Below are 115,343 nucleotides of genomic sequence, written 5' to 3'. Positions count from 1 at the left end.
TTCTTTTTTGTCGATACCGGCCTCTTGTAGTTTGTCTTTCTCTGTACTAAAGAAATCGGCGAATGCTGTATTCAGGCAACGTGTTTCATGGCCCGGTGCTGTTTCCAGCAATACGGTATCCTTTGCTTGCAGGGCCTGCTCCTGGAATTTATCCTGGATGGCACCAGTGATCACCGCTTCTTTAGTATATAAATAAGCGGTACCCATCAGCACACCTATTTTTACACCTTTGGCGGCCAGTGGCGCTGCCATTACGGCGATAAAGGCTGATGAAAAAGCATCATGTATACCACCTGCAAAAAATACGCTGATCTCTTCGGGCTTGTCTTCTTTTAACAGGCGCTCTATTTGTTTTTCCCAAAGCACCATGCTCGATAGCGGGCCAACGTGGCCACCGCACTCGCGGCCTTCAAAAACAAAACGGCGGGCGCCTTCTTTCAGGAACATGTCCAGCAGGGAAACTGAAGGGACATGTAAAAATGTTTTTATACCCACTTTTTCAAGCGGTTTAGCCTGTGATGGCCTGCCGCCTGCAATCAATACTACAGGTGGTTTAGCTTCCAGAATGTATTGCATTTGCTCGTCGCGCAGTTCCTGTGGGGCAAACCCCAGGATACCTACACCCCAGGTTTTATTACCGGCGAGTTTCTTGGTATCCATCACCAGTTCTTTAGCGCGGGGGCCTTTTAATAATGACAGCGCGATGAATGATAAAGCGCCCGCTTCTGCCACGGCATCGGCAAATGGAGCTACATCGCTTACGCGGGTCATTGGGCCCTGGGCAATAGGATAGGTGATATTCAGATCTTTGGCTAAAGCATTGTTTGGTCTGATCACGTTTAGGGCCCGTGCCTGGTTCAGGTGGCCATACATGGCTTCTTTGATACCAAATACAAGTTTGTTTAGTTTTTTATAACGGTTAACCAGATCGGTGGCCAGGGCGATGTCCTGACCCATAGGAATATAGCTTTTATCTACCTGAAGATCGGTGAAATAAGCTTTAAGATTAGTATAAGTAATATTATCTGGCAGGGCAGGAGAGTTTGGACGAACCAGTACCCTGCAGTTGTCGATCAGTTTAGTTTCAGTGCCACTTAGTTTAGTGCAAAGTTCTTTTAATTCTTTTGGTGCAGAGCACTCCGGGAATAGTGCTAATTGGCTATCTAATATAACACCGGCTGCTCCTTGCGCAGATAACGCGGCTGCTGTATGTATACCCACACCGCCCTGCACCCAAACCGGGATATCTTTTACCTCCTGTATAACGCGCTGAAATAGGATGTATGATGATTCGTAAGCCACATTACCGGCACCTTCATTCCCTTTAATAATGATACCTGCCGCGCCTTGTGCTTTTGCCTGTTTAGCAGAAGCAAGGTCATAAACCTGGTAAACAAGCGCGGTATTTTTAGGCTGTTTGATCTTTACCCCGAATGGAGCTATGATCATGCTCACCTGCTCAGGGAGTTTGATATCGATGATGTCGGCTCCTGTAAAACAAACACCAAAATCGATTAAGCCGCGGTTTACTAAATTTTCAAGCGCAGCTTCGGCAATGGTTTTGTTGAACCCAAGACTCAGTACAGGATAAGCTCCCGCCTGATGCAGATCAAGTGCAAGCGATACATCGGGTTTTTCGAAGGGGGTTAATCCAATTATTGCACGTTTTTTCATGGTATAGGGTAGATAAAATTTTTAAATAGATGGCTATCTGCAAAAACTACCATACAAATCCCAGATGAGGATATAGAGAACACTAAATATTATGGCAGATGAAAATAATAAATCAATCTTATACTTTAATCAAAAAGTAATAATTTAACAACAAAGACATCTTAATCTTATTAATTATACAATAATACCACTATATTTTTATATTTCTGCACAGTGAATACAATGAACAGAAAAAGAACAAAATGAAAAAAAAGCCCCGGAACATATGGTAATGGCCTAATATTATGTTGTTTATCAGAGAGATTAAAGGATTTACCTCAAATAATAATGATAATTATTGGTTAATAAATAGATTCCCTTGAGTTAAATATCTTTATTCGGCGTAATTTTGACTAATTTGTTAATATTTATTTAAAGTAGAATTTACCTTGATGTAATTGCTTTGAATATAATTAATTTAATATGTAATTAATTGATAATTAGATATTTATATATTGTCTGTAAAAATAATATCTATCAAGTGTTTGGTAGCCAGTTAGTTTGGAAGAGAAGAAGGTGGGGTATTCATAAAGCCTGCTATTGGTACTTTTTGAAATTTATATTGCCTATGGAATTAAAAAATAAACTAAAGTGTAAGTATTTATATAAATTCAGGTCTTGAGGACTGATTTTAGAGCTATTAGCTCTGCTTTTTTATCTTTTTTCGCTTGTTTAAGCTCTGCTAAACTATGTTTTAATGGGTTGAGTAAAAAGGTTTCAATAGTTTATAAACAAGAAAAGACCGCTTAAGCGGTCTTTTCTTGTTTATAGGTGACATTATATTAGTTCACATCAAACCAAAGTTTGGTGGTGAGCACGTCGGGGCCCTGGTTGGCTACGGCTGCCTGATAGCTGGCACCATTTAACGTTTGCTCGGTACCCGGGTAGATAAACCTTACCGGCATTTTACCGTTCAAAGTACCAGCGACAGCAGGCTTTAGTTGCGGGTAGTCCAGGCGGCGCCATTCGGCAAAGGCTTCCAGACCCTGGCCAAATAAGGCTATCCATTTTTGATTACCGATTGATTTTTTATAGTTCGATGCATCATACTTAACCGCCGCGGTGTTAAGATAGGTGGCAATGGCCGCATTCCCGATGCTGTATTGTTGTAATGAAGCGGTTACTGCCTGGTTGTACAGATCGGCTGCGTTACCGGCTATAAAGCCGCGTGCTACGGCTTCGGCCTGATCAAACAATACCTCGGCATAACTGATGATTACCGCTGGGGCATGCGGAGCCAGGAAATAGGTGCCTGGTTTTGAGGTTTTGGTTAATCCCAAACTGCTGGCATCGCCAACCAATAAACCATTGGGCACGCCTACATAGGTTTGCGGGGTAGCATCTTTGGTTGGACTGGCAAAAATTGGCAGGCGAGGATCATTTAGCGCAAATAGCTGGTCGACTATGGTTTTGCTGATACGGTAATCATCGCGGGTATCAAACAAATTGCTTATCGGGTTTTGGTTGGGCGAATCAACGTAAACCAGTTGCGCAATCTCGCCGTTTGAGCTGATATAACCGCTGCCTTCGGCCTGTACATCTGCCAATACCTGTTTAGCTTTATCAGGTTCTCGATCGGCAATACGAAGCGCGATACGCAAACGCAGCGAATTAGCGAATTTTTTCCATGAGGCAATATTACCACCATATATCACATCACCTGAAATGCCTTTGCCCGAAGTGCTAAGTGCTGTTTGAGCGGCTTTCAAATCATCAAGCAAGGCAAAATACACATCTTTCTGTGTATCATATACCGGAGTAAGGTTTTGATCAATATTAACCGCCTGTTTATAAGGTATGTTGCCATACTGATCGGTAAGCAGGGTAAATACCCATGAACGCAGTACTAGGGCAACGCCTTTATAATTAGTATTTCCCTGGCCATCGGCTATTGAAATGATCTTATTCAGGTTGATAACACCTTTGGTGTATGATGTAGTCCATAAGCTTTGAAACGAGCTGTTGGTATAAATGTACCGATCCGGATCGGTATACTGAATTTTGGCCCAATGCTGTGCAAAAAGCAGGCTTGAGTTCATGTTGTTGTCGGTACCCCAATAAGTATCGGCCATGTTTTTGATCACGCCGGTAAGCAGGTAGTCGGGAAGCGGGTTTTCGGTAGCATTGGGGTTTACATTAACTTTTACCAGCTCTTTTTTGCACGATGCCAATGATAATAACAACGTGCCTGATAATATGATGGATGTATATTTAAGTTTCATTACAATTAGAATTTAAGGTTAACATTAAAACCAATGTTGCGTACAGTTGGCAGGGTTAAATCTTCCATACCTTGCGCGTTGCCGGTACTAAATGCGGTTTCCGGATCGATGTTTGGCGCATTTTTGTGGATGATCAACAGGTTACGGCCTACAACAGCGAATGACGCTCCCTGGAAGCCAATGCTTTTGGCCCATTTTTGAGGCAGGGTATAACCCAGTTTTACTTCCCTTAATTTAACATAGGTGGCGCTGTAAACAAATGGCTCATCGGCGTTGGTTAAAGCTTTATAGTATGCCTGTGCTGATAAAATGGTGGTGTTTTTACTGCCATCGGCTTTTACACCATTGTACACAATACCATCATTATATACGGTTACGCCATTTGGTGCGCTGCCGCTTATCTGTACCGGTGCCGATGATGTATTGTTACCCGGGTAATAATAGCTTATACCGCCATTAGATGTACCACGGCCTGGCAGGGTAGATGCCAGTATACCGGTATAGGTGCCTGTGCTGTTGGTGCCTGAGTAAATAGAACCACCAATGTGCGCATCGATCAATACACTTAAATTGATGCCTTTATAGGTAAAGCTGTTGTTGATGCTGCCCAGCCAGTCTGGTGTATATTTACCCAGATACTGGATAGTTGGGTTAATGGCAGGTGTACCATCGGCATTTACAATTACCTGCCCGCTGGCGTTACGCTGAAAAGCGTTACCATAAATAGCGCCGTATGGCTTGCCTACCGCGGCCAGTACCTGTACAGTGCCATCAGATCCTAACAGATAGCTCTGCAGGTTGCCTTCATTGTACAACGAAAGTACCTTGCTCTTGTTGCGGGAATAGTTTACGTTTACATCCCAGCTAAAATCTTTTAATTTAACCGGTGTTAAACCTAATACTACCTCCAGGCCCTTGTTATTAATAGTACCGCCGTTGATAAGCTTTTGGCTATATCCGGTCGACTGGCTTACATTCACATTAAGTATCTGGTTTTTACTGTTGGTGTTATAAACACTTGCATCTAAACGGATCCTGTCGTTAAAAAAGCCCAGCTCAAAACCGGCTTCGGCCGAGGTTGTTATTTCGGGCTTTAAGTTAGGGTTAAGCTGTATGCTGTTGGCGCTTTGCTGTGGGTTTCCGTTAAACGGAGCGGTGAAGTTGTAAAAGTTGATCAGCTGGTAAGGATCGGTGTCTTTACCTACTTTTGACCATCCGCCACGTAGTTTTAAATAACTTAATATATCGCTTTTAATATCCAGCGCTTCTGATAATACCAAACTGCCGTTTACAGAAGGATAGAAGTAAGCTAAACTGGCTTTTGGAAGGGTTGACGACCAATCGTTACGGGCTGTAACGTTAATAAACGCGTAGTTCCTGAACCCGATTTGTCCCGAAGCAAAATAGCTGTACCTTTTTGATTTACCAAAGTTGTTTGACGATATCAGCGGATCGCGTGAGTTGCTCAGTGTATATAAGCCGCTTACCGCCAGTTTAGGCGCTTTTTGGTCGTTATTTTCGAAAGTATTTACCCGGATGTTACCACCGATCAACGCGTCGATCGAGAAATCATCGTTTAATTTTTTGGTGTATTGCAACCTGCCTTCGGTATTGGTTTCGGTAACGTCATAAGCATCTTCTTCGTACGAGCCGAATGGTGTACCATTGGTGCCATAAGCTATCCTGATCTTACGGCGATCATTATAATAATCGGTACCGGTACGGAAATTAGCCGACAGGCCATCAATGATTTTATAATTCAACTCCGCGCTACCAATAAAACGGTTGCGGGTTTGGCTCACGGTATTTTCATAAGCCTGGAAGTATGGGTTGCTATAATAGCTGTTGTTCCAGTTAAACGTATTGCCATTGGCATCGCGGTAGTTTTTTAGCTGGCTGATATCAACCTGACGGCCAAACCAGGTAAACTGCAGCATGGTACTGGTAGCACGTTTACCGCCCGAGCCCGGTAAATTATCGGCATCGTCTTTAATATAGTTGGCAATGGTAGTTAAGGTTAATTTAGGCGTAATTTTATAGGTAGCATTCAATATAAATGAATTGCGGCCCTGCTCTGTATTGGGAATTACGCCGGTTTGGTGCAGGTTGTTATAGCCTAAACGGAAATCATATTTATCGCCCGAGCCGGAAAGTGAAACGCCATTGTTGAGCGTAACACCTGTTCTGAAAAAATTCTTTACGTTATCGGGATGCGCCACAAACGGAACCGGAACGCCATTGGAGTTAAACTGCGGTATAAGCTGGCCATTTAACGCGGGTCCCCAGCTTTCGTCAACACCATCATTAACACCGCCGCCTTTACCATCCACATAGCTGAATTTACCGTTTGAACCTTGTCCGTATTCGTTTTGATATTTAGGCAGGCCCAATAAGCTCGAAAATGAAGTATTGGAGTTGATGTTAACACCAAGGCCTTTGGCGCCTTTACCGGTTTTGGTTTTGATGAGGATAACACCAGCCCCAGCGCGTGAACCATAAAGCGCGGCCGCATTAGGGCCTTTTAATACCGAAATGGATTCAATATCCTCGGAGTTGATGTCTGAAATAGGATTGGCAAAATCCCTTGAACCGCCTACACCCAATTGCTGGGTATTATCAACCGGTAAACCATCAACCACAAACAATGGCTGATTATAGCCTGCAATAGAAGTTTCGCCACGGATAATGATACGTGACGATCCCATATCGCCCTGGCTGTTGGTTACATTTACACCTGCTATTTTACCACTCAGCGCATTCACCAGGTTGGTTTCTTTGGCCTCAGATATATCTTTTGATTTAAGACCCTGTACGGCATAACCGAGCGTCTTTTTATCTTTAGATATATTGAGAGCGGTAACCACAACCTCGTTCAGGGCGTTGGCTTGCTCCTCCAGTATAATGTGGAGTGATGCATCAGCCCCGGTAACAGGTATTTCTTTGGTAGTAAAACCAATATAAGTTATCCGTAGCACATCATTTACTTTGGCGTTGAGGCTAAACCGGCCATCACTGGCGGTTTGTACACCGTTGGTGGTTCCTTTAACAGAAACACTCACGCCGGGCAGGGGCAGCCCGTCTGACTTGGCGGTTACCACCCCGCTTATTTTAACAGATTGCGCCGCAACCGTTTGGATGAAAATAAAAGGCAACAGTATTGCCAGTAGTAGTTTGTAATTTTTAAACATGGTAATGGATTGTGAATGTTAATGATACCATACAGTACCGGGAATGATCAAAGGTTTTACTTACCCGCCAATTGGGCGGTTATATCATTCCGTTAAACTGTAAAAGTTTTGATTGTTGGGTTGTGTTGCGTTGATTGAGATAAAAGCCTGACCGACCCGAGCAACGCTGTGTTTTAACAGCAGCAACACATGTTTTGCATAGATGACATAGGGGTAGAAGAAGGTATTAAAGTGTAAATGTTCAAAACAATAGCGTTGTTTAAGGTTATGTAATTTGTTTTCATGCGCGTTGTGATAATCAGTTAAATCGATATAGCAGTTACGGTGACAACATAAAGCGACACCTGCCCGGTTATTTATTTTAGTTTACAGAGGCGGTTTTATTGTTCACCAAAGCGTCCACCACTTTTACCATCGAAGCAAACTCCTGCGTATCATACAGGCGGGTGAGGTAAACAATGCGTCCATCACGATCGATCACCACATTGCGGGTAACACCACTCTTTTTATTGGCGAATTTTCCAAAAATATTCGCCCCCGGATCAAGCGCCAGGTTGTAGGTGATCTTCATATCGTGGTGAAATTTCTGCACTTTTTGCAGAGGTTCATCGCGGTCGACACCGATTAATACCAGTCCCTGGTCTTTGTAGGTTTCCCAGATGTCTTTTTGCAGATGTGGCATTTCCTGGCGGCATACGCTGCACCAGCTGGCGGTAAATTGCAGTATAACTACTTTGCCGCGTAATTGCTTTAAAGTTGTTTTGGTACCATCGGTAAGTACCAGTTCAAAATCATCAGGGGCCTGTTCGCCAACTTTAACCAGGTAACCGCGGTCGATATTGGCCGAGTCAATAGCTTGGGCCGATTGTGCCCGGGCAGCAATACCGGTAAACAGGAAAAGATAAACTATGAGTAAAAATTTGTTGTTCATTTGAATATATTAAATAGGGCCCTCTATAATTAAGCAGGCGGTAAAAAATAACTTTTTCAATTAAACAGAAAGGATGGAAGGGGGATATCGAAACAGGCTATAGCTGTATTGTGTGGACGTATCATTATCTTTTCTGCAATTTTTGCAGATAGGAATTAGCACCTTTATAACAATCTGTACAGGTTGCTAAGACATCACAGGGCCTTTCCCTCAGTCTTTCTGGATAATTAAAAAATGAAATAAAGAACGATTTCGACTGCAAACATATAAATAATTCTACTAATTCCATAGACTTTATATTAAATTGATAATTTTCGCTTATTTCTTACAATCTGGTGGCAAATGGGAGGAGGTAAGAAATAAACTCACCAAGCGTCATTGCGAGCGCAGCGTGGCAATCCCTAACTATACAGAGCGGCTCTGCCAATTGGGGATTGCCACGCTGCGCTCGCAATGACGCGTTTTTTATGAGCATTGAATACCAATTACCCGCCACTTTTTAAAGTTTTCAAAACCACCAAAAAAACAGGTTGAAATTTGTTAAATGGGAATTTTTTTAATCGGTTTCAAGCTCTTTTCACGCTGTTTTCGCCTGAAAAAATATTAAAATTCAAGGTTTAAAAAGTTTTTGAAGAGGGGCATGCAATAAAACATGATCATCATCAAACAAAAGATCAGGAAAACGATTAAGTAAATATTTCGAGAATTTTTAAGCAATGTGATCTTAAAAATGAGAGATTTGTTTTCGGTCTGTGATCAGATCATTCACCAATTATACTTTCTGCTAACTATGCAATTAAAACGTAGCATTTACCTGTTAGGCTTACTAGTTTTTGTTTACGCGGATAACTTCGCCCAAACCACAACCCCTAAAAAGCAACTGGATGAGGTTGATTATGTTGATCCTATAATAGGGACTTCTTTAAAAGGTTTCGCCAGGGATTTCGAGGCGGGCAATGGTGGTGGCGGTACTATGCCCTGTGTAAACGTACCATTTGCCATGACCAATTTTGTGGCTCAAAGCCGCGAAAACAAAATGAGCTACATGGTTTACCACTATGAGGATAGCAAGGTTATCGGGTTCACGGCAACTCATCAGCCCACCGTTTGGATGGGCGATTACGGCTATGTTTCGGTGATGCCGCAAGTAGGTAAATTGCGTGTTTTGCCGAAAGAACGGGCGCTTACCTATAGCCATACCGAGGAAGTTGCCAAACCGTATTACTATTCGGTAAAGCTAAAGGCGACCGGCACAGACAAGATCAAAGCCGAAATAGCGGGTGCCAATACCTCTGGCATGTTCCGGTTCACCTTCCCCAAGGCCGATCAGGCGCATATCATTATACAAGGTATCAACCTGAACCCCGAGCTTAAAGATTGGGCCAATGACTATACCGTGCGACTGAAAAAGCTGAAGGGTTACGTACATGTAGATACCGTAAATAACGAAATAACAGGCTATAACCCCGACAGGCAATCGGCCCAGTTAGGTCCTGAGCTGAAGAATTTTAAAGGGTATTTTGTGATCAAATTCAACAAGCAGATCAAAAAATACGGCACCTGGGATAAACAGGTGATCAACAAAGGCAGTCATGAGCAGTACGGTACCCGCATGGGCGCATTCATATCCTTCCGTACTAAGGCCAACGATGAGGTAAGAGTTGTAGTAGCCACCTCATTTATCAGTATTGATCAGGCACGCGAAAACCTTAAAAAAGAGATCCCTGATTGGGACTTTGACCGGGTAGTGAAAAACACGCGCGACCAATGGCAGCAGGCTTTAAAAGTAATACAACTAAGCGGGGTAAGCAAAGATCAGCGGACGATTTTCTATACCGCATTATTTCATACCATGCTGTTTCCGAGGCAGTTTTCGGAGTATGGTAAATATTACAGCGCCTTTGATGATAAAGTGCATCATGGTATATCCTATAACGATTATTCCTTGTGGGATACCTTCAGAGCGCTGCACCCGCTGCTAACGCTTACCCAACCGCAACGGGTAGACGGCATAGTGCAATCGCTGCTACAGATGTACCAGGAGGGAGGTTGGATGCCGATGTGGCCAAATCCAACCTATACCAATATTATGATTGGTACCCACGGTGATGCTGTTGTGGCCGATGCTTATGTAAAAGGTTTCCGAGGATTTGATACCAAACTGGCTTATGAAGCCCTCCACAAAGACTCATACGATGCCCCCGATGGTGATACCCATAAACGCTGGGGCGATCGTGACCTGTGGACGAGCTTTGAAGCCCGCGGCGGCCTCACCAATTATCATAAATTGGGATATGTACCGGTGGATAAGACAAGGGAATCAGTTTCACGTACCATTGAGTATTCTATCGATGATTATGCCGTGGCCCAGGTGGCTAAAGGTTTGGGTAAAGATGACGACTATAAACAGCTGATGACCTGGAGCAAAAACTACGAGAATGTGTACAATAAAGCAACGGGCTTTATGGCCCCGCGTAACTCCGACGGGCATTTTTCGGTCAAGCCTGACTCGGGCTTTACCGAAGGTACCAAGTGGACCTATACCTTCGGCGCTATGCATGATATACCGGGGATGATCAAAATGATGGGTGGCGAAAAGGCTTTTGCCAATAAGCTGAGCCAGAATTTCAGCGGTGGGCATTATCGTGCCGATAACGAGCCCGGGCACCATTACCTGTACCTGTTTAATTACTGTGGTATGCCCTGGAGAACACAGGAACTGGTACGCGAGCACACCTCATCACAAAACTTCAGGAATGCGGCTATCGGTATCAACGGAAATGACGACTGCGGACAGACATCAGCCTGGTATATTTTCAACGTGATGGGCTTTTACCCGGTAGCACCCGCATCGGGAGTTTACAGTATTGGCGCGCCGCAATTCCCGTATATGGTTTTGAATCTGCAGCACAATAAAAAGCTGATCATCAAGGCTACGGGGCTTTCGGCTAAAAATAAATATGTAAAAGAAGTAAGCTTCAACGGTACGCCAATAAAGGATTATACCATTTCGCACAAACAGATCATCGAGGGCGGTACACTGGCCTTTACCATGACCGATAAACCGCAAAAACTATAAAATAGCATATGTTGGATTGAACTCAAATTTCCTTAAAAAGTGGGTTTACACTATTTTGGGTGTATTTTTATTTAACTAATTGATAATCAAATAGTTAAATTGATTTTTGTCCTGAAAAGTGTAAACCCATGTAAACCCACTTTTAATCAAATTACGCCTGTTGAATGTGCTTACTTAACGTGTGTTTGCTGCGGGCAGTATTTGTGGTTAGTCGCCCGCCCGCGTAGAATCCCTGACCACTAGTTTAGATGGCAACGTGATATTTTCCTTTTCCAGCTGTATAGGCTTGCCTGCCAGATGACCAAACAGAAGCTCGGCTGCTTTGCGGCCCATATCGTATGCCGGTTGTAAAACCGTGGTAAGCGGCGGGTTCAATATGGCCGCAGTGATCTGGTTGGTAAAACAAACCACTTTGATATCGTTAGGGATGTTTAGCTTCAGTTCCTCACAGGCCAGGTAGGTGGTTGTGGCCAGATGTTCAACCGTAGCGATGATGCCATCGGGTTTTATTTTGTCGATGTGCTCTTTTAAAAAGGCAATGTTTTCCTGGTTATATTTATTGGAGCAGCTGATGATATTTTGCTCTTTGTGTTTCACCTGATGTTCGGTCAGTGCCTTTTTGTAACCACCTTCACGAGCCTGTAAAATAGAGGGATAGCCCTCAATGGTAACCAGCGAAATGTTTTTGCAACCCTGTTCAAGCAGGTGCTTGGTGGCCATATAGGCGCTGTTAAAATCGTCGGTTTTGATCTTGGCGGTAGGGATATCCTCACAAACCCGGTCAAAAAATACAATAGGCACACCGGCCTGCTGCAATTCCTGTATATGACGGATCTCCTTGGTATTGCTGGCAACCGACATGATCACCCCATCTACGCGACCACTGCTCAGGTCGGCAAACATTTGTGCTTCGCGCTCATAGCTGTCGTGGGTTAAATAGATGAGTGCGTGGTATTTTTCCTGCCCTACAATGCTCTCGATACCGTTAATAGCCTGGCTAAAAAAGCTGTCGGCAATTTCGGGAATAATAATGGCAATGGTATTGCTTGACCGTTTCCGGAGACTGCTGGCGTAAGGGTTAGGTACATAGTGCAGTAGTTTCGCGGTTTCTATAACCCTTTGTTTGGTTTCTTCGCCAATGTCATGACTATCCCGCAAGGCCTTTGATATAGTTGCAATAGACACATTTAACACTTTTGCCAGTGTTTTCATGTTTACTTTGTTGCTTTTTGCTTCGGCCATAGGGGTACAGATTTTTTCCGGATTTTAACTAACTGTTAAGCGATTTTTATCGCTAAACTAAAAAAAAGTTTAGCAAGGTAATAAAAATAGCGTTTAAAATATGTAGGCATAAGATAGCTGTCATTTGTACGGTTTAAGTAAACGTTTAAGCAAATAAATACGCCATTTTTGATAAATCTGATTTTAAAAATGGACAAATTTGTATAACACAGCTATAAAAACCAGCTATAAAGGATTGTTTACCAATTATATTTCCTTTTAAATTATAACATCATGAGCAAGATAATCGAAACACCGCAGCAAGGTCCGTTGAATTCTATTGAAGAGTGGGAAGATGATATATTAGCCCGTTACCCCGATGCTAATTCCATAGCTGCCGGCAGGGATACACAAGCATATCGTGACTACGAAGCTACTACAAAAGATAGTGTAAGGGAGTTTTATCGTTTACAGCACATCAACCAAACCTATGATTTTGTATTGCAAAAAAAACAGCAATACTTGTCGTTTGACAAACAGGAAATGACCGTTTGGGAAGCCTTTGATTTTTTAAATCAACTGGTTGACGATTCAGACCCGGATACCGACCTGGATCAGTTACAGCATTTATTGCAAACATCAGAAGCTATCCGTGCCGATGGCCGACCTGATTGGATGGTACTCACCGGCTTATTCCATGACCTGGGTAAGGTTTTGTGCCTGTTTGGCGAACCGCAATGGGCCGTAGTGGGTGATAGCTACCCGGTAGGCTGCGCTTTTTCTGACAAGATCGTTTACTCAGAGTATTTTGACCTGAACCCCGATCATCACGATCCGCGTTACAATACCAAATATGGTGTTTATGAGCCCAATTGCGGTTTAGAGAACGTACACATGACCTGGGGACATGATGAGTATATTTATCACATCATGAAGCCTTACTTGCCCGAGCAGGCTTTGTACATGCTGCGTTACCACTCGTTTTACCCACAGCACCGGGAAAATGCCTACAGCCATTTAATGACCCCACATGATCACCAGTTATTTAAATCTGTTGATCTGTTTAATCCATATGATCTTTACTCCAAGAGTCCGGTTCCACCGGATTGGAAAAAATTGCGCCCGTACTATGAAGATCTGGTTGCCAAATATTTACCGGCAACACTGAAATTCTAACAGGGTTTCCTACAAATACCCCATTAGCATAACCGCTGGTGACATTATATCACCGGCGGTTATGTCAATTCATTTTATTTCATAGATTTGAAAAATTGAACCGGCCAAAAAATACCGGCCTAAATATCCTATTGCAAAAAAACTCATGCTGAAACACATTTCTACGGCCGATCTGTTGGTCTTTTTCTTCTATTTTGTCATAGTTGCCAGTTACGGGTACTACATTTATAATCGTCGTAAAAAAGAAACCAATAATAGCTCACATAGCTTTTTCCTGGCCGAAGGATCGCTCACCTGGTGGGCTATTGGTGCCTCTATCATTGCCTCCAATATTTCGGCAGAGCAGTTTATAGGCATGAGCGGTGATGGTTTTTTTGCCGGGATAGCCGTAGCCGTATATGAATGGGTGGGTGCAGCGGCCCTGATCATTGTAGCGGTGTTTTTTATGCCGGTGTATATCAAAAACAAGATATTTACCATGCCGCAGTTTTTGCAGGACAGGTATAATGGCGGTGTAGCGCTGGTGATGTCGATATTCTGGCTGCTTTTATATGTTTTTATCAACCTCACAGCTATATTATACCTGGGCGCGTTGGCCATTAATGGTTTGCTTGGTGGTGAGTATTTTCACCAGGTTATGATTGGTTTGGCCATATTTGGGGTTATCATTGCGCTGGGTGGCATGCAGGTGGTAGGTTATACCGATGTTATACAGGTAGGGGTGCTTATAGTGGGTGGTTTGGCTATCACTTATCTATCCTTAACCATCGTGAGCGAAAAATTTGGCTTTGGCACCAACGTGCTTACCGGCTTTAACCTGTTATTGAAAAACGCGCCCGATCATTTTCACCTGATATTCAAAAAGCCATCTGCAGGCGCTTCAACAGAAACTATCACCAAGTACCTGATCTTACCCGGTTTTGCCATGTATATTTCGGGGCAGTGGATCAGCAATTTAAATTACTGGGGATGTAACCAATACATCACTCAAAGAGCCCTGGGTGCCAATATTACTACCGCGCGTACAGGTATCTTATTTGCCAGTTTATTGAAAATATTGATGCCGGTAATTGTGATGCTGCCAGGTATTGTGGCCTTTGTACTATATAAAAATGGTCATTTGCCGCAGTTAGCCGGGGGTAAGGATGGAGCTTATTCTGCCATGTTATCCTTTTTGCCGTCGGGTTTAAAAGGTTTATCCCTGGCCGTTTTAACGGCTGCTATAGTGGCATCACTGGCTGGTAAGGTAAACAGTATAGCTACCATCTTCACGCTGGATATCTATAAAAAATACATCAAGAAAGACGCCAGCGAACGCCGCATGGTGTGGACAGGCAGAGCGGCCATCTTAATGAGTTTGCTTATAGCCGTTATGTTTACCTGGAACGACGTTTTGGGCATCAGCGGTGAGGGCGGATATACCTTTGTTCAGAAATACTCGGCCTTTGTAAGTCCCGGAGTATTAGCTACTTTTCTGCTGGGTATGTTTTGGAAAAGAACCACTGCTATGGCGGCTATTGTCGGGATATTGGTAGGTATTACTTCTTCTATATTTTTTAACAGTTTTGCAGTTGAGTGGTTTGGACCTGAAACGATATTTTACTCCGCATTTCACAACGCAAAAGGCGTTTATGAGATCCCATTCTTTATTTCACTGAGTTGGTCGTTCCTGATCACTTGTTTGGTGATGATCGTCATCAGCTTAAAAGGACATGTGGTTAATGCTAAAGCTATTGTTATCGAAAGATCGATGTTTAAGCTAAAGCCATCATCTGTTATGCTGATAGCGGTGATATTGATATTGTTATCAGCTATTTATATCAGGTTCTGGTAGATTTTAGTTCATGGAGTTATAGTCCATAGATAATAGTTCATGGTTCATGGTTTTTTGCATGTAGATTAACACAGGGTGTTTTTCCATGATCTATGAACCATGAACCATGATCTATTTTAGCCTTTGCTTGTATTATTTACCAGGTCTCTCCATTCAGTCAGCTCAGGAATACCAGGTTTGCGTTTGCCAAACATTTGCAGTATCATTTCGCCATCGGCATCATATAATTCAATAGAATTTACATCGCCGTCTGTTGATGGTTTGATCACATGCCATGCTTCGGCTATCATATCTTCGCGCAGGTGCAGGTTAAATTCCGGGTCAAGAACATTGAACCATGGCCCCATAGGCACCAGCTTGGTAATGTTACCACTATGGATCTGGATACAACCTTTATTACCTACAAATATCATTACAGGTATTTGCTGTGTGGAGCATGTTTCGGCAATGGTTTTAAATGCTTGCAGATCAACTTTTTTAGTGTATCTGGCAGGGGCAAGGCGTAATGCCTGTGTTCGGCTCAGTTTGAATTTTCTCAACAGTCCAAAAAACTCATGGCTATCATTCATCCCCTTCCACGCATCCTGAAAAGCGGTGGTTTCGATAGCAGCATCAGGCAGTTCTGTTATTGTTGAGTTTTGCGCCGGGCTCACTACGATCTCCGGATTTTCTGTATCCTGAAATTGCTGTACCAAGTCATCGTAAGCAGCTTTATTGCTGGTATCGGTTAGATATATTTTGTGTATGGCGGTACCCTGCCGATCAAAAAACTGCAGACTTTCGCGCCTATTTTCCTTTACTGAAAACCCGAAATGCCATTGCTGCATAAATAAACGAAGGTCAATGTCTTCGCCCAATACCAGACCTGCATGCGGGGTAAAGGATATATTTTCATATACACCCTTACGCTCGCTCACGCAATATTCGTTGCGGGTAAGAGCCATCACGTAACCCAGGCTGTTTACCTGTTTAAGGATCGTTTCAAAATCTTTTTTCAGCAGAGTTACGGTTTCACCAAGTCCGGTGGCCAATAATTCTGCTTCGCTTACCTGTAGGTCGGCGGCGATATCCCTGATGCGCTTTTTAGGGTTGGCCAGTTTATATTCTTCGTATTTTGTTTTTAATGTGCTGGTTGTTGTTTCCATAGGGTTAGTGTGTTAAAGGTGTTTTACTTTGTTCAAATACTATTTCGTGCGGCATGATGATCTGTTTCAGGGTTGATGGATTGGTAAATACATCGGCCTTAATTTCAAATATTTCATAAACCGATTTAGGGTTCAATACTTCGGCGGGGGTACCATCATACCACTTGCGGCCGCGTTTCATCATGATAATGCGGTCGGCATATTGTGAGGCCAGGTTCATATCGTGAAGGACGCTTACCACGATGAATTTCTTTTGCGCCATCGATCTTAAAATGGCCAGTGTTTGTTGCTGATATAAGATATCCATACCGGCCACGGGTTCATCCATCAGTAGTAGCGCATTCGGCTGTTCCCAAACCTGGGCAAGCGAACGGGCAAGTTGAACCCGTTGCTGCTCACCACCGGATAAGGTAGGGTATTGCCGATCGGCAAATGCCTGTACACCAGTGGCCTCCATGGCGGTTTGTACGATATGGAAATCTTTGGCCGCCGGGCTATGTTGAAAATGCGGATAACGCCCCATCATCACAATCTCTTTAACCAGAAAAGGCAGGCTCACCACATTTTGCTGGGTTAATACTGTTCGCTGATGGGCAAGTTCAAGTTGTGTGTAGCTATTCAGAAGCCGGCCATGAAGGGATACCGAACCGCTTTCGGGCTGATCGGTACCGGCCAGCATTTTTAGTAAGGTTGATTTGCCCGCGCCGTTGGCACCCAGTATGGCTACCATTTCGCCAGGTTTTATGCTGAAGGATATGTCCTTGAGTAATTTAGCTTGCCCAACACTGTAGGTTATATTGTTTATGGTCAGCATATTTACGCGAAGCTTAGTTTACGTTTGTCCCTGATGAGGATATACAGAAATACCGGTGCGCCAATTAAGGCGGTGATCACCCCGATGGGTAGTTCAATAGGTGCTATCAGGGTTCTGGATATAATATCGGCTACAATAAGGGTCAGCGCCCCAAGCAGGGCCGATGCCGGTATAACGTGTTTATTATCAACACCCAGTACCAGCCGTACAATGTGCGGTACCAGTAAGCCCATGAAATTGATGATGCCGGTAAGTGATACCGCCGCTCCGATGGCCATAGTGGATAGCAGAATAACCCTGCGCTTGGTTTTATTGACATCAAGACCCAGGTGACCGGCCTGCATCTCGCCCAGGGCAAAAGCATTCAGGGCCTTGCCCGATGCCGGTAACAAAAGAACAGGGATCAATACAAAAGGCGCAAGGCAGGTTACAGTTTGCCAGGTAGCACCGCCCAGACTGCCCAGCATCCAAAAGGTAATATTGCGTAACTGCTGTTCACTGGATAAATAGGTGATGAGACCCGTAAGTGCCCCGGCAAGCGCATTGATAGCAATGCCTGCCAACAGCATGGTAGCTACATTGGGTTTGCCGTTGTGTTTTGATATCTGGTAAATGAGCAGTGCCGTAATACCCGCGCCCACAAACGCGCCAAAAGCTAAAAGATAATAACCAAAGATATTACTCAGACCGGTTAATAAAGCCCCTTCTAACCCGATAATGGCTACAGCCATCAATGTACCTCCCGCAGATATGCCGATGAGGCCGGGTTCGGCCAGTGGGTTCCGGAAGATGCCCTGAATGGCTGCACCAGATATGCCAAGCGCAGCACCAACTAAAATAGCCAGTAACAGCCTGGGGAACCTTACAATAAAGATAATAACGTTATGCTGTTCATTCACCTGAGCCATGTGGTAAATGCCCAGCTTGTGCAGCATCAACTGAAATACTTCTCCGGCAGGAATAGGCACGGCGCCTAATCCAACCGAAAAAATGCCCGCAATTAAAATACAGATAGATAGAATAATATATATGAGTCCTTTGCGCATGTTATTTCGTCCTGATTCTTGACTCTACAGTTAAATTTTGCTGTGCAATTGTAAAATGGCCTGATCAAGCCTGGTGCTGAAATTTATCAGTAGATCGGCATCCATTTGTATAATACGTTTGTTTTTACCGGCATTGGTTTGCGCCATGCCCGGGATCTTCAGGATACTATCCATGCCACCAAGACTGCTAAAGCCAAAATCAAACATGAGGATCACATCCGGATTGGCTTCAACTAAAGCTTCGGTGGTGTAGGGCTTAAAATCGTTAAAAGAGCTTACCGCATTTTTACCACCGGCAAGACCAATGATAGCATCAATATGTGTGTTTTTACCGGCTACCATCATTACCCCCGGGCCTCGGGCATAAATAAACAGTACTTTGGCGTTTTTAGGCTGTTGTTTTACCAAGGCAAGAGCTTTAGCTACCTTATCTTTGGTTTGCTTGATCAATATATCGCCTTTGGCTGTAGCATTTACTGCCGCGGCAACATCCTTAATAAATTGATAGGTGCCATCTAAGGTGAAAATCTGTTTTATACGCACCAGTTTAATACCCGCGGCATTAATTTGAGATTCAATTTCTTTTGATACCGAACCATCTGGTGCCAACACCACATCCGGACTAAAGGATATTAAGCCCTCAGCGGATACAGAGCGGTTTTTGCTCACCTTGGGAAGCGTATTGACATAAGCAGGGTAGGTGCTCGTAACATCAACAGCAACAATGCTTTTACCCAAACCTAATGCGTCCAAGGTTTCGGTTAAAGCACCATTTAGGGTAACGATACGCTTAGGTTGTGCCTGCGCTTTGGAATGTAATGTAAGCCCGGCTATGAATAGCAGGAGATAAAAATATCTTTTCATGTGTTTGTGCTATATAATTAATTCTCCGGCTCGATAAAGGCGTATTTGAACGTGTAATAGCCCGGGTCACCATCGCCATTTTTGTAATAGTTCAGAATCTCAACCTTAACATATTTACCTGAACTGGTGTGCACAATAATAATACGACCGGGTATAGGAGTGATGCTATGATTGGTCATATCATAAGTGTACCAGCCATTATTACTGCCCCATGGAATTGCTTTTGTTTTCTGGCTGTCTTCCAGGTAACCGTTTGCTGGAGCCTTAAGGATCTTATCAAAAGAAGCATCTTTTAACAATTGAGCGGTTGTATTTCCTTTGCCGCTGATGCCGCTGTTAACCAGTATTACAGTACGGGCAAAAACAAGGTCCCAGTCTTTGCCTGTCGTATCTGCACCTTCAACCTTTTGGCCTTTGTCAAAATTGAAATAGATTTTTTGCTTAACCGCATCCAGGTCATTTACCATTTTGAATGTTCTGGTGCTGGTTTGTGCCATGATATGGCTGCCATATAATAGTATGGTTAAAGTCAGGACAAAAACGTTCCTGTAGCATTTGTTCTTTTTCATAACACAAATGAACCTCTTATTTATAATTATTCCAAATAAGGCGATGTTTATTTATGAAATCCGGCTCTTTGTGATTCGGGCCTATATCTGGTAGTATAAGTCAATGATATTTCATTAAATAATTGATTGTTAATTTATTAATTGTATGAGAAGTAGTATTTGTTTAATTATTTAGGTCTACAATATGGCATCCAGATAGGATAATTACCGAAATAATAGTCCCAAAGTCGTAAAAAATAATCCGAATTCCGGTAACAAAGTATCAAATAAACTAAGCATTTTTGTCTTGTTCTTATTTAGACTGATTAAAAATAAGAAAAATTAAATGAAATACTTTTTACCACTACTCGTCATGCTCCTGTACATTAATCATATTCAAGCTCAATCATCATCGGCTCAAATACAGGGTACGGTTACTGATGATAAGGGCAATGCGGTTGCAGGAGCGGCGGTTACTATTATACAAACAGGGCAAGGTGGTGCCACTACAGAAAAAGGGAAATATACTATAAGCAATATCACCGCTGGAGTTTATCATATCAGGGTAAATGCTATCGGATACCGATCCATGGTGGTTAAGGCCATATTGAAGACAAATGAGCATCTGGTTTTACCAATCAGCGTAGAATCGGATATGAATATGTTGAATGAGGTAAACATCAACACTAAAAAATATAATCCCGATAACCTTATTGATCTGCAGCGTACGCCAATGCCATCTATGGTGATCACACGCAAGCAAATTGAGCAAATGGGCAGCCGACGTTTAGATGAGGTGCTGAAAGAGCAAACCGGCCTTGCCATTGTAAATGATATTGGCTCTGGCGCAAGAGCCATTGGTTTGCAGATGCAGGGCTTTGATAGCGGTTATACCATGATATTGATAGACGGCCAACCCATGACGGGCCGTAACTCGGGTAATTTTGATCTGTCGCGCATTACAGTGGCCAATATCGAAAGGATAGAGATCATCAAAGGAGCTTCTTCATGTTTATTTGGGAGCGATGCGATGGCTGGCGTAGTTAATATAGTAACACGTCAGCACGTATCGCAAAGCCAGGGAATGGCAGGTGTACGGTACGGAACCTTCAATACCGTTGATGCCAATCTGGAAGGCGAAAGTCCCTTTGCCAATGGTAAAGGCTCGGGATATATAGCTGGAAATTATTATCGAACTGACGGCTTTAATGCCAATCCTTATCTATCAGAGGGAAAAACCGTACCACCATATACCAGCTATACCATACAAGGGCGTGCAAAATATATGTTGAGTACGGTTAACACCCTCAATTTTACCGGCAGGTTTGCATCACGCCATTCTGTAAATGATAAATCATATACCGGTAGTCCAACAACAGATAAACTGGATGAGGACGATCTGAACGGATCGGCAGTATTGAATACCAACTTAAGCAGCGGCTTGCGTATTAAATCGCAGTATTATCTTACCCGCTATGCTACCGGGCAAAACATTATTGATCTTACCTCAAACCAGGTAATCCCGGGCAATAATTTTACGCAGTATCTGCACCGCGGTGAAGTACAGGCATCTAAAATGTGGTTTAATTCCTTAACTGTTACCAGCGGTATAGGCACGCAGTATGAAACCATGGATAATGACGCTTTCCCGGGCGGCAAGCATCAGCAAAATTCCTTCTTGTACAGCCAGGGCGACTGGAAAGTAAGCAATAAAGTGGGCGTAATAGGCGGATTCAGGCTGGAGCACCATAGCCGTTATGGCAGCAGTCTTACACCAAGTTTTGGCATCAATTATCAGCCCTTAAAAATGCTGGTTTTAAAAGCAGCCATAGCTACAGGATTTAAAACACCGGACTTCAGGCAGCTATATTTAGTATTTACCAATTTTGCTGGTGGCGGTTATACCGTATTGGGCACCGAGCAATTTGCGGCAGAACTAAAAAAATTGCGGGATGCCGGCGAAATATCAGCTGTTTTTCCTAATGCTTCTAAAGTAAGCGCCTTAAAACCCGAGCGCTCGGTATCATATAGTGCTGGTTTTACATTTACACCTGTTGCCGCGTTCAAGATCGATGTGAACGGCTTTTATAACAACGTTCATAATTTCATCAATACCGATCAGGTGGCTTCCAAAAAAGGGGGGCAGCAGGTATTCACCTATTTTAATATTGATAAGGCATTCCTCTCTGGTCTGGATGTAGGTATGAGCTGGTTGGCCGCCAAGGGCTTAACCATTGCGGCAGGATACCAATTGCTCTATGCCAAAGACCGTAGCGTTATTGATTCCATCAAAGCAGGTACAGATAATTACGCTACGGTTTATAACCCTAATACGAGTGAAGAGCGCCGCTCAAAAGTTTCTGATTATTTCGGGTTAACCAACCGCTCGCGCCATATGGCCAATATCAGGTTTAGCTATGAATATGAGCCTAAAGGTATCACTGGCACGTTCCGGGTAAACTATCGTGGTAAGTATGGCTTTCAGGAATCAAACCGACCAAATGGCTTTTTAGATCCCTATGATACTTATGTGGCGAGCTTTTTCCTTTTCAACGCATCGGTTCAAAAAACACTGCTCAACAAGCACATGGCCATACAGCTTACGGCCGATAACCTATTCAACTACCGGGATATGCTGATGCCCGGGCAACCTGGCCGTATGATACTGGCCGGATTAAACTACCGGTTCTTTTAACAGATAAGATATATGAAAATGACCAAATACAATTACTTGAAAACACTACTCATTACGGTTGCCTCGACCTTATTGATCAGTTCATGTACTAAGGAACAAGTAAAACCTCAGCTACAGGATGGCAAAAGCACTGTAGTAAATGATTTGCCCGGCGATGTTGGCAGCACGATCAGCAGCGGTTTCAAAACTTTTTATTTCAGTTTTACTACCAATGCTAAAATTGATAGCGGTCAGAAGAAAAGTTCGCAATGGGATATTTCTTTCGCACGGGAGTACAACTCCTATGTAGGTATAAATAACGGTACTAACGATGCCAGTTTAGGTTTTGGCGGAACAGGAAAAGGCAGCATGGTAGTGGTAAATAAAGCCTATGACCAGGTTACTGAAGCCCCATCTGATAATGTATTTACCTCCGCGGCAATAACTTCTGCAGGTTGGGATAGTGGTAATGGCAGCGGTTGGTATTTCTATGACCTGAAAACCCACCTGGCAGTGCCAGTTAAGAACCGTACTTATGTTTTACGTACTGCGGATGGTAAATATGCCAAACTTGAAATGGTGAGCATGTATAAAGGGGCGCCAGCTGTAGTAACCGATTTGAACTGGCCGGCACCTTATTTCACCTTCAGGTATTTTGTACAGCAGGACGGAAGCCGCAATCTATCAACCAAAGACTAATTGAATAATTACACCAACATACATATTATCATGCGATCAATCACCCATAATCTCACTAAATGGCTTGGCGTGCTTACCATTGCCGGTATGCTTTTTAGTTCCTGTTCAAAAAGTAACAACCCTGAACCTGACCCAAAAACCGATACGCCAGCTGCATCTGGGTCTGTACCTTTTTATAAACTGCAAAGAGTTGAAAATTTTTCGGCCCCTACGGATGACAGCGCTCCCACAACAGCGCCTCCTGTTCTTTATTTCAGTCTTGAAAATAAAGCGCAAGCACCTGCCGACTATCAAAAAACGGCCCGCTGGGATCTATCTTTTTCCAATTTGTATAACAGTTTTATTGGTGCCAATAATGGTAAAGATGCAACAAACCCGGGCTATACAGCCAATGGAGTAGGTGGTATACTCATCTTAAAACAAGCATTTGAAACGGTTACTGATGTTCCGGCTGATAAGGATTTTTCAACCTCCAAAACTTTTGGTACAGATGACCAGGGAGCTTTTGGCGAGGGAACCGGCTGGTATCTGTATGATTTTGGCGGAAACATCAGGGGCGATGGCAGCTATAATAAACAGCATGTGGCTTATGCGATGCCTGAGTCGCGCACATTGGTAGTGCGTACCGCAACGGGTAATTATGCCAAGATCAAAATGATCAGCTGTTATAAAGACGTGTTTACTGCTGATAAATGGTTTCGCGATACACCGCACATGTATTTCACATTTGAGTATGTGATCGTCCCGAAAGGCAGCACCAAGTTTGAAATTAAATAATAGTTACACCTGCATATCCCGATGAAATTAAAACTAATACCCTTTTTAATAGCTATTTTGATAACAACCGTTTTCGCTTCATGCAAAAAAACTGTTGAACCGCTCGCGCAGCCCCAAAACAAGATCAGGGAGTATAAGGTAGTTAACCTTACAGATACGGTTATTTACGGCGCTATTGATCAAATTGATAAATCTATCACGGTGTATGTGCCGTTTTACCTTAACCTCACGGTTATTGATCCTGCTATATCAGTATCGCAAGGAGCAAGTATTGTAGGAAAAGTTGAACCGATACCTATTAGCGCACAAGACGTTAAATATACGGTTAAGGCAGCCGATGGCAGCACCAATGTATATACACTTAAAATAGTACAGCAAAATACACCATCATTAACAGTTGACTGGAGTGCTAACGCTACCCTGGAAGTGTCGCCTTTATTACAACTGCCCCCGATTATTGGTGATTTTCAAAGCAGGAACGGCTCTTTGGTGCAGGTTCAAATGACCAATCAAAAAAGCAATAAGGTGGTTACGTTCCCTACGGGGTCTGCTTTTTCCCTTAGCCCTTCAGATAACCTGTATGTATTAAACGGGGTAATATTACCCGCTGATATTGACACCGGATCATACAAGGTTAAGGTTACTTATCTTGGGCATACGCCCGAAATAACACGCCCTATTCATGTTTTTTTTCAACAGCCCAATCTGCTGATACCATCACGTGAAGTAAAGCAGGGAGGCACAATCAGTTTTACCTCATTTAATACTGTATTTGTTGGTTTTAAAGCGGCTTCGGTAACGGTTAATGGTAAAACTTATGATCTGCCTATACAAAGCTACACTTATACCAACATGACGTTAAAGATACCTGATGATTTTCCGGTAGGGGTTTATTATTACACGGCCCAATACAGTTTTCAATTTGATGGCTGGGATGCGGTCAAAAAAATCGGGGCGTTAACGGTAACGGCCAAATAACACATGGTTATCCCACCTGCGTACGAAGGTGATTAACATATATTAATTCAATTCATTTATTAAAATTCAATCTTATTCATCATGAAAAACAATTTTCTAGGCGTTTTAAAATCTGGCGTAGCTGTTGTTGCTATCGCGGTTCTGGCAGTTTCCTGCTCTAAAGACAAAGGCGTTGCCCCTGCAAACAATGATGCTTCGGCAAATTCAAAATTATCTGTTAACGCGGTGCCAACCAGCAATACTTATACAGTAACCGGCACTTATGCCAACCCGGCACAAGGCCCGGCCGGTTATGGTACTATTTATGTAGATCTGGCTACTGGTGCTCAAAGCACAAGCAGTTTTACCGCTGCCGACGTGCTTTTTACAAGTACCAATAACTCGGTTATACAAACCATTTCAGGCTCTACTTTAAAGTATTTGTATGCTCCAACTAAAACATTTGCCTCATTGAAAATTTCTGATTTTGCTGGCATTACCGCAGTCGCAAGCATCGGCAGAAACACTTCAACCGATCCAAATGCTCCTAATGGCTGGTACAACTATGTTCAGCCAGGTGGTGTAACAGCTATCGCTAACTTTTACATCCTGGTTACTCCTGCGTCTGGCAGCCCATATGCCCTACAAGTTACCGGAGCTACCGGTGATGGTACAGCTACCAGCAACAGAGGTGTATACACTATTAAAACCGGTGTAATTAATAACAACTAATTAAATATCGGGGCAAGCCGGTTATCCGGCTTGCCTCTTTACAATTTACCCTAATAAAATAAATATTCGAATAATGATCTACTTTAAATCAGGAAGACTATGTTTCTTGCTATCGTTACTTGCGGCTGTTTTTGTTATATCCTCCTGTAAAAAGGAGTACCTTAAATATCCTTATAACGATATTGAGCGTTTTACCATAAAAGATGCAAATGGTACAGAAATAAAAGCAAGTATTGAAGGATCAGATATTATAGTTTATTATCCTCCTTTTATGGCTGTCCCTGATTTTATCAATCCGCAGATCACTGTTTCTGAAAGGGCGGTTATTGAGCCGGCCTCTGGTGCGCAGGTTGCCTTTAAAACGGGGGTGACTTTTAAAGTAAAGGCACAGGACGGTAGCGTTAAAACCTACACGCTTAAACCTGCAATAAATCAGCCCAATCCTGCTTTTGAGGTTGGGGATTCACGTTTAGGAGATGTGCTTGTTTTATTCGGCGAATACATGGTGCCCGATGCCAGTCGTACAAAATTATATATTGTTGATAAAAACAATAAAGAGACCCAATTGCCGGGTTCTTCCTTTACGGAATTTACGGCATCACGGCTCATAGCTAATATTCCGATATCAATTGATACCGGTTCATACCGGGTTAAGCTTAAAACAGGTAGCCTGATTCAGTTAAAAGGGCCAATCCATATAGCCCCACCTGATTTATCATTGGTGGTGCCTGCAACAATTACTACGGTTAAACGTGGTGGAACCCTTTCCATTACAAGTGATAATGGTTCATTAAAATATTACAAGCAAATATTTGTCAGGGCGACTATGTCCATTGATATTTTCACCGAAAAACCGGTAAATATAGTTAGCATAACCAACGACGAAATAAAATTACAAGTACCGATTGATTTACCATTGATCAAGATCGAAAACATTTATCTGTATGATAAAAATGATACGCTATATGGTATAGACAGATCTGGCAATGGAATACAAGTAACAGAATAACACAAACACCTACATATATCTATGAAAACATAGCCTGCATCTTTTGGGATGCGGGCTATAAAGTTAAAGTACCATATGCATATCAAATCAAAAATAGAAGGTTTTGAAGACTGGCTTTTTATAGAAGAACTGCCTGACAACTATAACGTGCAAACGCCATTGGCCGAAAAAAGCATGACCATTAAGCGCCCGCCGGTTAAGCAGTTCTCAAATCATATGATCAGCTCGGGTGGTTTGTTTCTAATGAATGTGCAGATGCAGTTTAATGAGCCTGCCAGTATCCTTTTTGAGATAGAAGGTGAAACTGTAACCTCGCAGTTTATATTTTATGAGCAAAAGCAAGCTTTGGACGATAAACAGCGCACCAAAAAAATGCGGGGAGGAGCAAGGCATAATATTCGTTATATCCCCTCATTGTCGGGCAGATATGAGTTGTTGCCCGATGTGGTGTACAATTACTTCCTGGTAGTGCTGTCGAAAGAATATTATTTTCATTTGATCAACCAAGATTCTTTGCTGCATGCTGATTTTGTACAGGAAATTAAGAATGGAAAATTCACTTCTATATCCGCCCAGGATTTGCTGGTATCGCACGAAATGAGACAAACCATCAATGATATCGTAGAATGCAAAAGAGCCGGTGAACTGAAACGGTTGCATACCGAATCGAAAATATTGGAACTGCTGATGCTTCAGATGGAACAATTGCAGAACGATCAGCATGATGAAGTGCGCAAGTATTCCAACCTTGAGCAGGAAAAGATAGAGCAGGCCCGTGATATTTTGGACCAGGATTTTGCCAACCCGCCCGTATTGCCGGTTTTATCGCGTATGGTATCCCTCAATGAGTTTAAATTGAAGCGTGGTTTTAAGGCATACTTTGGTACAACTATTTATGGCTACGTAACCAGGTTAAAAATGGAGCGTGCCCGGCACTTGCTTGTTGATCAGAAAATGACCATCAGGGAAGTGACCTACGAGGTTGGTTTTAAGCACCAGTCTCATCTGTCCGAAGCTTTTAAAAAGTATTTTGGGATATTGCCTAGTGAGATCAGAAGCTAAAAACTCAGTGTACTCTGCTCAAAAGCAGGGCAATGATCACCGCGATGAAACCGTTGATAGTTTTGTATAAGAAACACGAAGGTTTCTTAACGCCTGGGTTATCTGGTTTTCAACCGTACGTTTAGAAATGTTGAGTTTACCCGCTATCTCGTCATTACTTAAATTTTGTACCCGGCTTAACCAGAATATCTCCTGGCAACGGCGGGGTAATCTTTTAATAGCTGCGCCAGTTCTGTCTCAAATGATTCGTAACCCAGTTTGCTGTCGGCGGTGTTGTATACCACCATTTCTTCCGTTTCTGCAAACTGCTCCATGTATTCCACACAATTAATTCGTGCAGCTTTCAGATGTTTAAATACGTGGTAACGGGCGGTTACATGTATATAGTTTTGAAAGTTGTTTATTTTAAGGTGTTTAACACACTCTACCATTTATAGCCAGTTAAACTTTCATAAAGTATTTGGTAAGCATGATTTGACCATTTTGGGTGGTGTGCAGCAGGAAGTAGATAATCAGAGTTATGAGTAACATACCTGTCGAGAAGATGAATTTATAAAGAAACATGTTGCTGCGCCATATTGCCGAGCCTATAGTTATCTGCTGCAGTTTTAGCTTTGGTTTCGCTGTTATTTGTTTATAAATTCAAATATTGAATTGAAAAATTCCTGAGGTTGTTTTTGCCATTGCCAATAAGTATATGGCCAATTCCAATCTGTACCATTCAGCTCTCCCTTTGTTATCATGTCGTGCCCGCAATTTTTTACGATAACAATTTTATAATCCACGCCTGCATTTTTCAGGTAGGTTTCCATTTTAATTTTGTTTTCGGCTGGGGGCACTAATACATCTTTTTCCCCAAGAATACTTAACACAGGACATTTTATGTTATTTAAAGCTTCTTTAGGGTCATACCTATTTTTTCTCCACCACAATATGTCGTCCCCTATTTGTGATTGAGGTATATCAAGATTATCTATCCATTTTTTATCTTTTATTTTCGAGGCATAAGCTTTAAGCGCTTCCCAATCTTTTGTATGATTACTCTGAATATATTTGAAAAAAAGTCCCGAATAATGAAGTGCAGAATCAATAGAATGTTTTGAATAACCTTCATCAGTCAACGTATATTGAACACGATTAACATCTTGCTCATAAAGAGAAACAGCGGGACCTACTATTAAAATTGCGAAGCCACAGTTTGAGACTTTGTTGGCTGCAAGCGGTGTAATCCATCCTCCCTGGCTTGCGCCAATAAAGCCTATTTTGGTATAATTCAAATCTTTTCTTTCTTTTATATAATTGAACGCGGAAACAGCATCGTCTGCCAGAACATTGAAATCTGCTGATGAAAAATTACCTGTTGATTTACCTGTCCCACGTTTATCATAAAGTAAAACTCCTATACCCTTGCTTGCCAGACTATAAGCTAATGAATGATACCAAGGTGTGTTCCTGTCTTCCCATCCGGATCGATGTACTAAAATCACATAAGGAATAGGTTTCTCTGATTTTTTGGGTTTAAACAAAACTCCTGCAAGGGAAACATCTGCATTAGAAAATTTAATCTCCTCTTCTGAAAAGCTCTTTTTTTTCGCCGCCGTTTTTTTCAGGTGAATCCGGATTTTAGGATTCATATCCTTGCTTATACCTGTTAAATCTCCTGTTTTAGAGTCTAAAAAACAGGAGAAATCGCCATAGAATATTTTTAAATTCAAAGTGTCCTTTCTCAAAGCTATTTTTTCTGTAGTCACATCCCAATAACCAATTTCAGGAATGTCGTAAGTTGTTTTATCTATAGCAAAATCAAAGGAGATTAATTGAACAGATCCATCTCTTGTCAGGGCACCTTCGTAATGTCCTTGTGGTGTTTGGCTGTGCGCGATTTGTGCTATTACAATCAAAATAGCTGTATACATGGTTTTCATTATTGTAAGGTTTATATGTTTGTACGTGTTACTTATTTATATGCTTCCAATAATAATTTGAGGCATAGGCAAATTGCAGCAACAAATAAATATTTCATCTTTTTGGCTTCTTTTAAATGTATTTTAACATACAAACGTTGCAAGAGTGTCAAAATAAACTTTACTCTTCGTCATCACAGTTTCTAATAGGATGGTCTGATTTAACTATTTATCACAATTAGCTAAAAGCGATATTCCAGGTTTAGCGTTTAATTCGAGTTATGTATTTTTAGAGGAAACCTTATATTGATTGATAATGCGCCATTATTTAAGGGCGCATTATTTTTTACCAATTGGGGAATAATATACACGCTTTTAAAACTATTCCTATTGGTTGTATGATGTGTCATGTAGGTCATTGGAGATAGCTTTTGGGTGGTCTGAATTTTGTCTTGATCAGCTATACTCTGAAACCTATGTTGATTGATTGCATGATTGTGGATGACGATGAGATGGCTGTTTTTCATCTTCGTAGTCTTATTGACAATACCCCGTTTTTAAACCTGTTATCGTTTTATACCGACCCTAACGAGGGCCTGTTAGCCATAGAAAACCAAAACCCAAGACTGGTTTTTCTGGATATCAATATGCCTGGCCTCAACGGCATTGAACTCGCCCGTATTATTAATGAGCGTATGGGCACCGATGCGCCACGTATTATTTTTACCACAGGTTTTGATCGTTTTGCGATAGAAGGGTACAAAGTAAATGCTTTTGATTATCTGCTTAAGCCAATTGAATATGAGGTGTTTCTGAAAACAATGTATAAAGCTAAAGCAGATCTGGAAGGTAATACGCAATTGCAAATCACAGATTATACAGAGCATGATTTTATTTTTTTACGGGTTGAGTATGAATTAGTAAAGGTTTATTTAAAGCATATACTTTACATTGAAGGATTCAAAGATTATGTAAAAGTTTATGTAACCAATACCGATGGTTATATAAAATCACTCACTACCATGAAAAATCTGGAAGAAAAATTAAAGAGTGGCGCATTTATGAGGGTGCATCGTTCTTTCATCGTTTCGCTGGATAAGATCGATAGTGTTACCCGGAGTACCATCCGATTTGGAAAAATATTGATACCTGTTAGCGAACAGTACCGGGAACCGTTTAAAAAGTTTATCGATAAGTGGTTTTAAGCTTTATCTTCTGGTTTTGAACTTTTGTCGAAAGGATAATAGTATCTGTCGAAACTATTTAACATTCGATTGAAAACTTATTTTATTTGATGCGGATTTGCAATATAACAATGCGTAGCTTTATATAACTATGCACAGGTTATGTATAACTAAACCCATGTTGCAGTTTAGTTATTATTTACCTAATCCTTTAACCTAATTTATAATTCAGATGGAGACAAGCACTTTTTCAAAATTTTCGGCCGAGTTTTTCGGTACACTGGTATTGGTTTTGATGGGCTGTGGCAGCGCGGTGATTGCCGGCGCCAATGGCACAAGTGGTGTTGGTTTGTTGGGTATCTCTTTTGCTTTTGGCTTATCGGTTGTAGCAATGGCTTATGCTATTGGTCACATATCTGGTTGCCACATTAATCCGGCCATTTCTATAGGTATGGTTGTTGCCGGCCGTATGAAAGCAAGTGAAGCGGTTATTTACATTATTGCCCAGGTATTGGGGGCTATTGCCGGCGCTGGTATCTTATTGCTCATAGCATCGGGGAAGGATGGGTATAGCGTAGCCGCTAATGGTTTAGGACAAAATGGATTTGATGCCTTTTCACCGGGGCATTACAATTTATTATCTGGCTTTATTGCCGAAACTGTTTTTACCTTCATCTTCCTGCTGGTAATTTTTGGTTCAACATCTACAAAAAATATACATGGTGGTTTCGCGGGTCTGTCAATAGGTTTAAGCCTGGTGCTTATCCATATCGTAGGTATCATGGTTACCGGTGTATCTGTAAATCCGGCACGTAGCATTGGCCCGGCATTGCTGGTTGGCGGGGCGGCTATCAGCCAGTTATGGTTATTTATTGTGGCTCCCATATTGGGTGCTATATTAAGTGCCGCGGCATGGCGTATCCTGTTGGAAAGAAAATAAAATTCAAATGCATAACCAGGTCGGCATGGCTATTCCTGTTTGACCTGGTTATACCTAAAAATCAATCCAAAATAATATTTCAATTTTTTTTCTGCTGTTACTATTACCCAATATTTAACCGTTGGCGGAGTTTTTAAGTGGTATCTACAGCCCGCATAACCATCCATTTTTGGCCTTCTGGTTTTCGTTTACGAGCTATACTTTTATTTAATGGTTTATATTTTAAACTTATTCTCATAAGAAGTTAAAAATATATCTTCCCCGGTTTTAATAAGTGTTATTATTGCCCTTAATTTTTCCATTTAAATATCGGCATCATACTTGCTTAGGTTACTGCTTTAATGAAATCTACATATACTCAAAAAATCTCAAGGAAGATCATGCTGGCGTTTTTGGCATTGATCATTATCCTTGCCATCATCGCGCTTTTTGTACGTAATTCTATTTCCAATAAATTACAGGACCTTTCAAAATTAGCGCACGATGTTGAATATGATCAGTCAAGACCCCAACAAGCCTTGTTATTATTGCATGAGGCCGAAGATGATTTTCAGGAATCGTTATTAAGTGCCGACGACGAAAAAAGTAAAGCATACAAGTTAAAACTCTCACAAGCGTTTGACCTGATAGATACGCTGCTTAGAGATCACAGTAATATACCGGGCTTAAGCGACGAGCAACATCAGAAAGTGCTGTTTTGGCGCGTAAAAAAACTGGAATTATCGGGCAAGTTATATGAGCTTAAGCATAATTTTGATTCCCTGCTTACTGTTTATGCCGATTTTAATGAGGCTACTGGTAAAGAACCGGTTGTTATCACCACGACCACCGGGCCCAAGAAAAAAAATGTAGAGAGTAAATCTGATACCATAAAAAAAGATATTGTTGGTAAAAAGAAGGGCCTTTTCGGACGAATCAAAGACGCTATCGTTAATAAAAACAACAATACATCCTCCAGCATTATCGTGGTTAACCATAGCCGCACAAACTTATTGGTCGATTCGGCAACCCGTAAAGTGGCTTACCGCGATAAAAAGAACTTTAATCAAAAGTTAAAGCAGTTACAGGAGCGGAATATCAAATTACTGGCTACTCAAAAAGATCTGACAGCCCTTAATATTCATATCCGTAACGAGATGGAGAGTATTATAAACGGTGTAAAGGATATCAATTACAATATGGCCAATGAGTTTAAAGGGATGACATTTAAAAGTTACCAGGAAACAACCCGGCTAATCAATAATTTTTATCTGGCGGCTCTTTTCTTAGTACTGATATTTGCTGCGTTGCTCATTGTATTTATCCTTAAACTGGGTGTATCTGAAACCCTGCTACGACAAGAAAACGAGCGTTCGGTCACCATTGCTCAGCAGAAAATGGATCTGCTGCAGCATATGAGCCACGAAATACGTAACCCACTTACCGCTATAAAAGGTTTTCTGTATATATTCAGTCAAACTAATCTTTCGCCACGGCAGGCAGATATGTTGGGCTCCATCAGGCTTTCGTCTGATATGCTGCTGCGTACATTGAATGATACGCTCGATGCCGCTAAAATGGAGAATAGCGAGTTTAAGATAAACCGCGATCCTTTCAACGCTGATTTTGTATTGAAAGAGGTGATAGAGAGCATGGAGTTTAGTGCCACCAAAAAGAAACTCAGCCTGGCATATCATTTTGAAGGCGATAAGGGTGCCCTGATTTTGGGCGATAGTTTCAGGCTTAAACAAGTGATGGTTAATTTGCTAAGTAATGCCATTAAGTACACCGATACAGGCAGTGTTACCGTAAAAGCTTCCCTGGTACAGGTAAATAAAGAAAGCAGGTTGACGGTTGACATCATAGATACGGGTGCAGGTATAAGTACAGAGCAGCAGGCAAACCTTTTTTCTAAATATTACCAAACCAACTCCGCGAAAGGTCAAACAGGTACCGGGCTTGGGCTTTATATCTGTAAGCAGTTGGTTCAGTTGCAAAAAGGACAGATCAGTGTAAAAAGTGTGGCCGGAAAGGGAAGCACATTTAGTTTTTATATACCTTATGAGGCGGGCAACCTGGTTGCTGATAAACAAAAAATAGATGATCCGCTATCCTTGCTTAGCGGTATCAGTATCCTTGCTGTAGACGATAACGAGCTTAGTTTAATGTTTCTGAAAATGATGACCAGCAAATGGAATATTAAATTTTATCAGGCCAATAACGGAGAGGCTGCACTGGATATCCTGGCTAAAGAATCCATTACTGTTATTCTAACCGATATCCAGATGCCTGCCATGGATGGTCATGAGCTTATAGCCGCTATCAGGCATTTAAAAGCCCCGTTAAATAAAGTACCGGTTATTGCTATCAGTGGCACCTCAAGACCATCAGATGCTGAAAAGCTTTTCAAAAAAGGGTTTTCAGGTTTTTTAAGCAAACCATTTGCCGAGGCAGAACTGGTACGGCAGATTATCATCGCTTTGAAATTGTGAGATTTAGCATCAAGTAGTTAGTATCAAGATTTTCGACTTATTGATATCTTGTCTAGCTACTTGATACCAGCTACTTTTCCTATCTTAAAAGTCATGATATAAATTCCGGAAGCCACTCTTTAAACCGAATGTAAATAAGGTGGTTTTATTATCATTCAGCGCATTCTTCTCTTGGCGGTAAAGGCCGCCAATTTCAATACGGAGATTAGTTTTAGGATTTACCAGGAATGATATGGTACCTTCACCATAATAAAGTTGTGTACTGATGCCCTGGCCAATAACCGGAGTTGGGTTAGGGTTAACCGGGTATGGCTTTGTCAATAATTTTCCGTTATTATCCGCCGCATTAGCATCAAGTCCGTATTTACCATAATCAACCTGGCCCTGAAAATCAAACCGGCCGATAGAGTAGTTGATGATACCCAGAAACTCTCTGAAATTGGCTCCGAATGGGTGAGCAAGCGGATCTCCAAAAAAGGTGTAATTATTAAGCACCTGCGTATTGGAGTAGGTGTACGGTTTCACGGTATTAAACTCAAAAAGATAGTTTAAACGGTTAACCTTAAATATGTCGGCCCCGCGTATACCCAGTTGTACACCATTGGTATTATCCAGGTTATTGCCCGAAAAGAAGTTGTTGAATTTAAACCTGTCGAGCAGTAACTGACCATAAATAGCCGTTTTATCAAATATCTTATACTTGCCGGTAAAGCCTACAAATACATTGTCTCTGGGTGAGCCAGACGAGCCTAAACCGCTGGAAAACACCAGTGGATTGATAAAGTTTACATCAAACCCGCGCCTGTTGCCCTGTGCATCGGCTTCCGGGGTGATGAGCGCGTTGAAGAAACCCAGCGATACACGGTTGCTTACGTTCCAGTCTACATAATGAAACAGGGCCCACTTGCGCCTGTTGCTTCCCAACTGGTCAAATTTTGGCGCTTTAAGGTCTTCCAGATAGGCCCAGGCCATCATATACTGTACACTGCCAAGGTTAGCAGTAACTCTTAACAATGGCATATTAGCAGCATAGTCTGAAAGTAGTAGCGATCTGTAGCCATCACCTACAAACATTTTATCCTGTCCAAGGGTAATGTTCAGTTGTTTTATAGGCGTGTAAGATGCGATAGCTGTAACGTACGACCAATCCTGAGAGTTCTGTGCCTGGCCGTTATAGTGGCGGGCATAAGCCTGGCCGGGTACAAAGGCGTTTGCATTTACAACATCGTTATAATAATCCGGAAACTTGGCCTGGTCTTCAAATCCACTGGTGTAAAAGGAGAATTTTGTACCCACCGTACCGCCAAACTGAAAACCACGGGCATTTAAATAGGTGGATCGTTTGCCCGAAAAATCTCTGCCCAGCTGCAGATCGGCAATAACATCACCGTAAAAAGTATAATCTTTGGTTTGTACATCAAACAAATGTTCGTTAAACAACTTACGGCTAAGCCAGGTTTTACGTTTGTCGCTAACGCCTATGTTCATTACAGAATCATAGGTGCCATTGATCACACTGTCTATCAAAAAAGGGCGTAAGGATGTATGAAATGAGCTTTTTACACTATATATATCACCGTTAAATTTTTGATAAAGCAGATAGGATTGTGGTAAATAAACAGATTGTGCATGGCTTGTCTGAACCGAAAGGAGGAGTATCCCCGCTAACAAAAAAAGTTTTATAGATTGAACGAAGTAAAGTTTTTGCATCACAACAAAGTAAGCATTATTTATATTAACATGAAAATTGGATCAGCGCTTAATTGGCTAAGGAAATAACCCCCTTATTTGTTTCACAAAATAACATATTAATGCTTGAGTTTCGATTTTTAGCGTAAACATTTTTTGAGTAAGGGCTTTTTATTATAGTAGTTCCAGATTTATAACTATCTGAAAGTATGATTGATCCGCTTATAGGAAGTATATATTCTATACTCCAAAAATCTTTAATCTTTTGATTGTAAAAGTTAATTTATGTTAAATTTGGTGACACTAAGCTGATTTCTTTTAATAAGCTATAAAAATCCTGATATTTGCGCGCTTATTGGCTCAATTGTTCATTGGTTGTTGAACGAATAGCTTTGCATGGTTATTCATATACATCCCGCTAATGAACATGGAACAGATGCACCAATAAACTAATGGACAAATGAACTAATGAACCCATATATAATATAAATGCAATACAAAAAAATCAATAACCTTTTAGGCTGGCTTTGCTTTGTTATAGCTTCTGTTACCTACATTTTAACACTGGAGCCCTCCGTAAGTTTCTGGGATTGCGGCGAATTTATTTCATGTGCTTACCGTTTACAGGTAGCCCACCAACCCGGTTATCCTGTTTTTGCTATGCTGGGCAAATTATTTTCGCTGTTATCCTTTGGCGATAATACCAAGGTTCCTTATTTTACCAATTTAGGTTCGGCAGTAGCCAGCGGTGCTACTATTATGTTTTTGTTCTGGACGATAACCGCCCTGGCCAAAAAGATGCTTTTAAATAAACGTGATGATGTGGTTGAGCAATCAAACCTCATCCTGATCATGGGAGCAGGGCTGGTTGGCGCATTAGCCTTTACCTATACCGATACCTTTTGGTTTTCGGCTGTTGAAACTATCGTATTTGCATTATCATCACTATGTACCGCCATTGTATTTTGGGCCATATTAAAATGGGATGCTCACGCCGATGAAAAAGGCGCCGACAAATGGCTGGTTTTTATAGCCTACGTGATCGGTTTATCTATTGGTATCCACCTGCTTAACCTGTTAACCATCCCGGCTATTGCCATGGTATACTTTTTCCGCAGGAGCAAAAATATTACAGTTAAAAACGGTATACTGGCATTTTTAGCAGGCGTTGTTATCCTGGGGCTGGTACAATACGGCATCAGGGGGTATACTATCAAATTCGCGGCTTATTTTGATCTTTTCTTTGTGAACTCACTGGGATTGGGCTTTGGCAGCGGAGCATTTTTCTTTATCTTATTAATTGTTGTAGTGCTTGTGGGTGGTATTATATATAGTATCCGCGCTAAAAAGCCAACGCTTAATCTGGCTTTATTATGTGTGGCCTTTATATATTTTGGCTACGCGGCTTTTGCCTATATCCCCATCAGGGCTACTGCTAATCCCGATCTGAATAACTCTCACCCGGATAACGCGTTTACACTTTATGGCTATTTAAACCGTATCCAATACGGCGAAACACCATTATTAAGCGGCCCATATTATGATGCTACCGTTACCGATCAGAAAGAAGGCAGTACCATTTACCGTAAAGGAAAAACAAAGTATGAAAATGCCGGTAAAAAGATCGAGACTGAGTATAGCCATACTACGCCATTCCCGCGCATGTATAGTACCGAACCTAATGACGTTCAGTTTTATAAAGAGTGGCTGCGTATTCCGGATGGCCAGGCGCCGGGCTTTGGCGATAACCTGAAATTTATGTTTAGCTGGCAAATGTACCAGATGTACTGGCGCTATTTTATGTGGAACTTTGTGGGCCGTACCAATGACGCCGACGGGCAAACGAGCACTGGTGGCATTGATGGAAACTGGACTACAGGCCTTTTTGATAAGAATCTACCCAAATCATTATTACACGGAACCACCTATACACCGTTATATGCGCTTCCACTTATTATTGGCTTAATTGGCGCGTTTTATCACCTTAACCGTAAAAAGAAGGATGCGCTTATCGTATTATTGTTATTCTTCTTTACAGGGCTTGCTATTGTGCTGTACGTTAATCAGCCATCTATACAGCCACGTGAGCGTGACTACTCATACGTAGGTTCTTTTTATGCATTTGCTATCTGGATAGGTATTGGTGTTATTGCCATTGCCGAATTTGCCCGTAAATATATCAATGCTAATACCGCCGCTATCGGCTCAACCGTAATCTGTTTATTATTGGCGCCGGTATTACTGGCCAGCAAAGAGTGGAAAAGCCATGACCGTTCAACCAAGTGGACCGCCCATGACATGGCCTATAATTACCTGATATCGTGCCCGCCAAATGCCATATTGTTTACTTATGGCGATAACGATACCTACTCTTTATGGTATGACCAGGAAGTGGAAGGTATACGCCCGGACGTACGCATTGTTAACCTGAGCTTGTTTACAGGCGATTGGTATATCCGCCAGATGCAGGGAAAAATGAACCAGTCGGAACCATTGCCTATCACCATGCCTTATGATAAATATAAGGAAGGGGTGAGGGACATCATTTATTACAATGATCGTAAAATAGCCGGACCTGTAGAAGTAAAAGAGGTTTTCGACTTTATCTCTTCTGATGATAGAGCGACGCAGGTGCAGTATCAAAGTGGCGATTGGGGTAACTATTTACCAACCAAAAACTTTAAGATCACTATTGATCCTGATGAGGTGATTAAAAATGGTGTAGTAGCGGCTGATCAGAAAGATAAGATAGCCAAGGTGATGGATTGGAAATATACCTCCAACTACGTTACTAAAGATAACCTGGCCATGTTGGATATTTTGGCCCATAACCATTGGAAAAGGCCAATTTGTTTTACCACCACTATCGGTAACGATAACCTGATAGGTTTACAACCTTATTTGTATAAAGAAGGCTTTACCTACCACCTGATCCCTTTTCAAAAAGATACCACCAAACGCGATCAGTTGGGCAAAACCAATACCATGGTAATGTATAACAACATCATGAACAAGTTTAAATTCGGCAACTTTAAAAATGCTCGTTATCTTGATCATGAGTCAACATCCATGTTTTACCCGGTGATGGCCTCTACCTTTATTGATCTGATACAAAACCTGATGCAGGAAGGGCATAATGGCCTGGCGCTGAAAGCGCTCCATAAGTACGATCAGGAAATGCCCGATATTACGCCATATATTGATGTGGCCGGTCGTAAATTATTTCTGGCCCAGCTGGCATTCCAGCTTAATGATGTGGTTCTTGGTAAAAGACTTACTGCCAGCATTGATGATTACGTGACCGATCAGTTAGATTATAACTATCATTTGTTATCAGATAACTCCAGTAACGTAAACATGCGCGATGTGCAGATCAGTTTGCAATTGCTAAACGGTATAGCCGATTTCACCAAAGAAAACAAGCAAACCGATATCAATAAAAAGGTATCAGCGCAATTGAATGATTATATGAAAAAGTTTGCGCCAATCTTAGGCAGCGGACAATAGTATACTTTCAACTATATCAAAAAGCCATCTCATTTTGTGAGATGGCTTTTTTTATAAGCTTTTTTGATATTTTAAATAAATATCAAAAAGTCGGGTTCTTTGTTTATTTTCAATGCCTGTATGTCAAAGTGTTTAAAAATATACCTAACCTTAATTTTTTGCCTGCTATTAGTATTGTTTAAAAGTCAATTAGCTAAAGCAGGTACCCCCGTTATACATCAATCGCCCAGGCCAACATGGTTAAGCAGCGTTAAAACTTATGATCAGAAGCCATCGGCACGAACCATTGAAAGAGGCTTTTTTTATGCGTTGATAGAAGAACAGATCCAGGTAGAAAAACAGGCCGATTATCATCACGTGATCCGCGAAATTGTATCAGACGCAGGAATTCAAAATGCCTCGCAGATATCTATCAGTTTTGACCCGGCCTTTGAACGTCTCGACTTTCATGATATCACCGTTTGGCGCGATAATAAACCACTAAACCGCTTAAAAATATCGGCGTTTAAAGTGCTGGCCGACGAAAAAAACCTCTCTGATTTTTTATACCAGGGTACCTTTTCGGCTTTATGCATATTGGATGATATCCGCAAAGGCGACCGGATCGAGTATTCCTATACACTTACCGGTCGTAACCCCATTTTTAAGGGTAAATACTGCGATAATATTTATTTTCAATGGTACACGCCCATAGCTCATCAGTATACCGCTGTTATCACGTCGCCACAAAGAAAGCTCAATTTTAAATATTTCAATAAAACACCCAAAGTAACAGTTTCTGAAAACGTCGGACTTAAACAGTACGCTTATGAAGATTTTCAGATACCGGCAGGTGAGGATGATAATAACCAGCCCGCCTGGTACGATCCGCTGGGGCATGTACAGATCAGTGAATATAACAGTTGGGCCGATGTGGTGGATTGGGCGCTGAGTATTAATCCAACCGATACGCATATCACAGGTGAATTGGCTGACCGTATAAAAAAACTTAAAATCGAGGCCGGTAACGATAAGGAAAAATATTTCAGGGCGGCTGTGCGGACGGTGCAAAATGAGGTTCGGTACATGGGTATCGAGATAGGACAGTACTCGCACCGGGCCAATGACCCTCAAAAAGTATTTAAACAGCGTTATGGCGATTGTAAAGACAAATCCCTGTTGTTGGTATCCATGCTGAATGCCAACTGCATAGAAGCGCATATGGTGCTGGTAAATGCCAGCCGCAATGAACATATAGCCGACTATATACCTACCTACTATGCTTTTAATCACGCTGTAGTAACCGCTAATGTTAATGGCAAACAGGTTTGGGTTGATGCTACTATTGATTACCAGGGTGGTGAAGGCACTGATATTTACTTCCCCGATTATGGGAGGGGACTGGTATTAAAAGCAGGTAATAACGCTTTAACAACCATACCGCCTTCAAAAACAGGCAAGATCACCGGTAAGGATATTTATACCATTAAAGATGAAAAATCGCCGGTATTACTTACTGTTAAAACGGTGTACACCGGCAACCATGCAGATAATGTACGCGATAGATTAGCCTCTAACAGCACTGCCGAAACTGAAAAAAGCTACCTGGAATATTATGCTAAAATATATACCAAAATTGAGCGTAAAGATTCTTTAGCCATATCAGACGATCTCCAAAAGAATATCATCACTACTACAGAAACTTATTTGATCAATAATTTTTTTAAAAAAGACTCCACAACCAACCGCTTAACCGGGGGGCTTTATGCCTACAGTATATCGGAAATGTTTCCATCCATTACCGGGCAAACAAAAACTCCCGTATCATTAAGCTATCCATACAATTTGGAGTATACACAGCAGATAATACTACCAGGCGGCTGGGATATAACACCTGATAGCGCCTCCATCAACAGGGATTATTTTCGTTTTTCCTCAAATCGTAATGCTGTTGGCGATAGCTTATTTTTGAAATACAAACTTACATTTCTGAAAGACAACGCGCCTCTTAATAAGCTCGCCGAATTTAAAGGTGATATTAAAACAATCAATAATGAAGAGCTTAGTTATAGCTTCTCTTACATTGGCGCAGGTTCTGCATCATCAGCAACTGCCGTTAACAGCTTTCTGATCATACTGACTGTTGTACTGATAGCAGGATTTGTTTTTTTATGCATGCGGATATATCAGCGGGAAACACCGGCCATAGTTTTTGCTCATGGCTCCGGCTTTCATCCTATTGGCGGTTGGCTGGTATTGGTGACTATAGGCTTGGCATTAACCGCTTTAGCGGCAATTTTTCGCGAGTTTTCGGATCATATTTTTAGTCTGCATACCTGGACTCTCTATGCTGGCAGCCGGCACGAGTTTAATTATAAACTGGCGCTTGTATATCAGTTGGTAGGTGATACAATATTGGCTGGTTATGCCATATTTTGCCTGGTATTGCTGCTTAATAAGCGAGACATATTACCATCTTTCATCATCGGGTATTTTATATATGGCTTGATCTTTTTTACCTTAAAGATCATTGTTGTGCAGCCGTTGCACAAAGCGACCTTAACTAATGATAGTATCTCGGTAGCGGTACGTTCGTTTGTGGTAGCAGTTATCTGGATCTCTTATTTCAAGAAATCAACCCGGGTTGCCGAAACATTTATTGTGCCGTATCCTCCATATAATTACAGTTATGAAGGGCCCGAAACGTTTGCTAAAGAACAGCCACACCAGGAAGGGTAAAAACGCCCTGGTATACTCTCTATACAGATCTTTTACAGGTTGACCGAGGTGATTTTTATGCCTTCTATGTATTCTGCAGGGTATTTCGTATATTTGTATATATAACGGCCTTGCTTTCTGTTTAACAGAAAGCAAGGCCGTTCTGTTAAAGGATAAAACCGACCAAAAATAGAGACTGTTTTAGATTTACTTATTTGAACATCAATTATCAAATACTTTTTAAAGCTTTCAGAACCCGCTGAAAATTTGTTAAAATGGCATTAAAACTCCATTAAACTGAATATTTATCGGCTGTTTTTAGTCGTTTTTGAACAGAAAAGTGTTAAAATTATGGGTTTAAAAAGTTTTCGGGCGGGTGCATTCTATAATATCCAATTAACATTTAGCGGCCTGCCGGAAATATTAATTTTTAAAATAAATTTGATTACTTTAACCATAAAAAGCCATCATGAAATTTCAACAGTTGTTAGAAGAGGTAAAACATTATGTCATATCATATTTTGATGTGCATGATGATCCCGAACTTGCATACCATAATCTTAAACATACTAAAGACGTAGTTGCTGCTGCTACTCAGATAGCCAACCACTACCAGCTATCTGACGAAGATTTTTTTATAGTGCTTTCCGCAGCATGGTTTCATGATACCGGCTACTTTGTTGATAAAAGCAATCATGAAGTGAAAAGTACCGAAAATGCAACCCATTTTCTGAAACAACAAAAGGTAGATAACGCGGTAATTGATAAGGTAAATGCCTGTATCATGGCTACCGAAATGCCCCAAAAACCAACCAATCTGTCGGAAGAAATTTTGTGCGATGCCGATCTGTTTCACCTGGGTACCGATGATTTTAGAGAAAAAAGCAAGCTGATGCGCAAGGAGTTGGAGGCCTGCAGGCGCATCGAAATTAATAAAGACACCTGGCGCGAGGGTAATATTAAACTGTTAGAGTCGCACCATTACTTTACCGATTATTGCCAACTGCTGTTAAATGACCAGAAGCAAAAGAACCTTGAAAAATTAAAGGATAAACAAAGCGAAGTGGAAGAGAAATCCGAAAAAAAGGAAAAGGCGGAAGGCCGAAATGTGACTGAAACAGATCATGTTGAAGCTGCTCTTGTTAAAGAAGAGGAACATCATGAAAAAAAACATAAAAGTGATAAGCCGGAAAGGGGTATCGAAACCATGTTTCGTATCAGTTCAGCAAATCATCAGCGTTTGAGCGATATGGCCGACAATAAGGCCCATATCATGATCACAGTGAATTCGATCATCTTATCTGCCATTATCAGTTTGGTATTGCGCAAGTTGGATGAGCATTCCAACCTGCTGATTCCTACTTTTATGCTGCTCACAGTAAGTTTAACCACCATGATATTCTCTATCCTGTCCACACGGCCTTCAATTCCGCCGGGTATTTTTTCGCCCGATGATATTGAAAAAAAGACGGTCAATCTACTTTTCTTTGGTAATTTTTACCGTATGTCGTTAAACGATTACAGCGATGGTATGGTAAAAATGATGGACGATAAGGATTTCTTGTACGGTAGTCTTATCCGCGATAATTATTCGCAGGGTGTTGTATTGGGCAAAAAATATAGGTTATTGCGGGTTTCTTATAATGTATTCATGTTCGGTCTTATTATTTCGGTATTGGCGTTCCTGATCTCATCACTGATATAATCTGCTAAACAAACATCTTTATGGATCATTACTCATTTTTTGACAGAGACCTGAGTTGGCTGCTTTTTAACGAGCGTATTTTGCTGGAGGCCGAAAAGGAAGATCTGCCTGTAATGGAAAGGGTGAATTTTCTTTCGATATTTTCTTCAAATCTGGATGAGTTTTACCGGGTTAGGATGCCTGTTATACTGGCGGTTAACAAACTGAGTAAAGGCGCTGCACACGAAAAAGCAGACGTTTTACTGGAAGCCCAGCAACTGATTGAACGGCAGCAGCAAAAATTCGGACAAGTGTTTACTAGCAGGCTAATACCCTTGCTTAAACAAAATAAGATAAACCTCTTGTTCAATGAACCACTTCCGGAAGTGGTGCGGGATAAAGTAACTGATTACTTTTTTAGCCAGGTGATGGCTTTTTTGCAGCCTGTTGACCTTTCGGAGACCGGGAAAAAGTTCTTCCCAGAAAACAACCGCTTATATTTCCTGATCAGCCTGGAGGTGAAGGGTGAAAAGGAAAAAACGATACTGCTTAATATCCCTTCAAATCAACTACCTCGTTTTTACAGCGTATCCGCAGATGATCAGCAGTATATTATATTCCTGGATGATATCATCAGGTTTAACCTTGACAGGCTATTTACCAGCGAAACCGTAAGCGGTTGTTACAGTTTTAAAATAACCCGTGATGCCGAGCTCGACCTCAAAGACGAGTACCACGGCGACCTGTCTGAACAGATCGAAAAGCAATTGTTAAAAAGAGACATGGGCATGGCCACCAGGTTTTTGCACCAACCCGGAATCCCGCTGCGTACGCTACACTCCATCACCGAAAAGCTGGGTTTGCAGGGTTCAAGCGTGGTTGAAGGGGGCGTATATCATAATCTGAAAGATCTGATGAGCCTGCCTGTTAATTTACCTGCTTTGCGTTATACCCGCTGGCCGCCAATTGTCAATACAGGTTTGATAGATAAAGAATCGTTGTTTGATCACATTGCCGATCACGACCATATTTTCCATGCACCTTATCAATCGTACAACAGCATACTCCGTTTTTTTAACGAGGCGGCTATAGATAAGGATGTACAGGAAATCTCCGTGACCCTGTACCGGGTAGCCAGTGATTCCCGTATTGTGAACGCGCTCATCAGCGCAGCTTGTAATGGCAAAAAGGTGAGGGTAATGGTGGAGCTTAAGGCCCGCTTTGATGAGGCCAATAATATTAAATGGGCCAAAAAAATGAAGGCTGCCGGTGTCGAGATAATTTATAGCGATAAGGCATTAAAGGTGCATGCCAAAATTGCTTTGGTAAAAAGATTGGTGAATGGCCGGGTTAAATATGCAGGCTTATTGGCCACAGGTAACTTTAACGAAAGTACCGCCGCTTTTTATACCGATCATATTTTAATGACGGCTAATCCGGCTTTGCTTCGCGAAATGGAGCTGCTGTTTATGTTCCTGGGTAAAAAAGCGAAGACATCCGAAGGGTATCCTATTGATTTTAAGCACCTGCTGGTGGCACAGTTTAATTTACAGCAACGGTTCCTGGAACTGATTGACCGGGAAATAGATAATGTAAAAAAGGGTTTGGACGGTGCTATCACCATTAAGCTAAATAACCTGGAAGAGCGTATATTGATCTCTAAACTATATGAGGCATCACAGGCCGGGGTAAAAATATCACTTATTGTACGTAGTATTTGCTGTATTATACCTGGTGTTAAAGGGATGAGTGAAAATATAACAGTACGCCGCGTTGTTGATCGTTACCTGGAACACGGGAGGATATTTATTTTTCATAACAATAACGAACCGGAGGTTTTCCTGGGTTCGGCTGATTGGATGAACCGCAATATTTACCGGCGGATCGAGGTCTGTTTCCCGGTTTATGATCAGGGTATCAGGGCCGAGATCATGCAAATCATCGATCTGCAGTTAAATGATAATGTACAGGCGGTAATGCTTAATGAAGAGCTGCAAAACATCAGCATCGAAAAGCACGAACCCCTCATACAATCGCAACGGGCTATATATGAACTTTTACAGCACAAAACCGATGAGAAAGTTTAAAAACAACAAAATGAAGGGAAAGACTGCTGCTTTGATCATGATGGTGATTGCTGGTATTGCGGTAGTGTTAGGCATGTCATGCACCAGTAAGCCCGAAGTTATTACAAATCCAAAGGGATACGACCTGAATAAACCGGTAAAGTATAACATGCACATCAATTTAACCGAAATATCGGGCATTGCCTTCCGGCACGGTAAAAGCGATTCGTTATATGCGGAGGAGGATGAGAATGGTAATGTATATTATTTAAAATTAGGCGATAAAAAGGTAAGCGAAAGCCGTTTTGGCAAATCGGGTGATTATGAAGATATCGCTATCAGTAATAATTACACGATCATTTTGCGCAGCGATGGTACATTGTTTACTTTTCCGTTTAACCAGGTAAGGAATAAAGAGATCCAAGATGTTAAGAAATTAAAGGATGTAGTACCTGCCGGCGAGTACGAAGGTATGTATGCCGATGAAAAAGCAAATCGGTTATACATCCTTTGTAAAAACTGTGATGGCGATAAGGGCAAGGTTAGCAGTGGTTATATTTTACAACTGCAAAACGACGGGACGGTTAAATCTGCTGGTGGTTTTAGTGTCAATGTTAAAGCGGTAGAACAACTACTTACAGGTAAAAAGAAAGGCGCATTTCGTCCTTCGGCATTGGCCAAAAATTTAAATACCAACGAGTGGTATATTCTTTCGTCGGTAAATAAGGTACTGGTGGTTGCTGATGCTTCCTGGAAGATTAAAAATGTTTATCCCTTGAACCCCACGCTGTTTAATCAGCCAGAGGGTATTGCGTTTGATGACCAAAACAATCTTTACATATCAAATGAGGGCGATCTGGTAAGCGCAGGTAACGTATTAAAATTTAACTATACAAAGTAATTTAATGATAAAAAACAAAAAGTTTTTCCTGTTTTTAATATGGCTCTTTGTCTTTATAAACACCGGACGTAGCTTAGCACAAAATCTTGATGTTAATATTTTAAAAAGTATTAATCCGAGATATCCAACTTCGCAATATTGGCGCGGTACCAGTAATTCTGCATATTATGTGGCGGGTGCAGCTTCATTTGGTACTTTAATATATGGTTTGGCAAGTGATAATGCCACAGTGAAACATAACGCGGTTGAAACTCTGATCAGTTTGGGCGCAAATGTGTTGGTTACTGACCTGATAAAAATCAGTGTTAACCGTACCCGTCCAGCTGATAGATATCCTGATTTGATATTTGTCAATACCCCTACGCATAACCAATCTTTTCCGTCAGGGCATACCAGTCTGGCCTTCGCAACAGCAACAACATTATCTATGCAATACAAGAAATGGTATGTTACTGTACCCGCTTACGTATGGGCCTCTTCTGTAGCTTATTCCAGGATGTATTTAGGTAAACATTACCCAACAGATGTACTGGCAGGGGCAGCTGTGGGCATTGGTACGGCTTACGCCGGGCATTGGTTTAACCAAAAGTTATTTCAACAACGTCAGAAATCTAAAAAGTTTGATTAATGTATATGTTTGATAATAAGTATAATACCAATCGTTTTAATTACAAAAGCATTACTGACAATTGTGCGTGATAGTTATAACTTTGACAAAATAAATCGTAGAGCCTTTCTTAAAAAGAAATAAGCTGCTCAATCCGGAGAGAGACTGTACCCGTATCTGTCTGTAGTTTTTAACAGGGTAATTTTATAATCACAATGCACACAGAAGTTTTAAATATAAATAAAGATGATTGTTTTTTATGCCAGGTAGATACTTGCCTGTCATTTAATCCGTTCGTGGAGCATTTGCAAGAACGCGTACAAACTGAAAAAACACTTAAAAGTGAGTTTTACAGGTATGTATTGAATAAATTTGAAAATGACACTTGTATAGATCTGGATATGCATCCCGAAGATGCCGAAAAGTACCGGGAAATGCTCGAACTTATCTATAGCATACTTACACCACCAATCTTAAACGAAAAAGAGTTTTTTTGGGCCCTGAGTACACCCGTGCCCGAAAAAATATTTTTCAGTACCGACGCTTTTTTCGATTTCCATTCCAGCAATCATTCCAGCCTGCACGCTGTAAATATGACCCAGGGCGAACTGTTTAGCCAGCGCCAGAAACGGTTCATATACAACCTGATACTTGACCGGCTATACGGCTTCACAACGGTGTCGAAAAATGAATTGCTGTTTACTAATGCTGATCCCGAAACAGGGCTTTCCCGCTATTATAATATCCAAACCAATACGCAGTTTGTTAATGTGAAATTGATTGGCGAGTTACCCGAGATCAATTTTGATGCGATTGAGCCCTATATTAATGACTACGAGGGGATAGATGTTTTAGAAGACATACTGCCGCTTTCTAACTTTAAGTTTGAAGGTTTTACAGTGATAACCCTTACCGATGTAACCTTGCCTCACGCGGTTGAAAGCATCCGCAACGAGCTGGTTAACCATTCCAATAAGGAAGCCGATCAGTATGATCAGATCATCGATTCATTGAAAACGCTTTCTGAAAATTCGGCTATCGAGTTTGGTTTGCTGCCTTTTTTAACAGTCAACAATAAACTGATATTTGATACAAACGAATGTTCGCAAAGCGTACTCATTTCATCGGCGAAGGAGTTTAGCCTGGCAGAAGAAACATTTTATGCCATTACCGACGATTATAAGCAGAATCCCAAGCCTGTATTTTTCCGGTCGCTGACTGATGAGAAGGTATCAAAGCACCCCTTCCTGAATATTTTAAAACAGGCGGGTATCAAGTCGTACGGTATCTTCCCGGTTTATTACAACAAAAAAATGGCCGGTATTATGGAGGTTTATTCTTATCAGGAGATCGTGTTTTATGAAAAGCTGTTGTCGAAGTTACAGGCGGCTATTCCCCTGGTAGCTCAGTTGCTGCAAAACAGCATCGACCAGTTTGCCTTCCGTATAGAAACCATTATCAAAGATAAATTTACCTCGTTACAGCCATCGGTTCAGTGGAAATTTAACGAAGTGGCCTGGAATTATCTGAAAAAGGGCAACCGGAAAAAGAAAAACCAGGAAATAGAGACTGTAGTTTTTGATGATGTGTATCCATTGTTTGGTGCTGTTGACATCCGCAACTCTACTATCGAACGTAATAGTGCCTTGCAGGAGGATCTAAAAGCGTTGCTAACCATTATTATGGAAACGTTAACGGTACTAAAAAAACATATTCATCTCACACTCACCGATAGGTTGATATATAAATGTGAGGAGTGGCTGGAAAAAGTGAACGGCTTTATAACCACCAACGATGAGTTAATGCTGGATGGTTTTCTGCGGGATGAGGTAAATCCCTTCCTTGACCATTTCCGGAAAAACTATCCGAACGAAAAAGAGGTGATCGATCGCTATTTTGATTCCCTTGGTGAAGAAAATGGCCTTTCGTATACCAATAGGCGCAACCTGGAGGCATCTATGCAACTGATCAACACTTCCATCAACCATTACCTGGAGCAGGCACAGGAAGAAGTACAGGGATCGTACCCATGCTATTTTGAAAAGTTTCGAACAGATGGGGTAGAATATGATATTTACATAGGGCAATCTATAGCGCCAGACAAGGCATTTGATGTGCTGTATTTAAAGAATATTCGCTTGTGGCAGCTCAAGTCAATGGCCGAAATAGCCAGGCTTACCCATAGCTTAACCGATCAGCTTTCAAGGCCTTTGCAAACTACGCAATTGATATTTATACACTCAAATCCTATCGATATCAGCTTCAGGAACGATGAAAGGCGCTTTGATGTGGAAGGGGCTTATAACATTCGGTACGAGGTGGTCAAAAAACGCATTGATAAGGTTTTAATAGCCGGCACTATTGAACGTTTAACCCAGCCCGGCAAAATAGCCCTGGTTTATTTTAACCAGACAGAAGCGGCCGAATACATGGAATATATTAAATACCTGCAGGAAGAAAATATATTGCTGGATGACCTGGAAGAGCTTGAATTGGAGGAATTGCAGGGTGTTACCGGCTTAAAAGCACTAAGGGTTGGTGTTAATTACGAAATAGCTTTAGAAAAATAAAACTATTTTTGTAATATACAATGGTTCTACTATTGCTAAACAAAAACCATATCATGCGGCCTGCTAAAAACGTGTTTAAATTATTATTCCTGTTTTTAACGGGAGTTCTCCTGTTAGGTCCGCAATGCTTAAAAGCACAGGTTACCGGCGATAGCATAAAACTGGCCATAGAACCCACCTATAATGATGTAAGCGGGACACACCGGTTTTTCCTGGGCGAAAATTACCGGAAACTTTGGGCCGCACCTGTTAAGCTTCCCATATTTCATATCGCTACAGAAAAAGGGGGCTTAAAAATTCTGCAAAAGGGCGGAGGGCAGCAAACCAAATCATTGCGATTGGAAGACCCTACCGGTCAGCAATGGGTATTGCGTACCATTCAAAAATACCCGGAGAAGGGTTTACCTGTTGATCTTAGGCCTACGGTAGCCAAAGATATACTGCAGGATCAGGTATCGGCAGCACATCCGTTCTCGGCGCTTACGGTACCGCCACTGGCACAAGCATTGGGTGTGCCGCACTCCAACCCCAAAGTAGTTTATGTGTCAGATGACCCGGCACTGGGCGATTACCGGAAAGATTTTGCCAACCAGGTTTTCTTATTTGAAGAACGCGAGCCCCTTGATGCCGACAAGACGGACAATACCCTAAAAGTACAGCGGAAACTGCAGGAAGATAATGACAACCGGGTTAACGAAAAAACGGTTTTAAGGGCACGCCTGCTGGATATGCTCCTGGGCGATTGGGACAGGCACGAAGACCAGTGGCGCTGGGAAAAGATAGATGGCAAGCATGAAACCATTTATGAACCTGTGCCGCGCGACCGTGACCAGGTGTATTACAAAACATCGGGTGTATTACCCTGGATAGTAGCCCATCAATGGTTAAAATCAAAGTTTCAGGGGTATAGCAACGAGATTAGAGATATCAACGGCTGGAACTTTAATGCCCGTTATTTCGACCGTTACTTTTTAAACCAGTTAAGCGAGGATGACTGGAAGGAGCAGATCAGCTTTGTACAATCGAAATTAACGGATGAGCTGATCAACAAGGCTATGAAACTGATGCCCGATACGATCTATCAGCTTTCTGGTAAAGAGATAGCCGCAAAAATGATAGCCCGCAGGAATGGACTTGCCAAACAAGCGTTGGAATACTATCGTTTTATATCTCGTGAGGTAGAGATCCCGGCGAGTGATAAAACGGATCAGTTCACCATTCACAACGAAGCGGATGGTAATTTAACCGTAACGGTTAACAAGATCAAAAAGGATGGCAGCATCGATAAAGTAACCTATCACCGTACATTTACACCTTCGGTAACCAAAGAAGTCAGGCTATATGGTTTCGCCGGTGATGATGTGTTTTCAGTTACCGGCAGCCAGCCTTCGCCCATCAAAGTGCGTATGGTAGGTGGGGATGGTATGGATAGTTTTGCTGTAAACGATAGTTTGCATAATAAGCGCAATTTATATATTTACGACCGATCCGATCAGCAGAATAAGTTACCGCTGTTATCCCAGGCAAAAAATAAAACCTCAACGGATACCGCTGTAAATAGTTACGATAAAACCAGCTATAAATTCGACCGTTTTGAGCCCATTATTTTAGCTAACTACAGCAATGATATCGGCGTATTGCTTATAGGTGGTTTTTCGTATGAAAAACATGGTTTCCGGAAAGAGCCTTATTCTTTTAGGGAGGAATTTTTAACCAACTATTCGCTCGCGCGGAAATCATTATTGTTTACCTATGTAGCCGAATGGAAAAAGCTGATAGGCAATAATGATTTTGGTATCAATATACTGTCGCGGGGGCCAAACAACCTCAGTAACTTTTTTGGGATAGGTAATAATACCGTTTTTGAAAATAAGGATGACCATAAGATATCTTACTATCGTAACCGCTATGATTATGTTACCGGCGATGTTTCGTTACATCATACTTATGGCAACTGGCGCATAAGCGCAGGCATAGCCGGGCAGTTTTATAATAGCCAGGCATCCAACAACGATGAGCGTTTTTTGAATGATTATAACCGGGCATATCCCAATGAAAAAGTATTTGGCACCAAGGTTTATGGCGGAGTAACAGCAAATGCCAGGTTGGATACGCGTAATAAATTGATTATCCCTACACAAGGGGTCTTATGGAATACAACCATCAGCGGTTTTTCGGGTGGTGGCGCTGGTAGTCACAATACTTATGGGCAGGTCTTGTCCGAGTTTAGCTTTTACTTAAATCCCGATAGGGATTCTGTTTTGGTGATAGCTAACCGCACCGGCTTAGGTACAACCGTAGGCGATGCAGCTTATTTTCAATTGATGAAACTCGGCGGGGCGCAAAATTTCAGGGGTTTCCATACCAACAGGTTTACCGGTAAAACCATCGCCTACAATAACCTGGAGCTCCGTTTAAAAGTGCTCGACTTTAGCTCATACCTGTTACCAGGCTCCTTAGGCATTATCGGATTTAACGATGTAGGGCGGGTTTGGCAACCAGGTGAATCATCCGACCAATGGCATGATGGTTACGGAGGCGGTATCTACCTGATACCCGCTCAACTGGTACTGATTGAAGGGGTGGTTGGTTTTTCCAAAGAAGGCGCTTTGCCCTATATATCGATAGGTTTCAGGTTTTAAATAGACATTCTAAAGACTTCGTAAGTCTTTACCCATCATTTTATAAAATAACAAGAGAATAAAAACAGATAACGTTTGGGATGAATTGACACTTAACCGGTAATATTTATGCAAAAAGTGGGTTTACACATTTTTTGCATAAATTTAAATAAGTATTTGATTATCAAATATATAATTCAATGTAAACCGTGAAAAGTGTAAACCATGTAAACCCACTTTTTGGGGTAATAAAGTGATTTTAAGACTTACGAAGTTTTTAAAACTTCGTAAGTCTTTCTCTTAAAAGTTTAGAGTAAAAGGATATCTATCTGATGCGCATGCACCATATTTACTACCGGAGACCAGGCGAAAACCGTAAACCTGCCATCTTGCGAGGCTACCAGCGCTATGGCATCCTTTTGATCAAATACAAACTGAGCAGCCGATAAATGCCTTGTGCCTCCATTTTGTGCCGGGTGGATGATTTGGGTAGAGCAGCCAACTACTGGCTCTGTAACAATAATTTCCTCAACGCGAACGCTTTTAGATGATCGGCCTATCTTGGCTCCGAATGCCAGCAATTCGTGTTTGTCGTTGATCACAGTAGCTCCATCTATAGAGGTTAAGCCACCAATGGTATCTACCGCACGGCGCAGCTTTTCCTGCCAGGAGGTATGGTATTTTTCGATGCCCTCGTGTATCATCAGATCGGTAAGACCAGAGAAGGCTGGGGATACCGGGTAAGATATCGGTGTAATGATCGATTCCCTCCAGTCGTCGTTCCCGGAAGGTACTACCAGCAAGATCCCGCCACGACGGTGAGCTTGCATAGAAGCAGCCAGCTGTACCAATACATTCACCGGGTCGTTCCACAACGATGGCAGGGTAAAATCAAGCATGGAAGTGAGTATAGTAGGGCAATCGGACAAGGTTGAACCCTGCTCATCTACCACCTTGATGTCATCACCTTTTAAAATAGCGATGTTTACAAATTTGCCAAAACCATCGACTCTGCGGTGCTTGATCACCAGCAGGCCCGGTTCTATAACTTCCAATACAAAACAATAAGCGGGTATGGCTAAAGTGGTTCCCCAAACGTAAAGTCCATCATCATCAATCCACACACCTAAATGGATGCCTGGTTGCTGAACCGCAGATGCAAACTTGGTGAGAATATTGGGAGCGAGCGGTATTTTATGACCAAACAGCAAAGGCTGCCCGGCACTTTCAGGCGGCAGAAATGCTAAAGTAAACTTTGGCGAATAGCCCTCTTCACGCCGCAAACTTGCCCAAAAGGCTATATCAATTATATTTTCAATGGTGTTGATATCAGGAGTAGGGGCGGCAACGTCTTCCGTATCGGCATTAGCATTCACTAACGAATGAAAATATTTAAAATGCCTTTCAATGGCAGGCGCTACAACCCTGGCAGCTTTATAAGTAGGTTCTGAAGTGGTGCTGCTGGTTTTCATTTTTTTCAAATAGAGGGCTTGTTATCTTACCAAAAATAACGCTATTTACCTGCCATCACAAACAAATAGCTCAAAATTGCAATTAACGGATAATTCTGTTTTAGTAAAGTAATATCTTAATTTTATAATCAGGAGCATCGTCTTTATATTGATATTTGTATGTTATGTACCAAACGCTCTTACAATATATTATTGATTACTCGCTAATGCAAGTATCAGATCAGGAATTTAAACTGATACAGGCAGCTTTCAAACCCAAAAAACTGCGTAAAAAACAATACCTGCTGCAGGAGGGCGATGTGTGTAAATATCTTTCATTTATAGCCAAAGGCGCAATGCGGCAGTATGTTGTTGATGATAAAGGCGTCGAACATATTGTACGCTTTGGTATTGAGCGCTGGTGGATGGCCGATTATGAAAGTTTTACCACCAAAACGCCCTGCAGTTATGATATTGATGCTATTGAAGATACCGAGCTCTTTCAGATCAGCAGCGAACATCTGGAGGAGTTAAAGGAGAAAGTTCCGGCTATTGACGCCATGATCGAAAAAATGAACCAGCGGAGTTACGTGTCTCATCAAAAACGCATCCGCTCATCCATCAGTCAAACTGCAGAAGAGCGCTTTACCGATTTAATGAATACTTACCCCGAATTTTTGCAGCGTTTTCCTCAAAGTATGATCGCCTCTTACCTGGGCATTTCTCCCGAGACATTAAGCCGTATACGTAAGCAAATGACTTTGAAGTAATAGTACCCCCGCTTGCAAATTATCCATACTTTTGCCACTTTAATACAGGTATGGATCAGCTCACAACTCCGGGGAAATTGAAATTGCGAATTGCCTGCGGGGTATTCTTTTTTATTTCGGGGTTTGGATATTCATCGTGGGCTTCACGTATCCCATCCATACAGCAACAATTACACTTGAACGAAGGCCAGTTGGGGGCCGTATTATTTGCCCTGCCTATAGGCTTAATGCTTACTATCCCTATAACTGCAAAAATGTTAAAGCATTTCAGCAGCCGGAGTATTATGCTGGTGGGCGCTATCGCTTTTAATCTTTTACTGTGTTTACCTGGTTTTACAGCCTATATATGGCAACTGGTAGTATTGCTGTTTTTCTTTGGTTCTGCACGTAACATATTCAATCTTTCGGTAAACGCCCAGGCGGTGAGTGTACAGGGCTTTTATGACCGGTCTATCATGGTTACGTTTCACGGTATCTGGAGTATGGCTGGGTTTGCCGGCGCTGCTGTGGGATATTTGATGGTATCTTATAATGTAGCCCCTTCTTACCACTTATTGTTTGTTGGAATCAGCATGATCATTATCACACTGATCTTTTACCCGCATGCTTATTATGAAAAGCCGGTTAATAAGATCAATCGCTCGGTTTTTACCTTGCCCGATAAACACCTGATCAAATTCTCGCTGATCTGCTTTGCATCCATGGCCTGTGAGAATACCATGTATGATTGGAGCGGTATCTATTTTCAAAAAGTGCTTCATGCTTCAAAACCAGCGGCAACGGCTGCATTTGTAGTATATATGGTATCTATGACCATCGGCCGGTTTACCGGGGATAAGCTTGTGGCATCGGCAGGTATAAAAAAAGTGCTTAGTTTTAGCGGTATTTTGATATTGACTGGTTTGTTGTTTTCTGTCCTTTTACCATATAGTTATACAGTATATGTGGGTTATGCGATGGTGGGGATGGGGGTATCCTGCGTGGTACCGTTAGTGTTCAGTATGGCGGGCAAATCGCAAAGTATGAATACAGGGCAGGCGTTGGCCGCTATATCAACAGTAGGCTATCTGGGCTTTTTGATCATACCACCGGCGGTAGGTTTTATAGCGCAAGCGGCAGGATTACGCTGGGCCTTTGGTATTGTGGCTGGTTTCGGGGCCTTGATCATTGTTATGGTATCAAAGCTTAAACCGCAAGCCGAAGCTGTGGTTACATCCTAAACTCTTGATAAATGTCAAGGTAATTTTTTGCTTTATATCATTTAGCAGCTTTTGGGCTTATCTCACCTTTGCTATGTAAATAAAAACATAGCAATAATGAAAAAGATAGTTTTAGTAACCGGAACCAGTACAGGATTCGGCAAATTAATAACCCAAACGTTATCAAAAGAAGGCCATACTGTAATAGCCGCCATGCGCGGAGTGAACGATAAGAACCAGGCGGTTGCCCGGGAGCTCGCTGCATTGCCCGGTGTTGATGTGGTTGAGCTTGATGTAACGAGTGATACCTCTGTGCAGGAAGCATTTGCAAAAAGCCTTGCTAAATATGGCCATATTGATGTATTGGTGAATAATGCGGGTTTAGCCGGTTTTGGTGTAACCGAAGCCTATACGCTTGACCAGGTAAGACGCCTGTTCGAGGTGAATTTCTATGGCGTGTTGCGCACTTATAATGCGGTGCTGCCATCTATGCGAGCGCGTAAAGATGGGCTGATCATTAACCTTTCAACCGGAGCCAGCGGTTTTACTTTGCCTTTTATGGTGCCTTACATGGCTTCTAAATTTGCCATGGAGGCCCTTACCGAAGGTTTTCAGCATGAGTTAAAAGATTACGGTATCGAAAACGTATCTATCCAAAGCGGGGTATATCCAACCGAAATGAATACCGGCGTTAAGCCCGGGGTTAATGCCGATAAGGAAGATATTATAGCAGCTTATGGAAGTGTCGCTGTAGACACTTTTAACGCTATGGGTACAGCGCTGTTTGGCAAAATGGCCGAGTTTAAAATGGATCCGCAAACCATAGCCGATGGTGTGTTGGAATTGATCAATAAAGAGAAAGGTACACGCCCCTTACGTTTTCCATTGGACGCCGTTGCACAGGGTACAGATCATGAGTTTGTAAAATCTCGTGCGGAGATCAAAGACAGATGGGCCAAACAATATGGATTTAACCTATAATTGCATCAAATTAAAAGTCCGGTAAAAAACACCGGGCTTTTACTCATCAAAAACCACCACAAAATGAGCAATATTATAACCGAAACTAATGCGCTATCATTGCTGAACACAGCAATTAAAGTGGCTATATCTAACTGGGAGCTGCAAAATACCCGTCTTAATTCGTTGTTAGACAAATTAAGCGACGAACAACTGGCCGCGCAAACGGCACCTGGACGTAACAGCGGCGTATATCTGCTGGGACACCTTACCGGCGTAAGTGACGGTATGTTCACCTATCTGGAACTAGGCGACAGGCTACATCCTGAGCTAGATGAGTTGTTTCTGAGAAACCCTGAGGCTGCTGGGCTGCAAAGACCATCAATAGTGGAATTGAAGGCTTATTGGACTGAAGTAAATGCACAACTTAAACAAAAAATAGAAGCATTGCCTGTAGAAGCCTGGTTTGCTAAACACAGCGCTGTGTCGGCAGAAGACTTTGAGCGGGAACCGCATCGTAATAAACTGAATATTCTGATCAACAGAACCATTCATCAGGGATATCATTTAGGGCAATTAGTTTACCTGTTGAGCAAACCAAACGTATAAAGGGCTTTACGTGACAATTCGGTGAAATGAATTTGACAAAAGGATGGTAAATAAAATTTAGATCCTTTATACTTTTGCCTAACGCTGTTAAATAAATTAACAAGCGTTAAAATAAACCGGGAACTGAGATAAAACCCGGTTGTTTTTGTAAAATCATTTAACACTGTTAAATAATTTAATTAAGTAAAAAAGTGGCAAGCAAAGAACGGATACAACGCTTAAAAGAAGAAACCAGGATCAATATCTTGGATGCTTCCCTCCAAATTGTAAAGGAGGAGGGTTGGCAAGCTTTGAGCATGCGTAAAATTGCCGATGTAATTGAATATACTGCGCCCATTATATATGAGTATTTTGCTAATAAGGAAGCCATCCTGTTAGAGCTTACCCGGAAAGGTTACCTGATATTGACCCGGGATTTACAGGAGGTGAGAGCTAAATATGAATTGCCGGCAAAACAGTTGGAGGCCATGTGGCTTGCCTACTGGGATTTTGCGATGAAGAATAAAGAACTTTATCAATTGATGTTCGGTGTAGAAATGAATTGTTGCTGCGATATGGTGGCAACCCTCGAAGAATCAGAAGGGCCGTATAACGAATTCAGTCAGGCTATTATTGAACTCATGCACATTGAAAACCCAACCAAAGATATGGTATGTTTAAAATACTACACTTTTTGGTCTGTAGTACACGGATTGATCTCGATCAATATCCTGCGCAGGGGTTACTCTGATGAAATGAACCAACAGGTATTAAAGGATGCTATCGGAACAATCATCAAATCAATAGAAAGGGCTTAAAATTTTGCCTGGATTAAAACAATGTTAAATCATTTAACACTGTTAAACATATAAAGTTTAAACATCTATCTATCAAACATATAAATACAAACAATCATGGACATCAAATTTTACATGCTACTCATTAACGGTATTAAGAAGCTTAAAACTGTTAAAGCCAGCACTGCTTACAAAGCGTGTTAGCTGCATACAACCGGATCATATACATATGAACATAACTCAATCAACATATATGCAGACCGCAGGGTCAATTTTTAACTCCTATCATTTATCATCATCAAAAATTAATTATTTATGAAAAGTTTCATTTTAGCGCTTTTAGCACTTTCATTATATGGTTGCTCTTCAAAGCCGCAAACGCAGCAGGCTCCGCCGCCACCATCTTTACCCGTAGCTGCTGTTACAGCAGGTACACAAACTACTTATCAAGATTACCCTGCATCAATAGAAGGGATTGTTAACGTAGAAATCCGTCCGCAGGTAAGCGGAACATTAGATAAAGTTTTTGTTGACGAAGGTGCTTTTGTAAACGCTGGTCAACCAATCTTTAAAATTAATGAGCAACCTTACCGTGCTGCTTTAAACAACGCGATCGCTGCCTTGCACGCTGCCGAAGCAACCCAGCTCAATTCACAACTGGAAATTGATAAATTAACTCCATTAGTTGAAAACAAAGTAGTTTCTGACTATCAGTTAAAAACAGCTAAAGCAACCAATCAGGTTTCTAAAGCAAATATCGAACAGGCAAAAGCAAACATAGCAACTGCTCAAATCAATTTGGGTTATACTTTAATTAAAGCTCCTGTAAGCGGTTATATTGGCCGGCTACTTAAAAAACAAGGGAGTTTAGTTACTCCGGCAGATGTTGACGCGCTTACTCAACTATCAGATGTGCATGATGTACGTGTTTATTTCTCATTAGGCGAAAAGGATTTTATAAACTTTAAAGAACAATATCCTGGTCAAACCTTAAGTGAAAAATTAAAACAACTGCCAGCCGTATCCTTATTATTGGCTGACGGTACAGAGTATGCCAAACAAGGTAAAATAGATATGATCGACGGTCAGTTTGATAAAAACACCGGCGCTATCACCGTACGTGCAAGTTTCCCTAATCCACAAGGTTTAATACGTTCAGGTAATACTGGCAGAGTACGTCTAAGTCTTGAACATAAAGACGCCTTAATTATACCTGAATCAGCCACTGTTGATATGCAGGATAAAGTATTTGTGTTTACCGTTGGTGATAGCAGCAAAGTGAAAAAAGCGGCCATTACTATTGTTGGTAAAAACGGTGACAATTATCTGGTTAAAGACGGCGTAAAAGTAGGCGACCAGATTGTGTTAAGCGGTGTTGATAAATTACAAGAGGGTATGGTTATCCAACCTCAAAAAGCTACAGATAAAGTAGCTGACGCCGCTGTAACAAAAAAATAATACATACACTTAAACTTTAAAGTCATGTTTCAGAAATTTATAGAAAGACCGGTATTATCAACTGTTATCTCCATATTATTGGTGATAGTTGGTATACTTGGTTTAACAAAACTGCCCTTAGAGCGGTTTCCAAATATCGCGCCTCCGTCGGTATTGGTATCTGCTGTGTATCCGGGCGCTAATGCCGAGACTATTTTACGTTCCGTGACTCCGTCATTGGAAGAGGCCATCAATGGTGTGGAAAACATGACCTACATGACCTCCACTGCCAGTAATGACGGTACACTGGGTATCACCGTTTACTTCCAGCAAGGCACCAACCCGGATCAGGCTGCTGTAAACGTTCAAAACCGTGTTTCACAAGCAACCAGTCAATTACCTGCCGAGGTTGTACAATATGGTATAACTACTACCAAACAACAAAATAGCTTTATTGGAGCTATGGGTATTTACTCAGAAGATCCAAAAAAATACGACGCGACCTTTGTAAACAACTATGCACAGATCAATATTATTCCTGAGATCAAACGTATCCCGGGTGTAGGTTCTGCCAGTGTATTTGGTGGTATTAAGGATTACTCCATGCGTGTTTGGTTAAATCCAACTCAATTGGCTACATATAAAATTACACCTGCCGAAGTAATGGCCGCTATACAGGACAAAAACCTGGAGGCTGCACCTGGTAGACTTGGTGAGCGTAGCAATGAAGCATTTGAATATGTAATTAAATATAAAGGTAAACTTACCACACCAGAGGAATATCAAAATATTGCTATCCGTGCAAATGCAGATGGTTCCGTACTGCGTTTAAAAGATGTAGCACGTGTTGAACTGGGCGCTTATAGCTATAGCAGTGTTAACCGCTTAAACGGATACGAAGGTATTACTATTGGTATTATTCAATTATCAGGCTCAAATGCCAACGAGATCCAGATTGCCATTGATAAGCTGATGGTGAAATTATCAAAAGATTTCCCGGCAGGTATCAAATTCAATCAGTTTTATCGTACCAAGACCGACCTTGATGAGTCAATTGATCAGGTTGAGCATACATTGGTAGAGGCCTTTATATTGGTATTTATCGTAGTATTTATATTCTTGCAAGATTTTAGGTCAACATTGATCCCGGCCATAGCGGTTCCGGTGGCCATTATTGGCACCTTCTTCTTCATGAACCTGTTTGGCTTCTCTGTTAACTTGTTAACCTTGTTCGCTCTGGTGTTGGCCATCGGTATTGTGGTGGATGACGCGATTGTGGTGGTGGAAGCGGTTCATGCCAAAATGGAGGATAATCCAAAACTTACCCCAAAAGAGGCAACTACCGAGGCTATGCACGAAATTAGCGGTGCCATTATATCAATTACATTGGTTATGGCGGCGGTGTTTTTACCGGTTAGTTTCATGACAGGTTCAACAGGTATATTTTACCGGCAGTTTGCGTTAACAATGTCTATAGCCATCATTATTTCGGCTGTTAACGCTTTAACTTTAAGCCCGGCCCTGGCTGCTTTATTCTTAAAGAATAAACATACTGCCGATGGTCATGAAGCGCCTAAAAAAGGTTTTGTCGAAAAATTTTACGCTGGTTTTAACGGTGGGTTCAATTATATGACCACCAGATATGTTGGAGCCTTAAAGATCCTTATTCGCAATAAATGGATCAGTATGGCTGGCCTTGCATTAATAGTTGTTGCTACAGTTTACCTGGTAAACAGAACAAAAACAGGCTTTATTCCAACAGAAGACCAGGGCTTCGTGGCTATCGCGGTTTCAACACCATCCGGAACTTCATTAGCCAATACCAGTAAAATAATCAATCAAGCCGAAAAAGAATTGAGAGCTTTACCATCAGCAAGATTTGTGATGGCATTGTCTGGCTTTAACTTTTTAACGCTATCAAACAGCCCATCAGCAGGTCAGATCTTCCTGTTGTTAAAACCTAATAAAGAAAGAGGGGCCGTTAAGAATATTGATGATATACAAAATATAATAAGAGGCAAATTAGCCGGTATACCAAGTGGTACGTTCTTCGTGTTCAGCTTTCCAACAGTTCCCGGATTTAGTAACGTAGAAGCTTTGGACGTTCAGCTTCAGGACAGAACCAACGGCAGACTGGATAAATTTAGCGGCGTAGCCAATAACTTTATCGGAAAGCTGATGGCAAAACCGGCAGTAGCTTATGCCTTTACTTCTTATAAAGCCAATTACCCTCAATTACAATTAGAGGTTAATGACGAAAAGGCTAATCAATTAGGGGTAAATGTCAGAGACATTTTATCAACCATGCAGGCTTACTTCGGTACTGCGCAAGCATCAGACTTTAACCGCTTTGGTAAATATTATCGTGTGATAGTTCAAGCTGATATTGCCGACAGAACCGACCCTGCATCTATTGACCGTGTATTTGTTAAAAACAAAGCAGGAGAAACCGTACCTATTAACACTTTGGTTAAACTAACCCGAGTTTATGGTTCAGAAACTGCTTCACGTTATAACCTGTTTAACTCTATTGAGGTTCAAGCCATTCCTAAACCAGGCTACAGCTCTGGTGATGCTATTAAGGCTATCGAGGAAACAGCTAAAGAAGAATTGCCAAATGGTTTTGCTTATGAGTTCTCGGGCCAAACACGTGAGGAGATCTCTTCAGGCGGTCAATCGGCTGTGATATTTATGCTTTGTTTGATATTTGTATACTTCTTACTATCAGCACAGTATGAAAGTTACATCCTGCCACTGGCAGTAATACTTTCCATCCCTACAGGTATATTCGGTGTGTTTGTGGTATTAGGCTTAACCGGTATCGAAAATAATATCTATGTACAGGTAGCCTTGATCATGCTCATCGGTTTGTTGGCCAAGAACGCCATCCTTATTGTGGAGTATGCGGTACAGCGACGAAGAGCAGGTCATACTTTGGTTGAATCGGCTATAGAAGCAGCCAGATTAAGGATAAGACCGATCATCATGACATCACTGGCCTTCGTATTCGGTTTGTTCCCGATGAGTATCGCAACAGGTCCGTCTGCACAAGGTAACCACTCTATCAGTATTGGTGCAGCAGGTGGTATGCTTTCAGGAGTAATCCTGGGTTTATTCATCATACCGGTACTGTTTGTGATATTCCAATACTTGCAGGAAAAAGTTTCAGGAGCACCTAAAGCACCAGCGAATAATGGTGGTAAAGATGTTCATGTAACAGACTTTGAACTGGCTAAAAATTAATTTTAGTATATGTCAATGGTGAGTATCAGGTATCAATAATTAAAAAAGTTGTATTTGAGATTGTTAATCAATCTTGATACTTGATACTCACTACTTGATACTGAAAAATGAAAATTACTAACTCAATAATTAATCGATGAAACCATATATAAAACCATACGCCTTATTAATACTGGCAGTTGCTTTCATAAGCGCCTGTAAAGTATCAAAGGATGTGGCTACACCAAAAGCAGAGCTGCCTGCTAATTTCAGAAATGCAGCCAATACCAGCGATACCAGCAGTATTGCTGATATTCAATGGAAAAGCTTTTTTACCGATGCTACTTTGCAAAAGCTAATCGATAGCGCTATTGCTAAAAATTACGATATGCAGATAGCTGTTAAAAACATCGAAGCATCGCAGTTATTATTTAAACAGGTAAAATGGAACTACGTTCCCGAGCTGGATTTAAATGTAACGGCTAATACCAACAGGCCTTCTAATAATAGTTTGAATGGTTTAAGTACAAGCACTTTCCTGAAAACGAAGCATGTAGAGGACTACAATGCTAATCTGGCCCTGACCTGGGAAGCTGATATCTGGGGTAAGATCCGCAATCAAAGCAGATCAGCATTAGCATCGTACCTTCAAACAGCCGAAGCTAAAAAGTTGCTTCAGACTAATATTGTGGCCAGCGTATCACAAGGTTATTATAATCTGCTGATGCTGGATGATCAGTTGGCTATCGCACAAAAAAATGTAAAGCTTAATGACAGCACTTTGCGTATTATCCGTTTACAATTTGATGCAGGTCAAACTACATTATTGGCGGTACAACAGGCCGAAGCTCAACGCTTATCCGCCGCTCAGTTGGTACCGGGATTTGAACAGAACATCGCTATTCAGGAGAATGCCATTAAGATATTAACCGGTTCACTTCCTGACAGGGTTGAACGTACTGTTCGTTTAGAAGAAGTTACCATTCCTGATAATCTATCAGCCGGTGTACCATCGGCCGTAGTAAGTCGCAGACCGGATGTGAAAAGTGCAGAATTAGCCTTAACCATTGCTAATGCTAATGTTGGTATCGCGCAGGCTAATATGTACCCTTCATTAACTATTACGGGTAGCGGAGGTTTAAATAGCTTTAAAGCCAGCAACTGGTTTAACATCCCGGCTTCCTTATTTGGTACCGTAGCCGGTGCGGTGGCTCAGCCATTATTACAGCACAGACAACTGAAAACTCAATATAAAGTTGCTTTGGTTGATCGCGAAAAAACTGTTTTACAGTTTAGACAATCTGTTTTAAATGCTGTAGGTGAAGTATCTGACGCTTTAGTAAAGATCGAAAAGCTGAAAACACAACAAGGTATTATTGCCGATCGTGTGAGCACCTTGCAAAAAGCTACCAGCAATGCTAACCTGTTGTTCAGAAACGGCCAGGCTACTTACCTTGAAGTGATCACTGCTCAAAGTAATGTATTGCAAAGCGAGCTTGATCTGGCAACCGTAAAGAATGCACGTTTAAACGCTGTATCTGATTTGTACCGCTCAGTAGGCGGTGGCTGGAAATAAAAATAACTCCACCCAATATATATGCAAAGCGGCCCTGTTTATTACGGGGCCGCTTTTTTGGTTAAAGTGGGTTACTTATAACCCTGATACATTGAAATGTGTATAGCTTGTAAACCCTAAAAAGGTGTTGTCATTCGGCACGCCATTTGGTGGATTGATCTCTCTTAATGATTTCAGGTTAGCTGTTTTGTAATGGTTGTATGCCACCTCGGTACCAGGGAATACCGGGCTTGAGGTTGAGCAATAATTGCAACCGGTACTTTGATTATAAGCACTTCTCATAAAATCATAACCAGCACTAATCCTGTTGGAGTTGGCTGTCCAGATGGAACCATCGCCTTGTATGCCGGCAATTTGTGCGGCATAAGCCAGTGCAGTCAGGGTATATTGATAGTGCACACAATCTTGCCTGTCGCACAGTTCAGGGAGCGTACCATTGCTTTGTATAACTATTGGCAGATAGTTTTTAATTATATCTTCACCATTCTGGAAAACGGTAGCGCTGTTTAAAAATACCCCAATGGCCATCTTAGCGTATCCGGCTGAAGTATCCCAATTGTTATTGTACGATGTAGGCGTATTATTGATATAATTGTTTTTAACCAGGTTAAGGAAATTACTGAATTGGGTAATATCCGCAGCCGACCAGCCGGCACCTACACCATTAACTTTGTAATATCTGATAATCTCGGCGGCGGCAACAAAACTCGGCGTTGTCCAGGAAGCTTCCAGATCTGGCTGATTCGGATTGGTAGATGAATCTTTCAAGCCATAGCCCTGGAAATTGTATGCCCAGCCATTTAAAATAGCAATGGTTTGTTGTGCATAGCTTGCAGTGCCGGTTTTGGCCCATCTTAGTGCCGTGGCATAGGCTAGTTCGGCATCCTTACGGATCTGATCTTTGGATGGGGTAGTAGCACCGTTTGAACCTACTACCACTGTTGCTGGAAATGAAGTAGGATAGGAGTGACTGTTAATGTAATCCAGAACTTTTTGGTAATAAGCTGTGCGGGTTGCATCGCCTCCGTTTACCTGTCCTGCTACCAGATCCAGGCTGGCTTGTGTGTTTAATACCCCCGGGTGTACAAAGGTAGTTACTGCACTTGCAGCCAGTTTATCAGATTTGGCAGCATTGCCGGATGCTGCGTTTTCCTGATTTGATGACTTTTTACATTGGTACAAAAATGTACTCCCGGCAACCAAGCCAATGGCGATCAGCGTAGAGCTGATTTTTTTGTTTTTCATAATTTAAAGTTTAGTATATGGTTTATTATTTGGTTTGCAAAAGCACATAAAAATCCTGTTCGGAGTTTGCAGGATCTCCGTTCGGTATTTTTATCAAAAAATTATTATTATTCGGTATATATTGGTAAACCAAATCTATATGATATGTATGTTACAACAAGCTGTTGTTGAGGAATTTATTTACGAAAACGTTTGCGTTTTAGCTATAAAAATATCGAATTTTTAGGGTTACATGGCTAAGCATAGTGTATCTTAAAGCTCCGGGTACATACAATACTTAGTGTAATTGTCTATAAAAAAAATATTATTATATAATGCTGAAAAATACATAAAGAATAAACCTTTGCGTTTTTTTGAATAAACCGGCTGTTTAAAAAAAATGGCGCTCTATCAGATCATTAATTTTACATATTGCAAATAATTACCCTGAAATAGCCATATTTTTGCTATCATAGCGGTACCCTTGAGAGATTTGAACTTTTTATTGAATGAAATTTAGACTATTAACAGCATTTCTTCTGCTTTCTGCATACGGTTGGGCCCAAAATCTCAACATCATTCCGCAACCGCAATCTATTAACCGGCTGGAAGGTCAGTTTTATTTAAACAACCGTACCACAATTGGTACAACCGATACCGCATTATCTGTTCTGGTTGGTTATTTCCAGAAAGAGGTACATAAAGCAAAAAATGTAGCACTTGTACAAAATGTTGGTTCCGGAAGCTTAATTGATATTAAACTAAGCAGCACTCCGCAAACAGCCGGAGCTTATATTTTAGACATAACACCAGAGCATATCACGGTTTCATCATCCAATAAGGAGGGTGTGTTTTATGGGTTGATGACACTGCTTCAACTCATAAAAGATCAGCAGGCAGATAACGACAATAATTTATGTTTACAGGCCTGTAAAATAGCTGATGCTCCACGTTACCAATGGCGCGGTCTGATGCTTGATGAAGCAAGACATTTTTTTGGTAAAGACAAAGTAAAACAGTTACTTGACTGGATGGCCTATTATAAACTGAATAAGTTTCATTGGCATTTAACCGATGTGCAGGGCTGGCGTATCGAGATCAAAAAATACCCCAAACTGGCAACAGTAGGTGGCATGGGCAATTACAGTGATACCTCTGCTGAGGCTGAGTATTATACGCAAAATGAAATCCGCGAAATTGTAGCTTATGCGGCGCAACGTTTTATAACCGTAATACCCGAAATTGATATGCCCGGGCATGCGACAGCAGCTAATAAAGCCTATCCCGAGTATTCGGGCGGTAGCGTTGCCGGTTATCCCAATTTTACCTTTAATCCGGCTAACGAAAATACTTACCAGTATCTGGCTGATATTATCAGAGAAACCAATTCGTTATTTCCGGCACGCATGATCCATTTGGGTGGTGATGAAGTTGCCTATGGCGTTAAAGCGTGGTCGCTGGATACGGCTATTGCCCGTATGATGCAAAAGAAAAATTTTGATGGTGTTAGCCAATTGGAGCAGTACTTTTTTAAGCGTATGGCCGATACTGTTACCAGCCTGAATAGTAAGATACTGGCCTGGGACGAAGCCACCGGCGGAAGCCTACCCGCTGATAAAACTATTATTTTTTGGTGGCGTCAAAACTTACCCGGTCAGCTGCACCTTGCCTTGCAGAAAAATTACCAGGTAGTACTTTGTCCAAGGCTACCGCTGTACTTTGATTTTTTACAGGATACGGGACTCGTGGCGGGCAGGAATTGGAATGGCGTATTTAATAGGGTAACGGATGTTTATAATTTTCCCGACAGGCAAGTGTCTGCCGATGAGCTCAATTCCAAACTTATTGTAGGTGTGCAGGCCAATATTTGGTCAGAAACCATAGAGTCTGAAAAACGTCTGGATTTTATGCTTTTCCCGCGTATAGCCGGTTTAGCCGAAGCTGCCTGGACTGCACCAGACCAAAAAAATGAGCTGGCTTTTACAGAAAAATTAAAGGCTGATTTTAAAAACTATGATGCCGCCGGTATTTACTATTATAACCCGTTTGAGCCAAATTTTCATCCCGAGGTTGTTGATTTTGTACCACGTGTTAAGCTGGTTAAAGCCCGGTCATATGTTCGGCATGCTTCAAAAAGAGAACATGGGAAAGTAAGCCGGAAAAAACATAGCAATTCAAAAAAGGATCATAAAAGCTCAAAAAGAGCTCATAAAAAAAGGAAATAACCAAATCGGTTATTTCCTTTTTACCTGTCTTAAAACCTATCTGTAAGTAGAAAGATGGGTTGTTTTTATGCTTAGCATAAATGATTTACCTACGCTTATTTTCACGTTTTTATCCTGCAATAATGCTTTTACTCCTTCGTCGGTTTTAATAGCTTCGTACAGGTCACGTGCTATTGGCGATCCGCTGATGTTGTTGGTCACCTTGCCGTTTTCCATACTGATGTTAAACGTATAACCCGTTTTACTGCGGCCACCTGCCGACTCAAAATCGGTTATATTCAATTTAAACTGCTGATCCTCATTCAGGCTCTTCTTCAAATGCAAACGAATAACCGGCATATACCTTTGCCAGGTACTTAAAAACTTTCTTTCTTCCATACTAAACTATGATTCTATAAAAAATAAGGCCCTCGTGAGGTTATTCTACAAGGGCGTAAAATGATTGTAAGAACAGGTGATATTTCCTGATCCTATTTATTGAAAATTATTGTTTGTTAAATTAAGGTAACGGCGAGCAGCAGGCCTTCCATAATGTTACCGCATGATTTTTCAAAGCTAAGTAAATTAATGTGCAAAGGACTCATGCTGGGATGATAAAAGTTAAACCGGACTTTATTTGATATGATTTAATGCCTGCTGGTATCCTGTAGAGGTAATATAGGGGCTCGTGACCGGCCAATTTAAGACTGTTCATGAGATCAGCGGCGTATTAATTAGTAATTTGCACATATAAATTTTGCCAGCAGAGAAATGACCTACAGCCACAAATTCAAAACCTTACTGACTTGTTTTTTAATCACGCTTGCTTTTATAGCTAAAGCGGCCCCTATCATTTATGTTAACCAGGTGGCTTTTGATACAAAGGGTGCAAAACAGGCGGTTATCCGTAATGATGTTAACCTAAGCGGGCTAACGTTTAACCTGCTCAACTCATCTGGTAAGGTTGCATTTACAGGCGCACTCAAAGGACCTGAGCAAATTGAAGATTGGGTTAAGGGTGCATTTTTTTACCAGGCCGATTTTTCATCATTTAAACAAGCGGGTAAGTATAAATTGAGCATCAGCGTAAACGGCAAAGTATATCTTTCAGATGGTTTTGAGATTAGTGAAAACGCGCTCGCGATAAACACCCTGCCTGCCATCATTAACTATTATAATAAACAAAGGGCTAATACGCCAACAGAGCTCGATGTTGATAAAGCTATCATCCTTTTTGGCAGCAACAAAACCGCGGATGTACGCGGCGGCTGGTGTGATGCCTCGGGAGATGTAAGTAAGTATTTTTCGCACCTGGCTTATGCCAATTATATGTCGCCGCAGCAAATTCCTTTGGTAACCTGGTCAATGGTGAACGCGGTGCAAACTATACCGGGTTTGCTCAAACAGATCAATGCAGAAAATAGTATGACCAGCGAGGCTCTATGGGGAGGCGATTACATCATGCGCTCGCTATCCAAAGAAGGCTATTTTTATATGACCGTTTTTAGCTACTTCAGCAAAGATCCCAAAGCACGCCGTATAGTGGGCTTAAGAGCCAACAGTGTTACAACCGACGAATATCAATGCGCTTTTCGCGAGGGAGGCGGTATGGGTATAGCCGCCCTTGCCCGTATCTCTACTTTAAAAAAAGATGGCGACTATAAATCGGCAGAATACCTTGCTGCGGCTAAACGTGCTTATGCCCATCTGCTCATCAACAATACTAAATATGATGATGACGGTAAGGAAAATATCATTGATGATTATTGCGCATTGATGGCTGCAACTGAGCTTTGGATAGCAACAGATAGTTCATTTTATCAGGACGAAGCCCGCAAGCGGGCACAACATATCGAAAAGCGAATGAGCCCCGCAGGCTATTTTATCAGTAACGACCAGGGGCGCCCATTTTGGCATGCCTCCGATGCCGGTTTGCCCATTATTGCTTTATGCAGATATTTAACTAAGGAGAAAGAGCAGGGTGAAAGAACAGCGGCGTTAACCGTAATCAAAAAAGCGCTTGATTACAACCTGCGTGTAACCAATGAAGTGAATAATCCCTTTGGCTATGCCCGGCAAACTTTCCGCTTAAATAATCAAATCAAGAACGGATTTTTTATACCACATGAAAATGAAACCGGTTGGTGGTGGCAGGGCGAAAATGCCCGGCTGGGCTCATTGGCGACCGCGGCTATAGTTGGCGGTCGTTTGGTTTACCCCGAAAAGAGCGGCTGGGGTGTAAAGAAAGATCTGGCTGTTTATGCATCTGATCAGTTATCATGGATACTGGGCTGCAACCCGTATTCCATGTGCTTTATGTACCAATTTGGCAAAAATAATGTACCGTACATGAGCTCCAGTTTTGGGCATGGATCGGGCAAGGGTGGTATATCTAATGGTATTACCGGGAAAGAAGGCAACCCAGATGGCAGCGGCATTGATTTTAAAACTGAAGATAACGGAAACGAGTGGCGTTGGACAGAGCAATGGCTGCCTCATGCGGCCTGGTTTATGCAGGCCATCACTGCTATTGCCCAGCCTGAATAACATTCAGACTCAAATTTTAGAAATATTGATCATTTCCTTATCTTAGCCTTTGTGAGCCGGGACTAATCAACCGCGGCTAAACATCTGCAAAGCTCAACCAATCATGTGCTTTATTATGCTGTAATGCGGCTGTTAAAGTCGCGTCAAAATCAATGTTATGCTGATAGCTATAATGAAGGTCTGTATTTTTCTCTGTATCCTGATATTACCATTTCGAGGGCCCGCCAGGCGACGGGAAAACACGCCAGATCGACCCTCAAGTGTTAAAGTTTTTTCAAAATATAGTGTGAATGAACGGGGTGGCCTGGAAATGATCGAAACGGATGATCATACCGAAACTAACTAAAACAAATCTCTCAGGCACCGGTAGCGTACCTGAGAGATGAAGGTTATTTTTTACTTTTTTTGGATAGGGCCAGGATCTCGTTTTGCATCATTCGTTCTGATATGATCTTCCTGATGAGTTCAACAGGTAAGGCTTCGCCTGGTGCAAAATGCAGTGTAGAACCAGATACCCTGATATCTTTGAGCTCATCCTTCATAGATTTTACCAGGCTGGGGTTCATGGTGTAAAAGCTGCAGTACTTTTTATTTACTCCGATCCCCACCAGCATGTAATGATACTTGTAGCAAGGCAGCTGATAACTAATCATTTCAATGGCCTGCGGAACGGTGTCTTTGATGATGAGCCTTAACTTTTCCAGTATCGCTCTGAATGCTGCTGGTTGTTGGGCAATATATTCATCGGCATCTCGTGGTGCCGGAAGATCTGAACCTCTCATAGCAGATAAATATACCGAATTGATGATTAGCCTTGCGCGTAGGCTTCCTTTAATACATTAAGGTCAATTTTAACCATCTGCATCATAGCATTCATCACATTGTTGGCTTTTTTGGTGTTTTTATCTTTCAGCATGGCCTCAATTTCTATAGGGCTTACCTGCCATGATAAGCCAAACTTGTCTTTAAGCCAGCCGCACTGGTTTTCTTTTCCACCATCGGCTAATAAGGCATTCCAATAAAAATCAATTTCTTCCTGGGTTTTACAGATAACCGATAATGATATCGCCTCGGTAAACGGAAACCCAGGGCCTCCGTTCAATATCATAAATTCTTGTCCGTCCAGCTCGAAGCGGGCTACCAGTATATCGCCGGCTAATTGTGGATGTGTTTCACCATAGCGGGTAATATCTGAAACTTTTGAGTTTTTGAATATCGAGGTATAAAAATCGAGAGCCTCCTGAACTTTTCCGTTGAACCAAAGGCATGGGGTGATCTTTTGCATAATGTATTCTCCTTAATTTGTTTTAATATGATTTACTTCAATTTGTTTTGTTATACCAAAGTTACCTGAAGCAATCCTACTGAAAAGGGTGTGAATGTGACAATATGCGGGGGCAATTGCGTATTGATAGTATTTGCCTTAAAAAGTAAAAGGCGGTCTGTTAACAGACCGCCTTTTATATGTCGAAAAAGAATTTTCCTTAAGGATTATATCACTCAGGAGTTTTTTGATTTTTCTCCGGCGAATGGTAAAGTAGATATAAAGATAACCATACCTATACCGAAAGTTATAAAACCACCATAAACAACACCGGCAGAAGCCTGAACACCGCTAATAGAATCAGCAGGGTTAAACGCGTGGTTTGGCGTGAAAATAAAGAAACCGCCTATGATTAAGATACCTATTGTTGTGATTAAAAGCCCTAATATTCTTTTCATGTTTTTGATGTGAAACTGTAATACCGCAAATGTATAAACTTTAAAGCAATCAACAAACATCCCTTTATTTTAAATATCAACAGGTAAACTATTTTTACCACCGCTTTTGGTGATATGCTTAATGATTTAAAGTTGATAAATTAGGGCTATAAATTACAAACAGTGCAATTGGTTATATCCTGTTGTAATACCAAACACTTACTATGAACATAAAACATTTAAAAATCGCATTTTTTATCGCGCTTACCTGGTTGGCAGCGTGTAAAGACCCTGATGCAGCGCAGAAGACCGAATTGAGTTTGCACAGTTTTTTAAAAGACACTACAAAAGGTGTACAACAAGGCGGGGTGCAGGTAGTTTCCATCAATACGCCAAAAGGAAAATTTAATGTATGGACAAAGAAAATTGGTAATAATCCTAAGATTAAGTTACTGCTGCTGAACGGCGGACCGGGCGCTACCCATGAGTATTTTGAATGCATGGAAGGCTTTTTACCTGCCGAGGGCATTGAACTGATCTATTACGATCAACTGGGTACAGGAAATTCCGACAATCCTAAAGATACCGCCATGTGGAGCTTACCGCGTTATGTAGAAGAGGTGGAGCAGCTAAGGCAGGCGCTCAAATTAGATAAAGATAATTTTTACCTGCTGGGCCATTCATGGGGTGGTATCCTGGCTCTGGAATACGCGTTTAAATATCAGCAGAATTTAAAAGGGCTCATCATTTCCAACATGATGTCCAGTTGTCCGGACTATGGTAAATATGCCGATAATGTTTTGGCCAAGCAGTTTGATCCCAAGGTATTGGCCCGCATCAGGGCAATTGAAGCCAAAGGCGATTTTGAAAACCCGGAGTATATGCAATTGCTGATACCCAATTATTACGCCAAACATATCTGCCGTTTTCCGTTTGACCAATGGCCCGAACCTCTTTTGCGGGCTTTCAACAAGATCAACCAGTCCTTATATGTAACCATGCAAGGCCCAAGTGAATTTGGCATAGCGGGTAAATTAACACATTGGGATCGTAAAGCAGATCTGCCTAAAATTTCAGTCCCAACTTTGAGTATAGGTGGCAAATATGATACGATGGATCCCGCACACATGCAGTGGATGGCGACCCAGTTTCAAAATGGCAGTTACCTGTATTGTGCCAATGGCAGCCATATGAGTATGTATGATGACCAGCAAACCTATATGAACGGTTTAATAAAATTCATCCAAGGTGTGGATGAAGGCGAAAAGAAAGTGAAATTGTAAACCTTGATCAAAACAAAAAGCCTGGCACATCATACCGGGCTTTTTTTTGTAACAGACCTGAACTTATTTTGGCAGACCTTTCATGAATTCCAGAATATCGGCGCCAATTTCCTGGGCATGAGTTTCCAGGGCGAAATGACCGGTATCATAAAACTTCACTTTGGCGTTGGGATTATCCTTTTTATAGCCTTCAGCGCCGGCTGGCAAAAAGAAGGGATCATTTTTGCCCCATACGGCAAGTAGTTTTGGTTTTTTATCCCTGAAGTAGGCCTGGAATTTAGGGTACAGCAGCACATTGCTCTTGTAGTCAACCATCAGGTCAACTTGTATGTCTACGTGACCGGGCAGGTCAAGAATATACTTATCAAAGGTATAGGCCTCCGGTTCTATCAGCGATTTGTCGGTCACGCCTGTTTCATACTGGAATTTTACCATATCCAAGGATACAAAGCTTTTCAAAGCATCTCGGTTTTCCTGCGATGGGTTGTCCCATGCTTTCTGGATGGGGTTCCAGGCGGTGCTTAGACCTTCTTCATAAGCATTCCCATTTTGTGAGATGATACCGGTTATTTTTTCGGGGTTTGCCAATGCCAAACGTAAACCGGTAGGAGCGCCATAATCAAAAATATAAACCGCGAAACGTTTGATCTTCAAATTATCAATAAAACCCTGCATCGCTTTAGCCAGGTTATCAAAGGTGTAACTGTAAGTTTTAGGATCGGGAGCATCTGAAAAACCAAAACCAGGCAGATCGGGCGCTATCACATGATATTGTGCAGCCAGTATAGGTATCAGCTTACGAAACATGAATGATGAAGTAGGATACCCATGCAATAGCAGGATAACCGGTGCATCTTTTGGGCCTGCTTCACGATAAAAAATATTCAGCTCATTTACCTTAACATTGTTGTAATGGATGGTTGTCGTTTTCATTTGATTGTTTTTTGTTGTATGTATTTGCTGGGCATGCAGGGATAAAGTTCCGCCCGTGATAAGCAGTAGTATAAACTGCCATTTGATTAATGTGATTGATTTCATAGTTCAAATTTATATTGTATATTTGATTATTAAAAACGATTAATAATAATGCAAAACATCATAAAAAGTGATTTATGAATAGTAATGATCTTAAAATATTTGAAGCGGTGGCCACCCATGGTAATTTTACCAAAGCTGCCGAGGCCATGTTCACCGTACAATCAAACGTTACCGCGAGGATAAAAAGCCTGGAAGAGGAATTTGATGTGCAGTTATTTAAAAGAACATCGCGCACGGTAGAGTTAACATCGGCGGGTGAGATATTTATCCAATACTGTAAAAAACTGAACCATCTCACCGAAACCTTAAAACAGGAATTATCCAATGTTCATCAGCTTTCCGGTTCGCTTAAAATTGGGTGTATTGAAACCACTATGGCGCTTAAAGTGCCCGGACTGATACAGAAGTTTACTGATGAATACCCCGATGTTACCTTGAGTTTCAGGGCCGACAACTCCGGTAATCTCATCAATGATGTTTTGAACTATAAGCTCGATGCCGCTTTTGTAGCCGCTCCGGTTACCGCGCCGGAGTTGGGTGTACATCTGGTAAAAGAAGAAACGCTGGCCATCGCTACGGCCGCTAATTATCCGGATCTGCAGGATTACGTAAAAAAAGGACAAGTGAAAATTGTTGTTTTTGACGTGGGTTGTAGCTATCGCCCCAAGCTGGAAGACTGGCTAAAAGCCCAGGGGATATTTAATTACCAATGTACCGTGCTGAATACGCTGGAGGGCATAGTAAATTTTGTGGAAGCAGGGGTGGGGATAACTATTATGCCCGAAGATCTGTTCAGCCAGATGTATTATAACCGGAAGTTAAAAACATACCGCATCGAGGGCGAGCAGGGCGTATTAACTACGTTGATCGCTTACCGCAAAGACCTGCCGCAGTCAAATGCTATGAAAGTATTTATGGGTTTGTTTTGATCATGAATAACCGGGTTCATTTTTATAAATTTGATGACCTGGTACCAGGCTGTTGATTTACCCTATGATTTTTAAAAAAATACACAAATCCGGTATTACCTTATTCCTTATTGCTTTTAACGCGGTAATTACTTATGCGCAAACCAACAATCAGGTAGTTGAACCGGGCGTATCACGGGTGCTGGCTCAATACCGGCGTTCGGTGATCAGCGATATTCAATACACACTTAATCTGGATATTCCTGCCGATAAAAATAAAGGTATCGAAGCTAAAGAATCCATCAGCCTGGTTTTAAAACATACTGATCAGCCCTTGCAGCTCGATTTGAAACAGGGTGCGGATAAGGTGCATGCCATACAAGTGAATTACAAACAAATTCCTGTAAAATTGGAGCAGGAGCATTTATTGATAGCTCCCGGATATTTGCGTGTGGGTAAAAATACCATCTCGCTTCAATTTACTATGGGCGATCAATCCCTTAACCGTAATGACGATTATTTATATGCTTTATTTGTACCCGACAGGGCACGCACGGTTTTTGCTTGCTTTGATCAGCCCGATCTGAAAGCTAATTACCTGCTTACGCTCGCCGTACCGGCAGGATGGAAAGCCTTGACCAACGCGGCTATTGCCGATTCGGTAACCCGGAATCAAAGAACCACTTATCGCTTCAAAAGATCGGACAAACTGAGTACTTACCTATTTTCCTTTGCTGCAGGTAAATTCAACAGCATTAAACAGCTTATTGATGGCAGGCAGGCCGAGTTTTTATATCGCGAAACAGATACCACCAAGATTAAACTGAGCATCGCTCCAACGTTTACCGCCCATAAAGATGCTATTAGCTTTTTACAACAGTGGACAGGCATCCCGTTCCCTTTTCAAAAAGTGGGTTTTATAGCCATACCCGATTTTCAGTTCGGTGGTATGGAGCACCCTGGCGAAGTACAATACAAAGCTTCGGCGGTGTTTCTGGATGATGGGGCTACCAAAGATATGATTATAGCTCGGTCGAACCTGTTCTCGCACGAAACGGCACACATGTGGTTTGGTGACCTGGTAACTATGCGCTGGTTCAATGATGTATGGATGAAGGAGGTATTCGCTAATTTTATGGCCGATAAAATAACCGAAAAGCTCATGGGCAGCGAAACTTTTGATCTGAAATTTCTGCAGGATCATTACCCGGCGGCTTACAGCATCGATCGTACACAAGGCGCTAACCCTATACGGCAGGATCTGGATAACCTGAAAGATGCAGGCTCGCTGTATGGTAACATTATTTACCACAAAGCACCCATCATGATGCAGCAATTGGAATTATTGATGGGAAAGGAGCCATTCAGGCTGGGAATACAGGAATATCTGAAAAAATATGCTTATAGCAACGCCACCTGGAACGATCTGATAGCTATTCTGAGTAAACACACTACAACCGACCTGTATACCTGGAATAAAGTATGGGTAAATCAACCCGGCCGGCCTGTTTTTGACGATAAGGTCCTTTACAAGGATAACAAGATCAGCAATTTTACCATAACCCAACATCCTGAGTTTGGTGCTGCACGTATTTGGCCGCAATCGTTCAACGTGACCCTGGTTTACCCGGCCTACACCAAAAACATTGCTGTGAATATGAAAAGCGCGGGTATTGAACTAAAGGAAGCGGAAGGTCTTGATAAGCCCCAGTATGTGCTATTCAATTCAAACGGGATAGGATATGGCTTGTTTCCGGTAGATAAGGCTGGCACGGATAGTTTATTCCGGATCGGCAGCCCTCTGCAAAGGGCCTCGCTATATATATCTGCCTACGAAAATATGTTGGCAGGGCGATATTTTAAGCCACAGGAGCTACTAAGTATTTTTTCAAAAGGGTTAGCCCGGGAAAAAGAAGAAACAAATCTGAGGCTGCTAACCGGTTATATGGGTAATATTTACTGGGAGTTTATCACACCTGCTGTTCGTGATGCTATAGCCGCTGATCTGGAGAATAATTTATGGTATGCATTACAGCAACAAGAGAAGCCAAATAATAAAAAAGTACTGTTCCGCGCTTATCAGGATGTGTATTTAACCAGGGCTGCTATAAAGAATATCTACACTATATGGCAGCAGCAAAAACCACCGCTGGGCGTAAAGTTAAATGAAGATGATTATACCTCCCTGGCACTGAGTATCGCTTTAAAAAGTGATTCGGTGCCCGGCGTATTACAGATGCAGGAGACAAGAATTGCCAATGTAGATCGTAAAAAACGATTGGAATTTTTAATTCCGGCACTCTCCTCAGACGAGCAGGAAAGAGACCGTTTTTTTAATAGTTTACAGGATGTGAAGAACCGGCAAAAAGAAGCCTGGGTAACCACTGCTTTGATTTACCTGCATCATCCGCTTAGACAAAAAACTTCGGAAAAGTATCTGCTCAAAAGCCTGGAACTGGTAGAAGAGCTACAGAGAACGGGAGACATATTTTTCCCGCAATCATGGTTGCAGGCGATCTTTGGTTATTATCAGGACAAGGAAGCTGCCGAAGTTGTAGAAAAATTTTTAAGTACTCATCCCAACTATAATCCAAAGTTAAAAGCCAAAATATTACAGAATACAGATAACCTGTTCAGGGCGCAAAAGTTGTTATGATTGTTCCATATTATGAGATTGAACGTATTGGACGTGATTAGCATTGCCGCCCGAAACGATGGTGCAGGAGGCACCTACGGAGCCGGGAAATATCTCCTATCAGCTATAAACAGATGGCTCCTCTGGAGCCTGATAGTTTGTAGTTCCTGCGTTCATAAAAATTAATAAAATGAATGGTTGCCGAGAAAAAAACTCGTATTAACTATAACCGGTGTCCCATCGTGAAACCAGCGTAAATTATAGCTCCGGAGGAGCATCCTGTTTATAGAAAGAGTAATAAAGTGCAGTGGCTCCAGAGGAGCCTCCTGAATCTCAAAAATATTTATTCCTATGAGGCATCCAAGGTAGAGCCTTTTTTAATGGTATTGTTCCGAATAAACAGAAATGACATCAAAGCACCTAAAAAAGCAAGCAAAGCCGACAGCTGCATCACCTTGGTGTAAACAGTAATAAACCCAGATCGGTAAAGTTTTTTAATAACCTGTTGGTCATGCGTGTCAAAGCCTGCTGGCACTTTGGCATCGCCCAGGTTAACCGCCTGCGTCATCACTGCCTGTTTTTGTTTTTCATTTAATGGGATTTGCTGAATATCCTGTTGTAGCGCGCCGGTGAAAAGCAAAACCGCAAAGGCCCCCAATATGGCATTGGCAAAAACATTGGCAATGCGCGAAAGTGCGTTATTTACTCCCGATGCCGTTCCCGAATAATGATCACTTACCGAGCCCATAACCGCTGCTGTAAGAGGAGCCACCGTAAACGACATGCCCGTACCGAATATGATGATACCCGGGAAAAAGGTGGTCCCATAATCTGCCGGGCCTTTGGTTTGCCCAACAAATGATAAGATTAATAAGCCTATGCCTGTTGTCGCTGGCCCTGCTATCAATAACAATCTTGGCCCGTGCTTATCCGCAATGGCCCCGGAAAAACGGGCCATAATGATCATCAGTATAGTGAAAGGCAAAAAAGTAAGACCTGATTGTAGTTGACTATAACCCTGTGCCTGTACCAGGTTGAGCGAAAGAAATAACATAGCCGCGCTAAGGCCGGCATATAAAAAAAACGTAAGCAGGTTAACCCCGCTGAAAGTCATGTTTTTGAATAGTGTTAAGGGCATCATCGGGTGAGTGCTTTTACTTTCGATAAAGATAAAAGTGGCTAGCAGCACTGTCCCCGCTATTAAGGTAGTGTAAACCTGCCAGTGTCCAAATCCCATAGCTGGCGCACGTAAAAAGCCGAAGGTAAGCGCGGCTAAGCCAAGTGCTATGGAAATCGCTCCGGGGAAATCGAGAGTGTGGTCGGTGTCTTCATCACGGCTTTCGTTTACTTTAAACCAAAGGATCAGCAAGGCTACAACGCCTATCGGTACATTAATGAAAAAGATATAGCGCCATAAACCGGCATCGCCAAAAGCGCCGCCTAAAATAGGGCCCCCTAAAGTAACTACCGTAGTAAAAGCCGACCAGGTGCCGATGGCCTTGCCCCGTTCTTTTTCGTTTATGGAGGAGGATATTAGAGATAAGCTGCCCGGTATCATCAATGCGCCACCAATACCTTGCAGCATCCGGAATGCTATGAGCAAATTAACATCGGGGGCAAAGCCGCAGGTTGTTGAGCCCACGATGAAAATAAAGATGCCTGCCATAAATATCTTTTTTCGGCCCAATTTATCGCCCAGAGCGCCACCGATCATGATTAATGCGGCCAGCATCAATAAATAAGCGTTCAGTATCCAAAAAAGGTCCGTACCGCTGGCATTAAGGCTTTGTTGCAACGATGGTAGTACCACATTAAGGGCAGTGCCATCAATAAAAGCCATGGCCGAGGCCATGATAGACGAAACCATGATCCATTTACCGGCCGAACTGCCTAATGCCACTGTTGCCATAAAATAGGTTAATGTATATGTAAATGTAACAAATGGCAATTACAAAAGGATGGGATAATTGGTGGCAATCATTGGTGTGATGATCACTTAACAGTAATAACCCATTAAGTAGTAGCTATCCTAAAAAGTATGTTATGCTGAGCGCCGTCGAAGCATTGTGGTGGGGGGCCCTGAGCTCCACCCTTCGACGGCGCTCAGGGTGACAGTCCCCTTTTTAGTAGTATTTTTCGTTATGCCTTTTCATCGTTTATTACTCACTTCACCACCCATTCATGTATCCCCGATGAATTATCTGCCGGTAACTGAATTTCCATTCTTAAAGCCGTAGTATTTACTGGTTCAAAGCTTACGGTATTAAAACTGTCTTTACTGATATTGTACGGAATAGTGTTTTTTACCGGCACCCATTGACCGTCTTTCAGGTACAGTATTTTGTACGATGCCGGGATACGGCAGCCGCCCCAGGGGCCATCATCAAACCAGTATACCTTTGATTCGCTGACGGTATGTGCGGTATCAAAATTATATTGTACGTATTCGCTGGTGTTTTTAGCCGGCCACCAATGCAGGTAAGGGTAGTTGGTATCCTTAGAGTCAGCAGGTTCATATTGATCTTTTATAGATGCAAACATCCTGGTATTTTTTAACGACGATGTTACCTTGCTGGTACTTGCTATGGTAGGTGCAGGTTTTGGCCTTGCAGCCGAAGCTTCGTACGGGATCCATACGGTCATTTCGCTTGGTCCGCGGTTTGCCCAGGCATAATAGGGAATGGCTTTTACCTGTTGGTTGGCCTCGATTAATCGATTGCTGTTTAACTGGCGTTTTGTGCTTTTACCCACGGTATTTATCACATCAACGCCGTTGAGCAGATCGGCATAATAATTTGCCTCGGCAATGGCGTTTTTATCAACCATAATGTTTTGAACCAGGCTGTCTTTATTATCGGGGCCTTCAAGGCAATACACAACTGGTCCGCGTTCAAAAGCAAAACGATTGATATCATCCTTTACCAATGGGTTGGCCAATACTTTTTCGGTTTTCATGGGTAACAGCAAGGAAACCTGGTCGCCCTTTTTCCAGGTACGTTTTAATACCGCGTATCCTTTTTCGGTAACAAATGATTGCGGTTTACCGTTGATGGATAACATCACGGGTAACACTTTTTTATCCATAAAAGTATATAGATCACCCGGCACTGGTTGCTGTTTGGCCCACCCTGGTATACGTATCCTTAAGGTAAATTCGGTGTTTTTTTCCGGATTAACCGTGATATCAACTTTGCCTTTCCAGGGGTAATCAGTTGTTTGAACGATGTTCACATTGCCTGATGCCAGTTTGATGTTACTGGTATTGCCCATAAACAGATTTACGTACAGGTCATTTTTGTTTTTGGCATAAACATACCCCGGCAACGATGGCAAAAAACGGGTCATGTTGCTGATGCAGCAGGCGCAGCTGATCCAGGCACTGCGTTCGTTTTGCGACATAGATGCCAGTGGATTAGGGTAAAAGAAACGATCGCCACTGAGCGAAACACCCGAGAGCAAACCATTGTAAAGTGTTCTTTCCAGTACATCAATATATTTGGAATCGCCGTGCAGCAAAAACATCCGGTTGTTCCAGTACACATTACCAATAGCCGCGCAGGTTTCGGCATAAGCCGACATGTTTGGCAACTGGTACGCGTCGCCAAAAGCCTCGCCGTTACCGGTTGCACCTATACCGCCTGTGATGTATAGTTTTTTGTTGACCACATCGCCCCATATATCATCAATAGCGGCTAAATATTTGGTGTCGCCCGTTAAGGCTGCAATATCTGCCATACCGGTATACATATAAGCTGCCCTTACCGCATGCCCTTCGGCCTCATGTTGGTCGACTACTTTTTTGTTGGCCTGGTTGTAAGCGTCGCCCTTGGGGCCGCGCACATCCAGGAAAAATTTGGCCAGATCAAGGTATTGCCTGTTGCCGGTGACCCGGTACATTTTTGATAGCCCAATTTCTACTATCTGGTGGCCGGGATATTCTTCCAGCTTGCCCGGTCCAAAAACCGTAACCAGCAGATCGGCATTTTTTATAGCGATATTAAGCAATGTACGTTTACCGGTAGCCTGGTAATGGGCAACGGCAGCTTCGTACAAGTGGCCGCAATCATACAATTCGTGGCTTAGTACTTCCTCTTGTTCCCAGCGTTTGGCGCCTATCCATTCATGCGGTTTTTGGGCATGTACACTACGGAAGGTATACAGGTAACCATCGGGTTCCTGTGCGGCAACGATAATGCTGATCAGTGTATCGATATATTTATCAAGTTGAGGGTTAGCTTTGTTTTGCATGGAGTAGGAGGCTCCTTCGATAGCCTTATATACATCGGTATCATCAAACGGGAATTCGCTTAGTTTATCGCCATCAAGTTTTTTGGCGGCCCTTAAAAAATTATCCATGCGGCCGTTTGCCTTGCATTGCGCCAAAACGTAGGGGATGGTCACATTGGCGTTAACCTCCATTTTGGGCTGCCAGAAATGATCATTCACGTGAACACTGGTGAAGACCACAGGCTGTATAGGATAATCTTTTTGCTGTGAAAAGGCCATATTTGAAAATGCTATTATGAATAGCGGTAGCATGCAGACTGTTTTTCTTTTCTTGATCATACGTTTGGTTTTCCGGATATGTAAAGTAAAACTACAGGTATGTACAGAAATGTGATGGATGATAATTTGCAGGGTGATAACCGGATTTTACCCCATTTTGCTGTCAGTATATGGCTCAAATTTATTTAGTATATTTGTGTAGGTAACAGCCCGCTTGTATGTAAAAAATACGAGCGGGCTGTTTTGGTTAAACGCAGAAAGGAACAAAGATAGTCTGTTTTTTATTTAGTTATTTGATAGTCAATTATTTAATACTTTTTAAGCCTTAAAAAAGCTTATCAAAATGGGGTTTAAATTTGTTAAAAAGTGTTAAAATGAGGCTATTTTGAATATTTTATAGCCGCTTTTACCTCCGTTTTGACTAAAAAAGTGTTAAAATTCAAGGTTTAAAAAGTTTTTTGCACCATGAATTATCACGATTTGAGTGCCGAAAACAGTTTGCCTGGATAAAATATGGTTAGTACCAGTTAAATTATTGAGTTATTCATATGGGCTGCGAAACTAAGTTTGTAAAAAACATTTAGCAATGATAGCATTTGAATGGAAAGGCGTATTACCCGCCGTAACTACCAAGTTTACCAATTATGATGAATTGGACTTTGAAGCTTTTAATATCAACTTAAATGCCCAACTGGAAGCGGGTGTTGATGGTTTTATACTGGGCGGGTCTTTAGGTGAAGCAAGCGTACTGAGCGATCAGGAAAAATACGATCTGCTTGCTCATACCGCAGCCTTTGTGGAGGGAAAAGTGCCTGTTATACTCAATATTGCGGAGCAAACAACCAAGGCTGCCGTTATCTGCGCGCAAAAAGCATTTGACAATGGAGCTGATGGCTTAATGTTATTACCGCCCATGCGTTATGGCAGCGATGAGCGCGAAACCATCGCTTATATCAGTACTATTGCCAAAAGCACGCCGCTACCCATCATGATCTACAATAACCCGGTTGATTATAAGGTAGAGATCACCCTGGATATGTTTGAACAACTTGCAGCCTATGATAATATACAGGCGGTAAAGGAATCAACCCGCAATGTATCTAACGTAACACGCATGATCAATCGCTTTGGCGACAGGTTTAAAATATTAACCGGTGTTGATCCCCTGGCTATGGAAAGCCTGGTGATGGGTGCAGACGGCTGGGTTGCTGGCCTGGTTGATGCTTTCCCTAAAGAAACTGTAGCCATATACCGCCTGGTTAAGGCTAAACGATACGATGAGGCACTGGCTATATACCGTTGGTTTTTACCGGTATTGGAGCTGGATATCCATCCCAAATTGGTACAATACATTAAACTGGCAGAAGTGGCAACCGGTATTGGTACCGAAAATGTACGTGCTCCGCGTTTGCCATTAGTTGGTGCTGAGCGTGAAAAAGTTCAAAAGATCATTAACGATGCGCTTGCTGTTCGTCCGTTGTTACCTGTAGGAAGTTGGGGTAAATTAAACGTGGTTGTATAACAATAAAACACATGGCCAGTAAAACTTTTTTTTGCATAGATGCGCATACCTGCGGTAACCCTGTAAGGTTGGTGGCCGGTGGCGGCCCAACATTAAAGGGCGATAACATGAGTCAAAAGCGCCAGCACTTTTTGAAGGAGTATGATTGGATCAGGACGGGACTAATGTTTGAGCCCCGGGGCCATGATATGATGTCGGGTAGTATCCTGTATCCGCCTCATGACCCGGCAAATGATGTGGCTGTTTTGTTTATCGAAACCAGTGGTTGTTTACCCATGTGTGGTCATGGAACCATCGGAACTATTACCATTGCTGTGGAAGAGGGACTGATACAACCTAAAGTGCCGGGTATCATCCGCATGGAAGCCCCCGCAGGCCTGGTATTGATCGAATATAAACAGGAAGGTAAAAAAGTTACTTCGGTAAAGCTTAAAAACGTAGCGGCTTATCTGGCAGCAACAGATCTGCAGGTGGAATGCCCGGACCTGGGCATGCTCACCATTGATGTATCCTACGGTGGAAATTACTATGCCATAGTTGATCCACAGCCCAATTTTGGAGGGATTGAGCATTATACCGCCGGGCAACTGATTGCCTGGAGCCAGGTATTACGCAAACGTATCAACGAAAAATATGAGTTCGTGCATCCACAGGACCCTACCATCAATACCTGTACACATATCCTCTGGGCCGGGGCTACATTATCCGCCGATGCCACAGCCCGGAACGCGGTATTTTATGGCGATAAGGCTATAGATAGGTCGCCTTGCGGCACAGGTACTTCAGCCCGTATGGCGCAATGGCATGCCAAGGGAAAGCTGCAGGTTGGTGAGCCTTTTATCCATGAAAGTATTATTGGTAGTAAATTTACAGGCAGGGTAGAAGAAGTGGTAAAGATCAATGATATAGATGCCATTATTCCAAGTGTGGAAGGCTGGGCAAAGGTGTATGGCTACAATACCATTAAAATAGACGATGACGATCCTTACGCTCATGGTTTCCAGGTGATATAACTTGCTTTATTTTTAAAATCAAAATCTCAAAAATACATTATGACTAAAGTGCTGATTATTGGTGGTGGGATTGTTGGTCTGAGTTCAGCTTATTATTTACATAAAGCCGGGCACCAGGTTACCGTGGTTGATAAAGGAAATATGACCGACAATTGCTCTTATGGGAATGCCGGCATGATCGTACCAAGTCATTTTATACCCCTGGCCACACCAGGTATGGTAAGTCAGGGTATCCGCTGGATGTTTAGCAGTAAAAGCCCGTTCTATGTAAAACCTTCGCTCAATCCGGAATTGATATCCTGGGGCCTTAAATTCCTGAAAAAGGCTAATGCTGAGCATGTGGAAAGATCGGCTATTCCTTTAACAGAACTTTCTTTATTGAGCAAACAACTTTACCAGGAGCTGAGCAAAGAGCCTGATTTTGAATTTGATTTGATTGAAAAGGGTATCTTGATGTTTTATAAAACCGAAAAGGCTGCCGAAGAAGAAGCTCATATGACTGAAAAGGGCAGGCAACTAGGCCTGGATATGAAAGTGCTCACACCAGCCGACTGCATAAAGCTGCAACCCAAATTGAATCTGGATGTATTGGGTGCAGTGCATTACGGTTGTGATGCGCACCTTTCGCCCAATAAGCTCATGACTGTTTTATTAAAATATCTACGGGCTGTAGGTGTTAATTTGATCGCTAACAAGGAAGTTACAAAAATTGAAACTTCAAACGGCAAAGTAAGCCGTGCATGGGCATCTGGAGAAGAATTTACAGCTGATGAATATGTGATAGCAGGTGGCTCATGGTCGCCAGCCATAGGCAAATTATTAGGATTGAAAATCCTGCTGATGCCGGGTAAGGGCTATTCCTTTAATGTTTCGGATAATGCCGATGTAATGCAGATCCCAGCCTTATTGGCCGAAGCCCGTGTTGCTATTACCCCCATGAACGGAGGTTTACGCTACGGCGGAACAATGGAGCTTGACCGGATCAATAGCCGGATAAATATGAACAGAGTAAAGGGCATAGTAGAGTCGGTACCTCAATATTTTCCTGATCTTAAACCTGTTGTTCCACAGCAAAAAGATATCTGGTATGGCTTCCGGCCAGCATCGGCAGATGGGTTGCCTTATATAGGCAGGAGTAATAAATACGCTAATCTGACCATAGCTACCGGGCACGGCATGATGGGTTTAAGTTTGGGGGCGGCAACCGGTTTACTGGTAACTGAAGTTATTTCGGGTAAACCAACAACCATCAATATTAATGGCTTTGATCCTAACCGGTAGGATAAATTCAAATTCTCATGATAGTTATCCTCTTATTAGTAGAATTATATTAATAATTTATTTATAATTGTTTTATTTACAATTATAAATATTCATATTTATATATAGTTATTCTATATTTTAAAATTGTTTAGTTAACAATAAAAGCAAACTATCCGTCAATTTTTAGGGTATTTTTATCCTGATGTTACAATAAATTATCCACTAATAGCCGGATATTATCTTTTTATGTTTGATTAATGGTTTTTTGAGTTAAATAAATGTAATTTCAGAATGAATTAATTCACAGCAAGATGAAAGTTTTACAATTTACCATCCCGTTGCCTCATGACAAAAGTGTAATAGTGGAAAAGGTTCATCTACCTCATCATTATCCTTATCTGCACCGGCATAAAGAGATCCAGATCACCTGGATACGGCAAGGGGAGGGTACTTTGATAGCCGGAAATAATATGCATGATTATTCGGCCGGTGATATATTCTTTTTAGGAGCCAATTTGCCGCATGTATTTAAAAGCAATCCCGAATATTTTGCGCAAAACACCAATAAACAGGTAGAAGCATTAACCATCTTTTTTGACCCGGAGGAAGCGCTGGCTTCTTTGTTTAATTTACCGGAGATGACCCCGGGCAGGATATTTATGCAACAGCATCAACAAGGGTTTAAGATTCCTGGTGAGAATACAGATGAGATATTGCGAATAATGACCACTTTGAAAAATGCATCGGGCCCTGATCAGCTTGTGCAGTTTTTATATCTTCTTAAGGGGCTTACTAATCTAAAAGATAAATTAGATCCATTATCCACCTATGGTAATCTCCCCGGTATCACCGAAAATGAAGGTATACGCATCGGTAAAATCTATAATTTTATCATGCAGCATTATAGCGATCCTATTACCCTGGAGGATGTAGCTAAAGTAGCCTATATGACACCAGAGTCGTTTTGCCGTTATTTTAAAAAACACACTGGGCATACCTTTGTTTCATTTCTGAATGAGATCAGGATCAACGAGGCCTGCAAAAAACTGATCGCTCACAAATTTGAAAGCATTAACTCAATTGCCTATAAATGCGGTTTTAACAGCATAACCAATTTTAACCGTGTGTTTAAGTATATTATTGGTAATTCTCCGCGTGGTTACCTTGATGCTTATAACAATAACCTGGTAAGTCTTAACAGGGCTGCCAGTTAAACCACGATAGAAAAACTTTTCCTTAAAAGACAGACAAGGATAGTGGATTATCTGGCTATGATTACATTAGCCTGAACCATTATAACGCTATGTGATGAAATTTACCGGTATTTCTGTTCAGAAGATCGTAATAGAACAACTTCCCTCACAATGCCACTTTATAATCTGTTAATGAAAAATATAATCAGTAAAATTTTTGGTGCTTCTTTTATAATAGGATTGCTGTGTATCGGTACGTTAAGCTCGTTTCGGAATCAAAATAAGCAGAAAGCAACATCCCCGGTAGATGAGCCAACACCCCGCATCGTTAATATTGTCAATTTCATTCGTTTACTGGAACCCCGTGATGCCGCGATTACCGAGGATGTATTGTACCAGACTGTGGTGAAGCAGGTAGAGATCATGAAGAAGTATAAACTCGGGGGGACTTTTTTATTACAATATGACGCGCTGATTGACCCACGGTATCAAAAACTGCTGAAAGCTTTACCCCGCGATTCTTTTGAGATAGGAGCCTGGTGGGAAATACCCCAGCCACAGGTAGAAAAAGCGGGATTAAAATGGCGCGGAAGATATCCATGGGACTGGCGCGCCAATATTGGTTTTTCCACCGGCTATACACCAGAGGAACGGGAAAAGCTGATTGATGTGTACATGGCCGAATTTAAACGGATCTTTGGTTATTATCCTAAGTCTGTGGGTTCCTGGTTCATTGATAGTTACAGCCTGAATTATATGTATCAAAAATACCATATTGTGGCGTCCAGCAATTGCAAAGATCAATACGGTACGGATGGCTATACCCTTTGGGGTGGTTATTGGAACCAGGCTTATTATCCGAGCAAGATCAACTCCTATATGCCTGCTCAAAACGAAAAGAACCAGATCCCCGTGCCGATCTTCCGGATGCTGGGATCTGATCCCATACGTCAGTATGATACTGGTCTGGGGACAACCCGCCAGGGCGTGGTAACATTAGAGCCCGTTTACAAATTTGGCGGCGGCGACTCTGCCTGGGTAAATTGGTTTTTAAAATCATTTACAGAGGATAAGTGTCTTGGATTTAATTATACACAAGCGGGGCAGGAAAATTCGTTTACCTGGGATGCTATGGCTAAAGGTTTTGAAATACAGATGCCTTTATTGGCGCGATTACGAGATGAGCACAAGATCAGGGTGGAAACTATGGAAACTTCGGGCCGCTGGTTTAAAGAGAAATATAAAGTTACACCAGCCACTTCATTCGCGGTGAGTAAAGATATGGAGGGAAGTGATCTGAAAACCGTATGGTTCAATAGTCGTTTTTACCGGATCAATATGTTGTGGGAAAATGGTACGCTCCGTATTCGTGATCTTCATCTTTTTGATGAAAGTTTTCCCTCTGTTTATACCAAACAAGTAGCAACCTCTAATGAATGCTCATTTTTTACCTTACCGGTTATTGATGGCTATATTTGGAGTAAACCTGATCAAATAGCTGGCCTAAGATTGAAAGTATTGATTGATGGGCAGGAAGTATTGGTAAAAGGGAAAGATCCGGTATATAGTCAAACTCAGGCCGGTCACTTACATGTAACCTGGCCCTTAACCTCTGTTAAGGGATCTTTTGAGATGGATATGGACGAAAAGCGATTGAAAATGAAGCTGGTTAGTGACCATGCTTATACGTGGTATTTTGATATGACTACCGCTGCTAACGCGAAATTGCCCTTTGAAGCAATCCTTGATAATCAGATCGCATGTAGTTTTGAAGGTATGGACTATGTTTTTAAACCAATCAGGGGCAGCTTTTCAAAACCTGGCAATGGAGTTTTGTTCCGGCTAAAGCCCAAAATGAATACTGTCCTTTTTGATCTTTCCACTATAAAAAAGCCTTGATTTTGAACTATAAATAGTATTGCATTAACCCAGGTCATTGATGAGGCCTGGTTCTTCTTTCTTCAGGCGTAGGTTCATAACTATGGGTACGATGATCATATAAACAGCAATGTTGGATAGCCAAACAGCACCTGGCCATTGCTTTTGAACCAGAAAATAGATGGAAGAGAAAACCAGTGGACCTATAATAGCAGATAGGCTGATAACAGAGGTAAGCACTCCCTGAAACTGCCCTTGCTTACCTTTTTCTACTTGTTTTGTAGCCAGTGATTGCAGGGCTGGGGTGCCTATACCACCAAGGGCGAAGACCGGCATTATCGCAAAAATCATCCAGCTTTGTTTTGCCAAAGCCATGACCAGCAGTGCAAGACATGCACAAGCAAGACCCACAAATATGGTTGGACGATCGCCCATAAGTTTAACCGCGGGCCCGGTGAGGAAAGCCTGCACAAGCGCCTGGCAAACGCCAAATGCACCCAATGATAAACCAATCCATAACCCATTCCATTTAAAGGTGTCGGCGCCCCATAGCGCCCAGCAGGTGCCATATACCTCACCAGAAAAACTGAAGATGAAAAATACTAAGATCAATGGCGCTAACACTTTCATGGAGAAAGCCCATTTCATTGGCTGTAGTGGGTTTAATGCGCTTAGATCGATCTTCTCTTGCTGAGCTTTGCGCGATTCGGCCAGTACAAATAATGCCAGCAGCATATTACAGGCATTAAGGCCCGCAGCAACGATGAAGGGGAGCCGCAGCCAGTAATCGCCCAGTAAACCACCGAGAACGGGGCCTATAATAAAGCCAACGCCAAACATGGCATTAAAAACACCGAACCGGCCAGCTCGTTTATCTTCTGGTGATATATCGGTGATATAAGCTGTTGCAACGGCCATATTGGCGCTGGTAAGTCCGGCGATGGCACGTCCGATCAGTAATAACCAAAGTGTTGATGCAGATGCCATCAGTACATAGCTGATAGCTGCTCCGCCTAGCGATATTAGTAATACAGGGCGCCGCCCCAGTCTGTCGCTGAGCGCGCCCAGCACTGGTGCAAATACAAATTGCATTACTGCGTAAAGTGCGGTTGTTATGCCGATATAAGGAGCTACATTACTGGTGTGTGTCACTTCCCGGAGCAAGCCAGGTAATATAGGAAATATAAGACCGATGCCAACGGCATCAAGTGCTATGGCAGTGAAAATAACAAAAAAAGGATTCTTCATGATAGCATAATAGTTCGTTGACGATGATGCCAACGAACTTATTAAAATGTGCAATGGGGTAGATTAGGTAAGTTTATAGTGTGGAGCAGCAAACCAGGTTTCGGCAGCCCGTTGAATTTCTGCAAGGTCAGGATCCTGATCAGAAGTCCAGGCGATAAACCCATCCGGACGTATTAGTAAGGTGCTTAGGCCTAGTTGTTCTTTTGCCCGGCCCGAAACATACCTGATCTGGTTACCGTATTCACCCGCGAGTGTTTTAAGTGAAGCATTCGAATCAAAGTCAAGCAATATTCCCTGACCCTGGTGCATGAATTCGCCAATTGTAACGCCGTTTTCCAACTCAAAGTTAGGAACGCTACGGCCAAGCAGCGGATGATTGTCGCCTAGATTATAATGCGTGTTAATGCCCCATACGCGGCTTGCAAAGTAGGTTGCGCCATCGCGGGTATTAATCAGGTCGCGAAAAATTGTGTTAAGTGCATTGGCTGTGGTACCCGGTTTCATGATTGCGATCTGGGCGCGTGACCAATCCAGCACCTGTGCCCCAAGAGGATAGCGTTCGGTATAATAACTATCCAGTAAGCTTTCCGGCGCTTGCCCGTGAATGGTGGCAGCAAGCTTCCAGCCAAGGTTCATGGCATCGCCCAGGCCAAGGTTAAGTCCCTGGCCGCCCAAGGGTGAGTGAATATGAGCGGCATCGCCTGCTAAAAATACCCGTCCGTTGCGGTAGGTTGTGGCTTGCCGTGCCCGGTCGGTCCAGGTGGTTGCGGTACGCAGGGCACTGATAGTTACATCGGTATTGGAGATGCGGCGCAGCACTTTCTGTACATGTTCAAGCGTAAGAGGTTTCTTTGAGTGATGGAATGCACCGCCATCAAAATCCTGTAATAGTACGTAACCCGGTTGCGATTGCATATACATGCCTTTATCTGTCACGTTTCGGCCCGGTTTGAGCTTTTCGGGATCCGTAATATCAAGCAGTGTAGAGTAACCGGTAAATTCCGGTTCGGTACCGGCAAATTCAAAGCCGCCGGTTTTACGAACCACGCTACGGCTACCATCGCAACCAACCAGGTATTTACCTTGAAAAGATTGCTCATCTGATTGAACGGTAACTCCATGCGGGGTTTGATGAAAGCCGGTAATGGCCAGCCCGCGTTTGATCTCTACGCCCAGGGATTCCGCGCGACGGATCAACACGGTTTCAAGCTCCTGCATTTCGGTGATCAAATTGGTATCGGTGGAACTTGGCAGGCGATACTTCCATTGTGAAGTGTCAATGTTGGCATCAAGAAATTGAATGCCGGCAAAGTGACCTCCGGGGCGTTGTGCGCCTTGTTTGGTATTTTGATGTGGGTTTTTAACGCGCTTATGTAGCTCAAGATCTTTTAGTAAATCACGGCGGTATAACGCTTCAACAGAAAGCGCGTTAAGTCCCCGGATACCGAAAGGAAGCTGTTTTAGAGGTGAATGAGGATTCTCGGCCTTTTCCAGTATAAGAACTGAGCATTTGGCCAGGGCAAGTTCACAACCCAGGAACAGACCCACGGGGCCGGCGCCTGCAATAATTACATCGTATATTGATTGATTTTGTGTAGTTTTCATATTGAATTATTTATACACAAAACTCCCGAATGTTCCTGTATCAGGATTGTATAAACGCGACAAAATCATTGCTTATAGCCGGTCTTTCTTTTCTGGCTTTTCGCGCGAAGGCAGCTGGTGTTGTTCCACTGTAACGTTTAAATTCCCTGCTTAGGTGTGGTTGATCCGTATAGCCCAGTTCATGAGCTAAGCCGGTAATGTTGACGTTTGGATTAGTCCATAATTGGTTTCGTACCTGCTCAAAACGTATCAGGGCAGATACATCTTTAACCGTTTGTCCCGATGATTGCTTGAAGTTTCTCTCGAGGGTACGAACAGTTGCATGAGCAGCCTCCGCTACCTGACTTACCGGCATAGTGCCGTTTGCCTCTCTCATGGCAACTCCTGCTTTAAATAGCATGCTGCTGGTAGCTACGTTCGACCGTGCATTCATAAAGTATTGTTTTACCTCGGCTATCGCTTCGTTTATCTTACCTGTTTGAATATACTTGTTTAATGCAGGCTGAAGCTGGGCTATGGGATGCTCAAATGTACGCACCCCACCTTCACCAGAAGGCAGTCCAAGCAAATCGAAAACCGTCCAAGGAAAGCACCTGATGGCGATAATCTCTAAACGTTTTTTTGAGTAAAAGTGGGCAGGCTGATTGAGTAGCCCCATCATAAACGGTGATGGTAATGGCTGCAAATCGCCATTGTATGAAATGAAGATATCTCCGAAATAAAAAATAATCTCCACATAGCCATCAGGCTGCACTTCAAAACTTGATGGTAATTCTCCTGATTCTCTTATGTTGTACCAAAAGCATTTTATGGTATCCCGTAGCTCTTCAGGAGGTTCAAATTCTTGGTGCTGCATTTTAGGAGGTGGCATATTTAGGATATATCTGATGCAATTATATCAAAATACGAAAGTTAAATTATATAAAAAAGTTAACAAGACGGTCTAAGGGTAAAATCGGCTTTTTTATGAAAGGAATTGTATCCATGAAAAAAAAGCTTCCTGGATACAATTCTTACCATTACCCCGTAATTTTTAAATCGGTACCCGGTCAATTAAAAGCTAAACGCCAGTGAAGTGGTTAAGGCGATGTTATGATCCAATGTTTTGTTGTTGTTATTGACAAAAATATCGTCTTTGCTATTCAAACTCCTAATCTCTGTTCGCCATGTTAAATTGCTGAGGATGTTATAATCTACATTTGCCGAAAAGCCCCATGTTTTAAAACCATTGGGTGTATTTGTAGCTATAATGACGCCATTTTTATCATTATAATATTCAGCCCTTACACCAATGCTGGTTTTGGACGTAGCCGCGTATTTTAAGATCAGGGCAGATGTATACCAGGTGTTAAAATCTGATGATCCTTTGGTTTTTTGCTCAGCTCCTATATCAAACCCAAGTGTGGCCGCCCATTTGTCGCTTAACTGAAAAATGCCATAAAAATCATGGAAGTAACGCATTTTTCGCACACTATCCGGTTTATCATTTCCAATAAAGGTGCTGCTATTCAGTGTTATTTTGGATGATGGTTTAAAAGTAACCTGTGTGCCAAAGGCCGGAGTGGTATTACCATCAATTCTTTGTATGCGCTGCCATCCATTCAGCACTAAGGCGCTTAAATACCATTTTTCATTTTGGGAGGTATAGCTCAGCCTCGCTCCGGTTTCAAAATAGGGTGAGTTTTCGGCAGCCAAACTGCGGCTAAGTGTTGGGTTATCCTTGCCTACAGCACTTTCCCAACCAATATGTGAGGGCAATACACCGGCATCTATCCATAAATTATTTTTAGATGATAACCTGACACCAATATTAGCTTCATAGATATTTTTGAGCAGGCCAGGTTCTGCAGAATAATTAGCATTCATGTAGGTACCGGTGGCAAATGTGAAATTCCCCCGCACTTTGTCAGAACTGTAAGCGGCTTTAATGTATGCCAGATTTAAATTAACCTCATTATCCCTGGTGAAATTGTATAAAAATGGCGGCATGGTATTATTAAGCGGCCTGTTAAAATCATAGTTGTAATAAGCTTCCAGGTAAGCACTTATGGTAATGGGAGAAGTTTTTGTTTCCTGTGCCATTGCACCGGCAGTCATTAATAATATTATTCCTGTAATAAGTTTTTTCATTTGTTTTTTTGTTTTAATTCTTTGTTCTCAACTGGTCTAATGGCGCGTTTAATTATAATACATTTACTTTCGCTGAGTTAAACACCTGTAGCACAGGATTTATAGTTTTGGTAATTAGAAATTTGGAGTTTAGGAGCACATAAGCCATGCACGCAAACATGAATATGGCAAGGATGAAGATCATAAGGTTTAGTTTCTGAAGGAGTGGACAGATTTAAAAATAGCCGCGAGAAAGCGAGGCCGAGCAGGGCATAGATCATAGTTGTTATTTGTTTTGAGTATTTATTTAGTGATGCAGGAAAAAATGAAATTTTAAGTAGCAGATATAGAGCAGGGACAAGGTCATGAGCCAGGCGAAAACAATAATGACAACATCCTTAAATGTGTATTTTTCCTTTTCTTCAGAGGACTTAGTGGCGGGGAGATGTATTCGTTTTTGCATGGCGAGCATTTCTTGTTTGCCTCGTAGTGCCAAAACAAGGGCCAGACCAGGAGAAAATCGCAGTAAACTAAACTAATTGATTGTTGGTCAATTTATTAAATTGAAAAATAACAGAGTGCTATGTATACGCCACGCTTTGAAAGAACTCTCATTTTGAGAGGGTATATCAATATTGAATGGTTGTGATATCTACGATGCAATTGAATTTTATATCCTGCAACAGAGTATAAACTTTTACCATAATTGTATAAAAACGGATCAAAGAATTGCCGTAATTTAGCACTGTGAAAAGAGTCGCAGTCATATTACTTCTCCTGATCTACACGGCATCTGTTTGTGGAATTACCATAACTAAGTTTTATTGCTGTGGTAAATTAGCCGGTGTTTCTCTGTCTGTTAGTCCCGCATTAAAAAGTGACCATAAGGCAGCAAGTGGTTCCGATTGCTGCAAAATTGTTAAGGCAAACTTCAAAGTAAAAGACAATCATGTTTCGGCCAAAACAGGTTTAAGCTTAAAAAAATCGTTTGCATTAGTTGATCTTGTATTTTTCAATCCAGCTTCCCTGGAAAAGATCGCCTTAAAAGAATTACAGGGTTATAATAGTGAGGCACCACATGTTCAGCGTAATCCTCTTTACATCCTATATTCCAGTTACAGAATTTAATACCTCAGGTATTTCACCCCATAATCATTTAATCGCTATTCAGGCGAAATTAATTGTTCAACTTATTATTTAATATCTCCTATTTATCAATTTGTTGCTGGAGAATTTCGGTACTTATATTTTTTACAATGAAAACTTTCAAATTTTCGATCATTTTATTTGTTCTGCTTTTGGCAAAATCATTAGTGCAGGCCAATAGCTTTAATATTCAACTTACTCCGTTAACACAGGATTCACTCGTGGCAATTAAAAATCTGAAGCTATCAGATTTTAAAATTCTGGAAAGAGGTGCAATTATCATTTACGAACGCCAGCGTCCGGGGGATAAGCTTAACCTTTTCAAACCAATCCTTACCCATTACTTCAGCATAAAGGGTTCAGATAAAGTTTACCTGCTTACACTGGAAAATTTAAAGAAGATCTATAAAAACGGCCGGGCATTTGAGATTCTGGATACACGATTCAGAACAGATAACGATCTGTTGGACTACGATACTATTCATCAACAATACAGTATCAATTATTACTTGTCAAAAGTAGATCAAGTTTAATTATTAAACCTGCAATAATCATTCGGTTCCCTCGCTAAAATGAAAAAGCCCTCTTGAAAAATCAAGAGGGCTTTGTACCGTCCAAGAGGAAAAAATGGAACACTTAGAACGCTTTTTAATGATATTAGAGCCAATTATTGACGACTTAAAAAACAAAGATTTGTTATAAAACGAGACTTAAAAGTAAATCAATTTATAGATTGTTGAAAAACAAAATACCCTTGCGCATCAACTTTAGAACTTTTGATTTGCATTTCTCAACTAACTGATAAATGATTGCATAGTGTATCACAAGTCCCAAGGGTCTAAGAGTTGCTGAGTCTCGTCTTCCGAAAAACTAAATGAAAAGGATTTTGGCCCATCTGGGAAATCATTGCTCCGTACAATAAGCTCAATTTTCACTTCTGCCGGCCTTGAAAAAATCAAGACTATTTGACCGTTAAAGATATCAGTTTCTGTACCTTTCTGTTTTAAACGAATGGCTGTATGCGTGCCTTTTTTTGGAGTAATCTCGTAGATAGAATAAGCAGCATGATTTTTGAATTCTACATTCATATCCATGAACAAATGTGGGGGTATCATTTTGTCTAAATATGGTGTGTAAGCGAACATGCTATTATCCCGTTTATTTTCGGCAATTCCACGTTCAACATCTTGTGTACACCGAGCGCTAACACCTTTGTTATTATAAATTTTAGCCTCAACATCTAAGTCGATAGATACATTTGATAAATTTGTAACATCAACTTGTAGATGTCTATAAATAGTGCTTCTTAACTCTGAAGACTTGAATCCGCCAAGTGTTATTTTAAAATCTATTTCATTGCTACGGTCTTTAGTGGCAAAACGTTCCAAATATATTTTTTCAAAATCATCTCGTTTTAATTCTCGTGTTGAAGTTCCTGATCTAATAAAACCTGTACCGATTCGGTATTGGTTTCCTTTTGGCTGAAGATCTTTGTATTCTTTCTTAAATAAATACGGCCTTTTATTATTATTAAACAGCCTAAAGTAAGCCAAGCGGTTTCCTTGGTGTATAATCTCTTTGTACTCGAAGTTTATCTCCGGTTCGATATATTGATTTAAAAATTGCTGATAAGATGCCTGGTCGTGCAATTTATCAACAGGTTTAAAATCATTTGCAACGCCATTTTTTTCTTTAACCCCTATGATAATGAACTTGTCCTCCTTGCTAATGAGGTTTGCAAATGCGCATATATCTTTTAAAAACTCACCCTTCTTGTCATTGCCTTTTTCTATAGGATACTGCTCTAGCTTAAAATCTAACTTGGTGTTTTCACTTTCGTTTTCAATCAGATTGATGATAGTTTCTTTCATGACTTTTCTATTCCCATAAATTTACAAAATATAAGAATCTCGATATTCAAAAAATCACCTATCCAATAACTAGCTAATCTTAAATTAAAAATGGTTATAAGTTTATATCAGCGAAACTTGAATTGAAGAAATCCTAACTTAGTATTTAAATTCCAACGATAAATATATATAAATACCATTTTGACGACTATTTAATATAATAAATTGCATCGGGTGGACTGAGAATTGGCAATATAAAAGCATGATACAAATCAATAGTGGCGACAAAAAAGTGACTTTCACTTATGCAAAAAATGATTTCTTAATGAATTATTTCTCGCAACGTTTACAGGAAGATATGGCGAGTTCGCTTGATGGTTTTGAAAGAAGGGCTGGCTATGTTCAAGGCTCTAATAATTATAATCTGCTAGATGAAGACGAGAAATACACCTCTAGGATTTTTCGTATCCAATCTGCTTTGACTAAGACTAGCGAACAGTTGCATCATGTACGAAAATATATTAACAGATATCCATTTCGTAGTTACTATCTATCAAAAGGAATATCACAACTAGAATATATACAGTATCATATAGAGGCGCTTTACCATAAAGTTCATACCATACATGAAATCATGTTGTTAATGATAAACGAAGTCTATGGGCTAAATCTGCCTGAAACGAAGTGTAGGTGGTCGGTTATTATAAAAAAAATCTCCTCGACAGAAGCTCCCCTGGTAAATGTACATGCATATTTTAAAACCTTTGAAAATCTAATTGGTCTAAGACATCTAAATAGTCATCGTGGTTATTACGAAGACGAAGAAAAAGATAAAATTGATCTTTACTATGGCCTATTCTTCTATAAAGAAGAAGCTAATGGCTTTAAAATTGACGATGAATTTAAGAAATTATTTCCGCCAGCCTTAACAAGATACAAATTAAGGCAATACAAAAAAGAAAAAGTAGAATTGGTTGATGTTGTAATTAGAGAGAGCGAAAAGCATTTGCATAACTTTCTCGGTTCACTTCTACCAACCTATGAGGCACATCTTTTACAAATGGTTGGATTTGAAAAAAAATCTGTTTTGCGACAGCTTTTCGAAACTGAGCAAATAAAATGATTTAACTAAACTTCAAAGAAATATTGGATAAAACTTATTTTAACAATATAGTGGTACGTAGCGGTAACTTCTGTGAGGAGATTACTGCATTATGAAGTTTATTCTCATTTCTGAAGTTACTATTGATGTTGAACAATATCTTAAAATGTATGTTGGGGAATACATCGAGCATGAAACCGATGTTATTATCAGATATTCGATTGCCGATGCCAAAATCGTTATAGAAACAGAATTAATAGAGAATCAAAAGCATATTGACTTTATTATCGCCGATTTTACCAGTGATGCTTTCTCTCAAAGCTATACAGAACTGGCGCAGTGGGTACGGGCATCACATTTTACCTATTCCGATAAAAATTTTAAACTTTCTGCATTGCCGCTTTTTCTGATGAATAACATGCTTGGGTATGAGCGGCAACATTATGAACACGTAGATGAATTGATTGAAAATTTATTTGACGGATTGGTATATAAACCAGAAAATAATAAAAGAATAGGAACTACAAATAATCCCTTAGCTAAGGGTATCGACAGATGGTTGGATAGATTAAAATCGGATATCGATGATTTGGATTTAGATACCAGGTCTGATTTCACAAAAGTGGATATGCGCATATTCAACGCAAGGGCCTATAAGTTAAGGGTCTTGTCCGAAGTGTTCTATGAAAACAAAAAGCCACTTGACTATCTATGGATGGGTAATGGTCTGCAAATTGTTGAATCGACCGCTGATGCTTTAATAAAATTGTTAAAAACTTATAGTCAGAACCCGTCATTACGGAATGAAAAGCAAATACACTTATTCCTTCAGACCTATCACCACCTATTAAAGTCTGAGAATTTTCATAAATCAATTTACGAACAGCACTATTATCATAACAATTCCAGGAAATATGAAGAAGTTGATTTTTTCAATATTGCACATCAATATTCTATGAACTTGAATGAGCTTTTCGAAGTTAAATTGCCAAACCAGCGTTTTTTTTCCAAACAAAATTTTACCATGCTTAAGCCAGCTCAAAAATATTTCCATCAAATTGGAACAAAGTATTTTAATTATTTTTCTAACCCTGCCAATCTGGAAGAAATACAATCAAAATCGCTTCAACATGATGTATCCATAAAAAAGTTAAGTTTTCAATATTCTTTATTGATGGGAACCGATGAAGATAAATTGCAAAACCTTTCAGGCTTAAACACATTCATGGCGATGCCAAAGGCGAACGTAAGGTTATTAACTTATGATGATTTAATTAAACGACACCATTACCTGCATCTTCGGGTAACAAGATTTGGAATTTAACAGGTTGATAGTGAATTCAATTATAACTATTCTATTTCTACCTTATGCTCGAACTTATTACAATAACATAAATAGGCAATGTATGCGATTTGGGAATAGAAATCTAATAAATTATTAAAAGACTTAGGAGATAGAAAAATCCTTTTTCGATTTGGATCAAAGCTATAATACAATAATTCTCTCCGAAGTTCCCCTAAATCATGTATTTTACTGTAAGTCTTATCTTTTTCTTTGATCTTCAGGTTAAATTCATCAAATTTCTTTTCAACTTCTTCCATTGATGGATTAGCATGAGTTATACAGTTACGAAAAATCCGTAAATTATGGATGCCCAAGACCGTTGCTGTTTTGTCAACCTTATTTTGATCTATTAATCTTAATTCATATTTAAATTTATCATAAAACTCATTAATGATCTGAAAACTCGTCCCATTCTTTTCAATCGAACATAATTTCTTTAGCAACGTAACAAGATTTTCAAACAATGATACGCTTAGAAGGCAATAAATCTGCGAGAGAATATCCGGAATAATTTCTTTTTTGTTTTTTTCTGTAATATCCAATGAGCATTGCGAATTCTTCTTCATACTCCATTGGATAGTATCTTGCGATGTTCCAAGCAGTTTATTGAAGAACGATACCTGATCTTTATCTGTTTGAACTGCAACATTCAAAGGATCTGTGAATATAAAATTCGAAATACTTCTGGAAATATTCTCTCCCCAATTCTCATCTATCATTTTGGTAGATTGTTGAATTAGGAGTGCTTTAAAGAAATACTCCTTTAATAGTTCCGTTGGATTAACAGGTAGGTTCATTTAACAAAAATAGCCAATAGTTTCACCGTTTTCTTTAATTGAACTATCAGACAATTAATAAAAATTAACTCGCTGATCATTAAAAAGAAAGGGTTACTCTTTTGGAGCAACCCTTTCAAAAACCGGACAAAATTCAATAAGTACTCCAAATCGAATTGTTGTCACTGAGTTTTTAACGGATTAAGTAAATCGTCTATTTAGGGGCTAATGAGCGGAGTTAAAAAAACAAGGCCGGATTATTGTCAAGTTAGGCTAATACAGGTCGAATAATTAACCAAATCTTTTCCCACTCATCCAAGGCTTTAAAGCAACATAAAAGTCTGAATTGATTTCCCGATACTCGCTTAGCGGATCTGCGGTAAAATCGTAATTAGTCCATCTTAGGAAATAGTTTTGCAATATCTGGTACAATTGAGGGTCAATTTTTTTGAGTTGCTGTAGTTCGGTATCGTAGTTGAACGTTGGGTTAGGATCACATTTGAACGCGAAAAATTTGCCAATGAAGTTTCTTATAGCCGAAAGGTTATATAGAGCACCCCGTTTATAATATCGTGCAATCTGGCCGATGAAACCGGGTTCCGTTTTAAATTCATCGTAATCTAGCAGAAACATACTTCTTTCAAAACCCCTTTCGAGGTATATTGGTAACATTAGTGTATGGGCAATACTGTTAGTGATGTGTTCAGCTAAATGCAGATCAAATATCTGCTTTAAAATATTACTTTGCCACATCGTGTTCTTAAAGTTGCCGCCAATATACGCTTCATGGTAATCAATATAAGCATGTAACAGCTCGTGAGTAAAGGAATCCGCTGAATAAACACCTATAGGTATATAAAAGGTAATAGAATTTCCTATGGAATATACTGAATGTTCACCGTTGTAGGACGGCTCGAAATTAAGTTCAAATTTTGACAGGACTTTCTCATATAAATCTTCATTTCTCGAATCGATAAGCTTGGTATGGTCAATTATACTATCCATATTATAATATCATAGATGAATGTAAGTAATACTTCTTATTTTTAGGTATCATAATTGGCAAACGTTAAATATTGTTATGATTGAAATTACTATCGGTGTATTAGGCTTGCTGATTGCATGGTTTACTTATCAGAAAACATTCCTTGATAAACCTAAAGAAGAAATAGAACATTTTTTGGTTCAGTTTAAAGCAACACAATCTACATCGGTTAAGGTTAGAAACCAGTTAATTGCAATGGTAGAGACTCAAGGTATAGGAGAAAATGAAATATTTCAAGGAATTACATTTAATACTTATATCAGATTGATGAAAGAAACCTATAATAAAAATCTTTCTGATGAACTGCTGTCTAACGTATTAGGTATGAATCCCTCGAAAGCGATCCTAAAATCAATGACCGATAGCCTGGAAAAACAATTGGCTGAACTAATACAACTGGAAACAATGATTTTTGCGCGGTTAAATGCCTGATCTTTAAACATGAATTACCCCCTACAAACGGTGTCTGATGTGGGTGATTTTGAAATCTACACTATAGCCCCTTGTCTGGTTTGTCCAAAGTTCTTTTTTAACAGATAATTTAGCAAGTTCATTATCGCTGGTTGCATTCTTAGCCTTAACTATAGCATTCTTTATTTTATCTGATAAGGGCAAGCCGAATACGCTTTGGTGAATCACTTCCGAACATTGTAATAATTGCATCAGGGATACTGTATTATCGATAGTTCCATTGAAAACTTTTAGTTCGATGTGGAGTTCAGTTGCTATCAATTGCTCTCCGAGTACCATATAAGTAATAGTGTCTGAAAATATCGGGTCATCAGTCAATTTAAAAGGAAAAGAAATCGCACAAAATTCTTCGTCAATGGTATTTCGGAAATCAGGTGTTTCAATTCCTTTTGAAACCAGCAAGTCTTTAACCTGATAAGGCGACCAGCCAAGTCCCTCGTTTACCGTATGAGGGTTTTGTTCCGCATTTTGCAGGGTTTTAACTAATGTTATCGCCTGATTAATTTCTTCACGCGTTTGCAGGTTTTTGGTAAAAACCATTCTTTTCCAACGCTCCATCCCGTCAAGATCGCCGTTAAAACGAATTAATGCTTGCAGCATTGCGTAATTGTAGACCCCCGGCAATTTAAATTGTCTTTTCATAACCACAAAAGCAGTTTCATAGTGTGTGTACATGGCGATGCCATACAAAACCGGAAGGAAAAGCAATGACAGGGAAAGCGGCATAATAAACTGCATCAGCGTCAACCTATTGAGATAGTCGGTATAATGATGGAACAGATGAAAGATAACAGCGGTTAATGAGATCAGCCCAATAAGAATAAATGTGCCATTCATCAGTTTATGCACCTGTTGATGTTCTGGCTTTTTATCGCTGAATGCGAGCATTCCACCAATAAAAACCGCGACAGGCACCATTAAAATCTCAATCCACCAGTCAAATGTATATAGCCCAAAAATATACTCAAATATGATCGAAAAGGCTATTAAAGGTCTTACTACCTGCTTTACGAATTTTTGAAAACTGTTAATTTTTGCAGCGTTGTACATCAAAGGCAAAGCGACAAATAAAAACCACATTACTGTGTCCTTTATCAATGAGGCATCCCAAATCCTGACCTGATATAATATCCAAACACAAATGGAAACATAGCTTAATGCAATCAGGTAAACATACAGGAACTGCTTGCAAAAGAAAGCTTTTACCAGATCAAATAAGGATAACCGGTTCTTCCTGGAAAACAGGAGAATTATCAAAAGTAGCGATCCCCATATCAGATAAGCAATTTCCCGTGTATTGAACATAATAGAATTTGTGATTATTAAACAAAGATAAATAAGCGTACCTCTTAAACTAAAAATATTAGTAAAAAGTCGTAAATTAGATTTATAAATAGTTGTTATTATGAAACAAGGTTCCGCAAAGGGGTTGTCTCCCATTATCAACAGCATTAGCGAGTCGGCGCATTATCAGCAGGTTGTTCAATGGAGCAACGAAAATGTCGAAGTGCTCGAAAATAAGTTAGCTAACATCCGGCATTTGCTCACACTTGAAGTCAATGATACCCGTTTCAATGAGGCAATCAATGATTTCCATTTTATCATTGATAAAATTCCGCTCATGGTAACCTTTATCGAACCAACCTATATCGTTCGTGCCCGACCTAACTACAAAGGAGAGGTTTTTGAATTTGAGCATCAAATCTCCTATAATTCTACCAATACCGATGTAATTCAGGCAGGTCGCTTCAATCGCCCCAAAGAGGGGCTGTTTTACGGCGGACTCCGCGTGGATAACCCGGAAACAGATTATGTTTTGGCTTGCTCACTTGAAAGTTGCAAAGAATTGATACATCCTGATAATCCGCCTTCAATACAAGATATGACTGTTGGCAGATGGACAGTAGGTGAGAGATTTCCAGTAGTTAATTTTTGTTTCAACGAAACACATCTTTCGGGGAACAAAGTGCTACAAACCGCGACAAACGGTTATTTAAAAGAAATGAGCAACTATTTTAATAGCAGGGCAACAGCATTTGTGAAGGATCTAATGTTTTTTGTTTCCGATTTAAGCTGCACTGCACAACCAGAAAATGGATATTACATCTTGAACGCACTTTTTTATGCAATCCTGTATTATTACGAAAATACTTATGGCGTACTTCCGGCCGGTGTGATTTACCCAAGCGCAATGAGCGAAAGCAGAGGACTTAATATTGTTATGATACCCCCCGCAGTTGATTATTATTTAAAACTGGACAAAGTAGTAATGTATCGTTTTTTTCTGGTGAAGGGAGACAAGCAATATGTATCATATCCTTGCAGTGATCTGGTTGATGTCATCGATAATAAGTTTTATATTACAAATTATGTGCAGAACGGACATTCACAACGTTTAAATTATTTTTGATTACCTTATTAAAGCACTTTTGCCCCGCAAGGGGCCGCGCGCAAAAACGCCCCTGCCCATAATAAATGAGCAAGGGCATTTCGTTACTGAAAAGCTGGCTATTTAATAAAATTCCTGCGTTTAGGTTTGTTTTCGTTTAAAACCTCACTACCGTATTTTGAACGGATTTCATCAAGTGATTTTTTACCGCCTTTGGTTACCTTGTATTCTCCTGTACGAAAATACCAGGCTAATTTTTTAGAGGCGAACAGGTAACCCGCTTCTTTTAGGGTAGCCCTAACGGGATAAGTATTGCCGGTAACCCAAATCCAGTAACCAACCAATTCAATGACAATGCCCTCCAAATGGATGATCTTTTCAATGGCTTGCCTGTATTCTTCAGAAAACTGCATTTCGTTTTCTGTCTCTTCTTCAGAAAGGTCAGCCCCTTTAATGGCTTTGGCAGATGCAAAGGCATATTCTTTGTTGACCTCCTGCATGGTCAGAGTATCGCCTCCTAAATCGGGATGGTATTGTTTAGCCAGTTTCTTGTACAGGGCTTTTACTTCCTCTAAGGTCTGACAATTGTTAAACCATTTCATGCTATTACTTTTTTGGGGTGGAATGAATATTTTGTGTATTCCGCACCCTTGTTAGTAAAATCTCTGTTTCCAGTACTTTAACTTTCGAAGTGTCATTTAGCGAAAAGGTCGCCAGTGTTTCCACCTCGTTTACCGTGTCTGCTATGTTTGCATGGTCGGATTGCACTGCTACCCGTACCATTAAATAAAGGGTTTGATACTGCATATTTTGGTGTTTTATAGGTGTTGTTAAATTCTGCTAACTGCTGATAAAAAGCATCGGGGTTATCCTCTCTGAATGCCTCACCGTAACCCTGCCAATAGAGCTGGGCAAGGTGATCTATAAATACTTCTTCCATAGCTTTAGTCTTAAGGGATGAATAAACGCCCCTGCAATTGCAGGGGCGCAAATTTGTTTAGGCAGGAATAAGGTTGATAATTTCCAAATCCACGTCTTTAAGTTTATCAGCGCAGAACGTTTTAACATTCTCTGCCACTTCCTTAATAAGAGTGGGGTTCTTGGTGGTAAAGGTTTTGCCTTTATCGTCCTGAATGGTTAGCAAACAACCCTGAAAATGATTGCTTTCTGTTCCTTCCTCGTTGTCCTTTAACGATACCTCAAATTCTTTGAGGGTCTTAACAATAGTGTTCAGGTTATCCCTGTGCCTGATTTTGCGGTTCAGCTTGTCGCCCAACTCAATATGACGCTCCAAAATTGCCCGTTGCTCGGCCAACTTTTCCGCAATAGATGCCTTTAACTCTTTTTTGGTCGGTTCGGGCTTTGTCTGTTCCGCATTGGCTTTGGGCTTTTCGGTTTCTGCCTTTGGTGCGTCATCCTTTTTCGGCTGTTCAGGTGCGGGCGTTTCCGTTTGCTTTGTTCCTGCTTCGTCTTTTGGCTTGTCGTCAAATTCCTTGCTTAACGGCAGCCCGTTTGTTTTTGGCTGTTCGTCCTTTTTGTCTGCTTTAATTACCGCTGAACTATTTACTTTTCCGTTTTCTTTGTTGCTTCCGATTACTGTAGTTTTCATGATTTTTTGTTTTTAACTTTTACTGATTATGATTTGAATTGTGCCCAAAATGGGCGTTTGTGCCTATGCGGTCGCTATCTGCTCCGCTTTGAGTCTGTGGGTGGGCTTCTTCCTTTTAGTGTTTTCATGGTGCTGTTTCTTTTATAAAGTCAGTCGGCAGAGCCTCCGGGCTTTTTGATAAGCACCCGCACCTAAACCAATCCTTTTGCAGGGCAAGACTTTTAAGAAAAAAAAACCTCGTGAGCGTAGCGAGCAGGGAAGATTTTTTTCTTAAAACCCGAAGGGCTTGGTCTTGACCAGCAAAAGGATTGTTGAGAAATTTGCTACCAAAAAGTCCTGGGGAAACTTTTTATCAGAGCTATTAAATGGTCAAAAAAATGGAAAGTACTGCGTCTGTAGCAATTGGCGAGGAACGAAGCCATTTGTGAAATTGCGGGAAAGCTGCTGAATGCAGGCACGGAATGAAGGGCTTCCCCGCTCTTCTATGAAATCATTAAACTAAAAAGGTCTGGCTTAGCAGCCAGACCTTTTATCGAAAGTCTTTTATTGTTTGAGGATTTTGTATCTAAGGCTATTGTTTTTTTATCATTGGTTTCAGATTGTTGTCGATAAACTGATTCGGCTTCCAACCTGCAATTAATTTATCTAAAAAAAAGTTATCAACTGCCGATAGGCCAGTTGCAATGGCTGTTCCTATACCACCTGCTCCGGCAAGATCTAATGCAACTCCTATACCTTCAAAAATCACGAATCTCGTTGCCTTTGTTGGTAGCTTGTCCGCAAAAGTTTCTCTTGTTACTTCTTTATGGTATTCACCAATTAAATTCTTGTCATCAGGAACTTTCAATAGCCAGTCTCTAAACTTGTCTGCTTTTTCCAGTAAATCCAGTAAGTCTTTTTTAGATACTAAGCCATTTACAAACGCATCGCCTATAGTATGGCAATCAGCTAAAACATATTCGTCAAATAGATTGAGATTTTCTTGGCTTTTTAACCTTCGTTGTATTAGGTCTTCAAGTTGTTGGCCAATGAAAGCAGAATATAATTTAGTGGTCACAAGTTCACTTTCAAAGTGCGATGCAATAAAAATATCTCCTTTTGATTCAGATAAGGCTAAAAGAAAACCACTGTAATTGAAATCAAAGTGATTTTCTCCCTTTAACTGTTTGCTTAATGAGTTAAAATCAGCAATATCAATATTGCTATTTAAAGAGTAAGCATCAAAGGGCCCAAACGAGCTATCTTTTGTTATTTCAATCTGCAATTCATTAGGTAACTGAAACTCTGGTAGCCTCGAATGTATATAAATTGGAAGCAACTTCTTTAGTAAGTTTACATTCTCAAAATCTGCTCTTATTTGTTCGGTTATGTCCCCAGTATATACAAATGGTTGAGTGATTTTAGATAAATCGTCAGAGAATTTTTGATTTTTGACACTATTTCTAATCACTTCTCTATGCGCTTCATACAAGATAGCTGAGTAACTTTTATCTTTTCCGGAAAAAAGGTCGATATTATATTTGTCGTCCGGAAATAACATTGACCCTAATATGTTTTCCCTAATTCTTAGGTCAAGACGCCCAGAGATAATAAGCTCTTTTAGAAACTCTTCACCAAAATAGTTTAATAATGTAATGAGTTCTTCTTTGTGTGCCAACACAACTATTTTACCATAAAACAGCATACTATCAACCAAAAACGAAATGTCAATTTTTTGGTTATCACGTTCCTTAGATTTTATACAGATTTTTTGAAACATTGTCGTTCTTTTAAATAAGGGATAGCTAAATTATTGTTGGCTTTAGCCCGGTTATCAAATATATTAGTTTAGCGATAAAGCCTACTACAAGTTAGAAAATCTATAACCTAAGAAAGGTTTGGCTGCTTCCAGCCAAACCTTTTTCCTAGAATAACTAATGGTGCTATTTTTCGTTTTTCTTAGCAGTAACCTCATTCCTAATGTCCTGCGCTAACACCTTGCTTTTTTGAAGGGCATTACGCAACCTCGTTCCGGCAGCCTTGTTTCCCTTTTCAAAAAACGCCTGTGCATCCTTTTCCGCTGCTGCAATCAGTTCTTTTAACTCTGTGAATTTTTCCATGATTTTTGAATTTTATGTTTAACAATTAATTGGTTTTATAATTTATTCTAATGGGTAATCCGTTACCTACCTATTCCTACACCTTCTTCCAGTACCTTTTCTTTACCTGACTGTTTGGCCAACAATTCCTGATGCGCTTTCGGTGTCATGAACTGCTCCCTTTTTTCCGGCCTGCCGTTTTCGGCATAAAAGTTAAGTTCACCATAACGCGGTGCGGCAACTACTTTCATTTTAACTTCCTCGCCATTCTTAACCGTGGTAACTGATGGGCTGTTACCGTTTCGCATAGATTCCTCCAGTTTTTCCCTTTTGGCAGGGTCGGCAAGTTCCTTAATCTGGTATTTATCCAGTGTTTTTTGCAGGTCAAAGCCATAGGAAGGGTCGTGGTACTGCTTGGTCTTGTAATTATTAAAACGGTCTTTCGGGCTTTTGAAATCAAGCTCAATCCATGCCTTATAAGTCTGACCGCCCAGGTTAAGCAGGTTGTCCCTGTGAACGGCACGGCTTTGAAGCATATTGGCCGATTGCTCGGCAGTAAATCCTTGTCCTTTTTCTACATAGACTGTTTGACTGACCGCAGGCGTATAAAACACCTTGTTAAAATCTTTAGATACGAAGTTGATCTTATCTTTCTCCATCGTGGCAAGTGTCGTTTTAAAGGCCAGTTCTTTCTTGTCGATCTTGCCTACGGCCAATTCGCTGCTGCCTTTCTGTTCCTTGAAATAAGCAATCGCTTCATGCGGGCTGTCAAACTTGCGCATCATCGCCTTGTCCTTTTCACCGGGCGAAATCACTAAATACTGGTGCCCTTCGGCTAATGGTTTAGCATTATTCAGGGTAACATTGTATTTATTGAAATAATAATAATCCGACTGGCCGGACTGTTTAAAATGGAGTACCATATCCACCTGGCCCTTGTCGCCGGGCTGCTGATGGCGCAGACGGAATTCCGGCACGTTTTTCTCCATGTTCTTTTCCATTTCCTCGATTACTTTCTTCGGAAAACGAAGCTCCTTGAGTTCGTCTTTCAGATCGTCTAAATTATTCTTGTTCATGATTATACGTTTTATGTGATGAATACACTGCGGTTATCGTGTTTTAAGCTGGTTATTACGCAGTAAAATAGCTTGTCCGGCCTCCAGCTTTACCCTGATCTTTTTGATTTTCTTACTGAACAGCGATTTGGCGGCATCAATACCGGCACCCGCTACCTGTGTGGCGATGCTCTGGTCAACACCATACATACCGATACTGCGCACGGCATCGTCTGCGCCGCTGCCCGCTGCATCCGCCAGTTCCGCTTCGGGCGCATTGATGCCCACCATGCCGTCCAGTGAATAGACCGATAAATCAACCGGAATAATGGACGTGCCCAGGCGGATATTTTTAATATCCAGTAACAGGCGCTGGTTGGTAATACGGCAGGTGCCGGTGATCTCGTGCCCTTTGGGGATAAGCTGACCGCTAAGGGTGATGGTATCCTGTAAGCGCAATTTGATGCTTGCCCCCTGTACCGCTTTCTGGTTGCTGACGATCTGGGCGGGTATCGCCCGAAACTGGCTGTCGGTAATGGTGCTGGGCTTAACCGCTTTATCCTGCGCTGCCGCCGGGTTCTGAATGGTGATGATCTTATCCATCATATCACTTAACTGCTTCATTTCGGGGTCTTCGCCTTTTTCCTCTTTCATACTGTGCATCAGCTTTTCCAGCCTGTCCACATCACCGCCCATACCGGAAGTGCCTGCGGTTGGCTGTGGCTTATAACCCGTTGGTGGTGCAAGGACAGGTTTACTGATTTCCTGGCCGATCTGCGCCAGTTTTTCGTTAATGCGCTGTTCGTTCGGGTCGGGAACGTTTAAATTGCCACCGCTTTGGGGCAGGTTTTCAAACTGATCTTTGATACTGCCGGAATCACGTCTTACCTGTTCGTACAGGCTTAATTTATCCTGCGGGTCTTGATCTTTAAAAGTGGCATCCGGCAGGCTGGTATTGATACCCTGTTTTACATTTAACTCCTGTGTTCCGGTCTTGCCGGTTCCGCCACCGAGGGCGTAAAAGCCCAAAGCAAGGAATGGCAGTATTAACAGCGGCAATATCATCAATAGTTTTCTGGTGTTTTTCTCTTTTGTTTCCATTGTGTTTTTATGATTAATGAGTAATTGAACTGATGAGCAGCCAGAGATTGACCGCCGCGAACAGCAGGCAGAATACGATCAGTAAAAGCAGTTTCCGTTTGCGGGTAAAATGCTTTGTACGGTTGTTCAGGTAACCTGCTATGCGTACCTGCAACCGGACGATGCGGCCTGCGATCTTACCCGCCAGTTCTTCCTGCTTCGGGCCGGTTGCTGTTCTGTTTTTTCGGAATAATTTCATCGCTCTTATGGTTTGATACTTTTGGGGTCTTGATCTCTGTTCTCCAGTATTTCCCAGCCCTGTACCAGAAAGCCATGCGGATTATTATCTGTCTGTGTTTTTATATCCCTGACCTGTCCCTGCGTAATGAGTTTGCGGTTCGCCGTACTGCTTGAGCGTACCAGTTTTTGAGTGGCATAACAGGTGAAAGTGTAGGGATAAACATTAATATCAAGGTGGATGCTGTCTACCTCGATCTCCTGCGAGATATTGGCAGAGATCAGGTTATTGTAATAGCCGGATTCCCGCAGGTTATCATACTGTTTTTTGGCTGATTCATCCGCTAAATACAGGGCTTTGGAGACATTCGCCTGTATCGCCTTGTCATCAGGGCTAAGGTTAAAAAAGTACTGGTGAAAGGTCTTGATGTGATCTCTTAGCTCTACGGGCAGGTTGCTTTTCCGGTCTGAGGCGATGGCCTCCAGTACTTTGCCATTATACAGGATATGTACCCGGTTCTGCGCCGCATTTACCATATCATAGCTTTTGTAGATACAAAAGCCCATCACCAGCACATTGGCCAGTACCAGGAAGATACTGAATGTCTTGATGTGCATGAATGCGGTATCTATATTTTTGAATTGACTAAACATATTGATTGGATTAATGGGTGAATACTACTTGCCGGAAAGCTTGTCCTTAAAATAATCGTTGCCGGATGCTTCGGCAATGCCCTGCGACAGATTGGAACGTGCGTTATCAAAACGATCTACGATCATTCCCGCACCGCCCTGAACGGAACTGGCCGCAGTTGCTTTGGTATTGCTCACAATGGTATTGACCCGTTCCAGTATAGTATTACCGCCACCGGCATGTACCACGTAATTGGCGACATTGGGCACTGAAAAGTAGCCTACGATGCCGATCACCAGGAATATCAAGTACGCCGTATCGGTGGTACTGAAAAAGGTATCACCCTGCTGGCCGATCTGCGAAATATCCAGTTTGAGCATGTTCTCCTGTATTTTTCCCAGTATGCTGCCAAAGATATTGGCGATGGGCAGCCAAAGAAAAATGTTGACATAACGGGCAAGCCAGACGGTGAGCGTATGCTGAAAGCCGTCAAAGACGGCAAAGCCGAATACCAGCGGGCCAAGTATAGCAAGGACAATTAAAAAGAAAGTTCTGATCGTATTGATACACAAGGCCGCTGAAGCGTAAAGCACTTCCAGTACCTGGCTTAGCCATTGTTTGATGGAGTTGCGGAAATTGTAGCTCTGCTTCTCCATCCAGAATTTCATATCGTTGCCGATGCCTTCAAACAATCCCTCATCTTCGGCGCTGGGATCTTTCGGATGCGTATACTTATACCAGGCATCCCTGTCGCCGCTGCCGTCTTCGCCAACATACATTTCGTAGAACTTACTTTTCTTTACCGCATCTTCCTTTTGTTTGAGCAATACGGCTATGGCTTTATCGCTGTCTTTGACCATTGCGCCGGTTGCCGAAACAGTCGGCTGCAAGACCCCGTTCATCAGGGCGATGACCGCTGGAAAGGCGATAATCGCCAGTCCCAGCGCAAAGGGGCGCAATAATGGATAAAAATCAACGGGCTGTGCGGCTGCGATCTGCCGCCATACCCGGCTGGCGATATACCAGAGGGCGGCAAACCCCGCGATGCCACGGGCAACGCCGATCAGCCGGGAACAGAGCGGTAACATCTCACTGTACACCTTGTCCAGTACGGATTGCATACTGCTGATCTCGCCCGCCAGTCCCTGTGCCTGGGAAAGAGCGGGAAGCAACAATAAAAGCAGCAATCCCCCAATCCCCCTGAAAGGGGAGTTAAATAATTGTCTCATATCGGTAGGTTTTAAGGGTTCGTGTTATACAGTTTCTGCGTGGCCGATACATCGGCCTTTTCTTTTTTACGCTGTACATTCAGGATACTGGCCTGCCGGTTAAAGTCCCGCAGGAAAGTAAGCTTGTCCTGCGTGTCGGCGAAAATTCGGTCAATGGCCTGCAAGCGTTCATCATCGCTCATTCGGAGCTGCGAAGCGGTGACCACCGTAAGCAGGTTATCAAGATTGTTTACGCTCTGGTCAAAGAGCTGCTTATACACACTGCTGATATAACTGATCTCCTGCGTAGTGAAGGTGCCGGAAGCCTGAAAACGGTTAAAGGCGTTTTTGTACTCACTCACTATATTTTTCTGATAGGTAATAATGCCCGCCACCTTGTGGTACTTTTTAACTTCGGGACTGACCAGCATCAGGCCGTCAATAAATACCTCGTGCAAACTGAAATTGCCCTGAGAAATGTTCTTTACCGCATTATAACCGGTGCTGACAATCTGGTAGCCTTTTTTCATGTCCTCCAGTATATTTTTTAACTGGCTGAGCTTTTCCATATTCAAAAGCAACTGCTCAATTTCCTGCGCCTGCGCCCGTGTTTTAAACGGAATGCAAAACGCAGCAAGCGCAAACATTGCCGCAAGCAGGAACGGTCTAATTTTCTGTAGTTTCATAAAGCCTCCTGGATTGGTTAATGGATCGTTGTTCGTTCTCTTTCTGGCTGACCAGCGCCTGTACCTGCCCGGTAAAACTTTTGGTAAAACCCGACTTGTCCTGCATAGCGGCATAGACATTATCCAGCCGTTTGATGCGTTCGTCCTCGGTCATTTCCACCTTGCCAGAGGTAATAACCAAGAGCAATTCCTCCAGGTCGGCGGCGCATTCCTCCAGTACTTTTTCCCTGACCGAAGCGATATAACCCCTGTTGGTTTCCGATAACAGGCTGCTGCTCCTGATACCATTAAAGCTCTTGTTAATGGCCAGCCCGAGGGCGATGATCTCCGCTACTTTAGCGTTGTTTCGTATAGCCGGACTGACCGCTTTGAGTGAACTAAAAAAAGCGCTGTGAAGGCTAAATTCACCGTTTTTAATGTCCTTTACCGTATTAATGCCGCTGCCTACAATGTCATAGCCTTTTTTGGCATAACCGATATAGACCTGTAGGGCTGCTATCTGCGTAAGCAGGTATTCCTTTTGCTTTTTCTTCTGGCTGAAAAACTCTGCGAAGGTCTGCGCTTTTGCCTGCTGAAAGCAAAAAGAGCAAAGCAGAAAGCATACCGACAGGGCGGTTTTATTCATGGATTCCATAAATTTCTTTTAAAGTGGCTGTTTCGTCCAGTGATTGTGACCGCTGGATGCTTAACTGGATATTCTGCGCATTAAACCGTTTCAGGTCGGAATAATTTGTATCCATCTGGTCTGCGGCGGCATCGATGATCTCCAGCCGTTTGGCATCAGGCATTTGGGTTTTAAAGCTGTTCACCACCAATAAGATCTGGTCAAGGTTTTTGATACTGGCATCCAGTATGCCGGAATAAACCGTTTCCATGTATTGCAGTTCTTCGGGCTTGAAATGCTTGTCCTTACCAAACAATCCCCAGGCCCAGCGGTATTCATCTACAATAGCCACCTGTTTTTCGGTCAGGTCTTTGATCCGCTTGTAGTAGGCAATGGCAGATTTGATCTTCCAGAGTTCCTCATAATACTGGCTGTAAAGCTGCTTTTGTTTTTCCGTCCAGTCGGCGATCTCGGTCAGCTTCAGTTTGGAAAGCTGGTTTTCTAATACTTTTTGAGCATTTTGCAGCCAGATAGTTTCGTTCTGCATCCGCTGTACCTTCAGGTCAACAGCCTTGATAACTTTTTTAATACCTGCCTGAATCACTTCCAGTATCGCGAACTGCGCGTTTGCATTAGTGGGCAAAGCGACAAACAGCGTCATGGCGCTCATGGGCAGGACGACCATGTACTTTTTCATAATTTTTATAATCTTCATGGTGATTGAATTGATTAATTGATCTTCTGATACTCACGTTTGCCGACCAGCAGCTTTTTAGCTTCAGGGTAAAAAGTCAGCAGCTTACCTTTAGCGGTTTCGGTCATCGACTTAGTGCTTTGGTCATAAAGTGCCCGCCATTCCTCGGTTTCATATTGCCGTTTTCCTTTTTTGCCATCGGTAATGATGTTAAAACCGGTCTTGCGGTGAATGAGGTAGTTATTGCCTTCGGATGCCTCAATGACCAGCGTATCACTGGCGATACTGTACTCACTTCCGGCCTGGTTAACATAGGTTCCCGGAATGAAAGAACGTGTATCAGTTTTGCTGTTGCAGGCAGCCATGATAACGGCCACGATTGCAATTAATAAGATTAAATGTTTCATAGTATTATTGTTTTTGAGTTATTCGGTAAGCATTTATAATTTTTTGTCCTCATGAATGCTTCGCATTTCTGATCTCATTAGCCAGTACCGCGATACCTTTCTGTATGTTGCCGTACTTTTCGGCATACTGCTGCACCTTCATTTTCTCACTTTCCTCGGTGGTGTAGGACAAATATTCTTCAATGCTTACCTCGGTACGGTATACTTTGCTGTACTGCCCGCCCAGAGAAATGAAAACCTCTTTGTACTTGCGTTTGGGGTCGTTGGACCGGTTCATGGAAAGTACCTGCGCTTTTTCCTTATCAGTTAAGCCCAATAGTTCCTGTATCGCATCAAACTTGTTCTGGTACTTCGATTGGTCAAGTAAGATTTTACAGTCGGAGTTATTGATAATGGCCTGCTTGGATATACCAATGATATTGACCCCTCTTCGCCAATCTAAAGTGACCCCTCTGAGTTAGGGTTTGAAAGAGAGTAAAGTTGTTGTACAGATAGGCTCCTGGGAGCGGATGTTTTTG

At 41.5% G+C, this 115,343-nt stretch carries 90 protein-coding genes, 1 pseudogene and 1 riboswitch (1 of these 92 running past the window's edge); of the genes and pseudogenes, 45 read left to right on the top strand and 46 right to left on the bottom strand.

Features of this window, described 5'->3' with window-relative positions:
• The 4 genes from ACTJKG_RS05760 to ACTJKG_RS05745 all read right to left on the bottom strand — a co-directional run.
• Positions 1-1,674, bottom strand: the 5' portion of a protein-coding gene (locus tag ACTJKG_RS05760; RefSeq protein ID WP_440738595.1) for an SDR family NAD(P)-dependent oxidoreductase. Its footprint begins 5,373 nt before the window's first position; 1,674 of the gene's 7,047 nt are visible here — the first part of the coding sequence; its start codon is at positions 1,672-1,674; the stop codon falls past the left edge of the window.
• Positions 1,675-2,495: 821 nt separating this feature from the next.
• Positions 2,496-3,935, bottom strand: coding sequence for a SusD/RagB family nutrient-binding outer membrane lipoprotein (locus ACTJKG_RS05755; protein ID WP_440738594.1), 1,440 nt, complete (start codon positions 3,933-3,935; stop codon positions 2,496-2,498).
• Positions 3,936-3,940: 5 nt separating this feature from the next.
• Entirely contained in the window at positions 3,941-7,123 is a 3,183-nt protein-coding gene (locus ACTJKG_RS05750) for a SusC/RagA family TonB-linked outer membrane protein (protein ID WP_440738593.1), read from the bottom strand.
• 361 nt (positions 7,124-7,484) lie between these two features.
• The gene (locus ACTJKG_RS05745) at positions 7,485-8,054 is read right to left on the bottom strand and encodes a TlpA family protein disulfide reductase (RefSeq protein ID WP_172333263.1); all 570 of its coding nucleotides are present in this window, start codon (positions 8,052-8,054) and stop codon (positions 7,485-7,487) included.
• A gap of 121 nt (positions 8,055-8,175) precedes the next feature.
• Positions 8,176-8,284, bottom strand: a riboswitch (SAM riboswitch).
• Between the two features lie 560 nt (positions 8,285-8,844).
• Between ACTJKG_RS05745 and ACTJKG_RS05740 the strand changes: the two genes are divergently transcribed.
• The gene (locus tag ACTJKG_RS05740; protein WP_440738592.1) at positions 8,845-11,133 is read left to right on the top strand and encodes a GH92 family glycosyl hydrolase; all 2,289 of its coding nucleotides are present in this window, start codon (positions 8,845-8,847) and stop codon (positions 11,131-11,133) included.
• Positions 11,134-11,340: 207 nt separating this feature from the next.
• On the opposite strand, the gene ACTJKG_RS05735 is transcribed toward ACTJKG_RS05740, so the two are convergent.
• Positions 11,341-12,375 (bottom strand): LacI family DNA-binding transcriptional regulator, encoded by a 1,035-nt coding sequence (locus ACTJKG_RS05735; protein ID WP_172333265.1) that lies wholly within the window; start codon positions 12,373-12,375, stop codon positions 11,341-11,343.
• A 273-nt stretch (positions 12,376-12,648) separates the two neighbouring features.
• Between ACTJKG_RS05735 and ACTJKG_RS05730 the strand changes: the two genes are divergently transcribed.
• Both ACTJKG_RS05730 and ACTJKG_RS05725 read left to right on the top strand, forming a co-directional pair.
• Positions 12,649-13,530 (top strand): inositol oxygenase family protein, encoded by an 882-nt coding sequence (locus ACTJKG_RS05730; protein ID WP_440738591.1) that lies wholly within the window; start codon positions 12,649-12,651, stop codon positions 13,528-13,530.
• Positions 13,531-13,675: 145 nt separating this feature from the next.
• A complete protein-coding gene (locus tag ACTJKG_RS05725; protein WP_172333267.1) occupies positions 13,676-15,364 on the top strand; it encodes a sodium:solute symporter family transporter in 1,689 nt (562 codons plus the stop codon).
• 116 nt (positions 15,365-15,480) lie between these two features.
• Here ACTJKG_RS05725 and ACTJKG_RS05720 read toward each other — a convergent pair whose 3' ends face one another.
• Genes ACTJKG_RS05720 through ACTJKG_RS05700 form a run of 5 tightly spaced genes read right to left on the bottom strand, consistent with a single transcriptional unit; the run spans position 15,481 to position 19,802 of the window.
• The gene (locus tag ACTJKG_RS05720) at positions 15,481-16,509 is read right to left on the bottom strand and encodes a hemin-degrading factor (protein WP_440738590.1); all 1,029 of its coding nucleotides are present in this window, start codon (positions 16,507-16,509) and stop codon (positions 15,481-15,483) included.
• 4 nt (positions 16,510-16,513) lie between these two features.
• Positions 16,514-17,323, bottom strand: coding sequence for a heme ABC transporter ATP-binding protein (locus ACTJKG_RS05715; protein WP_172333269.1), 810 nt, complete (start codon positions 17,321-17,323; stop codon positions 16,514-16,516).
• 2 nt (positions 17,324-17,325) lie between these two features.
• Positions 17,326-18,369 carry a FecCD family ABC transporter permease gene (locus ACTJKG_RS05710; RefSeq protein ID WP_172333270.1) on the bottom strand — a complete coding sequence of 348 codons (1,044 nt, stop codon included), beginning with the start codon at positions 18,367-18,369 and terminating at the stop codon, positions 17,326-17,328.
• A gap of 30 nt (positions 18,370-18,399) precedes the next feature.
• The gene (locus tag ACTJKG_RS05705; protein ID WP_440738589.1) at positions 18,400-19,233 is read right to left on the bottom strand and encodes a heme/hemin ABC transporter substrate-binding protein; all 834 of its coding nucleotides are present in this window, start codon (positions 19,231-19,233) and stop codon (positions 18,400-18,402) included.
• Between the two features lie 17 nt (positions 19,234-19,250).
• Complete coding sequence (locus ACTJKG_RS05700; RefSeq protein WP_440738588.1) at positions 19,251-19,802, bottom strand: HmuY family protein; 552 nt, start codon at positions 19,800-19,802, stop codon at positions 19,251-19,253.
• 325 nt (positions 19,803-20,127) lie between these two features.
• Here ACTJKG_RS05700 and ACTJKG_RS05695 point away from each other — a divergent pair, with 325 nt between their 5' ends.
• The 7 genes from ACTJKG_RS05695 to ACTJKG_RS05665 all read left to right on the top strand — a co-directional run bounded on the left by ACTJKG_RS05695 (position 20,128) and on the right by ACTJKG_RS05665 (position 27,691).
• Positions 20,128-22,476, top strand: coding sequence for a TonB-dependent receptor (locus ACTJKG_RS05695; RefSeq protein ID WP_440738587.1), 2,349 nt, complete (start codon positions 20,128-20,130; stop codon positions 22,474-22,476).
• A gap of 12 nt (positions 22,477-22,488) precedes the next feature.
• Positions 22,489-23,154 carry an HmuY family protein gene (locus ACTJKG_RS05690; protein ID WP_440738586.1) on the top strand — a complete coding sequence of 222 codons (666 nt, stop codon included), beginning with the start codon at positions 22,489-22,491 and terminating at the stop codon, positions 23,152-23,154.
• 30 nt (positions 23,155-23,184) lie between these two features.
• The gene (locus tag ACTJKG_RS05685) at positions 23,185-23,931 is read left to right on the top strand and encodes an HmuY family protein (RefSeq protein ID WP_440738585.1); all 747 of its coding nucleotides are present in this window, start codon (positions 23,185-23,187) and stop codon (positions 23,929-23,931) included.
• Between the two features lie 21 nt (positions 23,932-23,952).
• A complete protein-coding gene (locus ACTJKG_RS05680; protein WP_440738584.1) occupies positions 23,953-24,909 on the top strand; it encodes a hypothetical protein in 957 nt (318 codons plus the stop codon).
• 81 nt (positions 24,910-24,990) lie between these two features.
• Positions 24,991-25,620: a hypothetical protein gene (locus ACTJKG_RS05675; RefSeq protein ID WP_440738583.1), complete on the top strand. Its 630-nt coding sequence runs from the start codon at positions 24,991-24,993 to the stop codon at positions 25,618-25,620.
• A gap of 73 nt (positions 25,621-25,693) precedes the next feature.
• Positions 25,694-26,629 (top strand): hypothetical protein, encoded by a 936-nt coding sequence (locus tag ACTJKG_RS05670; protein ID WP_440738582.1) that lies wholly within the window; start codon positions 25,694-25,696, stop codon positions 26,627-26,629.
• Positions 26,630-26,704: 75 nt separating this feature from the next.
• On the top strand, positions 26,705-27,691 hold the full coding sequence (locus ACTJKG_RS05665) for a helix-turn-helix transcriptional regulator (protein WP_172333278.1): 987 nt from the start codon (positions 26,705-26,707) through the stop codon (positions 27,689-27,691).
• 36 nt (positions 27,692-27,727) lie between these two features.
• Here ACTJKG_RS05665 and ACTJKG_RS05660 read toward each other — a convergent pair whose 3' ends face one another.
• From ACTJKG_RS05660 to ACTJKG_RS05650, 3 genes are all read right to left on the bottom strand, one after another.
• A complete protein-coding gene (locus tag ACTJKG_RS05660) occupies positions 27,728-27,880 on the bottom strand; it encodes a sigma factor-like helix-turn-helix DNA-binding protein (protein ID WP_440738813.1) in 153 nt (50 codons plus the stop codon).
• Entirely contained in the window at positions 27,868-28,122 is a 255-nt protein-coding gene (locus ACTJKG_RS05655; protein ID WP_440738581.1) for a hypothetical protein, read from the bottom strand. The genes ACTJKG_RS05660 and ACTJKG_RS05655 overlap by 13 nt, the downstream gene beginning before the upstream one ends.
• 195 nt (positions 28,123-28,317) lie before the next feature.
• Positions 28,318-29,616 (bottom strand): alpha/beta hydrolase family protein, encoded by a 1,299-nt coding sequence (locus tag ACTJKG_RS05650; protein ID WP_440738580.1) that lies wholly within the window; start codon positions 29,614-29,616, stop codon positions 28,318-28,320.
• Between the two features lie 455 nt (positions 29,617-30,071).
• Here ACTJKG_RS05650 and ACTJKG_RS05645 point away from each other — a divergent pair, with 455 nt between their 5' ends.
• The 3 genes from ACTJKG_RS05645 (at position 30,072) to ACTJKG_RS05635 (ending at position 34,190) form a co-directional block, all read left to right on the top strand.
• On the top strand, positions 30,072-30,800 hold the full coding sequence (locus ACTJKG_RS05645) for a LytR/AlgR family response regulator transcription factor (RefSeq protein WP_172333281.1): 729 nt from the start codon (positions 30,072-30,074) through the stop codon (positions 30,798-30,800).
• 211 nt (positions 30,801-31,011) lie between these two features.
• Positions 31,012-31,719, top strand: coding sequence for an aquaporin Z (aqpZ, locus tag ACTJKG_RS05640; protein ID WP_172333282.1), 708 nt, complete (start codon positions 31,012-31,014; stop codon positions 31,717-31,719).
• Positions 31,720-32,099: 380 nt separating this feature from the next.
• Positions 32,100-34,190 carry a hybrid sensor histidine kinase/response regulator gene (locus ACTJKG_RS05635; RefSeq protein ID WP_253952136.1) on the top strand — a complete coding sequence of 697 codons (2,091 nt, stop codon included), beginning with the start codon at positions 32,100-32,102 and terminating at the stop codon, positions 34,188-34,190.
• 84 nt (positions 34,191-34,274) lie between these two features.
• Here the strand turns inward: ACTJKG_RS05635 and ACTJKG_RS05630 are convergent, their stop codons facing one another.
• Positions 34,275-35,900, bottom strand: coding sequence for a gliding motility protein RemB (locus ACTJKG_RS05630; RefSeq protein ID WP_172333284.1), 1,626 nt, complete (start codon positions 35,898-35,900; stop codon positions 34,275-34,277).
• Positions 35,901-36,368: 468 nt separating this feature from the next.
• Between ACTJKG_RS05630 and ACTJKG_RS05625 the strand changes: the two genes are divergently transcribed.
• The 8 genes from ACTJKG_RS05625 to ACTJKG_RS05590 all read left to right on the top strand — a co-directional run bounded on the left by ACTJKG_RS05625 (position 36,369) and on the right by ACTJKG_RS05590 (position 52,553).
• Positions 36,369-39,386, top strand: coding sequence for a glycosyltransferase family 117 protein (locus tag ACTJKG_RS05625; protein WP_440738579.1), 3,018 nt, complete (start codon positions 36,369-36,371; stop codon positions 39,384-39,386).
• A gap of 120 nt (positions 39,387-39,506) precedes the next feature.
• Positions 39,507-42,104: a DUF3857 domain-containing protein gene (locus ACTJKG_RS05620; RefSeq protein ID WP_440738578.1), complete on the top strand. Its 2,598-nt coding sequence runs from the start codon at positions 39,507-39,509 to the stop codon at positions 42,102-42,104.
• 448 nt (positions 42,105-42,552) lie between these two features.
• Positions 42,553-43,788, top strand: coding sequence for a Pycsar system effector family protein (locus tag ACTJKG_RS05615; protein WP_440738577.1), 1,236 nt, complete (start codon positions 42,553-42,555; stop codon positions 43,786-43,788).
• A 20-nt stretch (positions 43,789-43,808) separates the two neighbouring features.
• Positions 43,809-45,854 carry a polyphosphate kinase 1 gene (gene ppk1 / locus ACTJKG_RS05610; RefSeq protein ID WP_440738576.1) on the top strand — a complete coding sequence of 682 codons (2,046 nt, stop codon included), beginning with the start codon at positions 43,809-43,811 and terminating at the stop codon, positions 45,852-45,854.
• A complete protein-coding gene (locus ACTJKG_RS05605) occupies positions 45,841-46,734 on the top strand; it encodes an SdiA-regulated domain-containing protein (protein ID WP_253952137.1) in 894 nt (297 codons plus the stop codon). The genes ppk1 and ACTJKG_RS05605 overlap by 14 nt, the downstream gene beginning before the upstream one ends.
• A 4-nt stretch (positions 46,735-46,738) precedes the next feature.
• Positions 46,739-47,362, top strand: a complete 624-nt coding sequence (locus tag ACTJKG_RS05600; RefSeq protein WP_172333289.1) for a phosphatase PAP2 family protein — start codon at positions 46,739-46,741, stop codon at positions 47,360-47,362.
• Positions 47,363-47,556: 194 nt separating this feature from the next.
• Positions 47,557-49,911, top strand: coding sequence for a GAF domain-containing protein (locus tag ACTJKG_RS05595; protein WP_440738575.1), 2,355 nt, complete (start codon positions 47,557-47,559; stop codon positions 49,909-49,911).
• 53 nt (positions 49,912-49,964) lie between these two features.
• Entirely contained in the window at positions 49,965-52,553 is a 2,589-nt protein-coding gene (locus ACTJKG_RS05590) for a BamA/TamA family outer membrane protein (RefSeq protein ID WP_440738574.1), read from the top strand.
• A gap of 287 nt (positions 52,554-52,840) precedes the next feature.
• Here the strand turns inward: ACTJKG_RS05590 and ACTJKG_RS05585 are convergent, their stop codons facing one another.
• Complete coding sequence (locus ACTJKG_RS05585; protein WP_172333292.1) at positions 52,841-54,004, bottom strand: putative sensor domain DACNV-containing protein; 1,164 nt, start codon at positions 54,002-54,004, stop codon at positions 52,841-52,843.
• Positions 54,005-54,168: 164 nt separating this feature from the next.
• Here ACTJKG_RS05585 and ACTJKG_RS05580 point away from each other — a divergent pair, with 164 nt between their 5' ends.
• The 8 genes from ACTJKG_RS05580 (at position 54,169) to ACTJKG_RS05545 (ending at position 64,532) form a co-directional block, all read left to right on the top strand.
• Positions 54,169-54,753: a Crp/Fnr family transcriptional regulator gene (locus ACTJKG_RS05580; protein WP_172333293.1), complete on the top strand. Its 585-nt coding sequence runs from the start codon at positions 54,169-54,171 to the stop codon at positions 54,751-54,753.
• A gap of 50 nt (positions 54,754-54,803) precedes the next feature.
• Positions 54,804-55,973 (top strand): MFS transporter, encoded by a 1,170-nt coding sequence (locus tag ACTJKG_RS05575; RefSeq protein ID WP_440738573.1) that lies wholly within the window; start codon positions 54,804-54,806, stop codon positions 55,971-55,973.
• Positions 55,974-56,069: 96 nt separating this feature from the next.
• Positions 56,070-56,933, top strand: coding sequence for an SDR family oxidoreductase (locus ACTJKG_RS05570; RefSeq protein ID WP_440738572.1), 864 nt, complete (start codon positions 56,070-56,072; stop codon positions 56,931-56,933).
• 63 nt (positions 56,934-56,996) lie between these two features.
• The gene (locus ACTJKG_RS05565) at positions 56,997-57,521 is read left to right on the top strand and encodes a DinB family protein (protein WP_440738571.1); all 525 of its coding nucleotides are present in this window, start codon (positions 56,997-56,999) and stop codon (positions 57,519-57,521) included.
• Between the two features lie 191 nt (positions 57,522-57,712).
• A complete protein-coding gene (locus tag ACTJKG_RS05560) occupies positions 57,713-58,318 on the top strand; it encodes a TetR/AcrR family transcriptional regulator (RefSeq protein WP_172333297.1) in 606 nt (201 codons plus the stop codon).
• Positions 58,319-58,612: 294 nt separating this feature from the next.
• Entirely contained in the window at positions 58,613-59,755 is a 1,143-nt protein-coding gene (locus tag ACTJKG_RS05555; RefSeq protein WP_172333298.1) for an efflux RND transporter periplasmic adaptor subunit, read from the top strand.
• Between the two features lie 24 nt (positions 59,756-59,779).
• On the top strand, positions 59,780-62,977 hold the full coding sequence (locus ACTJKG_RS05550) for an efflux RND transporter permease subunit (protein ID WP_172333299.1): 3,198 nt from the start codon (positions 59,780-59,782) through the stop codon (positions 62,975-62,977).
• Positions 62,978-63,113: 136 nt separating this feature from the next.
• Complete coding sequence (locus ACTJKG_RS05545; protein WP_172333300.1) at positions 63,114-64,532, top strand: efflux transporter outer membrane subunit; 1,419 nt, start codon at positions 63,114-63,116, stop codon at positions 64,530-64,532.
• A gap of 75 nt (positions 64,533-64,607) precedes the next feature.
• Here the strand turns inward: ACTJKG_RS05545 and ACTJKG_RS05540 are convergent, their stop codons facing one another.
• Positions 64,608-65,777, bottom strand: coding sequence for an alginate lyase family protein (locus tag ACTJKG_RS05540; RefSeq protein WP_440738570.1), 1,170 nt, complete (start codon positions 65,775-65,777; stop codon positions 64,608-64,610).
• Between the two features lie 488 nt (positions 65,778-66,265).
• On the opposite strand from ACTJKG_RS05540, the gene ACTJKG_RS05535 reads away from it, so the two are divergent.
• Positions 66,266-67,981: a beta-N-acetylhexosaminidase gene (locus ACTJKG_RS05535; RefSeq protein ID WP_440738569.1), complete on the top strand. Its 1,716-nt coding sequence runs from the start codon at positions 66,266-66,268 to the stop codon at positions 67,979-67,981.
• 36 nt (positions 67,982-68,017) lie between these two features.
• Here the strand turns inward: ACTJKG_RS05535 and ACTJKG_RS05530 are convergent, their stop codons facing one another.
• Positions 68,018-68,359, bottom strand: a complete 342-nt coding sequence (locus ACTJKG_RS05530) for a hypothetical protein (protein WP_172333303.1) — start codon at positions 68,357-68,359, stop codon at positions 68,018-68,020.
• A gap of 372 nt (positions 68,360-68,731) precedes the next feature.
• On the opposite strand from ACTJKG_RS05530, the gene ACTJKG_RS05525 reads away from it, so the two are divergent.
• Complete coding sequence (locus tag ACTJKG_RS05525) at positions 68,732-70,507, top strand: glycoside hydrolase family 9 protein (RefSeq protein WP_172333304.1); 1,776 nt, start codon at positions 68,732-68,734, stop codon at positions 70,505-70,507.
• A 389-nt stretch (positions 70,508-70,896) separates the two neighbouring features.
• Here the strand turns inward: ACTJKG_RS05525 and ACTJKG_RS05520 are convergent, their stop codons facing one another.
• From ACTJKG_RS05520 to ACTJKG_RS05510, 3 genes are all read right to left on the bottom strand, one after another.
• Complete coding sequence (locus tag ACTJKG_RS05520; protein ID WP_172333305.1) at positions 70,897-71,289, bottom strand: iron chaperone; 393 nt, start codon at positions 71,287-71,289, stop codon at positions 70,897-70,899.
• A gap of 26 nt (positions 71,290-71,315) precedes the next feature.
• A complete protein-coding gene (locus ACTJKG_RS05515; RefSeq protein WP_172333306.1) occupies positions 71,316-71,792 on the bottom strand; it encodes a VOC family protein in 477 nt (158 codons plus the stop codon).
• Between the two features lie 215 nt (positions 71,793-72,007).
• Entirely contained in the window at positions 72,008-72,229 is a 222-nt protein-coding gene (locus ACTJKG_RS05510) for a hypothetical protein (RefSeq protein WP_172333307.1), read from the bottom strand.
• Between the two features lie 203 nt (positions 72,230-72,432).
• On the opposite strand from ACTJKG_RS05510, the gene ACTJKG_RS05505 reads away from it, so the two are divergent.
• Positions 72,433-73,491: a proline iminopeptidase-family hydrolase gene (locus ACTJKG_RS05505; protein ID WP_440738568.1), complete on the top strand. Its 1,059-nt coding sequence runs from the start codon at positions 72,433-72,435 to the stop codon at positions 73,489-73,491.
• A 63-nt stretch (positions 73,492-73,554) separates the two neighbouring features.
• Here ACTJKG_RS05505 and ACTJKG_RS05500 read toward each other — a convergent pair whose 3' ends face one another.
• Positions 73,555-74,529 (bottom strand): alpha/beta fold hydrolase, encoded by a 975-nt coding sequence (locus ACTJKG_RS05500; protein ID WP_440738567.1) that lies wholly within the window; start codon positions 74,527-74,529, stop codon positions 73,555-73,557.
• Between the two features lie 74 nt (positions 74,530-74,603).
• Here ACTJKG_RS05500 and ACTJKG_RS05495 point away from each other — a divergent pair, with 74 nt between their 5' ends.
• Together ACTJKG_RS05495 and ACTJKG_RS05490 are read left to right on the top strand one after the other, a co-directional pair.
• A complete protein-coding gene (locus ACTJKG_RS05495; protein WP_172333309.1) occupies positions 74,604-75,458 on the top strand; it encodes a LysR family transcriptional regulator in 855 nt (284 codons plus the stop codon).
• Positions 75,459-75,522: 64 nt separating this feature from the next.
• A complete protein-coding gene (locus ACTJKG_RS05490) occupies positions 75,523-78,093 on the top strand; it encodes a M1 family metallopeptidase (RefSeq protein ID WP_440738566.1) in 2,571 nt (856 codons plus the stop codon).
• A gap of 328 nt (positions 78,094-78,421) precedes the next feature.
• On the opposite strand, the gene ACTJKG_RS05485 is transcribed toward ACTJKG_RS05490, so the two are convergent.
• Together ACTJKG_RS05485 and ACTJKG_RS05480 are read right to left on the bottom strand one after the other, a co-directional pair.
• Entirely contained in the window at positions 78,422-79,981 is a 1,560-nt protein-coding gene (locus ACTJKG_RS05485) for an MFS transporter (RefSeq protein ID WP_172333311.1), read from the bottom strand.
• A 254-nt stretch (positions 79,982-80,235) separates the two neighbouring features.
• Positions 80,236-82,611: a glycoside hydrolase family 127 protein gene (locus tag ACTJKG_RS05480; protein ID WP_440738565.1), complete on the bottom strand. Its 2,376-nt coding sequence runs from the start codon at positions 82,609-82,611 to the stop codon at positions 80,236-80,238.
• A gap of 553 nt (positions 82,612-83,164) precedes the next feature.
• Between ACTJKG_RS05480 and ACTJKG_RS05475 the strand changes: the two genes are divergently transcribed.
• The 5 genes from ACTJKG_RS05475 to ACTJKG_RS05455 all read left to right on the top strand — a co-directional run bounded on the left by ACTJKG_RS05475 (position 83,165) and on the right by ACTJKG_RS05455 (position 89,468).
• Positions 83,165-84,100 carry a dihydrodipicolinate synthase family protein gene (locus ACTJKG_RS05475; protein WP_440738564.1) on the top strand — a complete coding sequence of 312 codons (936 nt, stop codon included), beginning with the start codon at positions 83,165-83,167 and terminating at the stop codon, positions 84,098-84,100.
• A gap of 11 nt (positions 84,101-84,111) precedes the next feature.
• Positions 84,112-85,113, top strand: coding sequence for a 4-hydroxyproline epimerase (locus ACTJKG_RS05470; protein ID WP_172333314.1), 1,002 nt, complete (start codon positions 84,112-84,114; stop codon positions 85,111-85,113).
• A gap of 39 nt (positions 85,114-85,152) precedes the next feature.
• Entirely contained in the window at positions 85,153-86,394 is a 1,242-nt protein-coding gene (locus ACTJKG_RS05465) for an NAD(P)/FAD-dependent oxidoreductase (RefSeq protein WP_172333315.1), read from the top strand.
• A gap of 293 nt (positions 86,395-86,687) precedes the next feature.
• Positions 86,688-87,590, top strand: a complete 903-nt coding sequence (locus ACTJKG_RS05460; RefSeq protein WP_172333316.1) for an AraC family transcriptional regulator — start codon at positions 86,688-86,690, stop codon at positions 87,588-87,590.
• Positions 87,591-87,761: 171 nt separating this feature from the next.
• Positions 87,762-89,468 carry a hypothetical protein gene (locus ACTJKG_RS05455; RefSeq protein ID WP_440738563.1) on the top strand — a complete coding sequence of 569 codons (1,707 nt, stop codon included), beginning with the start codon at positions 87,762-87,764 and terminating at the stop codon, positions 89,466-89,468.
• Between the two features lie 24 nt (positions 89,469-89,492).
• On the opposite strand, the gene ACTJKG_RS05450 is transcribed toward ACTJKG_RS05455, so the two are convergent.
• The 4 genes from ACTJKG_RS05450 to ACTJKG_RS05435 all read right to left on the bottom strand — a co-directional run bounded on the left by ACTJKG_RS05450 (position 89,493) and on the right by ACTJKG_RS05435 (position 94,430).
• Positions 89,493-90,695: a TCR/Tet family MFS transporter gene (locus tag ACTJKG_RS05450; protein WP_440738562.1), complete on the bottom strand. Its 1,203-nt coding sequence runs from the start codon at positions 90,693-90,695 to the stop codon at positions 89,493-89,495.
• 63 nt (positions 90,696-90,758) lie between these two features.
• Positions 90,759-92,300, bottom strand: a complete 1,542-nt coding sequence (locus ACTJKG_RS05445) for an FAD-dependent monooxygenase (RefSeq protein ID WP_440738561.1) — start codon at positions 92,298-92,300, stop codon at positions 90,759-90,761.
• Positions 92,301-92,340: 40 nt separating this feature from the next.
• Positions 92,341-93,156, bottom strand: coding sequence for a helix-turn-helix domain-containing protein (locus ACTJKG_RS05440; protein WP_172333319.1), 816 nt, complete (start codon positions 93,154-93,156; stop codon positions 92,341-92,343).
• Positions 93,157-93,353: 197 nt separating this feature from the next.
• Positions 93,354-94,430, bottom strand: a complete 1,077-nt coding sequence (locus tag ACTJKG_RS05435) for a porin (RefSeq protein ID WP_440738560.1) — start codon at positions 94,428-94,430, stop codon at positions 93,354-93,356.
• A 726-nt stretch (positions 94,431-95,156) separates the two neighbouring features.
• Between ACTJKG_RS05435 and ACTJKG_RS05430 the strand changes: the two genes are divergently transcribed.
• The gene (locus tag ACTJKG_RS05430; RefSeq protein ID WP_172333321.1) at positions 95,157-95,537 is read left to right on the top strand and encodes an HYC_CC_PP family protein; all 381 of its coding nucleotides are present in this window, start codon (positions 95,157-95,159) and stop codon (positions 95,535-95,537) included.
• Between the two features lie 128 nt (positions 95,538-95,665).
• Positions 95,666-96,088 carry a hypothetical protein gene (locus tag ACTJKG_RS05425; protein WP_172333322.1) on the top strand — a complete coding sequence of 141 codons (423 nt, stop codon included), beginning with the start codon at positions 95,666-95,668 and terminating at the stop codon, positions 96,086-96,088.
• 288 nt (positions 96,089-96,376) lie between these two features.
• Here ACTJKG_RS05425 and ACTJKG_RS05420 read toward each other — a convergent pair whose 3' ends face one another.
• Positions 96,377-97,426, bottom strand: coding sequence for an AlbA family DNA-binding domain-containing protein (locus ACTJKG_RS05420; RefSeq protein ID WP_440738559.1), 1,050 nt, complete (start codon positions 97,424-97,426; stop codon positions 96,377-96,379).
• 241 nt (positions 97,427-97,667) lie between these two features.
• Between ACTJKG_RS05420 and ACTJKG_RS05415 the strand changes: the two genes are divergently transcribed.
• Together ACTJKG_RS05415 and ACTJKG_RS05410 are read left to right on the top strand one after the other, a co-directional pair.
• Complete coding sequence (locus tag ACTJKG_RS05415) at positions 97,668-98,528, top strand: Cthe_2314 family HEPN domain-containing protein (RefSeq protein WP_440738558.1); 861 nt, start codon at positions 97,668-97,670, stop codon at positions 98,526-98,528.
• 91 nt (positions 98,529-98,619) lie between these two features.
• Complete coding sequence (locus tag ACTJKG_RS05410) at positions 98,620-99,831, top strand: hypothetical protein (RefSeq protein ID WP_440738557.1); 1,212 nt, start codon at positions 98,620-98,622, stop codon at positions 99,829-99,831.
• A 26-nt stretch (positions 99,832-99,857) separates the two neighbouring features.
• Here the strand turns inward: ACTJKG_RS05410 and ACTJKG_RS05405 are convergent, their stop codons facing one another.
• Both ACTJKG_RS05405 and ACTJKG_RS05400 read right to left on the bottom strand, forming a co-directional pair.
• Positions 99,858-100,649, bottom strand: a complete 792-nt coding sequence (locus ACTJKG_RS05405) for a hypothetical protein (RefSeq protein ID WP_440738556.1) — start codon at positions 100,647-100,649, stop codon at positions 99,858-99,860.
• Between the two features lie 270 nt (positions 100,650-100,919).
• Positions 100,920-101,633 (bottom strand): hypothetical protein, encoded by a 714-nt coding sequence (locus ACTJKG_RS05400; RefSeq protein WP_440738555.1) that lies wholly within the window; start codon positions 101,631-101,633, stop codon positions 100,920-100,922.
• 76 nt (positions 101,634-101,709) lie between these two features.
• Here ACTJKG_RS05400 and ACTJKG_RS05395 point away from each other — a divergent pair, with 76 nt between their 5' ends.
• A complete protein-coding gene (locus tag ACTJKG_RS05395; protein WP_440738554.1) occupies positions 101,710-102,105 on the top strand; it encodes a hypothetical protein in 396 nt (131 codons plus the stop codon).
• A 21-nt stretch (positions 102,106-102,126) separates the two neighbouring features.
• On the opposite strand, the gene ACTJKG_RS05390 is transcribed toward ACTJKG_RS05395, so the two are convergent.
• Entirely contained in the window at positions 102,127-103,224 is a 1,098-nt protein-coding gene (locus tag ACTJKG_RS05390) for a hypothetical protein (protein WP_440738553.1), read from the bottom strand.
• A 325-nt stretch (positions 103,225-103,549) separates the two neighbouring features.
• On the opposite strand from ACTJKG_RS05390, the gene ACTJKG_RS05385 reads away from it, so the two are divergent.
• Positions 103,550-104,554, top strand: a complete 1,005-nt coding sequence (locus ACTJKG_RS05385; RefSeq protein ID WP_440738552.1) for a hypothetical protein — start codon at positions 103,550-103,552, stop codon at positions 104,552-104,554.
• Between the two features lie 98 nt (positions 104,555-104,652).
• On the opposite strand, the gene ACTJKG_RS05380 is transcribed toward ACTJKG_RS05385, so the two are convergent.
• The 15 genes and pseudogenes from ACTJKG_RS05380 to ACTJKG_RS05310 all read right to left on the bottom strand — a co-directional run.
• Positions 104,653-105,135: a J domain-containing protein gene (locus ACTJKG_RS05380; protein ID WP_440738551.1), complete on the bottom strand. Its 483-nt coding sequence runs from the start codon at positions 105,133-105,135 to the stop codon at positions 104,653-104,655.
• A 92-nt stretch (positions 105,136-105,227) separates the two neighbouring features.
• Positions 105,228-105,473, bottom strand: coding sequence for a hypothetical protein (locus tag ACTJKG_RS05375; protein WP_440738550.1), 246 nt, complete (start codon positions 105,471-105,473; stop codon positions 105,228-105,230).
• 57 nt (positions 105,474-105,530) lie between these two features.
• Entirely contained in the window at positions 105,531-106,142 is a 612-nt protein-coding gene (locus ACTJKG_RS05370; protein WP_440738549.1) for a hypothetical protein, read from the bottom strand.
• Positions 106,143-106,713: 571 nt separating this feature from the next.
• Positions 106,714-107,901 carry a hypothetical protein gene (locus ACTJKG_RS05365; RefSeq protein ID WP_440738548.1) on the bottom strand — a complete coding sequence of 396 codons (1,188 nt, stop codon included), beginning with the start codon at positions 107,899-107,901 and terminating at the stop codon, positions 106,714-106,716.
• A 163-nt stretch (positions 107,902-108,064) separates the two neighbouring features.
• The gene (locus ACTJKG_RS05360; RefSeq protein WP_440738547.1) at positions 108,065-108,241 is read right to left on the bottom strand and encodes a histone H1; all 177 of its coding nucleotides are present in this window, start codon (positions 108,239-108,241) and stop codon (positions 108,065-108,067) included.
• A gap of 62 nt (positions 108,242-108,303) precedes the next feature.
• Positions 108,304-109,296, bottom strand: a complete 993-nt coding sequence (locus ACTJKG_RS05355; RefSeq protein WP_440738546.1) for a hypothetical protein — start codon at positions 109,294-109,296, stop codon at positions 108,304-108,306.
• A 33-nt stretch (positions 109,297-109,329) separates the two neighbouring features.
• On the bottom strand, positions 109,330-110,376 hold the full coding sequence (traM, locus tag ACTJKG_RS05350) for a conjugative transposon protein TraM (protein WP_440738545.1): 1,047 nt from the start codon (positions 110,374-110,376) through the stop codon (positions 109,330-109,332).
• Between the two features lie 13 nt (positions 110,377-110,389).
• Positions 110,390-110,614 (bottom strand): hypothetical protein, encoded by a 225-nt coding sequence (locus tag ACTJKG_RS05345; RefSeq protein WP_440738544.1) that lies wholly within the window; start codon positions 110,612-110,614, stop codon positions 110,390-110,392.
• A 5-nt stretch (positions 110,615-110,619) separates the two neighbouring features.
• Positions 110,620-111,246 carry a conjugative transposon protein TraK gene (traK, locus tag ACTJKG_RS05340; RefSeq protein ID WP_440738543.1) on the bottom strand — a complete coding sequence of 209 codons (627 nt, stop codon included), beginning with the start codon at positions 111,244-111,246 and terminating at the stop codon, positions 110,620-110,622.
• A 24-nt stretch (positions 111,247-111,270) separates the two neighbouring features.
• Positions 111,271-112,455 (bottom strand): conjugative transposon protein TraJ, encoded by a 1,185-nt coding sequence (gene traJ, locus ACTJKG_RS05335; RefSeq protein WP_440738542.1) that lies wholly within the window; start codon positions 112,453-112,455, stop codon positions 111,271-111,273.
• An 11-nt stretch (positions 112,456-112,466) separates the two neighbouring features.
• Positions 112,467-113,120 (bottom strand): TerB family tellurite resistance protein, encoded by a 654-nt coding sequence (locus ACTJKG_RS05330; protein WP_440738541.1) that lies wholly within the window; start codon positions 113,118-113,120, stop codon positions 112,467-112,469.
• Positions 113,101-113,754 (bottom strand): hypothetical protein, encoded by a 654-nt coding sequence (locus tag ACTJKG_RS05325; protein WP_440738540.1) that lies wholly within the window; start codon positions 113,752-113,754, stop codon positions 113,101-113,103. The genes ACTJKG_RS05330 and ACTJKG_RS05325 overlap by 20 nt, the downstream gene beginning before the upstream one ends.
• Entirely contained in the window at positions 113,738-114,421 is a 684-nt protein-coding gene (locus ACTJKG_RS05320; RefSeq protein WP_440738539.1) for a conjugal transfer protein TraI, read from the bottom strand. Before ACTJKG_RS05320 ends, ACTJKG_RS05325 begins: the two co-directional genes overlap by 17 nt.
• 32 nt (positions 114,422-114,453) lie before the next feature.
• Positions 114,454-114,825 (bottom strand): hypothetical protein, encoded by a 372-nt coding sequence (locus tag ACTJKG_RS05315; protein ID WP_440738538.1) that lies wholly within the window; start codon positions 114,823-114,825, stop codon positions 114,454-114,456.
• A gap of 49 nt (positions 114,826-114,874) precedes the next feature.
• A pseudogene (locus ACTJKG_RS05310) lies at positions 114,875-115,234 on the bottom strand (TraG/VirB4 family ATPase); the annotation flags it as partial.
• Between the last annotated feature and the right edge of the window lie 109 nt (positions 115,235-115,343).

The organism is Mucilaginibacter sp. 22184, from assembly GCF_052045695.1.
GTDB lineage: Bacteria > Bacteroidota > Bacteroidia > Sphingobacteriales > Sphingobacteriaceae > Mucilaginibacter.
Note: the sequence above shows the minus strand (reverse complement) of the source record. Positions and strands in the feature narration are given on the sequence as shown.

Coding starts and splice junctions, on each gene's coding strand:
- ACTJKG_RS05675 (WP_440738583.1), top strand. CDS start 24,991: ATGAAAAACAATTTTCTAGGCGTTTTAAAATCTGGCGTAGCTGTTGTT.
- ACTJKG_RS05345 (WP_440738544.1), bottom strand. CDS start 110,614: ATGAAATTATTCCGAAAAAACAGAACAGCAACCGGCCCGAAGCAGGAA.
- ACTJKG_RS05470 (WP_172333314.1), top strand. CDS start 84,112: ATGGCCAGTAAAACTTTTTTTTGCATAGATGCGCATACCTGCGGTAAC.
- ACTJKG_RS05635 (WP_253952136.1), top strand. CDS start 32,100: ATGCTGGCGTTTTTGGCATTGATCATTATCCTTGCCATCATCGCGCTT.
- ACTJKG_RS05480 (WP_440738565.1), bottom strand. CDS start 82,611: ATGCTACCGCTATTCATAATAGCATTTTCAAATATGGCCTTTTCACAG.
- ACTJKG_RS05380 (WP_440738551.1), bottom strand. CDS start 105,135: ATGAAATGGTTTAACAATTGTCAGACCTTAGAGGAAGTAAAAGCCCTG.
- ACTJKG_RS05685 (WP_440738585.1), top strand. CDS start 23,185: ATGCGATCAATCACCCATAATCTCACTAAATGGCTTGGCGTGCTTACC.
- ACTJKG_RS05320 (WP_440738539.1), bottom strand. CDS start 114,421: ATGAAAAAGTACATGGTCGTCCTGCCCATGAGCGCCATGACGCTGTTT.
- ACTJKG_RS05390 (WP_440738553.1), bottom strand. CDS start 103,224: ATGTGGTTTTTATTTGTCGCTTTGCCTTTGATGTACAACGCTGCAAAA.
- ppk1 (WP_440738576.1), top strand. CDS start 43,809: ATGGATCATTACTCATTTTTTGACAGAGACCTGAGTTGGCTGCTTTTT.
- ACTJKG_RS05595 (WP_440738575.1), top strand. CDS start 47,557: ATGCACACAGAAGTTTTAAATATAAATAAAGATGATTGTTTTTTATGC.
- ACTJKG_RS05510 (WP_172333307.1), bottom strand. CDS start 72,229: ATGAAAAGAATATTAGGGCTTTTAATCACAACAATAGGTATCTTAATC.
- ACTJKG_RS05650 (WP_440738580.1), bottom strand. CDS start 29,616: ATGAAAACCATGTATACAGCTATTTTGATTGTAATAGCACAAATCGCG.
- ACTJKG_RS05715 (WP_172333269.1), bottom strand. CDS start 17,323: ATGCTGACCATAAACAATATAACCTACAGTGTTGGGCAAGCTAAATTA.
- ACTJKG_RS05530 (WP_172333303.1), bottom strand. CDS start 68,359: ATGGAAGAAAGAAAGTTTTTAAGTACCTGGCAAAGGTATATGCCGGTT.
- ACTJKG_RS05755 (WP_440738594.1), bottom strand. CDS start 3,935: ATGAAACTTAAATATACATCCATCATATTATCAGGCACGTTGTTATTA.
- ACTJKG_RS05545 (WP_172333300.1), top strand. CDS start 63,114: ATGAAACCATATATAAAACCATACGCCTTATTAATACTGGCAGTTGCT.
- ACTJKG_RS05455 (WP_440738563.1), top strand. CDS start 87,762: ATGAAAAATATAATCAGTAAAATTTTTGGTGCTTCTTTTATAATAGGA.
- ACTJKG_RS05695 (WP_440738587.1), top strand. CDS start 20,128: ATGAAATACTTTTTACCACTACTCGTCATGCTCCTGTACATTAATCAT.
- ACTJKG_RS05725 (WP_172333267.1), top strand. CDS start 13,676: ATGCTGAAACACATTTCTACGGCCGATCTGTTGGTCTTTTTCTTCTAT.
- ACTJKG_RS05655 (WP_440738581.1), bottom strand. CDS start 28,122: ATGGTAGAGTGTGTTAAACACCTTAAAATAAACAACTTTCAAAACTAT.
- ACTJKG_RS05645 (WP_172333281.1), top strand. CDS start 30,072: ATGTTGATTGATTGCATGATTGTGGATGACGATGAGATGGCTGTTTTT.
- ACTJKG_RS05315 (WP_440738538.1), bottom strand. CDS start 114,825: ATGAAACATTTAATCTTATTAATTGCAATCGTGGCCGTTATCATGGCT.
- ACTJKG_RS05325 (WP_440738540.1), bottom strand. CDS start 113,754: ATGGAATCCATGAATAAAACCGCCCTGTCGGTATGCTTTCTGCTTTGC.
- ACTJKG_RS05700 (WP_440738588.1), bottom strand. CDS start 19,802: ATGAAAAAGAACAAATGCTACAGGAACGTTTTTGTCCTGACTTTAACC.
- ACTJKG_RS05465 (WP_172333315.1), top strand. CDS start 85,153: ATGACTAAAGTGCTGATTATTGGTGGTGGGATTGTTGGTCTGAGTTCA.
- ACTJKG_RS05575 (WP_440738573.1), top strand. CDS start 54,804: ATGGATCAGCTCACAACTCCGGGGAAATTGAAATTGCGAATTGCCTGC.
- ACTJKG_RS05570 (WP_440738572.1), top strand. CDS start 56,070: ATGAAAAAGATAGTTTTAGTAACCGGAACCAGTACAGGATTCGGCAAA.
- ACTJKG_RS05415 (WP_440738558.1), top strand. CDS start 97,668: ATGATACAAATCAATAGTGGCGACAAAAAAGTGACTTTCACTTATGCA.
- ACTJKG_RS05735 (WP_172333265.1), bottom strand. CDS start 12,375: ATGGCCGAAGCAAAAAGCAACAAAGTAAACATGAAAACACTGGCAAAA.
- ACTJKG_RS05750 (WP_440738593.1), bottom strand. CDS start 7,123: ATGTTTAAAAATTACAAACTACTACTGGCAATACTGTTGCCTTTTATT.
- ACTJKG_RS05445 (WP_440738561.1), bottom strand. CDS start 92,300: ATGAAAACTACACAAAATCAATCAATATACGATGTAATTATTGCAGGC.
- ACTJKG_RS05620 (WP_440738578.1), top strand. CDS start 39,507: ATGTCAAAGTGTTTAAAAATATACCTAACCTTAATTTTTTGCCTGCTA.
- ACTJKG_RS05495 (WP_172333309.1), top strand. CDS start 74,604: ATGAATAGTAATGATCTTAAAATATTTGAAGCGGTGGCCACCCATGGT.
- ACTJKG_RS05460 (WP_172333316.1), top strand. CDS start 86,688: ATGAAAGTTTTACAATTTACCATCCCGTTGCCTCATGACAAAAGTGTA.
- ACTJKG_RS05330 (WP_440738541.1), bottom strand. CDS start 113,120: ATGAAACTACAGAAAATTAGACCGTTCCTGCTTGCGGCAATGTTTGCG.
- ACTJKG_RS05630 (WP_172333284.1), bottom strand. CDS start 35,900: ATGCAAAAACTTTACTTCGTTCAATCTATAAAACTTTTTTTGTTAGCG.
- ACTJKG_RS05600 (WP_172333289.1), top strand. CDS start 46,739: ATGATAAAAAACAAAAAGTTTTTCCTGTTTTTAATATGGCTCTTTGTC.
- ACTJKG_RS05665 (WP_172333278.1), top strand. CDS start 26,705: ATGCATATCAAATCAAAAATAGAAGGTTTTGAAGACTGGCTTTTTATA.
- ACTJKG_RS05520 (WP_172333305.1), bottom strand. CDS start 71,289: ATGAGAGGTTCAGATCTTCCGGCACCACGAGATGCCGATGAATATATT.
- ACTJKG_RS05745 (WP_172333263.1), bottom strand. CDS start 8,054: ATGAACAACAAATTTTTACTCATAGTTTATCTTTTCCTGTTTACCGGT.
- ACTJKG_RS05590 (WP_440738574.1), top strand. CDS start 49,965: ATGCGGCCTGCTAAAAACGTGTTTAAATTATTATTCCTGTTTTTAACG.
- ACTJKG_RS05450 (WP_440738562.1), bottom strand. CDS start 90,695: ATGAAGAATCCTTTTTTTGTTATTTTCACTGCCATAGCACTTGATGCC.
- ACTJKG_RS05375 (WP_440738550.1), bottom strand. CDS start 105,473: ATGGAAGAAGTATTTATAGATCACCTTGCCCAGCTCTATTGGCAGGGT.
- ACTJKG_RS05690 (WP_440738586.1), top strand. CDS start 22,489: ATGAAAATGACCAAATACAATTACTTGAAAACACTACTCATTACGGTT.
- ACTJKG_RS05490 (WP_440738566.1), top strand. CDS start 75,523: ATGATTTTTAAAAAAATACACAAATCCGGTATTACCTTATTCCTTATT.
- ACTJKG_RS05440 (WP_172333319.1), bottom strand. CDS start 93,156: ATGCAGCACCAAGAATTTGAACCTCCTGAAGAGCTACGGGATACCATA.
- ACTJKG_RS05550 (WP_172333299.1), top strand. CDS start 59,780: ATGTTTCAGAAATTTATAGAAAGACCGGTATTATCAACTGTTATCTCC.
- aqpZ (WP_172333282.1), top strand. CDS start 31,012: ATGGAGACAAGCACTTTTTCAAAATTTTCGGCCGAGTTTTTCGGTACA.
- ACTJKG_RS05525 (WP_172333304.1), top strand. CDS start 68,732: ATGACCTACAGCCACAAATTCAAAACCTTACTGACTTGTTTTTTAATC.
- ACTJKG_RS05605 (WP_253952137.1), top strand. CDS start 45,841: ATGAGAAAGTTTAAAAACAACAAAATGAAGGGAAAGACTGCTGCTTTG.
- ACTJKG_RS05585 (WP_172333292.1), bottom strand. CDS start 54,004: ATGAAAACCAGCAGCACCACTTCAGAACCTACTTATAAAGCTGCCAGG.
- traM (WP_440738545.1), bottom strand. CDS start 110,376: ATGGAAACAAAAGAGAAAAACACCAGAAAACTATTGATGATATTGCCG.
- ACTJKG_RS05705 (WP_440738589.1), bottom strand. CDS start 19,233: ATGAAAAGATATTTTTATCTCCTGCTATTCATAGCCGGGCTTACATTA.
- ACTJKG_RS05565 (WP_440738571.1), top strand. CDS start 56,997: ATGAGCAATATTATAACCGAAACTAATGCGCTATCATTGCTGAACACA.
- ACTJKG_RS05540 (WP_440738570.1), bottom strand. CDS start 65,777: ATGAAAAACAAAAAAATCAGCTCTACGCTGATCGCCATTGGCTTGGTT.
- ACTJKG_RS05485 (WP_172333311.1), bottom strand. CDS start 79,981: ATGGCAACAGTGGCATTAGGCAGTTCGGCCGGTAAATGGATCATGGTT.
- ACTJKG_RS05615 (WP_440738577.1), top strand. CDS start 42,553: ATGAAATTTCAACAGTTGTTAGAAGAGGTAAAACATTATGTCATATCA.
- ACTJKG_RS05710 (WP_172333270.1), bottom strand. CDS start 18,369: ATGCGCAAAGGACTCATATATATTATTCTATCTATCTGTATTTTAATT.
- ACTJKG_RS05425 (WP_172333322.1), top strand. CDS start 95,666: ATGAAAACTTTCAAATTTTCGATCATTTTATTTGTTCTGCTTTTGGCA.
- ACTJKG_RS05625 (WP_440738579.1), top strand. CDS start 36,369: ATGCAATACAAAAAAATCAATAACCTTTTAGGCTGGCTTTGCTTTGTT.
- ACTJKG_RS05365 (WP_440738548.1), bottom strand. CDS start 107,901: ATGTTTCAAAAAATCTGTATAAAATCTAAGGAACGTGATAACCAAAAA.
- ACTJKG_RS05680 (WP_440738584.1), top strand. CDS start 23,953: ATGAAATTAAAACTAATACCCTTTTTAATAGCTATTTTGATAACAACC.
- ACTJKG_RS05475 (WP_440738564.1), top strand. CDS start 83,165: ATGATAGCATTTGAATGGAAAGGCGTATTACCCGCCGTAACTACCAAG.
- ACTJKG_RS05360 (WP_440738547.1), bottom strand. CDS start 108,241: ATGGAAAAATTCACAGAGTTAAAAGAACTGATTGCAGCAGCGGAAAAG.
- ACTJKG_RS05355 (WP_440738546.1), bottom strand. CDS start 109,296: ATGAACAAGAATAATTTAGACGATCTGAAAGACGAACTCAAGGAGCTT.
- ACTJKG_RS05370 (WP_440738549.1), bottom strand. CDS start 106,142: ATGAAAACTACAGTAATCGGAAGCAACAAAGAAAACGGAAAAGTAAAT.
- ACTJKG_RS05395 (WP_440738554.1), top strand. CDS start 101,710: ATGATTGAAATTACTATCGGTGTATTAGGCTTGCTGATTGCATGGTTT.
- ACTJKG_RS05385 (WP_440738552.1), top strand. CDS start 103,550: ATGAAACAAGGTTCCGCAAAGGGGTTGTCTCCCATTATCAACAGCATT.
- ACTJKG_RS05410 (WP_440738557.1), top strand. CDS start 98,620: ATGAAGTTTATTCTCATTTCTGAAGTTACTATTGATGTTGAACAATAT.
- ACTJKG_RS05420 (WP_440738559.1), bottom strand. CDS start 97,426: ATGAAAGAAACTATCATCAATCTGATTGAAAACGAAAGTGAAAACACC.
- ACTJKG_RS05720 (WP_440738590.1), bottom strand. CDS start 16,509: ATGGAAACAACAACCAGCACATTAAAAACAAAATACGAAGAATATAAA.
- ACTJKG_RS05555 (WP_172333298.1), top strand. CDS start 58,613: ATGAAAAGTTTCATTTTAGCGCTTTTAGCACTTTCATTATATGGTTGC.
- ACTJKG_RS05505 (WP_440738568.1), top strand. CDS start 72,433: ATGAACATAAAACATTTAAAAATCGCATTTTTTATCGCGCTTACCTGG.
- ACTJKG_RS05515 (WP_172333306.1), bottom strand. CDS start 71,792: ATGCAAAAGATCACCCCATGCCTTTGGTTCAACGGAAAAGTTCAGGAG.
- ACTJKG_RS05405 (WP_440738556.1), bottom strand. CDS start 100,649: ATGAACCTACCTGTTAATCCAACGGAACTATTAAAGGAGTATTTCTTT.
- ACTJKG_RS05500 (WP_440738567.1), bottom strand. CDS start 74,529: ATGAAATCAATCACATTAATCAAATGGCAGTTTATACTACTGCTTATC.
- traJ (WP_440738542.1), bottom strand. CDS start 112,455: ATGAGACAATTATTTAACTCCCCTTTCAGGGGGATTGGGGGATTGCTG.
- ACTJKG_RS05535 (WP_440738569.1), top strand. CDS start 66,266: ATGAAATTTAGACTATTAACAGCATTTCTTCTGCTTTCTGCATACGGT.
- ACTJKG_RS05580 (WP_172333293.1), top strand. CDS start 54,169: ATGTACCAAACGCTCTTACAATATATTATTGATTACTCGCTAATGCAA.
- traK (WP_440738543.1), bottom strand. CDS start 111,246: ATGTTTAGTCAATTCAAAAATATAGATACCGCATTCATGCACATCAAG.
- ACTJKG_RS05730 (WP_440738591.1), top strand. CDS start 12,649: ATGAGCAAGATAATCGAAACACCGCAGCAAGGTCCGTTGAATTCTATT.
- ACTJKG_RS05740 (WP_440738592.1), top strand. CDS start 8,845: ATGCAATTAAAACGTAGCATTTACCTGTTAGGCTTACTAGTTTTTGTT.
- ACTJKG_RS05670 (WP_440738582.1), top strand. CDS start 25,694: ATGATCTACTTTAAATCAGGAAGACTATGTTTCTTGCTATCGTTACTT.
- ACTJKG_RS05435 (WP_440738560.1), bottom strand. CDS start 94,430: ATGAAAAAACTTATTACAGGAATAATATTATTAATGACTGCCGGTGCA.
- ACTJKG_RS05400 (WP_440738555.1), bottom strand. CDS start 101,633: ATGGATAGTATAATTGACCATACCAAGCTTATCGATTCGAGAAATGAA.